Raw genomic sequence first — 115,343 nt, 5'->3', positions numbered from 1 at the left:
GTCGTGACGATATTCTTTTTACTCCCGGCACCAAGCAATCCAAGTCAAACCATGTTCTGGGAAGTTACATTGCGCCCAATTATTGGTTTCCTACGTCGTGGGAGAGAAGAGTCGTTAGTTATCGAACCGATGGATGATGACAGAAGGGAAAAGTGAAATGGCATATAAGAAAATTAAACAACCAAAAATCAAGCTTCCAACCGAGATTCACAACAAGCTAAAAACTCGTTCAAAGATCAATCTATACGAGTTCATTCCGTATTCAAAGCTAGTTGGTCCTGACAATCTCCTTGAACTCCGAGATAGCGGTAAGGGTATTACTTCAGACCCAACGGGTTATATGGACATGCTAACGATTTTAGGTAAGGATTTGTACTTTATGGATGGATCATCCGGGATTGATTTAACAGATATGATTCGAGGATTTGATGAGCTATTGACAACGTATGTTGGTGATTGGGATATTGTCATCGCTCAAATGCCAGCAGAAACATCAGTACAACAGGCATCCTGGGGTCGTGAGCTATCCAAAATTAACCAAGAGTTGAATAACGCACAGACTGAACGCGCTTATCAGCAAATTCTATCCCGCCGTGAAATTGCTTTGGGAGAAATTGCTATGGGGCAACAAGTTGAAGACATGGTGACTCATGAAGAGTATACAGCGTTCATTTATGGTGAAACTCAAGCAGAAACTCGTCAATTGCGTCAAGAGTTCCAAGACAAGGGTGGTGTGGCTATTCAAACCCGTCGCATGTCGAAGGAACGTAAGCAATCGTTACTGAAGCTGATTAATGATCCAACTATCAATATGTCTTTGAAGAAAGTGAGTGAGTATTAATGAAAAATTCAACACGCAGACGACTAGAAGCAGCCGGATATGATTTGGACTTTATTGCCGACGTTCAAAATGACGCTCCGATTATTTTTCACTCGGATTATTTCCAGTTGGACGGCGCCGTAGGCACGATCATTTCAATTGTTGACTATCCTAAGACCGAACAAGCCCAAGGATGGCTACGGTCGTTACTAGGATCACTTAACACGATTACCCAAATTAAGATTGGCACGGAAAATCGGGAGAAGATTCGTTCTGCTTTGGCTAAAGCTAAAAACGCCAGCATCAACATTGCTACCGATAAGTTTCAACCCGAAGAACGAAAAGTCGAAGCTCGTGACGAGGCTGCTGTGAATGGGCAAGATTTGGTTACAGTGACGGTCGGTAAAGAACACTATAAGCGTATTTACATTCGTATTATGATGGTTGATGTCACGCTTGAAGGACTCAAGCGTCGGTACGCAGACTTCAAGGATAAGTTAAGCGATTTCAAGCCTCACGTTTTTGCTGGTGAGATGCCTAACCATTTTCAAGAGTTCTTTGTCCCGGCTATGAAGGTTGAAAATCGAGCGCTACGTGATCGTGGATTTCCAATGAAGACATACGCGTTCGCGGGTACGTATATGTTTAATCAAACGTATTTAAATGACCCACGAGGGGGTTATATCGGTGTTACTTACCAAAATGGTGAGGTCATGTTTGACCCCTCATACACAGATGGTCAACGACGAATGACTGGGTACAACCTAATTGTGGGGGCTGAGCGTTCCGGTAAGAGTTCACTTGCAAAGAAACTTAGCCGCCAAGTTTTCGCTCGTGGAGATATTCTATGGATTTTTGACAAATCAAATGAATACCATCGTCTGGTTGATAGTATGCACGGCGTGCACTTGATTTTGGATGGTGGGTCAGACAAAGCCCAGCAAAACATTATCAATTTGTTCCATGTGTTCGGTACAGTGCTAGATGAGAATGGAAATATTGACGAATATCGTTCATTCCAACAACACATCGAGAAAGTTAAAACGTACTACGGGACAATTAACCCCGATGCAAGTGTCGCAGAGCTTAATCTACTGGGGTCACTTTTGATTGAGTTTTACCATGAACAGGGTATGTGGCCAAGTTCTCCAGATGAACACAAAGAAGATATCCGAGTTATCAACCTTGATCACTATCCAATTCTGGATGATTTTTTAAGTTTTCTTCACGGCACGACACTAATGAGCATGGATTTCAATCAAGAGGAGCGTACTAGGATTGACGCTATCCATTCGACATTTACGGCGTTGAAACAGCAGTATTCAACAATGGTCAATGGGGAAACAACGGTGCCCGACTTGTCTGGTGAACAAGTAATTCGATTTGATACATCAGGTTTGGCCAACCTGGATGACCGTGTGTACGCTGCCCAATACTTCAGTATTTTGTCGTTAATGAACGCGTACGTCATTATGAACGGGCGCGAACAACGCCAACGTTTGGAGCGCGGTGAATTTACTAAAGAGTCCGTTGCAGCTGGCACAGGCCCACAACCACGTTACTTTTGGTGGATTCAAGACGAAGCAGACGATATTTTCAACGCACGTAATTCGATGGGTGTTACCTTTGGTGACCGTATGCTGGCGCAACAAGCTAAAAACAACCTTGGTATCATTGCCATTTTCCCACGTCTGACAAACGTTGTTCCTGAAGGGACTATGGCTGATTTAGACGCATCACGTGCCATGAAGTCATTCTTCTCTCGGTTTCAAAATCACATGGTCTTCCGCCTATCTAAACAAGATAGCCAAAAGTTACGTAAAGTGATTAGCCCAGAAAACATTTCAGATTCTCAAATGAATCGTTTAACGCAGATTGCAAAAGGTGAGTTGTTACTAAGTATCGTTGGTTCGCAGGCATTGTTCGTCATGTCTACATTGTCCAAAGAAGAAGAACAACTATTTACAGGAGGTTTGTAATGGCCAAAAGCGACTCAAAGAAGCAGGACAAAATACGTAAGACAATTAGGCAACGTGTGTCAGAACGTGCAAAATCAGAAAGAGAACTATGGCGACCTTCTAACATTGCAAGGCAAGCCGAGCAAGATTGGCAATCAATCCTAGACTCAGATACCAATCCAACAAAGCAGGTTAATCCAGTAAGGCTAAAGCGAGCAAAAACTCGCTTTTTGACCTCTCTAACTATTGTGTTACTGTTCATTGCTTTCGTCTTATTCATTAATCTAATTTAGCCTTAGCACGCAGAAAGGAGATAACAATGGATACTGACCAAACTATAGATGATACGTTGCAGTCAGCAAATCGTGGTTATCAAACAATCAAAAATCTAAAGCGTTTAAAAAAATATGCTGGCTGGGTGACGGCAATTGTTGGACCGATTTTAGTTGCATTACTGGGATTTTTTCTGTTTATGGCGATCATAGCAAGTTTGCAGCAACAATCCTGTTTTACTTCGAATGCACCTTCAACTGAGAACGCAATTGGTGGTGACTGGAAAGACGCAAATTCTGCAACACACAAAGCTATGGCATACACAATCGATCAATTCAAAAACTTGGGTATGAGTGGCAATAACATTGCTGCCGCATTGGCCATCGGGTTACGTGAATCAAACTTTAATCCGGCAGCTGTTAATCCTTCGGGGGCGGTTAAAGGTATTTACCAGTGGGGAACGGGGGGAATTAACGGAAATCGCTACGGTAATACTGAAGACACTGTGGAAGGGCAAATTGGCTTGGCAGTCAAAGAACTACAAACCACGCATATCGCTACCCTGAATGCCATGAAAGATGCTGACCTTGATGGTTCATTAGAGGCTTGGGACGTTTACTTTGAGGGTGTTGGTAAGAATGACCCTCAACGAAAAGTAGCTCAAACTAAAGCTACGGCGTTGGAGATTCAAAAAGTCTTTAACCTTAACTTTGATGGACACATTGATTTGGGTAACAGTAACGCATTAACCGCGGCAGGTAATGATTTGCAAATGGCGGGGCTAATTCAGATTTATCCTTGTGTTCATCATCCGTTAGCGGTGCAACTTCAGGGTTACCTGTAACAGGTGAATATCGAATTACGGGTGGTTATCCAAACTATGATGGACAAACGGGAGCTGAACACTACGGTGTTGATTTTCAAACAGTTACTCACACCACGGATGGCCCAGAAAGTTACGTATATTCCGTATCAGACGGTGTAGTTGTACAAAAAGCATCAAGTGTGGTTGGTGGAAATTACGTAATCATTAAAAACTTAGATGGATCATACGCTTATTACGGGCACGCGCCAACACTTGAAGCCATCGTTGTTAACGTCGGTGATCAAGTTAAGAAAGGTCAACACATCTCTCACGAGGGGCAAACTGGTGAAGCAACTGGTATTCACGTTCACTTTGGTCTAAATACGAAGACAACAAGCTTTGGGCCACATGCGGACGGCATTGTTAGTCCAGGTACTTATTTAAAGGATCTACCCAAAGAGTTGATGGTACCAGATTCTAATACTGTTGTATCAAGTGACAAGATTTTTAAAACTTCTTCAGACAAAGGTGATAATCCGCTAATTGGACCAACACAAAACTGATTTTTCGTCCGGGCACCCGGGCATACATACACAAAGGAGATGCATTATATGACTAAACAAGTAAACACAAGTACTTTGAGATGGATGATAGCAGGTGTTGTTTTTCTGGCCACAATTGTTGGTCTAGTAGCTTGGCATACAAGCCAGGCTTACCCAGATACGTCCAATCCAGCCGCAGCCGTCCAAAAAATGGCAAACCAAAATAATGATTACGTTATTGTGTTTCATCGGACTGGATGTGCTGCATGTGAATCTGTTAAAAAACAAGTGGTTCGTTCCTTGAAAGCTAGCAACCAACGGTATGTCGTTGTTAATGCAGCACACTCTGATAATCAAACAAAAGATTTGATGACGAAGTTCGATATTGAACACACCCCAACGTTTGTTCAGATGCGGGGCAATCAGTTTGTGGCAAGTTATACTGGGACAAATTTACCCGAGATTAATAAGCTGTTTAATGCAATTCAAAAGTGAGGAAATATTATGGCACAGCAACATAATCGGTCCGTTCCATGGGCTAACATTATCACGGGCCTCGTAAGTCTAGTTTTAGTACTAACTGGATTAAACTGGTTCTCTCAAGCGCAAAAGCTGAGCAGTGACATTACGGATTCCAAACGCCAAGCCGCAAAACTCCTAAAACAAGCTGATGAAGCGAAATCCACTCCAGCGGATCAAAGCTTAGATACCAGTTCTTACGACTCAGCTACCAAGCATTATTTTGACGAAACTCAAAAATTCGCCCAAAAGAATCCGAGTGGCAATGCTCCAACTAATGATTTGAAGTACAGTACACCGCAAACCTATGACGTATTAGCATCAACGTTTATGGGGCCTGAAGGTGGCATGACATTTTCATATTCTGAGTTGAACTTGTCGTATAGTTCTCACAACGGCGCTATCGACGGATGGGGGCAAGTAACTATTCACCAATCTGCTGGTGATCAATCACAAGCACAAACATACGATGTTCACCTTACGCTGTCGAAAATGGATAAAAGTTATAGGGTAACCAGTATTATGCTAGGAAAGGTGGGTCAACAGAATGGTTAAGTCTAATAAGTCTAAAAATCATATTCTCCCGGCAATTATCCGAATGGTTGTTCTGATTATTGCGATAGGCGTTGCTGGTTTAGGTGCGGCAAACTTGGTCATTACCAAGTCAGCCGTTAATGATGTTCACGCTCAGCAAGCGCAGAATAAGAAAAAGCTTGTCAAGGCACTGATCCCAAAATCCAATGCTTAACAAGCTAAATAGCGCTACTACAACGGTTTTCTCAGCTATGACCACATATCATTCCCAAGCAGACTATAACGCCCGCAAAAGCCATGTTAAGGCGTATTTAACGGATGACGCTTATAAGAGTAACGATGGGTTTCAACTTGATCCTGACAAGCGGGTGGAACATTTGCAGTTAAACATGAGCTATGTGGACTCACAGTTCTTTCCAACAACGCCAATGGATCAACCTTCCGTAAGCGGTCAAGTATTTGTGCAATATTCAAGCTGGCACACCGATAAGCAACCACAAGATGGCTATGTTGTATATGATGCCACCTACGACACAGATCAAAATAAGTTCAGCGAAATTAAATACGTTGGTCAATATAACATTAGTCAAAATTCGGCGAATAACTAAGAAAAGTCCATCCGATTAGGGCGGACTTTTCATTTCCGTCATTTAGTTAAAATAAGCGTAATTCGTTCTAAACTAGTGGCGTTAATCCACGTTCTCTATTGAATTTATAAAATATTATTCGCATGAAATGAATGACTGAGAGGCAAATAAAATGATTGTAAATAAATTTCTCGAAAAAAATGCTATGCATATTATCCGTTTGGGAACTAGCACACAGCTTTTGATACTTGTTTTAGCTGCTGCAATTCCAAGCCTTAGAACATTTTTGCTAAACTTACTTTTTATTATTTCACTTATTTTCGCTGTTTTTGCGAATTTTATAATTCCTGTGCGCTCATCAATCACTATTCGCAAGTAACTCGTATGCAGCTTTTGCATCAGTTAAATTATCGTAATGATCCACAATGTGATATAGAATGTGCTTTTCATATTGCGGATGCGTAAATTGGTCGCGATTCATTTGCTCTGGATAAATTCGTTTCTCCACACGAGTGATTATATATTTATAAGAACCGGTGGAATAATTGTCCTTTGCCAACGTGATACAAGAATTGCCATCCTCAGTGTTTTTTTGGGCTAACTGGGTATATTCCCAGTATTGAGTTTGATTAAGTACATTAATGGTAGTCTCGTACCTAATCGAAATTAAAACTTTAAGTATTTGCCAACCAGTGTAAATCCATGTGATAAGGTAAAAAAATCCGTGTAGCGCTACGTTAAAACTGTAAAGAGAAATTCCAGACCCCGGGACAATAAAAAAATGTTGAGAATCATTCACTGATACATGAAGAAAAAATAGCATAATGAAAAGCCGCATGTAGTCATAAGTTATGAAATTTAACGCACGCTGGGCTACCAAGAAACTATTAAAGTGTTCCTCTGTGCCATCAGTATATTTGATGCCATTATGAAGGGCATGCTGATTAACACCCAGATAGTCCAGCATTGTAGTACTTTTCTCAAATCTCCAGTACGCCGCCCAGATAATTAATAAGCCAACAAATATGATAATCCACGCGTTTGAAATGCTCTCAATGATTAAGAGTAGGCTATGCAACACTGTTAGCCACGATTTTGGTATCAATTTTAGTAACAGGCCGAGTTTAAACACATTGAAATATATGCCGTTAGTGATTAAAAATATCCAAGCCCAGATTTCTATTCCAAAAAATCTTCTACGTTTAGTTATAGTATAAACTATTTTCTGAGAAACACTGTCAAACATAAATATGCTCCAATCCACACGAACGGTGAGTTGGAGCAAGCCAAATAATCTTGATTATGAGTGCCATTTTTGGTAGTATTGTCGCGTAATCAAGTGAGGTTATAGTCCAACTCTTACTGTCGAGACGCCAATCTATAACAGCGGTTCGAGTTGTTTTTGTTTTAGATAAGCACATTGTATCGCGTACTATTTACAAGTACAATGTTAGGCAAATCCACCTAGCGCAATTGCGTTGGGTGGATTTTTCAATTCCGCCATTTTGAACCATGACCAATTAGGCATCCTAAAATGAGTAAAACTAGTCGTTATTTTCATAGTTCAAAAGAGGAGGAACGAACATTGATTGAACAAAAAAACGCGTACGAAGTGGAAGCTGTTACTCTACGCTATTACACAACTGAATTGCCAGCCACGCCATTGAGTCCACGTATCAAGGACAGAATCTCCAACTTGATGTTCATGATTAAAAATCAGCCCAACCTGATTCTAATTGCACTGTTTTGGTTGGTAAAAAGTGCGATAGTTGCATTTCTATCCCTGATTAAATTTTTGTTGGCTTTCTTGACATACTGGATTAAGTGTACGATGTACATATTTATGCCAACTGTAATCATTGCCACTTATTTCAACAGGGATATTCAAAATCTTCAGAACACCTTCAGCAACATAGTGTCTTGCACCTTACTACTGGGTTTTGCTGCGACTATCTTCATCACGTTGTCTTTGGAGAGGGTTGGGTACATGACATTATTCGAAGAGTATTCGTTTAGTAAGTTCCCCATTATGACTTTTTGGGAACTAAAAGACAATCAATTCAAGGCACACAACATATATGCCAACCCAATGGGCTCAGGCAAACCTGGCTATACGTCAAAAACTGAATTTGTCTTAAACTCGGATCATGATTTATTAGTGGGCGATGATAAGCGACTTATTGATGCTTGGAGAAATAAGTTATTGAAGCTTAATCGTGACGCCAATTCAACTCCGTGGAAAGACTGGGAGAATGAGCATGCTGTCGCAATCCCAAGACAGGCTAAAACTATTTACTAAATGATTATTCGTTTTAAGCAAAAAATAGTCCGTTCCTGAAAGCAACGGACTATTTCCAAATTAAAAAGCGTGATATAAAGCTACAGATATTAAGTCTCGGACCACGCATAAAACCAAATTTTCATATTGACCTACCTTCTTTGGTTAACTGAAATTAGACTCGAAGTGGAGTAGCTGACAGGGACTTTTTGCCTCACAAAGATGGAATTCAATTAATGACGATAATTAGTGTGTGTAGAAATAACTTGGTCGGGAATTACAATAAAATCAGACCTTTTTTGAGTTCTTGGTACAAAAACAAGCATTGGATTATCAACGCTTTTTTGATAAAAATGCCCCGCAAGAAGAACGAGCAATTGTTCTCCGGTTTTAGCGGACTTACGGACCTTTTCAATATTTCTCATTCCCGAAAGCCTTTGTACACCAAAACGGACCTTAACGTTGCTGCCAAACCGGAATTCATACATATTAAAGCCGTTCCAAACGGTTTGATGCACAGTTGCCATACCTCTAAAGACACGGACTTGATCCACTGGAATTTTTTCTTGCAACTGCATATCAATTACGAAGTCGCCGAAGGTGGTATTTTTTAATTCAATACCTTGCACACCATTTCTAATATGATTGTTCTTGTCATAAGGTAACCACTCTACCGATTTGACAGGGTGGCTGTGCCAATCAATTTTTGCTTCAATATCGTCCTCGATGAATACAGACAAAGCATTTAACGTAAAAATTGAGTTCGCTCGTGAATGATATTCTTGAAGCGATACATTTTTGTTGCGTTCCTTTAAATTCTTTGATTTATCGGATTTATCATTTGACGTTGAATTATCCGATTTTGACTTAATATCCACAAAAGGCTGCTGTTTAAAACTTAAACTGTCATCCGTAGACGTGAGTACTCCATCTTCATGACGTACTTCCTTTTTGACTTTATTATATGCTTTGAGGTATTTGGCTAGATAAGCTTGGCATCCGAACTTGTGGTCGTTATCAGCTCCTGGAAAAGTTTTAAAATAAACTCTTTTGGGTGCGGCATTATACAGCCCAACTAGGAGCAATTTTACACCGCATTCAGGACAAATAAATTGATGTGTATCGTTGAATAACTGATTATTGTTTTGATGCATATTCCAAATTTTTGTAGCCACAGCAATATATGCTGGATTAGCTCCGGTATAAATAGCAAAGTCCATAAAAAATACGCTCCAATCCACACGAACTGTGAGTTGGAGCAAGCCAAGAAATCTTGATTGAGAGGTACAATGTTGGTAGCATTATTGCACAATCAAGTATGTTATAGCCCAACTCGTACTATCCAGACGCCAATCTAAGACAGGAGTTCGAGTTGTTTTTGTTATAGATAAACACATTGTACCGCCCAGTAATTGTGAGTGCAATATTGAGCAAGACCACCTAACGTAATAGCGTTGGGTGGTTTTTTCATTTCCGCCAATCCTCAAAATTTAAATAAAATTCTTTTTATGCTTGTTACATCAAATAATATGGATGAAAACAAATTATGCGTAAAAAGAAAGCCGAAAAACAAGAAGAAATCGCTGAATAAGAGTTGACCAAAAATATGGTCAATTTTCACAAAGAATATTCTAAAGATGAACAGAACCAAATCTTAGCTACTAACGCCCAAGGCATGACCCGAAAGGAAGTTGAGCGCATCTTTCTAGGCTCTTTTCCAGGTCGGCAACGGCATACCAATAAGCGCGATGTGAACGCCATGGCTCTGAGCCTACTTTGGCTACAAGGTTGGGATTTTCAAAACTTGCTAGGTATGCTCGAACGGCTAAACCTTTCAGATGTGACAATTGATTTAACCACGGCTCTGATGTCAATACTCCGGACCTCTTTTTCGAGCCCGTTAGAGATCGTACCCCGAAAATTTTTCACAATGGCCTGATTTCGTACAGATTTTGGGTCATTTTTTAATGGGGCCAAGTGTTTTCTCCCTGTGTCTGCCGGAGACTCTGTAATTACGGTGGTCTAGTTTGGATTTTGTTGAATTTCACAAGTCTGAGGGTATAGCAAATAAGCACTGATCAGAGTGATTTTTGGACTTCACAAAGTCAGTGCTTGTAAAAGCAGGTGTATAGGCAACTTTGTATAATCGTGTTTATGTCATCTAGAAATTGGTCTAGGCGGTATCACGGAGTGATATACGATTGTTGTTATACCAGTTGACGTACCATCCAACAGCGGCTTGCACATCAGCGATACTCTCGAAATCCTGTTGGTAGATCAGCTCCCGCTTGAGTAACGAGTGAAAACTTTCGATGCGGGCATTATCGTAAGGGTGCCCTTTACGGGAGTAAGAGTGCCTAATACCTATGGACTCCAGTGTATTTTCAAACAATTCGCTGGTATACTGGCTTCCCATATCGCTATGCACATACAGTGGTTTTTCACCTCGTCTTAGCGCCTTAACGATTACTGAGGTTGCTAGTTGAGCTGTCATTGTATCTGCGATTCGATACGACAGCACCTTACGGTCTTCCGGATCATATGCACTAGCCATGTAAACCCATGTCTTATCGGTCAACTGGATATACGTAATGTCAGTTGTAATTACGCCACTTAGGTCATCCAGATTGATAATCAGATTCGGCATCTGATCTTTGTCATTGACTGTTGTAGGCTTGTTATATCGCTTTTGCATACGCGATTTCAAGCCAGCTTCACTCGTCAATTGCCATACAAAGCGGTCGCTGATTGCTAGTTTGAATAAGTCGCGCATGGTTTTAGCAATTCGTCGATAACCATAAATGCCTTTATTGGCTGTGTAAATTGATTCGACGGCAATTCTCAATTTGTTGTGTTGTATTTCTTGTGCGCTCGGCTCCCAATGGAGCCCGTCAGAGTAAGTGGACATTGGAATTTTCAAAGCACTCAGAACGCGTGTGATGCGGTGTCCCTGTACCAAATTTTTGTGGATAATTGGCAAAACAACACTTCTACCGCGCAAAACTAATGTTTTGTCAGCAACACCGCCGCACGTTTTAAAATTTCGAGCTCTTCTTTCAAAATTGCGTTTTCCTTACGCAACTTCTTCAATTCATCAGCTGATATTGATTCGCCATTCACTTCTACAGGCGCATATTTTTTGACCCAATTCCGAATTGAATCGGCTGAAGGACCGTATTCCTTGGATAATTCATCGGGCCGACGGCCCGCTTTAACCATCTCCACGATGGACTTTTTAAAGTCCTCTTCATAACGTGTAACCATAAATAAAAATGCTCCTATGATGATATTTTACCAAACTAGAAAAACTAGTCCGGAATCTCATCATCATAAGAGCAAATAAAGATTTAAACACCACAATTTGGCTGCAAACAGTGGTGTTTTTTCATTTCCGCCATTTTTTATTTTGCCCCTTTCTCATCGCTAATATTAAAGGTGTCCTTAGGACAAATACGTATTTTCCAGGAGGTATTGCGATGAAAGCTATGCAAACAGCAATCGCAAATAATTGGCAGAAGCTATCAGCTTCAATTGGAGTTTCAACAACCGCGTTACTCGCACCAGTCGTGGCATCTGCGTCAGACTTGACCGATGTAACTAAAAACGCCGGTGGCTCAATGATGAATTACATCACTATTGGTGTCATCGTGGCCGGTGTCCTCGGTGCTGCAATTGGTATTTTGATGCACGCATCAGGAATCCAACTATTATCTCAAATGGGTACAAAACGAATTCTTGTTGGAATTGGTGCAATTGTTGGAATGCTTATGCTGGGGGCTTTCATTGGCTGGATTATCGGTGTGATGAACGGCGCCGGTGGAAGTATGACATGGCAGTGGCCATTTTAATTTAAAGAACAGAGGGCTAGATAATGTGGGGTAAGAAGAAAAAGACTTTTCTTAATCGTAATCCTTCAACTACTGTGGGGGACAATTATTTTGGAAGGTTTGCAAACGATGTCTTTGATCCGGATGCTGACGAGATTGTATCCGATATCGTGAACAAATTGGATGGCTTGATTGATTCATTTCCAGATATTTCCCTAACCAATTTGAATCAGTTAACAGAATCCATTAAGAACGATATCGTGAATCAAACTGGTAAACCTTTTCCCTTAGGAACAATTGAGTTCCTGAAGATTGATTCGGAGTCAGGCAAAGTAGTTGAGACTGGTCTTGAGTGGACAGATGCCATTATTTCGGTTGGTTCTGAAAACTTCGTAGTGGAAACACTGAAGTCAATCTTTAACAGCCAGTCAACCAGGATGAATGACGAAATTACATTTTCAGAATTAGCTAACGGTACCAATGAATTTATCGAAGCCGCAAAGAAATATGCACAAATGGCAGATGATGACTTGCCAAACGTGCCAACAGAAACCGACTACGATACAGCCGTCCGACAAAACGTGCCATTGAAGCTAGTCAGTCAAAAATTCATCCAAAAGGAACCTAAGTCTGATACCAATAAGCGTACCAGTGCAGAAATCTCAGAAACAGGGGCACGCACCTTCATCAAGTAGCGCCCCAAGTTCTGAATCTGTAGCAAGTCCATCATTGGCCAATTCACTAAGCAAGGCAGCATCATTTAATTCTGCACAAGCAAGTACGGTGGCCAGTGCAGGTAGCGAAGATACAAATCATGCTGAATTAAAGAAACCAAAATCTGGGTTCGTTCCAAAGCAAGTCAGTCATGAACGTTCTTTGAGCGCTTACCAACTACTTAATGGTATTCAAATCAACGTTCCGCAATTCAAACTTAATGAAAACGTCGGGACAGTTGGAAGTCCTGAGCAAGACAACTACGTAGCTGCCGCTCTAAACGCAGAGATGAATCAGGCCAATACCTTCTTGAAAGAAACTGGTAAGGCATTCACGGACGCAATTAAGGCTTCAGCTAGCCAGACATTGCAACGAGCTGAGACTCAACGATCGAATAAGATTAATGATTTAAAGTCCGTGGATGGAAGCGAATTAATTGCTCAAAAGCTAAATCGTGATTTAACTAAGAAGTATGATCAAAAGCTAATTGACGCCAGTAACCAAGCAGAAAGTAGTAAAGTTGCAGCTATTGAAGCTGAAAACAGGCGTCACGATGAAGAGTTAGCTCGAATTGAATCAAATTATCAAAACAGCTTATCTAATTTAGCGCTAACTAACAAAAACGAAAAAGAAGCTGAATTTAATAACCTGCTCCCAGTCCGACAGTCCGAGTGGCGTGATAACCAGGACAAAGAAATTGCTGAGTTCGTGGAGAATTTCGACATCCAGGTTTCAGCTAAGATTCGCCAATTTATCAACGAAAAATATGCTCAAGCTTCTAACGAAATGAAGGCAGCTTTCGAAGACCTAACTAAGCAACTAACGGACAAGCGAAGTGCATTGGTTAAGGAACATCAGGAAGCCCTGAACGCGAAGCAGAAAGCAGATGAGGCGTATACCAACCGTGAGGAAGTTCAGGACATAGAACAAAAGAATGAATCTCTTCGAAATTCACAACGCCAAATGATTGCAAACCATACTAAGGAACTGTCAAAAAAGGATGAGGAAATTGCAAAATTGAAAGATCAATTGGACGTAGCAAACGAATCTAAAGCGACTGCTGATGACACAGTCAAGCACCTTCAAGATGCTGCTAAAGCATCAAGTGAAGTGTTGGCATCTATTCCTGAAGCATTACTTAACAAAGACTCACAGCAGTCAAACTTAGATGATCTTCAAAAATTATTAGCACTAGTGGAGCAACGAAACCAACCGAAAAAGTCAAACGGATGGCGCAACGCATTTGTTGGTTTAGTCGCAACAGTAGCGTTAGGGAGTGCAGGGGCAGGTGGTTGGTATTACACCCAACAACTTGAATCTGATCATCAAGAGGATTTGAAGAAATTAAACGATTCAAATAAGCAAGCTCGTGCAGTGTTGGAAAAGAAGATTGTTGCTTTGGAGAAGAAAGAACAAAGCGCATCTTCCAACATGAATCAAGGAACTAGCCAGCAAGCTACTGACTCTCAGACACAACAGTCAGCGGCAACTACTGCGTCCCAGGTGACGCAAACAACCACTACAGGTGCAGTTCCTGTAAATGGACAAAATCAATCTGGAAACGTTGATAACCAACAAACAAAATAAAGCATTATTAATTGAAAGTAGGAGAAGATATGAGTAACAAAACTGATGCAACTAGCACCAAGATTTCACGCTCACAAGCGAAGCGTCTAGCGCGTAACGCCCGTTACGCACAAAGTCGCACGTATAAAGCATACAAGAGTAATGGCCGATGGGTTACGGCTGCTGCAGGAGCTGTGGTAGCTGCAGTCGGAGTTATGTCCATCGGTACATTGCATGTTAGTGCGGATTCGGTAGTAACCACAACAAGCGCAGATGCGACACAAACGGCAGGTGAAGCCTCAACGTCTTCTGGCACTGAAGGCTCATCAACGTCAGATGGCATTTCGGTTGAAGTACCGCACGATGAACTTGATTCTCAAGTTGCAGCCGCTTCCTCTGCCGGCGTTGTTGTAACTGAAAAGCCTGCTGTATCTTCAAGTGCAACAGGAATTTCAGAGGCAAACCAAGCTGAATCTGAAATTGCTTCAAGTTATGCGGATCAAACCAGTTCATTGTCTGCTGTGACATCATCACAGATTGCAAACAACAACGCATATAGTTCAGCAGTATCAGCAAGTAATGCGGCATCCAGTGCCGGTTCATCAGCTATTGATAACGCAAATCAAGCTCTGTCTGATGCTGCCAACAAGGCATCTGAAGCGGGCCTTACAGTGGATATCAATCAGGAAACAGTAAGCCCATCTTATGCGGCACCTGGAAATTCAGACGCTGCCGATATCACCAAGACAAATTCTGAAAATGTTGATATCTATCAAAGCGCTGTTAGCTCTGCCCCTAACCAAACGGCGAATGATGCCAGTGCAATTAACAGCGCCGTTGATTCCTACGTAGCAGCCTCAAACAGTGTAGCCGCTGAGAATGCTGCTATTGATGCTGAAAATGCCAAGCAAGTACAAGAGGCGCAAAATAATGGCGGTAAGACAATTGATACCGGTCACAATGGTATCTCGGTTGTCATTAACCAACAAACGGGCGACATTACTTTCATTGGTATCAAGACGGACGAAGATTTAGCGTGGGTGAAGTCCCGTGTCATCGTAGCGATTGACGCTCAAAAGGGCGCTCAAACTATGGATGGCAATTGGATTCCGATTAATCACATTGCTGGGGGTGCCTATCTAGGTGCACTAGTCGGTGGTACTCCAGACGATTCAGTCTATACTGCTGGAAGCGGTCACGCACACGACAATGTTAGTGATGATACATTCACGTTTGGAGACGGTGGTTTCTATATTGTACCGGTAACTGTCGGTGATATGGATACGCCGACCGGCCCAAATGCGGGGCCGATTGAACAGCACGTGACGATTACAACGGCTAATGGATCAGTTGATTACGGTCCTGTTTCAGGGCCTGGCGGTATTGATGGTAATACTGAGTCAAAAAACGACGTTGTGCACTGGTTTGATTGGACCAATCAAGTTCAAATCCACGCTTACGTCAACAAAGATAACGTGGACATTGGTACCAATGTAACGATTTTTGGTAATGCGACAACGTCGCCAAACGTTACACCAATGACACCACACGCTAAGGCTCCAGATAAGCCGCATCTAGCTGGTACAACATACATTGTTGAATCAACTACAAAGCCTATCAAGGCCGAGGATTTGCAGGCTGACTACCAACTTGTTGACTTGACGGTTAAACCGCAAAACAACAAGGATGATGATGTTAACGGGGACAATATTTCTGATTCCGGTAAGCTAATTCCAAAGGGATCAACAATTCATTATGCATTAGGTAATGATGCGTTGCCTGCACACCGTACCGATAATGTCACGTCATATGTTATTACTGATCCCTTGCCGGATTCAGTACACACAACGCAAGCCCAAGCTCAAGAAGCACTCAACAAGGCTGGATTGTCAGGTTTGTATACAGTTAAGGTGTCCGGCGGAACCAAGGACGGCGGTCAAACCGTTGTCTACACTGCAACGCAAAAGCTCTTGGATCTTATGAACGCAGATATGTCTACCGCATATCAACCAGCGACTGTTATTCTCGATGCAACTTCAACCAAGGATAATGCTCAGTTTATTAACACGTTCACTACGTCAATTAATGACTATCAGGTCACGTCTAATGAGGTGCCGAATTCAACACCTGATCCTAAGCCCCACAAGGAAGATTTGAACCTTGCAGGAGTCAATATCGACGGTAAGACTGTTCTCCCGGGTTCCACAAACGTCTACGGGCTATTGTGGGATTTGTCAGTATATGAGGGGATTACATCGAGTGACGATCAAATCGCTAAGGGATTCATGTACCTTGATGATTTCCCTGAGGAAGCCCTTAACGTTGATCCAAGCACATGGACGTTTACTGATTCAAACGGTAACGCCGTTAAGGGTCTGACCGCTACGGTTTACCAATCAGTCGCAGAAGCTCCGGCCAACGTTCAAGCCATGTTAAAGGCTAACAACATCATTCCTAAGGGGGCATTTGCGGTTATCTTGCCGGATGACGCAACATCATTTTACAAGGATTACGTTGAGGCAGGTTTGGACATTAACATTTACGCGCCGATGACGGTTAAGGATACTTTCCAAGGTGAGTATAAGAACACCGCCTACCAATTTGATTTCGGTAACGGCTATCAAACGGAGACTGTTACTAACAATGTGCCACCAATGAGCGCATCAAAAGACGTAGATGATCTTGATGGACATTCCATTGATGGTCAATCTGTAAATGTCGGGGACTACTTTAACTACGTCTTACATTCGCCTGAGATTCCTGCGACACAGGATGGATTAGGTGAGCCACTGTATCAGGCAGGGGGCTTTGATGCTCTTGATACAGAATTCGATGAGTACGCTGGTCAATATACGTTTGTTAACACCGTTCCAATCGAACTTACGACTGAACCTTCAGATTCTAGTCAAACAGCTCTGTGGAACGAACTGCATGGCAAGACGGTCAATGGCATCATTCCAGCAGGAACTGATTTATCAAAGTACGTTACTGTTACTTACGGTAACAAGGTTCTAGAAAAGAACGAAACGTTTGTTCACGACGTGACAGACGCTTCTGGTAAGGTATGGAAGGCTGGTGAGACTGTGCCAGCAGGAACCATTATCACGAACGTATTCTCTTGGGAATTCTCACAGGCTTTCTTGGATCAGCTCGTAACCACTTCTGGATTAAAGTACGATGTTAAGATTCAAGTGAAGCGCTTGAAGCCAACTGATGGCGATCTTGAACAAGGGGATCTTTACCTACAATGATGTCGAGTATGAAACGAATATCGTTCACACGAACACACCATTCACTCCGGAAACACCGGATACACCAGAAACGCCAAGAACGCCAGACACACCAGATAACCCTGGTACTCCAACAACTCCAATAACTCCTGTGAAGACGACTGCACCGGTCGCTCCACAAGCCACGATTCAACCGGCTACGCCTGTTTCTACAGCTGCAATGTTGCCTGAAACGGCCGCCAATGGAAAGACTCAATGGTCATTGGGATTGCTCGAACTGGGCATGCTGATTGCTGGAATCGGTAGTGTGGCATTGAAGCGTCGCAAGGACCAAGGCGCGGCCTAACAAGCTAATACTTGAATTTGCTAATATTTAAAAAAGAAGGCCGATACGAAAATTTCGTACCGGCTTTTTTACTCGTATGCTACATGTTATGCTGACGGATTCAATAAAGCATCATAACTCACCAAGAAATCAACTAGTAAGGCGAAATTATTGGATTTGGTGCATAATGTAAACTGAAGCATTGAGACCGAAACCTAACTTTGAACTTCGAGTTCGATACTAAAACTGGTCGTTTCATTCCTAAACAAGTTCGTTTGAAGTATGTTGAACTTAGAGTTCGTGCGTAGGAAATTGTATGTAATGGTATGGAACTGCTTCAACTTTAAAAATGCAGGTATTTGGTGAGGTTAAACATGAGAGTGGCACTTGGAATAGATGTTAGCAAGGCGAAATCTAATTTTGCAGTCGTGACTGAGACTGGAGAATTATTGGAGGAAGGTCAGTTTTCCAATTCACACGATGGGTTTGAAAAGTTGAACGATTTAATCATTCATCATCAAAGTTGTGAAATTATTTTCGAGGCAACTGGAGTTTATTCACGGCGAATGTGCTTCTATTTTGATAGGCAGAATATCAAGTACGTAATGATTAATCCGCTTAAAGCTAAGCGTTTAATGGATGAACTTCGTCCAACCAAGAACGACAGAATTGATGCTAAAAAATTAGCCATTCTACAACTTAAAAAACCTCAACCGTATGCCGTGAGGGTTGAGCGAACATATTCCGAATTGCAACATATGCAACGGTATTATCAGCAGATTGTAGCAGACCAAATCAAAATGGAAAATCGATTGGAAAGCGATATACAGGAGACATTTCCAGAAGTTGAAAATTTGTATACAGATAGCAAAGGGCTTAATTACTGGTTGTTAGTGAATTGTTTTCCTCATGCTGAGGTATTGAAAAAATTGACTCTCAAAGAGGCAATCCAAAGGTTTGAGAATGAGACAGGTTTGGTGGCCAACAAAACAAGGATCAGAAAAATTAAGCAAATGATGGAGTTGGCTAATCAAAGCGTCATTAGTGTAGATGATAATAGTTTTGTATGTGAAAAGGTTGTTTACGAGTCAGACGAGTTAATGAGACTGGAGCGCTTGAAAAGGGAGATTATCGAACAGATGGTCAACTTGGCAGCTGAACTTAGAGAATTTGAAATCTTAAAATCTATCCCTGGATTCGGAGAGACTACAGTTGTGCAATTAATTGGCGAGCTGGGGGATCTACGGCGTTTCAGTACGCCGGCAAAAGTAAATGCATTCGTTGGTATTGATCTTCAGTTCAGTGATTCTGGTAAGAAAAAAACGGCAGGTGTTATTACTAAGCGTGGAAACAGTTATGCCAGATCTATTTTGTATCGCGCGTTGTTAAATGTAATTGCAGTCGATCAGAAGAACGGAAAGCAGACATCAGTGTCAAGATGGTACCAACGAAGGAAACAGTTATTAATTCCAGCGAAGAAAGCTCCCAAGGCTCTAGCAATAGGGGGAATGGATAGACTGGTTCGAATGATACATCATATGGTATTGAATAATGAAATATTTGAGTTAAAGTAATAAGCTTTTTTAACGAATATACTTGACAAAATCAGGGGTCCATCGTTCAAAAATGTATTCGATTGACCTCGTTTTGGTGTGTCTTCAAGGCGTTGATTTATGTGGTTTCTTAGTATGTTGTGACACAAAATGCATAAAAATAATTCGAGTTGGGGATTGACTTACCGCAGGAAAGTTAGTGCCTTGTTATAATAACCTCACAGAAACAAAAGAGGATATTTATTATGATGAATTCACAAAACAAGACGCGTCGTTTGGTACTTACGGCTTTGTTTATTGCAATTATTTTGGTTCAATCAATTGTTCCTTGGTTGGGCTTGCTGTCAATTACCCCAGCAGCTGGTGTGGGGGTTCAAGTTCAAATTATTAGTGTGACAGTGGCAATCGGGGCCATGGTTCTCGGACCACGTGTTGGTGCGCTACTTGGATTCGTTTGGGGTGCTTACTCACTTTGGATGGCATGGTCAAACGTGCCCAGCATCGGAGGGATGATCTTCCGTAACCCAATCACGGCATTGTTACCTCGTATTTTGGTTGGCCTGATTGTTGGATTGATTTACTGGTACGTTGTTCGCAATCGTTCACTTGCACAACAAACGGGGTGGATCGTCTTCTTGGGTGGACTATCAGCTTTCTTGAACACATTCTTCGTTTTGCTTTCAACATGGATTGGCTTCTCAGTGATGCACACGACGTTCACTGGAATTCCAACCTCAGGATTGGCTAACTGGTTGATCTTTGGTGTTGCTGGCGTGAACGGGTTGGTTGAAATCGTTGTATCAGCCATCTTGGTACCGTTGATTGGTATGCCAGTATTGACGGTATTGAAGCGCTTAAATTAAATAGTAGACCGAAAAACTGGAACTGACTCTACGTCGGTTCCAGTTTTTTTGTTGATACTATGAACAAAGTATTAAGTCCCAATATATCAGTAGCATAAATCGGACCAGAACTGTACAATTAAAGAGTAAGTGAGCACTTATTAAGAGCTTGGGAAAGCAAATAATTTTTTGGAACAGTAGGAGGCAAGTTTTATGAACTTGATCGAAGGACTTTCCATTTTGGACCTGGCCCGAATCCAGTTCGCAATGACAACGATTTTTCACTTTTTCTTCGTGCCATTGTCAATTGGTTTGGGACTAGTTGTCGCCATCATGGAAACGATGTATGTGGTCAAAAAGGATGACCAATACAAGCGTATGGCAAAGTTCTGGGGAAAAATTTTCCTATTGAGTTTTGCGGTTGGAGTTGTTACGGGTATTATTCAGGAGTTCCAATTTGGAATGAATTGGTCACGTTACTCACGTTATGTTGGAGATATCTTCGGACCAGCTTTGGCTGTCGAGGCGTTGGTTGCGTTCTTTATGGAATCAACGTTCTTGGGCCTTTGGATGTTTGGTTGGGAACGCTTCAACAAGAAACTACACTTGGTCTTCATTTGGTTGACGACGCTAGGATCAGCTTTTTCAGCTTTGTGGATTCTGGCAGCCAACTCATTTATGCAAAACCCAGTTGGTTTCAAGGTTGATCACAAGTTCGACCGTGCTGTTTTGGTCGATTTCCCGGCCTTGCTACAAAATCACCAATTGTGGTTGGAGTTCCCACACGTTATTTTCGGAACATTCTTGACTGGATCATTTGTGGTCATTGGTGTATCAGCCTGGTCATTGTTGCGTAAGCCAAACAGCAACCTAGATTTCTTTAAGAAGTCAATTAAGGTTGCGGCAGTGGTAGCGTTGATTGGAACTGCAGGTATTGGTTTGACTGGTGATCGCCACTCACTATACTTGCAAGACGATCAACCAATGAAGTTTGCAGCAACAGAAGGTTTGGATGAAAACGTCGGTGGCAAGGATAAGCAAGAGCCATGGTCGGTTGTTGCATACACTAACCCAAAGACACATGAAGTGGAATGGTCATTGGACGTTCCGTATGTCTTGTCTATCTTGGCGCATCACTCATTGACTGGTGAAAATAAGGGATGGACAGAGATTAATAAGGAATTGCACGAGAAGTATGATGTGAAGTTTGGTCATGATATGAATTATTACTTGCCAAACAACACCATCTACTATGCCTTCCGTGTCATGGCGGTATCAGCTGGAGCGTTTGGTTTGCTGGCTGTTGTCGCATTGTGGGCCGTCCGTAAGAAGTCAAAGCTTGATATTACGAAGTATCGCTGGGCGCTTTGGATTTTCGGACTATCAATGTTCCTACCATTCTTGGCACAAACAGCTGGTTGGTTGATTACTGAGCTCGGTCGTGCACCATGGGTTGTTTATGGTGTGCTAACAATCGCAGATGCAGTGTCACCAAATGTGTCATTCGCCTCATTGTTAACGTCTAATATTTTGTACTTCGCAACATTTGCTGCGCTAGGTGGATTGATGTTCATGTTGGCGCGCCGTGTCATGATTGCGGGCCCAGATAGCGTTGATGATAAGCCAGAAGCGGAGGATGTTGATCCATTCTCAGCTGAAGCATTTGATGCAGGAAAGGAGGCATAATCATGACAGGATTTCAAATTCTATGGTTCGTATTGATTGCCATCTTGTTTGCAGGATTCTTCTTCCTTGAAGGATTTGACTTCGGGGTCGGGATGGCCTTGAAGGGCTTGGCTAAGAATGAACATGAAGAAGATGCCCTAATTGAATCAATCGGACCTCACTGGGATGGAAATGAAGTTTGGTTGATTACGGCCGGTGGTGCCATGTTCGCGGCAATGCCGTTCTGGTACGCATCGCTATTTTCAGGGTTCTACTTGATCCTGTTCGCAATTCTGATTGGCTTGATTTACCGAGGTGTCTCATTCGAGTTCCGAGAGCAAATGCGTACGGCAAAGTATCGTAATTTGTGGACAACAATCTCAGCTGTTGCAGCGTTGGTTGTACCATTCCTATTCGGCGTTTTGTTCACAGACGTCGTTCAAGGAATGCCATTGGACAAGGCTGGTGACATGTCAGCGACGTTCTTTGATTACTTCAACATTTTCTCAATCGTTGGTGGTGTTGCTGTTGCGTTGTTGTCATACATCCACGGACTAAATTACCTACGCTTAAAAATTGAAGAAGGTGAATTGCACGACCGTATTCAATCACAATTGAAGGTTTTGTACCCAGTGTTGTTGGTTGGTGAAGTTGCTTTTGCAATCACGTTGTTTATCTTCACAGATTTCTTTGCTAAGAAGCCGCTAATTACATTGGCATTCCTAGCAGTCATCGTTTTGTTGACGGTTATCGCTTGGGTAACTGGCTTGAAGCGTTCAAACGTTTGGTCATTTATCGCTTTGGGACTCACAATTATTTCAGTTGTGCTGTTGCTATTCACAGGATTGTTCCCACGTGTCATTGTTGGTGACAATCCAGCGATGTCATTGTTGTTGAAGAACGCGACTTCGACACCATACACGTTGAAGTGGATGACGATGATTGCCTTCACGGCTTTGCCAATTGTGTTGGCTTATCAAATTTGGAGCTTCTATATCTTCCGCAAGCGTATTGTTGTGAAGAAGGCAGCTTAACATAAAACAAACAGAGGGGATCAAGTGTGTGCTTGGTCCTCTTTATACATATTAGTTAGATGGAGAAAAGGCATTATGTTAGATAGAAGATTATTTAAGTTTCCTGGTGCTAGAAAAGCGTTGGGAATCTTGTCGGTGCTGACGTTGTTTCAGGCTTTAGCTATTATCGGTCAGGGACGCTTTTTAAGCGTTGCGATTACCGACTTGTGGCAAGGACATCAGTTAGGTGCAGTTGTGACACCAGTTTTGATTTTTGTGGGGGCGTACTTGATTCGTCAGTTAATGGGCGTCGCAAAACAATATGCCTTAGCACCATTTGCTGATGCCACAACGGCGTCATTGCAGACGCAACTCACAGAAAAGTATGCGGCACTTGGACCGCGCGTTGTCGCGAACCAAGGAACTGGTAAGTCCGTGACTTTGGCGGTAGAAGGTATTGACCAGGTCCATGATTATTTGACATTGGTGCTAGTTAAATTATTTGATATGAGTATTATTCCTTGGTTGATTTTGGCTTATGTTGCCATAATTAACTGGGAGCAAGCGGTCTTTTTGTTCTTCATTTATCCCGTTATTGTGTTATTTATGATTGTCTTGGGGATGGCAGCGCAAGCGAAAGCTGATCGTGAGTATGCTACTTTCAATCGCCTTTCTAATCATTTCGTTGACTCTTTGCGCGGTTTAACGACTTTGAAGCAATTAGGTTTGTCAAAGCAATACGCGAACAATATTTATGAAGTATCAGAAGACCACCGTAAAGCGACAATGAGCACGTTGAAGATTGCTATTCTATCGACATTTGCACTCGACTTCTTTACAACGCTTTCGATTGCGGTTGTGGCACTATTCCTTGGATTGGGATTAATGGATGGCACGATGACGTTATTGCCAGCTTTGACCATTTTGGTCTTAGCACCAGAATACTTCTTGCCTATTCGTAATTTTGCGAACGATTACCATGCCACGTTGAATGGAAAAAATGCGCTGGCTGATATTATGGCTTTGCTTGATCAACCAACAGCAAAAGACACGAATACTTATGAGGCAACTAGTCAACGTTGGCGTGAAAACGATGAACTACAGCTAACGAATGTTTCCTACACTTATCCAGAAGCGACTGAACCGGCCCTGCAGGGGATTAACCTAGATTTCAAAGGCTATGAGCGTGTGGCGCTGGTCGGAACATCTGGTTCAGGAAAATCAACGTTGCTTAATTTGATTGGTGGCTTCCTAAACGGTGAGGGTGATGTGTCATTAAACGGGCAACATTTACCACATTTGCAACAGCGTGCTTGGCAGGAACAAATCCAAGTCTTACCGCAACAACCGTATATTTTTCACGATACGTTGCGTCGTAATCTAGCGTTTTATGCGCCAGAGGCGACGGACGACAAAATTCGTGAGGCGATTGAAACGGTGGGCTTGTCAGCCTGGTTCGAAGCGCTACCAGAAGGGTTAGATACAATCATTGGTGAAGGTGCGATGCAGACTTCTGGTGGTCAAGCACAACGTATTGGTTTAGTGAGAATTATGCTTGACGATAATCGACGTGTGTTACTGTTGGATGAGCCAACGGCACACTTGGATATCGAGACTGAGGTGCGCTTAAAGGAAACGATGTTACCTTTGTTCGACAAGCGTTTAGTTATTTTTGCGACACACCGTTTGCACTGGTTAACTGAAATGGATTTGATTATCGTGATGCGCGATGGTCAAATTGTTGAACAAGGAACTTTGCCGGAGTTGATGGCTAATAAGGGGTACTTTGTTGAATTGCAAGCAGCGATGCGAGGTGCAGTACATGAATAAATTAATGAGTTTAATTAAAAACGATACCTGGGTTTTTCCATATTTAAAATCGTATAAAAAGTTGCTAGTCCTGATTATTTTCTTAGGATTTATGACAACATTTTCTGGTGCAGCCTTGATGTTCACATCAGGATTTTTGATTTCACGTTCGGCGCAAATGCCAGAAAATATCTTGATGGTTTATGTCCCAATCGTATTGACACGTGCGTTTGGAATTGGTCGTCCATCATTTAAGTACGCACAACGCTTGGTGTCACACAATTGGGTGCTACGAATTGTTTCAACATTCCGTCGCCGTTTGTACGAATTAGTTGAAACGGGAACGAAGTCGGTTTATGCGAAGTCACAAACTGGTGAAGTCCTAAATGTGTTAGCGAATGACTTGTTCAAAATTGAGAACTTCTATTTGCGTACGTTATTTCCAACGATAATTGGGTTAGTCATTTACGCACTGATCGGCATTGGAGTCGGTGTATTCGACTGGGGATTTGCCTTGGCGATTTTGCTTGTGTTAGCCATGACGACAATTTTAGCGCCGATGGTAACGCTGGCGGTGAATGGTGCTCGCGACTTTAAGCAACAACAATTAGAAGGACAACTTTATACGGATTTGACGGATACGGTTATGGGGTTGCAAGATTGGGTGCTAGCCGGTCGAACGGCTGAATTGGCTGATCGTCAGAAGCAAGATTTTGCGGCGATAAATAAAATTAAGGCGCAGCAAGCTCATTTTAATTGGTGGCGTGATTTTGGTGGAGCAATGGTTATTGGTGTGGTTGCTATCTTGCTGATGGTGTTTGCCACGTCACGATTTGGTGGTGATAGCTTTGGTGTGAATTGGATTGCTGCCTTTGTGCTGGCAATTTTTCCGGCTGAAGATGCGCTCACGACAATCAGTTCTGGTGTTGGTGAATGGCCACGTTATCAAGATTTAATTGTTCGACTTAATGAAATGGACAAAGAAGCAACCCAAGAAAATAGTGCGACAGTCACACAACAAGCAGCACCTGAGCAATCTGATATTATTTTCGATCACGTTTCGTTTGGCTATACAGATGAGCCGGTCTTGCAAGATTTGTCATTGCAGGTGCCAGCTGGTGAACGCTTGGCCATTTTGGGACAGTCTGGTGCCGGGAAAACGACCTTGTTGAAGCTGCTTTTGGGCGATGAGCAGCCAACAGCTGGTACAATTACAATTGGCGGTGTACGTGTAGACGCCTTAGCTGATACACGCGCATCAATAATTTCTGTGCTAGATCAACAGCCGTACTTATTTGCAAGTACGGTAGCAAATAACTTGCGCCTGGGTAACTTGCATGCGTCTGATGAACAACTGTGGGAAGTGCTAGAGAAAGTTAATTTGGCGACGCTAGTTCGTGGATTGCCAAATCAGTTAGAGACACCAATGACTGAAATGGGAAGCCGTTTTTCAGGTGGTGAACGTCAAAGATTTGCGTTGGCCCGAATTTTGCTACAAGATACCCCAATCGTGATTCTTGATGAGCCAACGGTGGCATTGGATCCAATCACTGAATTGCAAGTGTTGCAAACCATTTTTGCAACGTTGCAAGACAAGACTGTAATCTGGGTTACACACCACTTGACCGGAATTGAGCTGATTGATAAGGTTATTTTTGTGGAAAATAAAACGATTAGCATGGCGGGGGCACCGCAGGATTTGATGACAACTGAGCCACGCTTCCAACGTTTACTAGCGCTAGACCACGGTGATTTACCGATTAATTAGTATAATGAAGAAAGGAGATATGTGATGGCTAGGAAGAAAAAACAACAGTGGCGAAAGAAACTGCTTAAGATTTACCCATCACATTTCTTCGTAAAAAAAGGCCGGTTACAACGTGGTCGTGTTGTTTTGGTAGTTGCCCTTGTCGGTGGGCTGGCATTGTGGCAAACTGATATACAACATCAGCGTGTCGAAGCGACGACACCGATTAGTGAGTTACCACTTAATGAGCTCACGCACGAACAATTTATTGCTCGATTGGCACCAGAAGCGCAGAGCTTGCAAGCGCAATATGGTGTGAAAGCGTCGATAAGTATCGCCCAAGCTGCTTTGGAATCAGATTGGGGACGTTCAGAGCTAGCAGCGAAATACAATAATTTTTTTGGTGTAAAAGCCTCAGCAGGTATGCCAAGTGTTACACTATCTACTAAAGAGTTTGTTAACGATGAATGGGTTACTGTTAATGCTGCGTTTCGAACCTATGTCGATTGGCGTAGTTCGATGACTGATCATGCGTTGTTATTGGTTAACGGTACTTCCGATAATCCGCAACGTTACCAGGCGGTATTACAAGCGACCGACTATCAGACAGCAGCTTATGCATTGGTTAGTGGTGGGTATGCAACTGATCCCGGCTACGCTGAAAAAATCATTCGTATGATTGAAACTTATAACTTGAACCAATATGATGTAAATTAGCAAGAAATGAAGCGAGAAAAATTATGAGCCTTGAATTTTTACCAGGATCAACTTTAGGAATCCTTGGCGACGGTTTGACGAGCCGTACTTTGGCCCAAAGCGCCCACAACATGGGATATAATGTGGCTGCATACAGCACAAATCCGGATGCACCGGTTTTGGCTGAAGCAGACTATCGATTTGTTGAACAGGGCAATCAACAAACAGAATTTGAAAGTTTTATGGCATTGTCCTCGATGGTGACATATACGTCTTCATGGTTGCCAGCCAATATGATTACTGAATTGCAATCAGCCCGTTTGCCACAAGGCACGGAATTGCTGGAACTAACAGATGACCATGCGTTGGGACGCGCCTTTTCTGAAGCCCAATCATTCAACATCTTGCCATATGCAACGGTTAGTTCTTTGGACGAAGTTGCGCATGCAGCAGCTGAACTTGGTTATCCGGTTGTGGTTAAGCCAATTTTCAAGCATAAGCATCATGATGATACGGTCATTCTACGTGGCGACTGGGACTTAGGACTTGTCGCACCAATGATTGATGGTGGGACTCTAATCGTTGAAACGTGGCTCGATGATGCGCAAGAATTTGCGATGACGGCAGTTCGTGGTGTTACTGGCGAAATTAAGACATACCCATTACGTCAGACGATGGTTGCCCAACAACACTTGCGTCGTGCTTGGACGGTTGGTGATATTGCTGATGACCTCATGACGGTGATGCTTGGTGTGACAGAACGTGTTGGGGATGTGTTGCAGTTTATTGGGGCATACAATGTGGCATTTTTCTACAGTGCAACAGGTAACTTATACGTCCGTGATATTGCGGCTGGAATCCCACCAACAGCGACTTTGTATGATGCAACAACGAACGTACCGGTTGCTGAACAACATCTGCGCGCTATTACGGGTCAAGCGTTGACCGACGTCTTTATGTCGCAAGCGGCCGTTTATATGCCATTCACGACTGATCAAATTGATGCCTTGAGTCGTCACTGGGGCATCCAGTCAAATTGGAAGTTTGCCTTCTACCAAAACGAGATGATGTCGCCACAGGCGGGCCATGTTCTAGCTTGTGGTTCATCAGCGAACCAATTGTTTAATCAATTGCATGTCGCAGGCGTTTGGGAATTTGAAGAATAATGATAAGGAGAGCGATTACGGGAACGTAATCGCTCTTTTGTTTGTTGAAAAATTAAAAATTTTTAATAGAGGTTGATTTGAGACAAGTGTAAGATGTGAGAGTGAGGGGGAATCTACGATGAGAAAAATAATTAAAGGCACACTGACATTTATTGGTATTGTGATTACAATGATTTTGAGCGGACCTTTCTTCCAATCTGTTATCGACGACTACTATGATAAGCACTAGTAGAACTGATAGTTAATTTGAAAAGGAGTGATTTTTTAGAAATCACTCCTTTTTATTAGTTATTTACTCAAAATCGAAATAATAGATATGATAACTGTATTAGCCTGACGTTAATTTTTTGTTAGCATTAAATTATAGTGTTATGAGTGGAATTGTTAAGGGTATGAACTTCCATTTGAATAACTAAGTTTACAGGGGAGTATGGATTATGAGGGGATTTAAGCAACATAAAAAAATGTACAAAAGCGGTAAGTTTTGGGTGGTTGCTGGTCTAACCGTGGTATCACTGATAACGGCTAATGATACTAGTAAAGTTTTTGATTTATTTAGTGATCGATTGGGGAGTGTTTTTGCAGCCCAAACAAACTCTTCGGCGACCATTGATACGGTGACCGATGCTGACACGGCTACAGGCGGGAGTCGTACGGTTTCATGGAATGGGTCTAGTACTTGGAACTACAGCGACGTGACTGGGTTGGGGAGCTACAATGGGTCAACCTGGACAGCCGATCGTGCGTACGGAAGTACACTTTATAAGGATCCAGCGGGAGCTTATTACACAAAACTGGTGGCTAATGGTGCCAGTACTGCCGGTTATACCTATCTGACACGACAATTTGATGCAACAAAAACGTTTACCGTCACTGGGTATCTACACCCAAACGTCCGTGATGCTGATCAATTTATGCCACGTGATTATTCAGATTGGACTGGGTTGCTATTAACGCCAACTGACCCGGCTGAAGGCCCCTTTGGTGCCTTGCGAACAACTAACAGCTCGGGAACGTTGACTGCGACGCAGGGAAAGCAAAGTGGTGTTGCCGGAACGGCAACATATACCGACGGGTACAACCTATCTAACTGGAGCAGTACGATTAAGTATACGTTGACCTGGAACCCAACTGGTGGACCAAACGGTGGTCCATCAATTGTTGCCACAATGACAACGAATAAAACACAGAACAGTGAGTCTTCAAGCTGGACGGTTGATACAGCGAAGGCCAAGGTAACGCTTGCGCCGGCGACCGCTCTTACCGTTGGGTTGAATGCCATTAATGGACAGAATAAGAATGACCAATACGCATCATTTGATAGTATGTCGGGAACTTTATCGACGGGTACTACAACTGTTAAGTATGTTGACGCCAACGGGAACACAATCAAAGATCCAACGACGTTTGTGGCTGCGGTTGGGGATATCATTGGAATCAGCGGTCTGTCTTCCGGAGCCAAAGCGGGTACAGATGATATTGCTTTTGCCGCACCTACGATTCGTGGCTATACGGCAAGTAGTGCCAATGATGTGACTGTGTCGCAAACAGCTGGGAATAACGTTATTACCATTAAATATAAAGGAACCGTACAACAGGAAGCTATTGTTAATACGAACAAGCCTGAACTATGGAACGGCTCTTCAGCGATTACGTCATATTGGAACATCGACCAAACAAAGCCTCTTGGTGGTAGCTCGCTAGCAAGCAGCATTGTCGATGCTTCTTTGGTACGTTCAGGATATAACTATACTGTAACGGATCCCAATGGTAGTTCATATGCGACAATGTCAGCTGCTTATGCGGCGGCGACCAACGCTTGGGATAGTACATCTAATTCAGCTGGGGTCGCATCTGATGCATCGCCACAAAATTGGACAGTTAATTACTCGGCACAGTCTCAAACGGCCTACTTGTATACGCAAAATTATACGTACGATGGTAGTTCATACGTGACGTCTGGTGCGCCTTCATATATGCAAGGTATTTACGGTCCAACTGATGGGTCAGTTTCGTTCAATACAACTGATTTAGCCTTGGCAAAGTCGGGATACACCTACACGGTTCAAGGTCCGGATGGCGTAACTGAGTATTCAACGCTAGCTTCGGCTCAAGCAATTGAACGATTTGATAATACTAACAATAGTGGCAGTTCCGACGGTAGTTACCAAACCTTTACGGTAAACTACCGTCCGGTAACGCAAACCACGAGTTTGGTGGTTGATGGGTTGTCACCGATTAAGGCGGGATCAACTGTAGCTTCTTCAGTCGGCACAACCAGTGCCGCTTTGACGATACCATACACTGACGCATCACTTTCAAATGCTGGATACACGTATGTTGTTAAGGGTCCAAATGGTTCAACTTACAGCACGTTGTCTTCAGCGGTTGCAGCAAATTCAATTTATGATGCAACTAATAATTCTGGGGCTACTGACTCTTCAGCTCAGGTGTTCACGGTGAGTTATATTGGGCAAACGCAATCAGCGGTTATTAAGTATGATCCCAATGGTCCACTAAGTGCCGGTACAACATTTGCATCGACGAGTGGGGCAACCAATACCAGTATTTCGTTTGCAACTAACGACGGGGGGATGGTCCGAGCAGGATACACTTATACCGTTACCTATGCCGGATCGGACAAACCTGACTCGGTGGCATACACAACTTTGTCATCAGCATTGGCTGCTCACCCACGATATGACAGTACGGCATATACTGGCACAACCGATACTTCTTCACAAGCATTTATTGTGACCTATAAGACCAACCAGTACGCTAACTTGATTACAAGTGCGGTTGATACGTCAGGAAATTCACTATTGAATTATTCGGCAATCAGCGAAATTGCTAATGGACCGGCAAGTAGCACAGTTTCCTTCTCTAACAAGGACTCACAACTTGCAAAGAGTGGTTACACGTATGTTGTTCAGGTTTACGATCAAATGGGTTCGGCAGCCTCCCTGTTGGGAACATATACAACCTTGGCATCGGCTGTAGCTGCTCAAAAGTATGACAATACGCAAAATGCGACGAATGCCCGTACGGATGCATACCAGCAACAGTTTAAGGTAGTTTACTCACCAAGGACGGCCACGGTAACGTATAACTTTGTGGATCAAAGTGGCAAGATAATCAGTCCGGCTACTTCTGCAACTGGACCAGTAGGATCAAATATTCCAGATGGTTCAAAGACAATTCAAGGGTACACGCTAGTCAGTTCATCAGGTGACACTGATGGCAAATTTGACGACGATTTAATCTCAACAATTACTTATACGTATCAAGCACAATATCAGTCAGCTAATGTTGTTATTGATAGTTCATCACCAATAAAGGCGAATTCGGCTGTTGACTCTGCTGCTGGCGTGACGAGTGGGTCAATTTCATTTACAAAGACGGACTCTCAATTAGCAGTTAGTGGATACACGTACGTTGTGTATACGCCAAATGGATCAAGTTATGCGACGATTTCAGCCGCAACGGCAGCTAATAACTTGTATGACAATACGGAAAACGGCTCGGGGTCATCGGACTCTTCAGCGCAAAACTTCCGCGTGTCATACAAGGCGGACTATCAATCAGCCTATATTCGCGTACAACAGAATTCACCTATCAGTGCAGGCTCGATGATTGAGAGTATCACGGGTTTCACTGACAGTTCGATGACTTTCTCAAAAACGGATTCTAATTTGGTCGTATCTGGGTATACCTACCAAGTTGGGTATGGCCCAGATGCGTCACACACAACTTATTATTCAACGTTGGCAGAAGCGATGTCAGCCGCTGGTGGTAAGTTTGATTCAACCAATAACACGGCTTCGACCGATGCGGAAGCCCAACGTTTTGTCGTGAATTACATCCCAATGAGCCAGGCTGCAGTGATTAATGTATCAGCTGACTCACCGATCAGTGCAAATTCACAAGCTGTTATGTCAGCAAATGGGAAGACTGGTAGTACCATTAACTTCTTACCAAACGGATCATTTACGACGGCTGATTCACAATTGGCGGTATCCGGATACTCGTACACCGTAACTTATGGCAGTGATACAACTAGCTATGCAACACTTTCTGCAGCGGTATCGGCTCACAACAAGTACAATGCAAACAACACAACATCAGGTGTTTCTGATGCTGATCCGGATATGTTTACCGTCACATACTCAGCTAACGCTCAATCAGCTGTAATTGCAGTGACTTCAACGTCGCCAATTTCAGCCGGTAGCCTTGCCGGCTCTGCGAGTGGTTCAACGTCAGGCGCCATTAGTTTTGCAACGGACGACCAAGCTCTAGGTCAATTAGGATATACGTACACGGTCACTGGACCGGATGGTACGGTATACAGCAATTTGGCCTCAGCTCTGGCTAATAACGGCGTATATGATAATACAAATAATTCGGGTACAAGTGATACGGCTGTACAGAGCTTCATGGTTTCATATAAGGCGGCTTACCAAGAGGCACAGGTAATCTTGGACTCAACAGGGCCATATACGTCTCAATCTGTGGCTGCTAGCGCAAGCGGCGTTACTTCAGGCAGTTTGGGGTTCAGTATTTCAGATGGTGATTTGGTCTTGTCTGGTTATCATTACACTGTATGGGGTCGTTATGGTTCACGACAATATGCAACATTAAGTTCTGCGGTTGCCGCTGAAAGTTCCTTTGACAACACTGATAATGGTTCAGCCGTTACTGATAGAAGAATCCAAGGATTTTACGTCGTTTACACAGCTGATAGTCAATCAGCTGTTGTGCAAGTTGCAACCAATTCGCCAATTAATGCTGGGCAGACTATGGGTAGTGCAGCTGGTGTAACCAGTGGTAGCATGTCTTTTGCCGCGAATACAGAAAATAGCCTATATAGTCCGGGTTACCACTACACGGTAACGGGACCTGATGGTTCAACGTATAGCACGTTATCATCAGCGGTTGCCGCAAATAGCTTATTTGACAACACAACCAACACAGGTTCGATCGACGGTAGTGTGCATTCATTTATGGTGAGCTATACAGCTGACTCACAAATTGCCGTTTTGGCGGTGGATTCGGGTTCGCCAATTGAAAGAGGCAGTGTCATTGATTCCGTTCATGGAAAAACCGCTGGAGAAATCCCGTTCCGTGGGACAGACAGCCTGGTTAATAAGCCAGGTTATTCATATATTGTTTACTATGAAACTAACGGTGAGCGAAGTGAACCTTATGCAACGTTGTCAGCAGCACAGACTGACCATACGACGTTTGATAATACAAGTAATGACGGCACTAGCGATGCGGATATGCAATCGTTTATCATCAGCTACGTAGCGTTGAAGCAACAAGCCACAATTGTTGGGGATGCCAACTCACCAATTTATGCTGGTTATCAAGGTCCAACGACATCCGGAGTGACAAATGGTTCGATGGCTTTGCCACTAAGTGATGGTGATTTGTATGAACAAGGATATTCATACGTTGTTACCGGGCCAGATGGTTCTGAATATGCTACATTGTCAGCAGCATCGGTGGCTAATAATGCTTACGACAGTACTAACAATATTGGGAATTCTGATGCCGATATTCAGACGTTCACGGTTTCATATGTCGCACAGTATCAATCAGCTGCATTGATTGCAGGTTCTGCTTCGAACTTGCCGTCTAACGTTACGGCTGGATCAACTTTTGCTTCCTCTGCTGGTGTTACTAGTGGACGGGTATCATTTGCTACAACTGATGGTGACTTGGCTCGTTCAGGTTATCGTTATACGATTTCTACACCGGATGGTACAACATTTACAACGTTGTCTTCAGCACTCGCTGGTTCAACTGGATTGTATGATAATACGGCTAATGCCGGAGCATCCGATGCCTCGGCACAGCAATATATTGTCAATTATTTACCAGAAATTCAAACGGCTCGTGTGATAATTAGTGAAACAACTGGTGACGAGCATGCTGGAGAAGTACTTTCAGAATCAACGGGTAATACGAATGAAAAAATTTCATTTACACTACCTGATGGTTCGGATTTGAACGATACAAATTTGCAAAAATTGGAAATGACCAAAGGTTATACCTATACGGTTATAGTTGAGCATCCAAATGGAAGTACGTCTGGCCCATACGCAACGTTACAGGCTGCGTATGATGATAATCCTGTATACGACGATGATAAGAAAGGAATTACAACTTTCATTATTGTTCCTCAAGCCTCATATCAAGAGGCGGTGGTTAATATTGGCTCTGCTGGGGCACAATCAGCCTACGCAACGAGCGCTAGCGGTGTAACAAGTGGGGCAATTAATTTTGGCGACTTGGAATCTAGCTTGGCAGTGTCTGGTTACGGCTATACAGTAACAGTGACAGACGATGATGGTAATCGTATTGAATATGCAACGTTGTCAGCAGCTGTCGCAGCAGTTGGAAACTACGACAACACTGTGAATGGCTCAAACCAATCTGATAGTTCTGCACAAGCGTTTGATGTTAACTACACCGCTGATTATCAATCAGCTAATGTAACGTTCTCAGGTGCACCAATGTCATCAGTCGCCTTTGTTGGTGAGACAAGTGCAACGTTGGAGTCTACAAAGTTCACCGCTGATTCAGGTTACTACTTTGACGCTCAGCAACCATCATATTCAGGTGCAACAACAAGCGTTTCATCCGATGGTAAAGAGCTTTGGGTATCGTTTACGTACGACGACACAAATAACTCAGCAGCTTCTGATAGTGATCCACAAAACTTTGAATTTACGTTGCAACCGGCAACGCAACAAGGAAACATTACGTACTCATATTCAAATGCGGTTAGCGTGCCAAGTGATGCACCAGCAGATGAATCATTAAGTGGTAAAACTGGTCAACCACACTCAGGCACGATTAAGGCGCCATCAGGTTACTACATTGCAGCTATCAATGGTGATCAATATAATGTGACATACAATGATGCCGCCACAGAAGCCGAGTACACCTTGATTTGGGATGACACACCTAATGGAAATGTGGCGACAGATAGCGAACCACAAAATTTGGTGGTCATTTTTGCCCCTGGTAATCAAAGAGCAACGGTTAGTCAGACTATGCCAGATGGGACGAACACAACTGTTAACACCCAAAACGGTCGTACTGATAAGGACTATTCATACGAGTACACCGCTCCATCAGGATATTATGTGGCTGATGATGGTGTTACGACGGATAGCAAGGGTCTGATTACTGATGCTATCTCAACTGACGGCACAAAGGTGACGTTGACCGGAAAGTTTGATAATAACTACACACACTATGCGGATGAAAACGGGGGAACGGACCCTGAACCTCAGAACGCAACAATTAAACTAACGGCTTCTAAGCAGACCGTACAATTCCAAATTAATGTGCCTGATGGTGCCACGTCGGTTTCACCGGATACCAAGTCAACTGATGGGCTCACCGGTGGACAGATTGGTACACCAGCTGGTTACACGGATGCGGAATTGCAGAAGGATGGGTACACGTACACAGTTACGGGCCCAGATGGTGTTGTATATAACACAATGGCTGACGCATTAGCTGCGAACCCTAACTTCGATGAAACGAATAATGGGTCATCAGACACTGATGCTGAAATGCAACAATTTGTTGTCACATACAAGGCTGACCAACAAACAGCCACAATTACACAACAATACGCCGACGGTGCTGAGAACACTCCTGCGTTCCCACAAGCGAACCAAACATTGACGAATGGTACAGATCAAATCACGACTGGCACGATTACCGCGCCAAAGGGATATAAGATTGCTACTGTGCCACAAGTTACGGGGATGAGGATGGATTGGCAAATCGCAACAGATGGTTCTTCGGCAACGTATACCATCACGTTCGACGCGGTAGCTGATAATGACGGGGCCAGTCAAGCGGCAATTATCACCTATGTGCCAGTTGAACAACAAGTGCGGGTTGATTTGTACGACGAAGTTGGTCGTCCGTTAACCGATAGCCAAGGCAACAAACAATATGTTTTGACTGGTCAAACCAACAATAAGGTTGATTACACACAGATTGCACCAGAAGTACCAGGATATACGTTAACGTCAAACAGTCGAAATACTGCGTTGACATATGATAACGATTATAATACGACGCAAGTTGTCAAATATATCTATACCGATGTGACAGATCCAGTTGTAGCAAGCGACAAGGTTAAAAATACCATGACAGCTTCAACAACTGGTGCGCCTGCCACTGAGGCTGATTTCCTGAAGGCGATTAATTATGTTGCTAATACGAAGACTGAAAGTGATACTGTAACGGATAATCAACAAAATGTACCGGGTGACGGTATTACGATTTCGTCTGACTATGAGACGGTGCTTAGCCAATTAAAGGCTAGTGGCGGTGGGACTGCAACTGTAACAGTGACGGCGATGGATGCATCAGGAAATACGACTGATTGGACCGTCACACTGACGTTGATTGAAACAGCACCAGTATCAAAAGAAACATCGGTAGCTGATGCACAATCAGCGCTTGATAAGCTAGCGAGCGATCCAACAGCTGCTGTGGATGATGTTGCGACTGCCCAAAAGAATCTTGAAGATGCGATTAACGAGGCTAAACAAGAGCGAGCGACTGCAGAAGATGCAGCTAAGGCAGCTCAAGATGCAGCTAATGCTAGTGCTGAGTCTGCTAATCCAGAAGTCGCCAAGGCCCAGCAAGCGTTGCAAACTGCATTGGATGCAGCTGCAAATGACACGGGTACCACCCAGGCAATTGAGGAGGCGACAAGTGCATTGGATAATGCAGTAGCTCGGGCTGAAGCTTCTTCAGTAGATACTGCACCGGTTTCACAAGAACCAGGTGTGAAAGATGCTCAACAAAAGTTAAATAACTTGTTAGAGCCTAATAGTACTGCAACAACTGAGGATATTAAGCAAGCGACCCGCGCATTGGAAGATGCCGTTCAAACAGCTAAGGCGGAGCGAGACACAGCTAATACCGATGCAAATGACGTGCAAGACCAAGTAGCTGATACTAGCAGTCAAGCGGTGAAGGATGCGGTTCAAAAGTTGGAAGATTTGCAAACTCAGGCAGCAGCTGATGGCGCAACAACGGATCAGATTAAGACAGCCACGCAAGCTGTTGTTGATGCCGTCAAGAATGCCGCTCAGGAAGCCCTTGGCGCAAGTACAACACCAGTTACAAATGAACCAAGTGTTCAGGATGCAAAATCTGTGTTGGAAGAGGTGCTAAATGCTCCAAATAGCACACCAAAGCAAATTGTTGATGCAACAAATGCCTATGAGAAGGCGGTTGCTGATGCAAATCTAAATCGTGATGATGTAAACAAGGTGGCTGGGCAAGAGCTTGAGGAAGCGGCCGCTTCTGATCAAGCAACTGATAGCACCGTGCAAGATGCGCAAAAGAAGCTGGAACTGCACAGACAACAGCTAGAACGGAGGCAAATGCCACACTTGGTCAAACGGCACCAGTTTCTAATGAAACTGAGGTAAGTGATGCCGTACAGAATTTGCAAACAGTATTAGATGATTCAAAGGCAACAGCTGATCAAATTAAAGCGGCTACTAAGTTACTCCAAGATGCTGTGGACGATGCGAATACACAACGTAATGCGGCAAACAGCAATGCAGTATCTGCGATTAATGCAGCCAATGCATCAAACCAGGCTGATGAACCAGAAGTTCAAGCAGCTGTACAAAAGTTGCAAGATTTGATTGATCAAGCGGCCGGTGATTCTGCAGATGCGTTGACGCAGGATATTATTGATGCAACAAAGGCATTGCAAGATGTGGTTAATGCTGCAGCGACTTCACAAGAAGACGCGCGTCAAGCTGCTGAAACTGCGTTGGGTGATACTGCGCCAGTTTCAAACGAAGCGGCTACGTCAGCAGCGATTACAGACTTGAACACTGTTTTGAATGATCCTGCGGCTACAGTCACAGCGATTAAGGAAGCAATACAAGAACTGCTTAATGCAACTGCTACTGATAAGGCAGCGCGTAGTGATGCCAATAAGCAAGCTAACACGGCAATTAAATATGCTCAGGCCTCTAATCAAGCGGGTGAACCTGAGGTGATTATTGCCTTGCAAAAGCTAAAGGATGATCAAGCATTTGCAGCCAACGATTTGTCGACGGCGCTCACGCAAACGATTTTGGATGATATCCAAGCGTTAAAGCAGGCTGAGCAGACTGCTTTACAAAATCAAACTAACGCTCGTGCCCGTGCAGAGGAAGCAATGACAAATACGTCTGCTGTAACTAACGAATTTACCGTGCAAACTGCGTTGGATATTTTAAAGCAGGTTTTGAACGATCCAAGTTCTACGGTTGCAGAAATTGATAATGCAACGCAAGCACTTGCTGATGCAACAAACACGGCCAAGTCAGATCGTGATGCAGCTAATCAGAAGGCGGATACAGCAATTTCAAAGGCGCAGAACTCAAATCAAGGTGCGGAACAAACTGTTCAGGATGCAATTCGCGCTCTGCAAGAAATTCAGGAAGAGGCAGCGAATGACTCTGCAGATGCCTTGACTGCCGATATTCAACAAAAGATAGCGGAATTGCAAACAGCAGTGACAGCAGCAGCTAAGACCCAAGAAGAAGCACGTAACGCAGCCGACGATGCCAAGCAACAAACAGCGCCTGTAACCAATGAGCCAGCTGTACAAACAGCATTGGACGAGTTGAACGAGGTGTTGAATAATCCGGCATCAACGGCAGATGCAATTAAGCAAGCCACACAACAGTTACTGAATGCCACTGAAGATACTTTGGAAAATCGTGATGCAGCTAAGACGGATGCACAAAATGCGATTACTAACGCGTTAGGATCAGATCAGTCAGCTGAACCTGCTATCCAAGCGGCCATTAAGAATTTGCAAGATGTTATCAAGAACGCAAATGCTGATTCGCCTGATGCGTTGACAGAAGATATTAAAGCTGCCCAAAAGGCGTTGGAAGATGCGATGTCGGGTGCTGACACCAAGCAACAAGCAGCTCGTGATGCGGCGCAAGACTTGATTGGCAAGACGGCGCCAGTTTCAAACGAGGTAGCAACGGCTCAAGCCCGTAACGCATTAGAGTCTGTATTAGCTAATACATTGGCAACAGCAAACGATATTGAAGAAGCTACCCAGACTTTACAGGAAGCATTAGCAGCTGATAATGAAAAGCGTGATAGTGCAACAACGACTGGTAATCAGGTAATTGAAACAACTAATGCGGGAGCAACATCTAATGAGCCACTGGTGCAAAAGGCATTGGCTGAATTGCAAAATGTTATTGATGAAGCAGCAATGGATACATCAAACGCGCTGACTAAGGATATTCAAGCCGCAATTGATGCCTTAAACGCCGCTAACGATACAGCGAAAGTTAATCAAGCAACTGCTCGAGAGGCAGCAGACAGTGCTATCTCACAAACAGCGCCGGTATCAAACGAATCAGCAGTGAAGGAAGCGCAAGACAAACTACAGAGCTTGCTCAATGATCCTACATCAACGGCTAAGGATATTGAGCAAGCAACAAAGACACTGATTACAGCAACTACAACAGCTAAGAGCTTGCGTGATGACGCCAATGATACGGCTGAAACAACAATTGACGGTGTACAAAATGATGATGTTGCTAATGAACCTAGTGTTCAAGCCGCAACTGACCGTTTGCGTGATGTCATGAATGAGGCAGCTGCTAATAACGAGAATGATTTGACGGTCGATATTCAACGAGCAACTGATGACCTGAAGACTGCCATTACTGCCGCTAACACAAGTCGTCAAACAGCGGTTGATGCAGCCGAAACATTACTTCAACAAACAGCACCATTATCAAATGAATCGGCAGTTAGTCAAGCGGCAGATATGCTTAATGATTTGTTGAATGCTCTCAAGGATGATGAAGTTTCAAATGATCCAACAACCGCCGAACTTGAAGCGGCTACCAAGGACTTACAGGACGCACTGCAAGCAGAGGGTCAGAAGCGTACAACAGCTAATAACGCAGCTGAAACAGCGATTGACCAAGCCAAGCAGGCAAAGGTCGTGGGTGATTTGGCCGTACAAGATGCGCTAAAACACTTACAAGACGTGATGAATAATGCGGCTAATGATAATCCAGAGGCCTTGACGGCGGACATTGAGTCAGCCACAAAGGCATTACAGGATGCCGTCAGTGTAGCTGAGTCTGATCGTGATGAAGCAGTACAGGACGCCAATGACTTAATTGCGAAGACCACACCTGTTTCAAACGAGTCAAACGTAGCAGAGGCCTTGCAAAACTTGCAGGATGCGTTGAATGGTGCAACAACTGGTGACGAGATTCGAGAGGCCGAAGCTAAGTTGCAAGATGCCTTGGATACGGCAAACGCAGCCCGTACGACAGCAAATGACGCTGCCGATAAAGCCATCTCCGACGCTAACAACTCGCAAGTTGTGAATGATTCCGCTGTGCAGGATGCATTGAAGCACCTGCAAGAGGTAATGGGGGATGCGGCAAACGATGATCCAAAGGCCTTGACGGCGGACATTGAAGCAGCTATCAAGGCTTTGCAAGATGCGGTAACGGCAACAACGAGTGACCGTGATTCAGCAGTAACGGATGCGAATAACTTAATTAGTAAGACGGCACCCGTTTCGAATGAACCAGGTGTGGCAACAGCATTGCAAGCACTACGTGATGCAGTGAAGACTGGTACAGCGGCTGAAATCCGAGAGGCAACTGCCAAGTTGCAGGATGCCTTGGATGCGGCAAACGCAGCTCGTAACACATCCAATGACGCTGGCAAGCAAGCAATCACTGATGCGAACGCTTCAGCGGTCGCCAATGATCCATCGGTCGCAGAGGCCACGCAACACTTGCAGGATGTGATGACTAATGCAGCTAATGATGATCCAAAGGCCTTGACGGCGGACATCGAAGCAGCTATCAGTGCTTTGCAAGATGCGGTAACGGCAACAACGAGTGACCGTGATTTAGCAGTAACGGATGCTAATAACCTAATTAGTAAGACGGCACCCGTTTCGAATGAACCAGGTGTGGCAACCGCGTTGCAAGCACTACGTGATGCAGTGAATACTGGTACAGGGGCTGAAATCCGAGAGGCAACTGCCAAGTTGCAGGATGCTTTGGATGCGGCAAACACAGCTCGTAACACAGCTAATGATGCTGGCAAGCAAGCAATCACTGATCCGAACGCTTCAGCGGTCGCCACTGATCCAGCGGTCGCAGCGGCCATGCAACACTTGCAAGATGTGATGACTAATGCAGCTAATGATGATCCGAAGGCCTTGACGGCGGACATCGAAGCGGCTATCAAGGCTTTGCAAGATGCGGTAACAGCAGCAACGAGTGACCGTGATTTAGCAGTAACGGATGCTAATAACCTAATTAGTAAGACGGCACCTGTTTCGAATGAACCAGGTGTGGCAACAGCAATGCAAGCACTACGTGATGCAGTGAATACTGGTACAGCGGCTGAAATCCGAGAGGCAACAGCTAAGTTGCAGGATGCCGTGGATGCGACAACCGCAGCCCGTAACACAGCAAATGACGCTGGGAAGCAAGCAATCACTGATGCGAACGCTTCAGCGATCACCACTGATCCAGCGGTTATAGCAGCTATACGACACTTGCAAGATGTGATGACTAATGCAGCTAATGATAATCCAAAGGCATTGACGGCGGACATCGAAGCAGCTATCAAAGCTTTGCAAGATGCGGTAACTAATGCGAAAAACCAAGGAAGTGGGGAGCAACCAACGGATAACACACCAGGTGAAACTGAACCAGGAACACCTGAACCGGGTGCAACCTTGCCAGATCCAGGTACGCCTGTACCGGACCCTGGACAAACGCCTGAGACTGTCGATGTTATGCCATCGGTTCCCGATTCTGATGCGCCAATTCAACTCATTGAAAATAGTCAGCCGCAGATTGTAGCAAGTGCATTTGGACCAGGTTCGGTTCAATTACCATATACAGCGGCTGACGGCCAACGTCAGAACTGGCACATGGTATCGCTGGGAATCTACTTGTTCTCAACAATGTTCTTGCTTGGGGCTACTAAGCGCCGAAAGAATGAAGATAAAAACTAGCGGATAGTCTAATAGAAAAGGAGTGAACACACTGTACGGGATACAGCGTGTTCACTCCTTTTTGGTTGAAAAACGGCCAGTACAGAATGTGTACTGGCCGACTCTCATCTCAATATGCAATTAACCCATCATGACTTGGAACAATGTGATAAAGACACCAAGGAATGACAGAATCAACATCAAAATGACAAATCCTTGGATAACTTTTTGCATAGTAGACTTTTGCTTCTTCTTTGCCATGAAGTAATCCTCTTTTTCTTAATTATATCTATTGTACCAAGATTTTAGTTCAAATGTCACAGACGTTTAAATTCACGGTATAATATAATGATTGAAGAACGAAAAGGGGAAACAACGATATGCTTACAACGCTTGACTGGCCATTAACGGTTGCCTTAGCATTTGCGACATGGATTGCTTTGATTTTGTTTCATCGCTTGTTTCGCCGTTTGACTTGGCCAAAGTGGATGCGCCCGATTGACTTAGCGACTTTAGTTGCTTGGTGGGCTATTGAGGTCATTAGTTTCCAAGTGTGGCATCTATCTTTGTTACCACCGATTTTGTTTATGTTTGTTCTATGGGGCATTGGCTTGGCACTGTACCAAGGCTTTGTCCGTCAAACATTTGCGATGAAGACATTTTGGTTGATGTGGTGGCGCATTGTTGGACTAGGTAGTTTTGTAGCGTTGATTGGCTTGACCGTCTTCGCGTTCATTTTAACGAAATAGAGAGAAAAATAATTATGGAAAAGATTGATGGATACGTTAAGACTTGGAATGCTGACAAGGGATTTGGTTTTATTGAGTTGAAGGGTGAAGACGACGTGTTCGTTCACTTCTCAGCGATTGAAACACCACATGTTCGCGACTTAGAAGTCGGTGAACCAGTAAAGTTGGTCGTTGTACAAGGTGTACGTGGCCCACAAGCAGCAGCAGTTGAAGTTTGGAGCTCTGAGGAGAACTAACATGGCGGATGAATTTGAAGCAAAGTTTCGTGAAGAAGTCGTTTCAGAAGAAGAAGTTTATAATGGTCACATTATTCGAGTAGTTAATCAGACGGTTACGTTGCCTGATGGCCGTGAGTCTAAGCGCGAAGTGGTACATCACAGTGGTGCGATTGCAGTGCTTGCTTTGACAGATGACGATAAGATGATTTTGGAGCGTCAATGGCGTGCACCAGTTCAAAAGGTCACAACAGAAGTGCCGGCTGGCAAGGTGGATGGTCGTGATCATAATCCATTGGATACAGTTAACCGCGAGCTAAATGAAGAAACTCGTTTGACGGCTGGTAAAATTGAAAAGATTGCGGGCTTCTACACGTCGATTGGCTTTGCGGATGAATTCATGACGTTGTATTTAGCAACCCATTTAAAGCCAGTGACTGATGAATTGCCACAAGATGACGACGAGCAAATCGATTTGCTTTATGTTGATTTTGATGAAGCAACGCGATTGTTTGAAGCTGGTGAATTAGACGATGGTAAGACAGCAATGGCGTACCTTTACTGGAAGACGCTGCGTTTGGCAGGTAAAGCATAATGTTTGGATTCAAGCGTAAACGACAGGAAGAGACTCTGCCAGATGAAGATTATAGCTTTGCTGGTGAATTTGAAACCCCAGAGAACACGCAGGAACGCCTAAGCCGATTGCGCGGCGAGACTGAGCCAACCAACACACCACTTACGCGTGAAGAACACCGTTTGAGCGGTAAGGGTCGCTACGAATTAGATCCAGTAACTCGTCGTTTGACGGAAGCAGGTAAGACAGCGCGTTTGAAGCGTCGCTTAAACATCACGATGTTAGTTTTGGTCGTGTTAATTGTGGTGACATACCTGGTGTTGTTCCTACTATAGTATAGAAGTAAAAGTTGAAAGTGAGATTTTGAGAGATATGCGTTACGGTATTATTAATGCAATGGCCGAAGAAAAGGCAGCCCTAGTGGCAGCGATGACTGATGAGAAGCAATCAACTATCGCTGGTAAGTTGTTCCATCACGGTAAGATTGGCAACGTTGATGTCGTTGTTGTGGAGTCTGGTATTGGTAAGGTTGCATCAGCTTTGACGACGACTTTGTTGATTACCAACTTTGCAGTCGATGCAGTGATTAACTCAGGTTCTGCTGGTGCTTTGGGTGCGGATTTGCGTATCGGTGACGTTGTTGTTGCTAGCGAATTGGCTTACTCAGATGCAGACGCACGTGCCTTTGGTTACGATTATGGTCAAGTACCACAACAACCAGCTCGTTTTGTAACTGACGCAACGCTTTCAGCTGGTTTGGCTGAAGCTTATGGGGATGTCACAGATGTACGTTTGGTTCGCGGTTTGATTGTGACGAGCGATTTATTTATTTCAGGTGATGAGCAAAAGCAAAACATCTTGACGCACTTCCCAGAAGCCCAATCAGCTGAAATGGAGGGTGCCTCAATTGCCCAAGTAGCACACTACTTCGACGTACCATTTGCCGTTGTTCGTGCGATTTCAGACAATGCTAACGGTGAAGCTGGCCCAACGTTCGATGAGTTTATCATCGAAGCAGGTAAGCAATCAGCACAAGTGTTGATCGACTTCTTTAACAAGCAATAATGCAAGTTTCCTACTATAATATAGTCAGCAACAGGGAACAATAAAATTAACTTACAAAAAGTACACCTTTTTATTTCCCATTTAAATTTACTTCTGGTATTCTAATTACATTCAATAAGAGAATCACATAAACGAAGGAGCATCCGAATATGACTATCCGTGGAATTCACCACTTGACGACGATTACGTCAGATTCACCAAAAATTTTTGATTTCTTCTCAGGTGTTATGGGTCTTCACTTGATCAAGAAGACTGTTAACCAAGACGACGTACGTACGTACCACTTGTACTTTACTGATGACATGGGATCAGCTGGAACGGTTTTGACGTTCTTCGACTTCCCAGGTATCAACAAGGCCATCCACGGTACTGACGAAATTACGCGTACGGCTTTCCGTATCCCATCAGATGCATCATTCGATTACTGGATGAAGCGTTTTGACGAATACGGTGTTAAGCACGATGCTGAAACTCACGAAGAGTTCGGTGTTAAGTACTTGGACTTCGAAGACTTCGACGGACAATTGTACGCCTTGGAGTCAAACGAGAAGAACACGGGTACTTGGGCTGAAGGTACGCCATGGCAATACTCATCAGTTGAGCCAGAGCACGCTATCCTAGGTTTGGGTGCACAATTGTTGACAATCAACAACGAGAACGCAATGCACATGGTTTTGACGTCTGTATTGGGTGCTAAGGAAGTTGCTCGCGACGGCGATGACGTTTTGTACGAATTCGACAACGCTGGTTTCGGTGGTCAAGTTCACACGCGTTTGGTACGTTTGTTGCCACGGGGTTTGCAAGGTTACGGAAACGCTCACCACTTCGCTTTGGCAGTTGATGATGAAACGGCTTTGAACTTCTGGATCAACCGTTTGCGTCAATTGGGATTCCAAGACTCAGGCTTCGTGGATCGATTCTACTTCAAGTCAGAGTACTTCCGTCCAACACCAGGAATCTTGTTCGAAATCGCTACGAACGGACCAGGATTCTTGCAAGACGAGACGTACGAAGAGGCTGGACACCACTTGGAGTTGCCACCATTCTTGGAGAACATGCGTGATGAAATCGAAGCTGGTTTGATTCCATTTAACTCAGCTGAAGATGATTTGCCATCACCAGAAGTGTTCAAGAAGAACGTTTCTGATAACGCAGAAAACTAATTAATATGATTGAAGCAGGACGTAAGCAGCGCTTATGACCTGCTTCTTTTGTATCTGGACACTATTGCTTGTTAAAAGTTAGCGCTTACAGGTATAATGGAGACACAATTTGAACGGAGAATAGGACGATGGCCAAGAAAAAGTATAAGAACAACATTCGACACGCCTATGTATCAGGTGATCCTGATCTAGCACCATTGCTATTGCTACACGGTACTGGTGGAGATGAAACAGATTTGCTTGAAATTGCCGAATTTATGGCACCTGAAAACCCAAAGATTTCTATTCGTGGTCGTGTTAGTGAAAACGGCATGAATCGTTACTTTGAGCGCTACGAGGAAGGCGAGTTCAATCTCGAATCACTTCACGCAGAAACGGATTGGTTGGTTGATGCAGTTCATGAGCTATCTAAGCGCTACGAATTGCACGAAGAAGCCATGATTATGATGGGATTCTCAAATGGGGCGAACGTCGGGGCACACGCGATGATGGCTCGAGAAGACACGCCATGGAAGACAGCATTGTTGTTCCACGCGATGTCAGTTGAACGCTTGGGTGATGATATTCAAGATTTGACGGATTCACGTGTGTTTGCAACGTTCGGTGAGTTTGACCCAATCATTTCTGAGACAAACTTTGATATGTTGACTGAAGACTTGCGTAAGGGTGGGGCATTGTTGTCTACGTTTGCGACGAAGACGTCACACACAATGTCACAACCTGAAATGCAAGCTGCAAAGCTTTGGTTGGATGCCAACGACTTGTTGGACGTGGATGACGAGCCTGAGTGGCCAGCGTCATTAATGTACGGTGCGGACGAACATGACCACGGCCACGATCACGGCCATGATCATGGTCACGACCACCATCATCATGAGGAAGACGACCATGAGTGGCACTATCCTGACGGTCAACCAGCCGACGATGAAGATGTAGTGGAAAAGTTGCCCGAAGACTAGTAAACTTATTCACATAAGAACTAGTTAAGAGGAGATGTCACAATGGCATTTGAAACAACAGTAAAAGTACCTGGGGATTTAGTAACTTACCACTTTAATCCGCAACTAAAGAAGTATGCGTTGGGTGACACTGGCTTTGTGACTAACAACGCCGGTGCGTTCGTTATGCAACGTTCACTCGAGCCTGCTAAGGGCCTTGCCAACGCAATTAAGCTAAAGGTCGTTGTGAACAAGGACTTGACGGGGATGAAAATTAAGACGGTTAACCCAAATGGGGCAGCAACGGTTAATATTTTTGCCCGTAAAGACAACGAAGAAATGGTTGAGTTGTACCATTTCTACTTGAATGAGCTAGTTGATCGTGAAATTTTGACGGTTGACTAGGTTTGATAAGCGAAAAAGAGCATTCCGGTGCTATAGTCCCCTAGAGGTTGACGGAAGAAATAATATAAATTTCTTCCGTCAACTTCTAGGGGATTTTTCTATGCTTGAATTTACAATTCAAGTGCAACACTAAGCTAAATAAAAACTGACTCATAATGAACCAGCGTAAAATGTAGTTTGTCTAGAACATACAGAACGCGAGGAAACATTATGAGTCATTATCATCAGCTTACCGCATTTGATCGCGGACGTATAGAAGTTTTACTCAGAGAAGGGTTGTCAATGCGTAGCATTGCAAAAGAAATTGGTAGAAGCGCTTCGACAATCTCTCGTGAGATTGCCCGCTGTGTTGGCTCAACTTATGAAGCTGAGGATGCCGATCAAAAGCACATGCTTGCTCGAACGAAGTCGCATAAACACCGAAAGTTAGATAACACTGAACTGCGAGAACTAGTTATATATGGAATTAATCAAAAACATTGGTCGCCTGAACAGATAGCTGGTCGACTAAAGATATCAAAAGGTCATACGATTATTAGCGCAAATACAATCTACCGAGCGATTTATAGAGATAACTTGGGCCAGCCGGTGAAAAGTCACAAAGCTCGGGGCATTGCTCGTGCGCTTCGGCATAGAGGAAAAACTCGACATACTAAAGGTCATGTCGAGCGTCGAGGTAAGATTAGAATTCCAAATACGATTGACGAGCGACCTGCAGAAGCAGGTTGTCGCTCTCGAATTGGAGATTGGGAACTGGACACTGTTATTGGCCGTAAAGGCGGTCAAGTATTGGTCACAATGGTTGATAGGAAGACCAGAATATTACTTTCAAAACGAGCGGCATCAAAGAAAACCGTCGATGTTATGAGAATCATAGGTTCAATGCTAGATTCCCTTCCAACTAGTCAGATACAGACTTTAACTCCAGACCGCGGAAATGAATTCAGTGCGCAAGATGAGATAACAAAGAAATTCGATGTCCAGTTTTACTTTCCTGATCCCCACGCTCCATGGCAACGTGGGACCAACGAAAATACAAATGGGCTAATCCGTGAGTACGTCCCTAAAGGGACTGCAATCGAAGATTATTCAGACGAATACATTGAACAAATGGTTGAGCAAATTAATAGCCGACCTCGAAAGCTTTTCGGCTGGAGATCGGCTAAAGAATATTATTTATCTCAAGTGTTCCGGTTGAATTGACAATTCACCTGTCTAGATCAAAATATTCACCTAAAGAGAAATTGAAGATGATTGAATTGTATCAAAAGTCTTCTTTATCTATGAGAGCCTTCGCTTTATCGAATAATGTCGGGCTGAATGCATTGCATAACTGGTTGCGGTTATACGCTAATTTCGGTATGGAGGGGCTTAGCGAATCACAAGATAATCAAAAATATTCTAAGGAATTTAAGCGTAAAGTTGTGCAAGCTTACTTGTCTGGTGAAGGAACATTACGAGAATTGACACGACGATTCAAACTACGTAGTGATAGTCAAATATCTGATTGGGTTTCAAAGTATAATGGGAATCAAGAACTGCGTTCTTCAGGCGCAGGTACAAGGAGAGTTACCATGGCATCACGCAAGACAACATTCGAAGAGCGAGTTGAAATCGCAACATACGCAATCGAACACGACCGCAACTTCACCCATAGTTCAGAGGAGTTTAAAGTAAGCTACCAACAAGTCCGCTCATGGGTATTGAAGGTTGAAGCTGGTGGATTCGAAGCGTTGCGTGATGGCCGTGGTCGAAAGAAGACAGCAGACGAGTTATCAGAAATGGATAAGCTCGTTCTTGAGAATAAGCGTCTAAAGGCTGAGTTAAAGGCCCAACAGATGAAGTTAGACCTAGCAAAAAAATTACAAGAGATTCTAAGCAAAGGCAGGTAACTGTAAACCGGGTCGCTAACGTGCTGTTGTACGAAGCAATGCATGCACTTCATGAGGAAAATCCAGCGGCATATCCTATTTATCAATTAGCCGAGGCCGCCGAAGTATCTAAGCAAGCGTATTATAAGTGGCTTAGGCGGTCTGAAACGGCGAATGATCAACTAAACCAACTCGTGATGGAGAAAATCAGAGGCCTTGATGAAGCTCATAAGCACAACCTCGGGGTAAAGCGAATGACGATGTACATCAATCTTGATGAAGAAATTTCTCAACGTATCAACCACAAACGCGTTCGTCGTTTGATGCATATCGCCGGTATCCGTGCGGATATCCGAGAGAAGAAGCACAACCATATTAAGACAAATGAAATGTACATCACTGATAACGTGATGAATCAGGACTTTACTGCCTTAGCGCCTAATCAGAAGTGGGCAACTGATATGACTGAATTGCGCTACGGCGCAAACCTAGAACACACACTTAAACTTTCAGCCGTGATTGATTTATACGGTACGTACGTTCTTTCATTTAACGTAAGCGAAACAGAAACTTCAGCTGCAGCTGTCCAAACTTTTCAGCGCGCATATCGAATTAGCGGGCATCCACGACATGTTTTAGTGCATTCAGATCGTGGCGCAGCGTATACTTCTGGTGCTTTCAAAAACTATCTAAGGCGACACAACGCTCATCGCAGTATGTCTCGCCCGGGAACACCATACGACAACGCCATCATGGAGAAGTTTTGGAATGACTTCAAAGTCGAATGGTGGGATAAGCAACACAGGGCTCTGATGTCAAGACTCCGGACCTCTTTTTAGAGCCCGCTAGGGCTCGTACCACGAAAATTTTTCAAAATGACCTGATTTCGTACAGATTTTGGGTCATTTTTTAATGGGGTCCAGGGGTTTTGCCCCTGTGCCTGCCGGAGGCTATGGAGTTACGGTGGTCTAGTTTGGATTTTGTTGAATTTCACAAGTCTGAGGGTATAGCAAATAAGCACTTGTCAGAGTGATTTTTGGACTTCACAAAGTCAGTGCTTGTAAACGCCGGTGTATAGGCAAATTTGTATAATCGCGTTTATGTCATCTAGAAATTGGTCTAGGCGGCATCACGGAGTGATATACGATTGTTGTTATACCAGTTGACGTACCATCCAACAGCGGCTTGCACATCAGCGATACTCTCGAAATCCTGTTGGTAGATCAGCTCCCTCTTGAGTAACGAGTGAAAACTTTCGATGCGGGCATTATCGTAAGGGTGCCCTTTACGGGAGTAAGAGTGCCTAATACCTATGGACTCCAGTGTATTTTCAAACAATTCGCTGGTATACTGGCTTCCCATATCGCTATGCACATACAGTGGTTTTTCACCTCGTCTTAGCGCCTTAACGATTACTGAGGTTGCTAGTTGAGCTGTCATCGTATCTGCGATTCGATACGACAGCACCTTACGGTCTTCCGGATCATATGCACTAGCCATGTAAACCCATGTCTTATCGGTCAACTGGATATACGTAATGTCAGTTGTAATTACGCCACTTAGGTCATCCAGATTGATAATGAGATTTGGCATCTGATCTTTGTCATTGACTGTTGTAGGCTTGTTATATCGCTTTTGCATACGCGATTTCAAGCCAGCTTCACTCATCAATTGCCATACAAAGCGGTCGCTGATTGCTAGTTTGAATAAGTCGCGCATGGTTTTAGCAATTCGTCGATAACCATAAATGCCTTTATTGGCTGTGTAAATTGATTCGACGGCAATTCTCAATTTGTTGTGTTGTATTTCTTGTGCGCTCGGCTCCCAATGGATCCAGTCAGAGTAAGTGGACATTGGAATTTTCAAAGCACTCAGAACGCGTGTGATGCGGTGCCCCTGTACCAAATTTTTGTGGATAATTGGTAAAACAACACTTCTACCGCGCAAAACTAATGTTTTGCCAGCAACACCGCCGCACGTTTTAAAATTTCGAGCTCTTCTTTCAAAATTGCGTTTTCCTTACGCAACTTCTTCAATTCATCAGCTGATATTGATTCGCCATTCACTTCTACAGGCGCATATTTTTTGACCCAATTCCGAATTGAATCGGCTGAAGGACCGTATTCCTTGGATAATTCATCGGGCCGACGGCCCGCTTTAACCATCTCCACGATGGACTTTTTAAAGTCCTCTTCATAACGTGTAACCATAAATAAAAATACTCCTATGATGATATTTTACCAAACTAGAAAAACTAGTCCGGAATCTCATCATAAGAGCACAGTTTCACATTCAAGGAAGCAGTTAAGGCAATCAAAGCAGGAATTGATTACTTCAACTTGATTCGACGTTCGGAAACTATAAATGGCCATACCCCGGAAGAATTCCGGAATATGGCCATTTACGGCGGTGCGAGCGCCTAGTTAAATTTTATATTATTTCCACCGTCAACTTGACGGGGCCTAGTACACGGCATCTACGGAATGCTCTTTTTTATGTAGAAAATGTTAAGGAATCCTTTTGTTTAGGACTTTTCCGACAATCGACTTCATGCTAAAAGTTAACGAAAAATCGAATCGTTACTTTTATATTGTAACAATCGTGACACAAAAGGGATGAATAAACTAAATTTAAACCTGATTTTACGTAATCAGGCTTGAAAAATGGCGGAATTCAGCGATTGTTAACTGGTTAATAATGTTTTTTAAAAGACTATTCTAATCGACGTTTGACCACTTATTTTTAGTAATGTTACATAGATGTTACTTTGTAGGTCGGTTTGGGCAACCTTAACGTTACGTAATGACTTTGTTTTGTAACAAAACAGTCGCTCTGATTGATAAACTAATACATGTTGTTAAGAGATACAGGTGTCACACATTAGCGATGATCCTAATGGCGTGTACCTGATGGTTTATTGAAAAGATAGAGTTAATTAGAAGGAGAGTTTTTCCCCATGAATAAGAAGATGATTACTGCATTGACTGTTGCTGGTTTGGCTACGTTCGCTATGGCCGATAACGCATCTGCAGATACGTACACATTACAATCAGGTGACACGTTGTCACAAATTGCAGCTAACCACAACACGGCTGTTGACACTTTGGTTGCCAACAACAACATTGCTGACGCTAACGTAATCTTCGTTGGTCAACAAGTTGAAATTGACGGTGTTGCTTCAAACGCTTCATATGACGCAACGCAAGCTGATGTTGCTGCCGTTGTTGCCTCACAAGCACCTGTTACACAAGAAGTGTCATACACGGCACCTGTAACAACTGTTGATTACTCAGCACAATCACAAGCACCTGTTGCACAAGAAGTATCATACACAGCACCTGTTGCAACTACTACTACGACAACGACTGCTGCCGCTTCAGGTTCAACTTATGATCAATTTATCGCCGCTGGTGGTACTGACGCTTTGTGGACGGCTATCGTTATGCCTGAATCAGGTGGAAACCCAGATGCATCAAACGGTCAATACAAGGGATTGGGTCAAACGAACCAATCATGGGGAACGGGTAGCGTTTCTGACCAAACTGCAGGTATGTTGAACTACGCAACGTCACGTTACGGTTCAGTTGATTCAGCAATTGCCTTCCGTGCTGCTAACGGTTGGTGGTAAGATACTGCTTTAATTAAGAAAATACATCGATAACACAAAACCGCCACACTTCAAATTTGAAGTGTGGCGGTTATTTGTTTACTCTGCTTTGTCACAGCAGCTGTTGGTCTAAAACGCCTGACTTCAGTCAGACGTTTTAGACCAAAGACGCACCTGATAAGGGCGACTTGGTCACGTCGGAGGTTAAAACCTCCGACATTCTCAGTCTGCTTTATGTGTATCGGCAGCTGCCGGAAATGTCAGTCTGGCACCTTTAACAGGCCACATCCAGTACTTGTCGTTTGCGAGGAGCTGCATTTGTGCTGAATAAACATCAGTAGGTGTTGCAACCTGTGTGATGTCTGTCAGGTGGCTAAAATCGAAACGATTTGGCACCAATATTTGTGAGACAAGGTGACGGTCATCATCGATTAAAATACCTTCACCTTGATCATCATTTGCAAGAATAAGTAAACGTTCCATGATATGCTCCATTCTATGATTAGATGTCACGGAATAACTCTTGCCAAGCAGCTTTGTTTAACTTCGGCTTCTTACGTCGTGGTTGGCGTTCTTTTGGCACGTACGTTGCTTTCTTATACTGACGGACAATTTCAGCCTGTACATCTTTTTCCAATGGCAATTCGTTGGAAACAAAATCAACCGCGTCAATCGGGAAATCAGGATATGCGGTGTGGTTATCAATAAACCAGGCACGCATTTCTGAATTGAGGCCAGCATGACGTCGAATACGTTGCAATAGCTCGTCAAGGCCAAAGTCCAAATGGTGAATCTGGGTCTGCAATTGTCGCATCACGGCTTCTGGAATACCGATGTGGTCAGCAAAATGGGTGATGCCAAGCTTAATGAGCTTGCCATCCTCGTTTTGCAACACATATTGGTGCTTCAATCGGCGACCGCAGTCACAATATAACTGAGGTCCAGAATTACTGTCGTAGTTATCGTTATAGTTGTAGGCAACAAATTCCCAATTTTTACCATGGCCAACCAATTCTGGTCAACAAACAATGATGTATGTTGATAGCGAATGTGCTGTTTCAAGACAGCCTGCTGTTCGGTCGTTAAGTTACGCCATGTTTCTTGTCGTCGCTCACGAGTTAGCGCGACTTTTTTTGTTTTTGCAGTTGCCATTTGACGCTCCTTTCACGGTTAAATCGCATGACAACTATTATACGCTTGCTTAGTACCCAGCCTCAACTAGACGTTGATGCATGGCCCCGTATACACGTTCTACATCGCGTGATGTCCCACGTAGCTCGTAGTTAGCGATGACAGGTGCGTCAAACGCTTGGGCGTAACGTCGCGCGGTGAGAATATATTGGGCGTTGAAATTCTTATTGCCGGATCCAACGATGCCTAATAGTTGCTGCGCATTACCGCCAGCAGCAATTTGGTCATACAGGGCGTTGGTCATAATTTCATGGACGCCGTTATCTATCCCGTTGCCACCATCAAGGTAAGTAGGGACTAAAGCAAAATAGGGTGCGACCTCATCGGTATCAACACTTGCATCCGAAATTTCTATTGGTTCAAATTCAAGTTCACCTTGTTCGTGAGCGTAAGCCACAAGGTTTTTGACGAATGACCGCGTATTTCCGGAAATTGATATATACAAAAGACGAACTTTCATGATGTTTTCCTCATATGTTTCTTTACCATTTATTCCACTATACACTAGCACAATCACAAAAAACACACCCTTTTTGTACATAACGGAAAGTTATATTTAATGATTTTGTAATAATCTATTGGGAAGGCTGATATGGCGGTAAATGGCGCTGTCAAGCCTTTTTTTCTTCAAAAGTTACGCCTTGCATTCTGTTATGTACCTGACTATACTCAGAGACAGATATTAGCAAATGTCAGAAAATATAAAACCGAAAGATAAAGGTGAATACTATGCAAAACGTTACTGTATATACGAAGAACAACTGTGTGCAATGCATGATGACGAAGAAGACGTTGGCACAATACGGTGTCAGCTATGTTGAAAAGAACGTTGAGGAAGATGAAGCTGCATTGACTTTCTTGAAGGACCAAGGTTACCAAGCGGTACCAGTTGTGTTCACAAATGATGCTGAGCCAATCAAGGGGTTCCGACCTGACTTGTTGGCACAACTTGCCAAAGCAATGTAAAGACACAAACAGCTAGTCGTTGGCAATACTACCTAAACGTCGGTGCAGCCATGGGGGTTCCGCTTTACGTTAGGTAACACGGGGGAAATGATATGTCACTTGCTACTTTGGACCTAGATAAGGTCACGTATTTCGATTTAAATAATGAACTGAACATTCCTAAGGATAACAGTATCCAATTGGGAAAAGACAAGGAGGCTTTGGAAGCTTTCTTGGCAGAAAACGTTCGACCAAATACACTCCAATTTGATTCCCTTCGTGATCGATTCGATTACCTAATCGAACATGATTTTGTGGATCAAAAGATGCTGGACAGTTATTCATTTGCGTTCATTGAACGTTTGTATGACTACCTAAAGAGTCAAGATTTCCAATTTAAGTCTTTCATGGCTGCGTACAAGTTTTATGCGCAATATGCTGTAAAGACCAATGATGGTGATTATTATGTAGAGAACTACATTGATCGTGTTGCGATGAATGCCTTGTTCTACGGCGCTGGTAATGAAGAATTGGCAATGAACTTGGCCGATGAAATGATTCACCAACGTTACCAACCAGCCACTCCGTCGTTTTTGAATGCGGGTCGTTCACGACGTGGTGAGTTGGTGTCATGTTTTATTTTGCAAACGACTGATGACATGAATGCAATTGGGCGTGTCATTAATTCAGCCTTGCAATTATCAAAGATTGGCGGCGGGGTTGGTATCAACCTGTCAAACTTGCGTGAGGCGGGTGCACCAATCAAGGGAATTGCCAATGCAGCTTCGGGTGTCGTGCCGGTAATGAAGTTATTGGAAGATTCATTCTCATACTCAAACCAAATGGGACAACGTAACGGTGCCGGTGTGGCCTACTTGTCAGTGTTCCACCCTGATATCATGGGCTTCTTGGCAACTAAGAAGGAGAATGCGGATGAAAAGGTCCGTGTGAAGACATTGTCACTTGGGGTGACGGTGCCGGATAAGTTCTACGACTTGATTCGTTCGAACGCTGATATGTTCTTGTTCTCACCTTATGATGTTGAACGTGAATATGGTGAGCCGTTTAATTACGTTGATATCACGGCGGAGTACGACAACATGGTTCGTAATCCACGTATCAAGAAGACGAAGATTCGTGCACGCGACTTGGAAAATGAAATTTCAAAGATGCAACAAGAATCAGGTTATCCATACGTGATTAATATTGATACGGTGAATGCAGCAAATCCAGTTCACGGCAAGGTTGTGTCATCAAATCTTTGCTCAGAGATTTTGCAAGTGCAAAAGGCTTCTGAAATTGGTAATGACCAACAGTACTACAAGATGGGATCGGACGTTTCATGTAACTTGGGGTCAACGAACATTGTTAATATGATGGAAACGACTGATTTTGAGCGTTCAGTGGACACGATGGTTCGTGCGTTGACGTTTGTTTCTGACAATTCTAACTTGGATATTGTCCCTTCAGTCCAAAATGGAAATCGTGAATTGCACGCTGTTGGATTGGGTGCGATGGGATTGCACGCATTCTTTGCTAAGAATCACATGCACTATGGGGATGAAGAGGCAATTGACTTTACCAACGCCTACTTCTTGATGTTAAATTACTACACGTTGCTAGCGTCAAATAAGATTGCTAAAGAACGTGGTGAATCATTCTTCGAGTTTGAGAAGTCAGCTTATGCTGATGGATCATACTTCAATAAGTACTTGATGGCTGATTGGTCACCAAAGACTGATAAGGTTAAGGCTATTTTTGAGAAGCACCACTTCCCAACCAAGCACGATTGGGCAATGCTGAAGGAATTAATCCAAAAGCACGGCTTGTACAATGCTTATCGCATGGCGATTGCGCCAACGGGATCAATTTCATACGTTAATGATTCGACGGCATCTTTGCACCCAATCATTAACAAGATTGAGGAACGTCAAGAAAAGAAGATTGGTAAGATTTACTACCCAGCACCATACTTGGGTACGGATACATTGCCATACTACGAGTCAGCGTATAACTTGGATATGCGTAAGGTGATTGATGTTTATGCCACAGCACAACAACACATCGACCAAGGAATGGCCTTAACGTTGTTTATGCGTTCAACAATTCCAGCCGGCTTGTATGAGTGGAAGAATGGCCGTACTGATAAGATGACGACCCGTGATTTAAACATCTTGCGTATGTATGCTTATCACAAGGGCATCAAGTCAATTTACTACGTTCGAACTTACACTGATGACATGGAAGAATTCGGTGTGAACGAGTGTGAAAGCTGCTCAATCTGATTAATTGGAATTGCGCACACTAAAAAGGTAGAGCTGGTATAATCAACACCAGTAGTTCAGAAAACGGTCAGTGAGTGAATGACTTCCTGGCCGTTTTCGATTGAAGGAGAACATCGAATGACTGAAGGATATGTTGCAATCAACTGGAATAACGTTGAGGACGCAATCGACAAGGCAACTTGGGAAAAGTTGACTGAACAATTTTGGCTAGACACGCGTATTCCGTTGTCAAATGACTTGGATGACTGGCGTAAGATGGCGGAAAATGAACACTACTTGGTGGGGCACGTTTTTGGTGGTTTGACCCTGCTTGATACGCTCCAATCACAAGATGGTATGGCGTCATTGAAGAAGTCGGTTCGTACGCAACACGAAGAAGCAGTACTGAACAATATTGAGTTTATGGAATCCGTTCACGCGAAGTCATACTCATCAATTTTTGAAACGTTGAACACCCCAGCGGAAATTGAAGAGATTTTCGATTGGACAAATTCGAATGAATTCTTGCAATACAAGGCACAACGCATTAACCAAATTTATCAAACTGGGGATGACCTGCAAAAGAAGGTGGCGTCTGTATTCTTGGAAACGTTCTTGTTCTATTCAGGGTTCTACACGCCACTTTGGTACCTAGGCCACAACAAGTTGAACAACGTTGCTGAAATCATTAAGTTGATTTTGCGTGATGAATCCGTTCACGGCACTTACATTGGTTACAAGTTCCAATTAGGCTTCAATGAGTTGCCTGAAGACAAGCAAGAAGAAATGAAGATGTGGATGTACGACTTGTTGTTGGATTTGTACAACAACGAAGAAAACTACACGAAGCATCTATACGATGAAATCGGTTGGACAGAATCAGTGCTTACATTCTTGCGTTACAATGCAAACAAGGCATTGATGAATCTAGGTCAGGATCCACTATTCCCTGATGGGGCAGAAGATGTTAACCCAATTGTGATGAATGGTATTTCAACGACAACGTCTAACCACGACTTCTTCTCACAAGTCGGAAACGGTTACCGTTTGGGTCAAGTCGAAGTAATGGAAGACGATGACTACAACATTGGCTTGGATTAGGTTGCATTACAAAAATTAAAATGTTATCATAATTTTCAAGATGAAACGTTAGGTGGAAACAGTTATGTTTAAGACGACAGTACAATTGAATGGTTGGTGGCGCAGCTAACGCGTCCGAACTGTGGTTGAAGCAGATTCGGTACGTGCTCTTTTGGAGCGTAAGTATTGAGTCTGTGCCGACTGATTTCCGTTAACGAAAGGTCTGCACGGGTTACCGCGCAGGCCTTTCTTTTTACCGCGAAAGGGGCACGCAAGGTGACTCTTTCGCGGTTTTATTTTGCAATTATTTACGGGGTGAAGGTTATGAACAAGAAAGTATTGACTGCTGTTGGCTTATTAGCTGCAGTGCTTGTTGCAGCAGGGGTCCAAGAATCAATCGCGGAACATAAAGCAGCTAAGGTCCCAACAGTGGGCGTTTTGCAATTTATGTCACACCCAGCATTGGATGCGATTAATAAGGGTATCAAGGAAGGCTTGGCGGATAGTGGTTACACAGTGGGCAAGGATGTCAAAATTGATTTCCAAAATGCGCAAGGTGATCAATCTAACTTGAAGACGATGTCAACAAAGTTTGAGAACGAAGGTGCTGCTGTCTCAGTTGGAATTGCGACACCGGCAGCCGTTGCATTGGCCAATACAATTAATGATAAGCCGGTTGTTTTTTCGGCTTCAACGAACCCAATGAGTGCCAAGTTGGTCAAGAGCTACGAGAAGCCAGGAGGCAATGTCACGGGTGTTTCTGATCAGGCGCCACTTGAGGCCCAATTGAAGATGATGAAAGCATTTTTGCCGGACATGAAGACGCTGGGCGTTATCTACACATCATCAGATGACTCGGCCACGACTGAAGCCCGCAAGATGATTGCGCTGGCTGAGAAGGCGGGACTAAAGGTGAAGGCGTACTCAATCGCATCATCAAACGATTTGAATCAAACGTCACTACAAATGGTTGAAAATCATAACGTTGATGCGGTCTTTGTGCCGACGGATAACACGATTGCTGGGGCAATGACAACATTGATTAAGAACACGGATGCCGCTAAGGTGCCCGTGTTCCCAACGGTCGATACGATGGTTAAAGACGGTGGTGTGGCCGCTGAGTCAATCAACCAGAAAAACATCGGGGTGATGACCGGTAAGATGGTTGCAAAAATCTTGAAGGGTGCCAACCCTAAGACATTGCCAGTTGATTTTACCAAGACTGGTGAGTTGGTGGTAAACAAGGCGCAACTTGAGAAGTTAGGTTTGACGATGCCCAAGGGCTACGATAACGCGAAGTTCGTGAAGTAAGGAGAACGGTATGAATATTTTAGTTTCAGCGATTGGACAGGGACTTTTGTGGGCTACCCTTGGAATTGGATTGTTTTTAACTTTCCGTATCTTGGATTTTCCCGATATGACGGTTGAAGGGACCTTTCCACTAGGGGCCGCCACGGCGGTTACCTTGATTTCAAATGGTATGAACCCGGCTCTGGCTAGTTTAATTGCGGCTGGCGCTGGTGCATTAGCTGGTTTAGTTACTGGCTTAATTTACACCAAGGGTAAGGTGCCAATTTTGTTGGCTGGAATTTTGACAATGACGGCGGTTTACTCAATCAACCTACGCATCATGGGGCAAGCCAACCGCTCTTTGCTTGGTAAGGGAACGCTATTTTCTGCCGACTTTCTTGATTTCTTGCCTAAGAACTTCCCAACAGTGGTTGTTGGTTTGGTGATTATTATTGTGGTGACGGCAGCGACGGCCATTTTCTTGCAAACAGAACTTGGTCAAGCATTTATTGTAACCGGTGATAACCGTGCGATGGCACGTTCACTCGGTGTTAACACAGATAACATGACGATTATGGGGTTGATGATTTCTAACGGTTTGATTGGCTTGGGTGGTGCGCTGGTCGCGCAAAACAACGGCTTTGCGGACGTTAACATGGGAATTGGTATCATCGTCGTCGCCTTGGCGTCAATTATCATTGGTGAGGTTGTATTTACGGATCAAATGTCTTTGACGGACCGTTTGGTGACGATTGTCATTGGTTCTGTGCTTTACCGTTTCGTGTTGGTTATCGTGCTTTACCTGGGCTTCAACGCCAACGATTTGAACTTGTTTAGCGCTGTTGTCCTCGGTATTGCTTTGACGTTGCCACAACTTCGCAAGGTGTTGAAACTAGATAGCGTTTTGAAGAAGGGGGTTGCCTCACATGACTAAGACAAGTTTACGATTGGAAAATGCCACGGTGGTGGTTAACCAAGGCACACCTGAAGAAAAAACAATTTTGAATGATGTTTCATTGACGTTGAACGAAGGTGATTTTGTCACGGTGTTGGGATCTAACGGTGCTGGTAAGTCAACGTTGTTCAATGTTATCGCTGGCTCACTTGCATTGACGAGCGGGCACATTTACCTAGGTGATGAGGATGTCACGCGGTTGTCTGAAACGCAGCGCACGAAGTTTTTGGCACGTGTGTTCCAAGACCCTAAGTTGGGTACGGCACCTCGCATGACGGTGGCAGAGAACTTGTTGTTTGCGGAACGTCGCGGGTTGTCACGTCGTTTGAAGGGGCGCGGCTTGACCAAGGAAAAGTTGGCTGACTTTGCCAAGGTTGCTGCGACGATGGGAAATGGTTTGGATTCACGTCTAAACGTTGCCACGGGTGATTTGTCAGGTGGACAACGTCAAGCGCTATCGTTTTTAATGGCCACGCGTTTACGTCCGGAATTGTTGTTGCTCGATGAGCACACAGCGGCGTTGGACCCAAAGACGAGTGAGCAATTGATGGTCGTGACTGACCAACGCATTCGTGAGGATCATTTGACGGCTTTGATGATTACGCACCATTTGGAAGATGCGATTCAATACGGTAATCGTTTGATTATCATGTCAGCTGGTCAAATCTCACTAGATGTGTCAGGTGAAGAAAAGCAACAATTGACGGTTCCTGATTTGTTGGGGTACTTTAACCGTTATTAATCATAGTTTTACGAGGATGGCCCTGGGCTGTCCTCTTTTTTATTTGGGGTTAGGGTCGTGCTAGCGTACGAGCAAATGTCCGCGGGGGCTTTCTAGTAGCCGGTATCCTTCAAAGGATACCGGCTACACTTCCTTCACGGGACGAGTCCCGTTTCGGTCGCGACCAGATTTTTCTGAAGGACACGCCCACCCACCATGCCTCGTCACGCAAGCGACGACACAAAACACTAGACATATTCGCCCCATCACGGTGACAAAAGTGGTAAATTAAAAGGTGAGTTTTTTTACGGAGGTGTGAGATGAAAATTGATCGGACACGCTTGCTAACAGTTGGTCGGGCCGTGGTGGTCGGCATTCTGGTTGGTATCGTCGTCAGTACATTTCGTTGGCTGGTTGAGCTGATTTTAGATCAGTGGCGCCATGTTTATCATCAACTTGTTGTTTCACCAGATAAGGGCTTCTGGTTGGCCGGCACGATAATTGCCATGATTTATTTACATTCATTGTTGGCCAAATCATTAAAGGGGACCCTAACGTTAACGGGTCTGGTATTCCACAAGTTGAAGGACAGTTGGCGGGGCAGATGACAGTTAATCCGTTCTCTGTGTTGTGGCGCAAATTTTCCGCTGGACTATTAACCATTGGTTCAGGTGCAATGCTTGGACGCGAAGGACCATCTATTCAATTGGGTGCCGCGGTCGCCCAGTTATATGGTGAGAAGCGTGGCTTTGATTCACGTAACAACAAACTGATGATTGCAATGGGGGCTGCCGCGGGCTTGTCAGCTGCATTTGGTGCACCAGTTGCCGGTACGTTGTTTGTCCTTGAAGAGGTATATCGGACGTTCTCGATGCTGGTTTGGCTGGGTGCGTTGACGAGTGCTGTTGTGGCGGACATGGTTTCAGTTAATGTGTTCGGTTTAACGCCAGTGCTAAGTATGACTAAGCTGCATGACTTGCCACTAATGGACTATGCCTGGTTGCCTGTGTTGGGTATTTTATTGGGCTTGTTCGGATATGCTTATCAACGTGCGACTTTGTGGGCACCGAACATGTTCCGCTGGTTGAAGTGGTTGCCACGACACTATCATTTTATTGTCGTCTTCCTATTGTTAATTCCAGTTGGTATCTGGGCACCACAAGCCCTTGGTGGTGGTGCTAGTTTGATTTTGCACGATGCCAACTTTGTGCCAACTATTAGCGTCCTGGTTGGATTAATCGTCTTGCGCTTTGTTTACTCAACAATTGCGTTTGGTTCAGGTGTGCCAGGTGGTATCTTCTTGCCAATCTTAACGTTGGGTGCCTTGGCAGGGGCGTTGTTTGGCGCGGTACTTGTTCGTTTTGGCTTGCTTGCACCAGTCAATGTGATGAACATGATGATTGTCGGAATGGCGGGTTACTTTGCAAGTATTTCAAAAGCCCCATTTACAGCTATCGTACTGATTGCTGAAATGGTTGGGTCAATGACTCACCTAGTTGCCATGGCAATTGTGGCATTGATTGCCTATCTTGTCGTTGACTTTATGGGTGGTGAACCAATTTATGAGTCATTGTTGGCTCGCTTGCGTTTGCCAGATCAACTGTCTGCTTTGCGTGGCCGCCTTGAAGAAATGACGTTTGTCGTTGCACCGGGGAGTGCACTTGAAGATGCAGAAGTGCGTCAACTACAATTGCCACGTGGTGTTTTGATTCAACGTATTCGTCGTGGTAGTGAAGAACACTTGCCAAATGGTGATTTCATTTTACAAGTTGGCGATGAACTGTCATTGCTGACTGATGAGGCGCAATTCAAACAAGTTTGGACGGTTATGCAAGACTTGAATAAAGAAACGGAGGCACAACATGGATAAGCTATTTTGGCAACGTTTACTAGCTGTGGGCGTTGGTGGCTTTTTTGGTGGCGGACTGCGTGAGCTAATTGCTTTGCTTATTCAAGTGACCACTTTTCCATTATCAACGTTAGTTATCAATTTAACTGGGACGTTCTTATCCGCATTTCTGGTGGTGATTTGGTCCAAGAAAATTACCTTGGCCCAACCGGTTGCTGATTTTATTATGGTCGGTGTGTTGGGTGCCTACACAACGTATTCAACGGCCATTTTAGATATGGTTAAACATGGCTGGCTAATTGGTTTTGTATATATTGTCTTAAGCATTGTCGGTGGTGTATTGGTTGTGTATGCCGGTCGTGCGCTCGCTGAAAAGGTGGTGGCGTAATATGTTGATACAAATTGGACTAGCTGGTCTGGGCGCGGTGATTGGCTCGATGGGGCGATTTTCACTTTTGGAAATTGCACCTAAGGTATTTGGAACCGCCAGCGCCTGGATGGTGATGGTGATTAATTTGACGGCCGCATTTTTAATCGGTATTTTGTTTGGCATGCACTTACCATTGTTACAGAATACATTTTGGGCGACTGGGATCATGGGTGGCTACTCGACTTTCTCAACACCCATCGTTGAACTGGCTAATGGTTTGCCTAATCAATCAGAACGAACCCGTGTTTTGTTGAAAACCGTATTGGCCTTTGCTGGTGGTGTACCAGTATTGCTGATTGGCTTTTGGATAGGGTCGCTATTCTAATCGTTTCGTGTTAAATTGATAAACGACATATACAATTTTGGAGTTGGATATTATGAGTAAGATTGCAGTTTTAGTTGATAGTTCTAGTTATATTGCGCCAGCTGATTTGGCAGCGTTGAACATCTATCAAATCAATGACCCTATTATGATGGGGGAGCAAGTTTTTCATGAAAATGAGAGTTGGGCATCTCAAGAGGACTTTTACACATTTCAACGTACGGCGGATCCGGCTTTGACAACGTCTCAACCAGAAATTGGTGCGTTCATGGATAAGTTTGATGAATTGGCAGAAGCGGGCTATACGGATGTCATTGTTATCGTATTGTCATCAGGTATTTCAGGTGCCTTCTCGTCACTTGAAATCATTGGCTGGAACGGTAGATAACATTAAGGTTCACGTGTGGGATTCACAAATCGCGGCTAGCGGTGCGGGAAACCAAGCTAAGTTGGCGGCCGATATGGTAAAGGCTGATAAGAATGTGTCGGAAATTCTTGCTAGTTTGGAACAACTACGTGCGACAACGAAGGTATTGTTCGCTGTGGATGAAATTCGTCACTTGCAACGCACTGGTCGCATTTCTGGTGGTCAAGCAACATTGGGATCATTGCTGAACATCAAACCATTGCTAACCTTTGAAGATACGAAGATTATTGCTATTGGTAAGGAGCGTGCGATGAAGCGTGCCTGGAAGAAGATTGAGGCTGACTTTAAGGAAGTCCATGACAGTGTGGATTACAAGATTCGTGCCACGATTGTAGATGGTAACAACCCTGATTTAGCTGATCAATGGGCGGCTGATTTGACGGCACAGTTCCCGGATGTTGTTGTTGAGCGTAGTATCATTGGACCTTACATCGGGGTTCACACTGGTGAAAAAGCAATGGGACTCATCTGGGCCCAAGACTATAAAACATTAGAAAATTAATTAAAAGGTCTATACCAACTATTGTGTGGTATAGACCTTTTTAGCATTGTCAAAACAGGGTATGAGCGTAAAATAGATAGCATTGGTATACAAAATATCTTTAGGAATTATTAGTAGGGGATTTACAAATGAAAGACTATCTACAACGAATGGGTCGTTCATTGATGTTGCCTGTTTCAGTTTTGCCGGCTGCTGCTTTGTTGGTTGGTATCGGAAACTGGATTATGCGCATTGATGGTTCTGTCGCCCAATCGATTGGAAACTTTTTGGCAATTGCTGGTAACGGTGTCTTGGGACAATTGGCGTTGCTGTTCGCTGTCGGACTTGCGTTGGGTATGGTGCAAAAGAAGGAAGCTGGGGCCGTGGCCTTGGCTGCCGTCGTAGCATACGAGTTGCCAGTATTCTTGTTGGCGCCCGCGCAAATTGCCATGTTGACAAATGTCAAAGTCGGCCATGTTAATCCGGCATTTGAGGCGTTGGTAAATAACAATGTCTTACTTGGAATCGTGGCTGGACTAGTTGCGGCTGCTTTGTACAACCGCTTCAGTGAAGTTCGCTTGCCAACGGCGCTGGCGTTCTTTAGTGGTAAGCGTTCAGTGCCAATTATTTCTGCGGTGGCGATGTTGGTCATCTCAGTTGTGCTATTGTTTGTGTGGCCACCGGTTTACACAGGCTTGGTAACGTTTGCTAAGTTCATTTCAGGTCTTGGCTGGGTTGGTGCTGGTTTGTACGGATTCTTCAACCGTATGTTGATTCCAACGGGATTGCACCACGCGTTGAACTCTGTCTTCTGGTTTAATATTGCTGGTATTAATGACATTGGAAATTACTGGGCGTCAACTGGTACCAAGGGAATCACTGGTATGTATCAAGCTGGCTTCTTCCCAGTGATGATGTTCGGGTTGCCTGCTGGTGCGTTTGCGATTTATCGCCAAGCACGTCCAGCCCAAAAGAAGCGTGTTGGCTCATTGATGTTGGCCGCTGGAATTGCTGCCTTCTTTACCGGTGTAACGGAACCATTGGAATTCTCATTCATGTTCGTGGCATGGCCTTTGTACGTTATCCACGCTATTTTGATGGGATTGTCATTGGCAATCGCTGCGTTCTTCCACTGGACCTCAGGATTTACGTTCTCAGGTGGATTGGTCGATTACGTTTTGAGTTTCTCAATGCCTTTGGCTAACAAGCCTTACATGTTGCTTGTGCAAGGGCTCGTGTTTGCTGTTTTGTATTATGCAATCTTTACGTTTGCGATTAAGAAGTTCAACTTGATGACACCTGGTCGTGATCCTAAGGATGACGACGATGCAGCTAACAATGTTCAAGTGGGTAAGGCTGCAACGGTTGGTGGCGAAGACAAGTATCTCCGTACGGCACGTATGGTTTGGTCAGCACTTGGTGGGGATTCTTCTGCTAAGGAAAACTTGACGTACCTTTACAACTGCACGACACGTTTGCGTTACAAGATGACAGATACGTCATTGGCTGACGTGGATGCCTTGAAGAAGACACCTGGTGTTATGGGTGTTAACGTTTTGGATGATCACCAAATTCACATTGTTATCGGTCCGGATGTGCAATTCGTTGCCGATAACGTTGAGAAGATTTACAACGGTGAAATTTCATCTAAGTTGGAGAATCCATTGTCTGCTGACGAAGCAAAGCCAGTAGATGATGCACCAGCTGGTAAGGAAGAAAACTTCTTTGCCGTTGCTAATGGATCATTGCTTCACCTTGAGCACGTTCAAGATGAAACGTTCGCGTCAAAGATGATGGGTGATGGTTTCGCAATTGAACCATCTGATAACAACATTACCGCACCATTGGATGCTGAAGTGACGATGGTTGCACCTACGAAGCACGCCATTGGGTTGCGCACAGAAAGTGGTTTGGAAGTGTTGGTTCACATGGGAATTAACACCGTTGAAATGAACGGAGAACCATTTGATGTGAAGGTGTCAGTTGGCGATAAGGTTAAGCACGGTGACTTACTTGCAACAATGGACATCGAAGCGGTTAAGGCAGCCGGCAAGCTAGCCACGACGATGGTTATCTTCATGGGCTTGGCTGAAAACGCTGCGGTTAAGGTAGATGACGAAGATATCTTTGATGGTATCGGCGGCAACTATGTTGGACGCGTTATCTTTTAATCACATATAATCAAGGAAGCTCGAACGAACTGTTCGGGCTTTTTTACTGAAATAAAAGTAAGCACTTTTTGTTGAACGTATGTTCCGTGGGTGGTACACTCAAACATGAGCATACGGGCACGATTGTGCAGAGAAATAATTATATAGAGAGATTTGTTTAGAAGGTAAAACGAATGAGCTTAATTAATCGTGAACGAATAAATGAAATTCGACAGGCAAATGACATTCCTGTCCGGGAGTTAGCTAACATCGGCATTAGCCGAAACCGTTACTACCGTTATTTGAATGAAGAAAACGATTTGCCTGCTGAAGGGTTCATTTCGTTGATGAGTCATTTGCTTTTAACGGGTGCCGAAATTAATACGGAATTGGTTAACGGACAAGACACAGTTGAAGGGTTGATGTATGAGTTGCTGGATGCAAATCGAAAGCGTGATCCTGAGACGATTAAGGAAGTTAGTCGACGTAGCTATCAACTCTTCCGTAACACTATGGCGCGTGGCTTTTTGCGTGTGGCCAGCTTGGCTGATGTGCTTCATGCGCGTTTGATTCCTGATGAGCATGCGCAAATCGCCCAACAAATTTTGATTGATTCATTTGAAGCTGTTAAGATTTGGCGCGAAATGGACGTGGCCCTATTGTATCCGGTAATCGCTGAAGTTGAGCAAAAAGATGCTTTTAACTATTTGTCAGTTATTTGGCAAAAAGAATGGCCTCACGGTACGATGGAGCGCCTAAATGCAACGACGGCTCGTTATTTAATTGAGCTACTTAAGGCAAATGAATTTGATTTAGAAACGTTCAAACAAGTGGCTGATTGGATGGCAAACCAAGCTAAGAGTGCGATGAGCTTCGCTTGGTGGGCGACTGTGATTAGTCAATTGGAGAACCACGAATGGGATGCAGTGAAGCAACAAGTTGCGAATGCTGCAGCTATTGGCATGGCTGATATGGCCGATTTAGCTGAAGAATTGGTAACGGTTTGGTATCAACGTGCTGAAAATAGGTAAAAAGAAAAGGAGAGCGTGAACTGAACCCCAAAAATTGGAGTGAAGTTTAAGCGGCTAACTGGTCGGAAAGATTTCGGTATTGAACCGGAGTTCTTCCGGCCAGTTTTGTTTTTATCCGCTTATTGTTGTAGTAATAGACATAGTTAGTTATGGCGGACTTTAATTCGTCATAACTTTGATAGTGGTTGTTATGTACCGTTCCTACCTTCAAGATGTGGAAGATACTCTCAGCCATTGCGTTATCTAGGCATGTCGCTTTGCGACTCATGCTTTGGAACACACGGTTAGTCTTTAGCCGTGATACATACTCATAATTTTGATATTGGAAACCTTGGTCAGAGTGAATTGTCATTCGATAATTCAATTCTGGCCTATTTTGTAGAAGCTCATCTAATGGCTTTGTGACGAACTCGACAGTTGGATGAATATCGATATTCCAAGTGAGAATCTCACCACTATAAACATCAATATAGGCGGTGAAATAAGCACGTTCAGCCATCGTGCCTGATCCCCAACGGACTTCAGTGACGTCGGTGAGAACCTTCTGATATGGTCGATCCGTTGTGAACCGACGGTTTACACGATTCGGTGAGATATGTCCGACAGTGCCGGCGTAAGAATTGTACTTCCGTGTCAGACGGTTGAAAGCAGTACAGAGAAGCCCGTTCATCTTCATAATTTTCAGCACAACCTTATGGTTGGTGTTGAAGCCACGATTACGAAGCTCTTGTGTGACACGACGGTAACCGTAGTCCGGGTTGTCATCACGAATTGATATAATCTCATCAATTAACTCACGTGGATACTCCTTGTACGCACGCTTGCACGCGTCATGATAACTACTGCTAGACATCTCGGCTACTTGAAGAAGCAGCTTCAACTTGCACTTCAACTCTCCTTAGCACAGTGATTACTACCGCTTTGTCTTGGTTTGTAATTTCTTCTTTTCCTGAGCTAAGGCCTCGAGTTTTTCCAAGTAGGCTACCTTAATTCGAAGTAGTTCATTCTCTTCTTCGAGCTTCTTGATCTTGTCGTGTTCTTGCTTATTCATAGTTCGTTTCCGCCTTCGTTTATCAGGTTTTAGCCGACCAGACTCCAACGCACGTTCCCACTGCCAAATCAACGAAGGGCTAGTCACCCTGAACTTTCTCGCTGCTACAGGATAAGACGCGTGATGTGTAAGTCGCCAATTAATTACCTTGATTTTAAAGGAATACGGATAACTTGTCTGCTTTCTATGGGAATCTTTAATTCCATATACTCCGTCACGTTTTATGGAGTCCACCCAGATTCCAAGCGTTGATGATCCCTTAATTCCGAATTTCTTGCGTATTTCAACAGTCGGTACACCTTTGAGGTACAGAGAAACTGCTTCTATTTGAATTTCTTTTGAAAACATACAAAAACCCCATGAGTTAGATTTGCTCCAACTCATGGGGTTCAGTTCAGCGAACGGTTGTTCACTCTCCTTTTACTTTTGTTTACTTATTAGCGATTACTTCGATGTGGTTACCCTCAAAATCATCGAGATGGAAAATGATGTGACGACCATCTTCTGATTCAGTTGCTGGCTTTGCTTGGGTGACGTAGTAATTGATGAAGTGGTTTTCAACCGTTTCCTTGTGGTCACGAACCGTCACTTGAACCGTAATTGGGTCAGCGTCTGGATCTTCTTCAAACACAATTGATTGTTGGTCGAAGTAAAGGTGGCGTGACTCATTTTCACCAAATTCAGTTGGCAAATCAAACACTTCACGGTAAAAACGAACCGCACGAGCAACACTTTTACTTGGAATACGAAGGGGGGTAAACTTACGAACGCGCATTTAAAAAACTTCCTTTTTTATTTTCATTATACGCTGTGACTGATAAAAATTACATTTTTGGAAAAAACGGCCTTTGCGCCTCCTTTATTAATGGAGGTGCGACGATATGTTACGAACAATCAAGTCAGTTGCTGAATTAGGGCAATATTTGGCCAGAAAATATGGGAATCAACCGCAGGAAAGCTGCTGGTTAATTGCCGTTAATACACAAATGCGCGTACTTGATATTCAACAAGTGGCGCAGGGAACGTTGGATGGCGTGTCGATTCATCCACGTGACATTTTTAGGCGTTTGGTGGCCTTGAACGCCTATGGCTTTATTTTGGTCCACAATCATCCTAGTGGACATTTGAAAGCCTCATTGGCCGATCGTCTTTTTATGCGCCAGCTTGCGTATTGCAGTACGATGATGCAGTTACATTTTTTTGATTTTATGATTATTGGATTGGACGGTTTTATGAGCTTAAGAGCGACAGGGGAACTGCCAAAAATCAGCCTTGAAAGCCTGTATGATTTATGGACGGATGCTAACAAGTTGTGATACACTAAATAAGAAATTAATGTGGCGTTTTTATGTAGTGCCATACGATGAATGATAATAAAAATTAGTAAAGAAAAGGGATAAAAGCCGTGTTTTCATTTGGAACTCGAAATGTCGGAATCGACCTAGGAACTGCCAACACGTTGGTATACATTGAAGGTAAGGGAATTGTATTGCGCGAGCCATCAGTAGTTGCGCGCAACACAAAGACGAACGAGGTTGTTGCCGTTGGTGCGGCCGCTCGTGATATGTTGGGTCGTACGCCTGGTTCAATCAAGGCTATCCGCCCAATGCGCGATGGTGTGATTGCTGACTACGAAACAACTGTTGCTATGTTGAAGTACTACCTAGGTAAGGCTTTGGGTGGTCGTGGCTCAAAGCCATATGTTACTATCGGTGTACCATCTGGTGTAACGGCTGTTGAGCGTCGTGCAGTTATTGATGCTGCACGTGTCGCTGGTGCGCGTGACGCCTACGTTATTGAAGAACCATTCGCAGCAGCTGTTGGTGCTGGTTTGCCAGTTATGGAGCCAACTGGATCAATGGTTGTTGACCTTGGTGGTGGAACGACTGACGTTGCCACGATTTCATTGGGTGGTATCGTATCATCACGTTCAATCCGTATGGCTGGTGATAAGCTTGATGAAGCTATCATGTCATACATCCGCCAAAAGTACTCAGTATTGATTGGTGAGCAAACGGCAGAACGTTTGAAGATGGAAGTTGGATCAGCTGATGTTGAAGCTGCCAAGGACATGGAAGGTACAACGGCTCGCGGTCGTGACTTGGTAACTGGTTTGCCAAAGACGATCGATATCGAAGCGACTGATGTTGCCGAAGCTATCAAGGATGTCATTGCTGAAATCATCGTTGCTATTAAGGAAACGTTGGAAGAGACGTCTCCAGAAATTGCAGCTGACGTTATCGACCACGGTATCGTTTTGACTGGTGGTGGTGCTATGTTGAAGCACCTTGATGAAGTAATTGCTGAAGCAACTAAGGTGCCAGTATTCGTTGCACCAGAGCCATTGGATGCAGTTGTCATCGGTACTGGTGAAGCGTTGAAGTCAATCGATGTTTTGAAGAACAACTAATCAATTTTAACGATAACGCCGCACCATTCGGTGTGGCGTTATTTGTTAGCAAAACTGACGAAAGGCATGTTTGATATGAAGAATATCTTAACTTCACGACGTTTGGTTGTAGCGGTTATCGTTGCAATCGTGACAATCGGTGTGATTGTCATTAGTTCGCGAGCACAAAACTCTCAAAAAGAACCTTCTTTGCCAACGCGTGTTGTGTCCGACGTTTCAGGTTGGGTATCAAGTGTTGTCAGTTCACCAGTTAAAGCAGTTAGCGGTGGATATGAGGCAGTCTCAGGGTTGCTAAACACATACAAAGAAAATCAAGCATTAACTGAAAAAGTTGATGATTTAGCACAAGCGAAGGTGCAATTGCAAACGTTGCAAGCCGAAAATCGTGCATTGAAGGATCAATTGCAAATTGAAAACACGTTGACCGACTATAAGGTTGTTAATGCGGTTGTTATTTCACGTTCACCAAGTAATTGGCAATCACAATTGATTGTTAACAAAGGATCAAATGCAGGCATCAAGAAGGGTATGTCTGTGATGGGTTCTGGTGGTTTGATTGGTCGCGTCTCTGAGGTGAATACAACGAACGCGAAGGTTGAGTTGTTATCTGATGACAGCCAAGTTGCGGATCGTTTTGCAATCCGTGTGGCCAACAAGAACGGCGATGTTGTTGACGGTATCGTTACCAGCTTCAATCAAGAAAAGAACCTGATTGTGATGGGACAAATTACATCAGATGTCGCTTTGGAAAAGGGTGATCTTGTAACGACTAGTGGTTTGGGTGGTGTTACGCCAGCCGGCCTTTACGTTGGTAAGGTACAAAAGATCAGCCAAGATGACTACGGTCTATCAAAGAAGATTTACATTAAGCCAGCAACTGACTTTAATAATATTCCGGTTGTTAGTGTGGCTATTCCACAACAATAACAAAAAAGACGTCACACTCTGCAATAACGCAGGGTGTGACGTCTTTCTATTTGTCTTGATAATATAGGACATGGCGCCCGTTCAAAGGCTGTAAATGACGATTATTATGGTCATAGTGAACATGGAATTCAGCTAACTGTGCCGCTGAAATTGTCATTGGTTGTTCTAATACATACCAGTCAACATTTTCAGATAGTGGCGGCGTCGTTAGGGATCCGATGTAATGATAGTATGACCGGTTAGTTGGTAATAGGTCAGTGACTTCACATGAGAAAACCGACTCATCATTAATGCGGTTTAAAATACTAGCAAACGTTTCTGATGGGGCACCTAGGCGTAAGAAGACGCCGATAACTGCTAAACGCCCGTCAGCAGCTTCGTGCACAAAATGAATTTCACCATCATATGCCTGGCCGTCGAGGGTATGCTCGCTGGGCGCGTGGACGTGAAACTGTTGCAAACGGAACGGACGATTAGCGATTATCGCTGTTCCTGTTAGCCCGACCTCTAAACCTTGTCCGGTGTCACGGACATAATTGGCGTTAAGATCATAGTACAATTCTAATGAGGCAGGGTAGTCAATACTATCAGCGGTTTTGCTTACAATGGCGATTGGCGATTGCATTAAACCAGCTGTCATTGACCAAGACTCCTGCGCATCATAATTGAGTTTTTGCATGAATCTAGTCCCTTCTGAAGTGTCTCTCTCTCCTCAGAACACTTTTAGTTTATCAGCAGTCCGAAAAAATGGCTAGGGGGTTTTTAAGAGACGGGCAATAAATGTGACATTTTGTTGACGTTCGACAATCGGTAGGGATAATATAGTAGAAGCTACAAACAATCGTAGTGCTTAATGGAGAAGATAAATGTTGAAATACGTGCACACCTCTTGGTTACATTTTGTCCTGGTGTATGTCGCAATCATGCTAGATGGGGGGATTGCGCTGTACTTTGCACCAGTGCTATTTAAAATGCCGATGTCGGCCAGTCCATACTTATCATTGATTGTCATGATGATGCCGGTGCTGACCGGAACGGTTACGCAAATGAAGGAACGCAGTTTATATATTGCGGCCTTCCTAGGCGGCTTGCTGTTTGATATTTTTTATTCGGGTTTGATTGGTATTTCAATGATTGGTTTCCCGTTGACGGTTTGGCTAGCCAGCGAGTTACAACGATACCTACCAACATCATTTATTTCGTCAGTTGCCGTCTGGTTTGTGTCGATGAGCATGTATTTGGTGTTTGATTACGCTGGATTCGGTATCATCAACTTAACGAACTTGAACATTCCGGATTTTATTATTTTCCACATGTTCCCAACGCTAATTGTCAATCTATTGTTGTTGGTTTTGGTATACGGGTTGCTGAACTACTGGTACCACGCAACCCGTCAGCCAGATATCTCAGCATATAATGTTGACGATAGTGACTTGAATGGGCGTATGCCATCATTAAATTCAAAGTCACGATCACGTTCGATTCGTTAGTCCGGTTTGAAACTGTTGACTTACGACACTAATTACTTTAAAGTAATCCCATAAAGATTTGATTGGACGAGTAGTCTAACGTCGGTGCTAAGAGAGTTGCGCAGAAGCTGGGAAGCAACCATCGGCCTAGATGAACCACACCCATGATTATCGATACATCACAAAATGTATCCGGATCGCCTCGTTATAGGCGCGCGCCTGGTTTAATCAGGGGCTAGAGTGTTGGTTGGTAACAACTAACAAAATTGAGGTGGAACCACGATTTTTATCGTCCTCAAGTAACCTATTTTGGGTTGCTTGAGGACTTTTTTATTGCAGGAAATGGAGTACAAGGTATGGATTACATGATGCAAATTATGCCAAGTTTGCTGGATGGACTTAAGATGACCATCGGTGTCTTCGCATTAACTTTAATTGGATCAGTGCCGTTGGGAATTTTGGTGGCATTGGCATTGAAATCGGATATTTTCTTGTTGCGCTGGGTAACGAATGGTTATATCTGGGTGATGCGTGGCACGCCATTGTTGCTTCAAATTGTGTTTGTCTACTATGGGTTGAGTTTAGCTCACATTGTGACATTCCCACGCTTTGAAGCTGCAGTCATCACATTTATTATTAACTATGCTGCGTACTTCGCTGAGATTTTCCGTGGAGGGCTACAAAGCATTCCGCAAGGACAATATGATGGCGCAAAAGTACTTGGTCTAACCCGCTGGCAAACGATGCGCAAGATTGTTTTGCCACAAGTGGTTAAGATTGTGATGCCATCGGTTGGAAACGAAGTGGTAACGTTGGTTAAGGATACGTCTTTGGTCTACGTTATCGGTTTGGGCGACTTGATGCGTGCTGGTAATATTGCGGCGTCACGTGACGTTACGTTGGCACCCTATCTACTAGTCGGTTTGCTATATTTGATTTTGACGGCAGTCGCAACCGTGTTGCTACGTCGCATTGAAACGAATATGAACTACTATCGTTAAGGAGTAAGAAGAATGCTAGAAATTAAAAACTTAGCTAAGTCATATGACACGCGCACGATTTTTAAGAACATGAATCTTACAGTTAACGACGGTGAGGTTTTGAGTATTGTTGGTCCTTCAGGTATTGGTAAGACAACGTTCTTGCGAATTGTTGCTGGTCTACTACCCGCAGATCAAGGTGAGTTGATTCTGAACGGTGAGTCGCTTGATTTAACTGGTGAACGCACCGGCGCCCAAGTTGGGGTTATTTTCCAAGACTTTAATTTGTTTCCACAATATACCGTGAAGGAAAATGTGATGTTGGCGCCACAAATGGTGCACAATGAGTCAAAGGCTGAGGCTGCCGAAAATGCAGACCGCTTGCTAGCGGATTTGGGATTGACGGCCCAAGCAGACCAATATCCATTCCAGTTGTCTGGTGGACAAAAGCAACGTGTTGCCATCGCACGTGCATTGGCGATGAAGCCTGGTATTTTGGCATATGATGAACCAACATCTGGTTTGGATGCTGAATCAACGGAACGTGTTATTGCAGTGATTAAGCAGTTGCAAGCGCAAGGTGTGACGCAATTGATTGTTACCCACGATTTGCCATTTGCTGAGGCCGTGGCTGATAAGACCTTTGATTTTGGGACGGATGTTGAACGATAGGGGGCTGTCGCAATGAAAAAGAAGATTAACTGGCGCCGACAGATTATCGGTAACGGAATTGTGCTGGCAGTGTTAGCGTTGCTGGTTGGATTTGTTTGGTATCGCACGACGCACGCACAAGACACTTGGCGCCAAATGACGGCTGACAAAACCGTTGTTGTTGGTTTGGACGATACGTATGTGCCAATGGGCTTCCGTGACAAGTCAGGTAAGTTGGTTGGGTACGACGTTGATTTGGCACGTGCAACATTCAAGAAGTTGGGTCTAAAGGTTAAGTTCCAAGCAATTGACTGGTCAATGAAGGAAACTGAACTTGATACGGGGCACATTGATATGATTTGGAATGGTTACACGATTACACCAGCCCGTGCTAAGAAGGTTGCCTTTTCAGTACCATATCACAACGATTTACAAGTGTTGGTCACGATGAAGCGTGATCAAATTAACACGATTAAGGATATGGCCGGTAAGACGCTAGCTGCGCAAACTGGTTCGGCTGGACTAACGTTGTTTAACGACAAGCCAAAGGTGTTGAAGAGTTTCCTTGGGTCAGCACCCGTGCAATATGACACTTTTGATAAGGCGTTGAACGACTTGCAAGTTGGCCGAGTGAATGCGGTATTGATTGATTTAGATTATGCCCGCTATTACGTTGCGCACGAGTCAAATCCAGCCGAGTTCAAGGTCATCAAGACTGGTTACGGACAAGACGCTTATGGTATCGGTTTCCGTAAGGGTGATGTAACGTTGCGTGAAAAGGTTAACGGTGTGATTAATGAGTTCAAGAAGGACGGCACACTGGACAAGATTTCTGAGCGCTACTTTGGCACGAAGAACGCAGATTAATTGATTTAGGAGACAACCTCGTGATGGGGTTGTCTTTTTTGTTTGTGCGAAAGTGGCGACAAAAATTACGAACAATAATTACTTAACATCATCAACCAAAAAATTCCAACCGTATTCGAAACGATTCAACAACTTTTGCAGGACGAAGTTAACGTTTGAAAAACGAATGTTCGGTTGAATGAAATTTTAACCAGCTGAAAGTGGGTTGTATCAAATCGGCTTGTCCGTAAGCTTAGTTGTGTAACCAAATCACTTCGGATGGCTAAAAGGAGAAGTTTTAATCATGAAGACGACGTTTGACACAGTTGCTGATGCATTGACCGTATTGCGCCAAGGGGGCGTTATCATCTTGGCGGATGATGAGAGCCGTGAAAATGAAGGGGATCTTGTTGCGCTTGCACAAGATATTACGCCGGAAACGGTACACATGATGTTGCGTGAAGCCGCTGGCTTGATGTGCACGCCAGTTGGGCCTGAAATTGCAGAGCGTTTGGGATTCACAGATATGGTGGCGGAATCAACTGACCCACACCAAACGCCGTTCACGTACACGGTTGATGGTACGTTTGAAGCGACTGGTGTGACAACGGGTGTATCAGCGATGGATCGTGCTGCAACGATTCGCCAAATTGCGAACCCAATGGCTACCCGCGCTGACTTTAACGCACCTGGTCACACGCAACCTTTGACGGCCAAGGAAGGTGGTTTGGCAACGCGTATTGGGCACACAGAAGCCGCCGTTGATCTGGCACGTTTGGTTGGGTCAGAACCAGCTGCCGTTATTATTGAAGTTTTGAAGGAAGACGGTACGATGGCTCGTCGTGATGATTTGTTTGCGATGTCTGAACGATTGGATATCCCCTTTATTACAATCGAACAAATTAGTGCTTACATGACGGTGCCAGCTGTCTAATTAAAATGATGAGAGGTTCGGATTTACATCCGGACCTCTTTTTTCGGCAAAAGCATCAGGTTAAACGGGAATGTTTGTTTAATTTTGTGAAGAAAACGATTAAACACGAATATTTATTTTTCATTTGTATTACTTCGTGAATAAAAACTGTACATTTAGAATAAACGGTGGTTAAATCATCTTGTAAATACGAACGAAAAAGAATAGGGAGAACATAATGAATCGTGTTTCAGTAATAATGGGATCGATATCAGATTGGCCAACGATGAAAGAAGCGGTAGCAATTCTGGAACAATTTGATGTAACAGTCGAAACACATATCATTTCAGCTCATCGGATGCCGACTGAGATGGCAACGTACGCGGCTAATGCTCGCGAAGCTGGGGTGGATGTGATTATTGCCGGTGCTGGTGGCGCAGCTCACTTACCGGGGATGGTCGCTGCACAAACCACATTGCCTGTTATTGGGGTGCCAATGAAGACGAAAACGTTAAATGGTGTTGATTTATTATTGAGTATCGTACAAATGCCCGCAGGCGTGCCGGTTGGCACGGTTGCTATTGGTGAAGCGGGCGCCAAAAACGCCGCTTACTATGCACTTCAAATTCTTTCAATTACAAATCAAACGTTGGTGACAGAACTTGAAACATTCCGTGAGCAGCAAGCCCAAAAAGCACGCGAGAGTGAGGCAAAGTTACATGACTAAAACAATTTTGCCACCAGCGATGCTCGGAATTGTGGGTGGTGGCCAGCTTGGGCAAATGATGGCCTTAGCGGCTAAGCCAATGGGATATCGCGTAGTGGTGCTGGACCCGCAGATTAACGCACCAGCTGCCCAAATTGCAGACCAGCAGTTGGTTGCGAACTACGATGATGAATCTGCGCTACGCAATTTGGCGGACATTGCCGATGTCATTACGTATGAATTTGAAAATGTCAGTCAAGAAGCGTTGGCAAATGCAGTGCCAGCTAAGCAGTTGCCACAAGGGACACAACTGCTGCACATCACAGCTAACCGCTTGCGTGAAAAAACATTTATCGCGGAATTGGGATTGCCCGTTGCGCCATTCGCGGCCGTCGATAATGTCGTTGCCTTGGATGCGAGTTGCCACAAAGTATCGTTGCCAGCGATTTTGAAAACGGTTGAAGGCGGTTATGACGGCCATGGTCAGTGGGACATTCCAAATCAGGAAGCTTTGGCAAACTTATTGGCACACTGGGATGTGCCGGTTAACACGCCGATGATTTTGGAAAAGCAGGTGACATTTGATCGCGAACTAAGTGTGATGGTTGCCCGTGATATTTCGGGTGATATTAGAACTTGGCCTGTGACGGTCAATGAACATCAGAATCACATTTTGCATGTGTCAGCTGCACCGGCGTCATTATCAGACAAAATTGCGGATGAAATTGCCCACATTGCCAAAACGTTAGCGAACGCATTGAATCTTGTTGGCGTACTTGGCATTGAAATGTTTGTGGCTGGGGATCAAGTTTATGTAAATGAATTAGCACCTCGGCCACATAATTCAGGTCACTTCACTATTGAAGCAACTAATGTGTCGCAATTTGAAGGCCATGTGCGGAGCGTACTTGGTCTGCCGATTCCAGAAATTAAGCAGTGGGCACCAGCGATGATGCTGAACTTATTGGGGGATGATATCAATCGCGCGCGCCGTGAATTAGTCGACCATCCTGACTGGCATATACATGATTACGGGAAAGATGACGTTAAGCCGGGCCGCAAGATGGGGCATATCACGGTGACGGGATTACGAGAAATGAAGGCATTACGTGCATGGGGGCATCAAAAGGGATGATTACACAAGAAGCGTTGTTAGCAACAGGTAAAGCAAAGGCTGTTTATGCAACTAGCAACCCGCAAATCCTTTGGTTACATAGTTTGGATCAAGCGACAGCATTGAACGGTAAGCAAAAAGAACATATTCCGGATAAGGGACGTTTGACGACACAAATTAGTGGCTTGTTATTCGAGATGCTAAATCGAGCTGGTATTAAGACACATTATCTGTCACCAGTTGATGAGACGGATATTTTGGTCACGCGTCTGACGATGGTGCCGATTGAGGTTGTGGTTCGAAACTTTGCGGCGGGTCACTTTGCTTCACGTTTTGATGTTAAACCGATGACACCACTTGTTCCGGTGGTTGAAGAGTATTACTACAAGCGTGATGACTTAGATGATCCGGCGCTAAATGCATCTCAAGCGGTGGCGTTAAAGCTAGCGACACCGGCACAATTGGCAGAGATTTCTGACATTACGGCGCGTGTCAATCAATTGCTGACCGAGAAGTTTAAAACAATTGGGATTACATTACTCGATTTCAAAATTGAATTTGGCTTAGATGACCAAGGCGCGTTGGTCTTGGGGGATGAATTGTCACCAGATAATATGCGCTTGATTGACGATGCAACGGGTACTTCGCTTGATAAGGATGTTTTCCGACGTGGCGAAGGCGACTTGCGTGATGGATATGAAATTGTATTGCACCGTTTGAATGAAACAAAAGGAGAATAACCCATGTTTTTAGCTAAGATTTACGTCACATACAAGCCCTCAATTCTTGATCCACAAGGTGAGGTGATCAAATCAGCTTTGCACCGCATGAATTTTGAAACGGTTGAAACTGTGACGCAAGGTAAGTATTTTGAAGTCACAATGAACAACGATGATGAGGCAGCGGCTTACGATGAAGCAGTGGCTTATACGGAAGCGCTTCTGATTAATCCAAACACTGAAACGTATCGAATTGACTTGCTTAAGTCAGTGGAGGCGTAAACATGAAAGCAGCGGTGGTTCGTTTTCCAGGCTCAAATTGTGATTTTGATATGTATTATGCCTTGCAAGATTTTGGCGTGGACGTAGCGTTTGTCGATGAAAAAGCAACGTCACTAGCAGGTTTTGATGCCATCTTCCTTCCTGGCGGATTTTCATATGGTGACTATCTCCGTACTGGGGCAGTTGCCCGCTTCGCACCTGTGATGGACGCTGTTCGAACAGCAGCTGATGACCACAAATTGGTGGTTGGTATCTGCAACGGCTTCCAAATTTTGACTGAAGCTGGCTTATTGCCAGGACAACTCATGATGAATGAACACCCCGGCTTCATTTGTGATGAAGTGCCACTCGAAATCGTGAATCAAACTTCACGCTTTTCGAAGGCGTATGAGACGCAAACGGTGACATTGCCAGTTGCCCACGGGGAAGGTCGTTATGTTGCTGATGAAGCAACATTAGAAGAGTTACGCGACAATAACCAAATCATCTTTAAGTATCGAACAAATGTTAACGGTTCGATGGAGCAAATTGCTGGCATTTCAAACCAAAATGGTAATGTATTCGGCATGATGCCACACCCAGAGCGAGCAGTCGATGCATTGCTTGGTAACACAGATGGTCAGGCATTTTTCAAAAGTTTGTTAACCCCAATTATGACGGAGGCATTGGTAACCGAATGACAACAGCAACAACCACATATGAACCAACCGCAGAAATGGTTCGTGATGAAAAAATTTATCTTGCGTGGGGTCTAACGGAGACAGAGTACGACTTGATTGTCGCCAAGTTGGATCGACTACCAAATTACACAGAAGCTGGCTTGTTTTCCGCCATGTGGTCAGAACACGTGTCATACAAAAAGTCTAAGCCGGTTCTACGTACTTTCTGGTCACGTAATGAACGTGTCTTGCAAGGCCCAGGTGAAGGTGCCGGAATTTTAGATATTGGGGATGGCCAAGCAGTCGTTTTCAAGGCAGAATCTCATAACCATCCATCAGCTGTTGAACCTTATGAAGGAGCTGCAACTGGGGTCGGTGGTATTTTACGTGATATTTTCTCGATGGGGGCGCAACCGGTTGCTGTCTTGGATAGTTTGCGTTTCGGTGAACTCGATAATGCCACGACTAAGCATCTATTAGACGGTGTAATTGACGGTATTGCTGGCTATGGAAATGCCATTGGCATTCCAACGGTTGGCGGTGAAATCGGGTTTGATGCTGTTTATCAAGGTAATCCACTAGTTAACGTGATGGCCGTTGGTGTGATTGACCAAGCAGCCATGCAAGTTGGTCGTGCTGAGGGAATCGGCAATACAGTCATGTACGTCGGTGCCAAAACAGGTCGTGATGGTATTCATGGGGCAACTTTTGCGTCAGCCGAATTTTCTTCAGATGAAGATCAAAATCGCTCAGCGGTCCAAGTTGGTGATCCGTTCATGGAAAAGCTAGTTATGGATGCCACGTTAAAGGCGATTCGTGAACATGGTGATGATATTGTCGGCGTGCAAGACATGGGCGCCGCTGGACTAGTGTCATCTTCAGCTGAGATGGCTGGTAAGGCTGGCATGGGGATGCAGTTGAACCTGGACCTCGTACCACAGCGTGAAGCCGGCATGACACCGTATGAATTGATGTTGTCAGAATCACAAGAACGTATGCTGTTGGTTGTGGCGGCTGGCCATGAAGCTGAAGTACAAGCAGTCTTTGAGGCGGCTGGCCTTGATGCGGTTGCCATTGGGACGGTGACAGATACTGGCCGTTACGAATTGCTTTGGCATGGTGACGTGGCAGCTGATGTGCCCGTTGATTTTCTAACAACGGCACCGAAACAAGATATGCCACAAGCAACGCCAGCTCGTTTAAACGAACCAAGCGCTGATTTTGTACCTGGCGATGTTGATGGTGCAGCCACGCTTAATGAGTTGTTACAACAACCTACAATCGCATCTAAAGCATCCTTGTTCCGTCATTTTGACAGCATGGTGCGTGCAGATACGGTGGTGAAACCCGGTGGGGATGCCGCGGTTGTCCGCTTGCGTGGCACGAAGAAAGCGTTAGCAATGACGACTGACGTGAACAGTCGTTTCACCTACCTAGATCCCTTCGTTGGTGGTCAGTTGGCGGTTGCCGAAGCAGCCGGTAATGTGGTTGCGACTGGGGCACAACCAATTGGTATTACAGATTGCCTGAACTTTGGTAATCCAGATGATCCGGAAATTTATTATGAGCTAGCCCAGTCAGTGGCTGGTATTAATCAAATGGCCAAGCAACTAAACACACCGGTTATCTCTGGAAATGTGTCGCTTTATAACGAAACTGACGGGCAGGCAATTTACCCAACACCAATGATTGGGATGGTTGGCCTGCACGAAGATGTGAAAGCAATTACGACGATTAGCTTTAAAAATGCAGGCGACGTTATTTATGTTCTTGGTGAAACGGCAGCCGACTTTAATGGATCAGAATTGCAAAAGTTGGTAACTGGTGGGATTGCTGGTCGCTTGCGTCAATTTGATATGACGGCCATTCAAGATACCCAAACTAAGCTACTAACGGCCATTGCTGATGGTCAAGTGGCAAGTGCCCACGACATCGCCGAAGGTGGCTTAGGGGTTGCGTTGGCAGAAAGTACCTTCAAGACACCGTTTGGAGTGACTGTGACGTGGCAAGCGCCATCGGCTTGGTTGTTCAGCGAAACGCCTGGTCGCTTTGTGGTCTCAGTACCAGCAGACAAGGCAATTGCATTTGAAGAATTGATGGGCGCGACGGCTACAAAGTTAGGTATCGTTACGACCGGCGATGTACTGTCAATTGAAACTGCGACAGAAGAATTAAAGCTCGCAAAAAGAACATTGCAAGAGAACTATGAGGAGGCCATCACATGGCAACGCAACCAGTGAGTGAGAATCGATCACTGAATGAAGAATGTGGCATTTTTGGTGTTTGGGGACATCAATCAGCTGCGGATTTAACATACTATGGGTTGCATGCTTTGCAACACCGTGGTCAAGAAGGAGCCGGTATTGTTGCTAACAAGCAAGGACGTTTATGGCAAGAACGAGGCCTTGGTTTGCTGAGCGATGTATTCAGTGACCCAAGCCGCTTGCAACATTTGCAAGGCCAGTCAGCTATTGGTCACGTTCGCTATGCAACAGCCGGTTCAGGTGGCATTGAAAATATTCAACCGTTGATGGTGAACTTTTCAGATATGCAATTATCACTGGCTCACAACGGTAACATAACAAACGCCTTGTCGTTACGCCGTTCATTGGAACAAAACGGGGCGATTTTCCAATCGTCATCGGATACAGAAGTCTTGTTGCATTTGATTCGTCGTTCATCAGCACCAACTTTCTATGACAAGTTGAAAGATGCGTTGCGGACGGTTCGTGGTGGGTTTGCCTTTTTGCTCCTGACACCAACGGCGATGTATGCAGCTCTTGATCCGCACGGTTTCCGTCCGTTTGTGGTTGGGCAAATGCCAGACGGACAGTACATTGTGACGAGTGAAACGGCAGCTTTGAATGCGGTTGGCGCAACATTTATTCGTGATGTGCAACCGGGCGAGCTAATTACGATTGATCAACACGGGTTGAAAATTGATCACTACACGACCAACACTGACTTGCATATTGATGCGATGGAATACATTTATTTTGCGCGACCAGATTCAGATATTTATGGCGTGAATGTGCACACAGCTCGTAAGCGTATGGGGCGGTTGCTGGCTGCCGAACAACCAGTCGAAGCTGATTTGGTTGTTGGTGTACCAAATTCTTCTTTGTCCGCTGCCATGGGCTTTGCGGAGGCGGCTGGTTTGCCGAATGAAATGGGTTTGGTTAAGAATCAATACATCGCCCGCACGTTTATCGAACCAACACAGGAGCGTCGTGAACGTGCCGTGCGAATGAAGTTAAGTGCCGTACCGTCAGTTGTAGCGGGCAAGCGTGTAGTGTTGGTAGATGACTCAATTGTCCGAGGAACAACGTCTAAATTTATCGTCTGGATGCTACGTGAAGCCGGGGCGAGCGAGGTTCACATTCGGATTGCTTCCCCAGCCTTCAAGTACCCATCATTCTATGGTGTGGATATGCAGACGACGGAAGAACTGTTGGCTGCAAATTATTCGATGACGGAAATGCAGGAAATGCTAGGCGTTGACTCATTGGCCTTTTTGTCAGTCGATGGCTTAGTTGAAGCGATTGATTTGCCTTATGAAGGAAATGGCACTGGCTTAACGACAGCCTATTTTGATGGTCACTATCCATCACCAATTTATGATTATGAGCCAACCTTGGCGGATGCGAAGGCCGACGGATTGGTTGATTTTCAACCTGAGCCAACGACGACGTATCATCCAAACCAAGTGGCGTCCTTGCAAAAACAACAATTACAAGATGCACAAACAGTCGGTTAATTCATTGGGGGAGTTATGACAAATCAAAATGCATATGCGAATGCTGGTGTTGATGTTGCCGCTGGTGAACAAGCCGTCGATTTGATGGGCCAGGCAGTGTCAGCGACGTATACGCCACAAGTCCTCGGTGGTATTGGTGGCTTTGGAGCAGCGTTTGCCTTAGGAAAGTCGTATCGTGATCCGGTTTTGATTTCGGGCACAGATGGTGTTGGGACGAAATTGCTCTTAGCAATTGCAGCTGATAAGCACGATACCATCGGGCAAGATTTAGTGGCAATGGTCATGAACGATATCTTGGCGCAGGGGGCTAAGCCACTTTTTCTGCTGGATTATCTGGCGATCGCTAAGATGACACCAGAGAAAGTTGCGACCATTGTGACGGGGATTGCCAAAGCAACCCAAGCAGTCGGGGCAGCTTTGATTGGTGGTGAATCAGCTGAGTTGCCAGGAATGTATGCGCCGAATCACTACGATTTGGCGGCATTTGGTGTTGGGGTTGTCGAGCGTGATGAGATGCTGAATCCAACCGATGTGGCAGCCGGGGATGTGTTGATTGGCTTACCATCAAGTGGCATTCATTCTAACGGTTATACGTTGGTTCGCGAAGTCTTTGGAATTCATCAAGAAGCAGATTTTCTTAATTTACCAACCCGCTTACAAGACGCATTACTGAAGCCAACCGTGCTATACGCGCCGGCCGTCCTACCTTTACTGGCACAAAAGCTGGTTGTCAGCATGGCGCATATTACGGGTGGTGGTATCGTTGGTAATTTGCCACGTGCCTACAACGACCACGTTACCGCTAGCTTGCGTTGGGGGTCATGGCCAATTCTGCCGATTTTCACGGAAATTCAAACACGTGGTGAGTTGACGGCAACGGACATGTTGGAGACGTTCAACCTTGGTTTAGGCATGATTTTGATTGTGAAACCAGACCAGGTGGATGTAGCAATGACCATGTTGCAAGATGCTAATCACCCAGCGTTTATCATTGGTGAAATGGTCCCACGCAAGTCGCAACCAATTATCTGGCAAGGAGCACGACCATGGTGAAAAAGCCTAAGCTCGCTGTCTTCGCGTCAGGTACTGGCTCAAATTTGGCAGCGCTGTTAAAAGCTGCCAAAGCTGGCACACTCGGTGGCGATATTGTGCGAGTCGTTGTAGATCGCAAAAAAGCAGGAGCGATTGCTATCGCCGAGGCGGCCAATGTGCCGCTATTGCAAATTCGCTACCCAGCTTTTGCGTCACGAGAAGAGGCCGAGCAAGAAATTGTGAAGACATTACAAGCAGATGGCGTGACTGGCATTTTGCTTGCTGGCTATATGAGAATTTTGACGCCATACATTGTTCAAGCGTTTGAACAGCGTATTTTAAACATTCACCCAGCGTTATTGCCAAGTTTTCCAGGTAATAATGCGATTGAAGATGCTTGGCACGCCGGGGTTAAAGTGACTGGCGTGACAATTCATTACGTTGATACTGGCGTTGACTCAGGGCAAATTATTGCGCAGACGCCAGTCCTTATTTCAGAAGACGAAACAATTGATGAACTGACTGAACGTATTCACGACGCGGAACATCAGTTGTATCCAGATACTGTTGCAAAGTTAATTAAAGAAGGAGCATTTCAAGCATGACACGAGCACTACTAAGCGTTTCAGATAAGGCCGGTTTGGCGGAGTTCGCCAAGGGACTAGTTGCATTGGGCTATGAGTTGGTTTCAACAGGTGGCACATTGGCAGCGTTGCAGGTGGCTGGTTTGCCAGTGACGCCAATTGATGAAGTAACGCAATTCCCTGAAATGCTCGATGGACGTGTGAAGACATTACACCCACGTGTCCATGCTGGATTGTTAGCCAAGCGTGACAATCCTGCTCACATGGCAACGCTGGCCGAACATGACATTACGCCAATTGATTTGGTTGTGGTGAATTTGTACCCGTTCAAGGAAACGATTCAAAAGCCAGGCGTGACATTGGCGGATGCCATTGAGAATATTGATATTGGTGGCCCATCAATGTTGCGTTCAGCGGCGAAAAATTATGCGGCTGTATTGCCAGTTGTTGATCCAACTGACTATGATGCTGTGCTTGAAAAGCTGCAAACCAACACGATTGATGATGCGTTCCGTCGTCAACTAGGTGCTAAGGTTTTCCGTCACACGGCAGCATATGATGCCTTGATTGCCGACTATTTGACGGATGAAGAATTTCCAGCTCAAAAGACGGTAACCTACGAGCTATTTGAGCCGTTGCGTTACGGTGAAAATAGTCACCAACAAGCGGCTGCATACCGCGATGCATTGCCAACGGCGTACTCGGTTTTGTCTGCTGATATTTTGCACGGTAAGCAATTGTCATATAACAATATTCGTGATGCTGATGCGGCCTTGCGTATTATTGCTGAGTTTGATGAGCCAACTGTTGTGACGGTTAAGCACATGAATCCAGCTGGAATTGGACAAGGAACGACGATTGAAACAGCCTGGGATGCTGCGTTTGCTGCTGATGACATCTCTATTTTTGGTGGCATCGTCGCTCTGAACCGTGAAGTTGATTTGGCAACTGCTGAAAAGATGCACCAAATTTTCTTGGAAATTATCATTGCGCCAAGCTTTACGCCTGAAGCGTACGATGTGTTGGCTAAGAAGAAGAATTTGCGTTTGTTGACAGTGCCGTTCACAACGGATGTCCCACAAGCGGTTGAATTGACAGCTGTCCTTGGTGGTGTCGTGATGCAAGAGCGTGACCTAGTATCTGAAACGTTGGCTGATTTCGAAGTGGTTGGTAATGTGCAACCCACGTCAGCCCAACTTGAAGCGATGATTTTTGCCCAAAAGGCGGTCAAGCACGTGAAGTCAAACGCGATTGTGGTTGCCCAAAAGGGACAAACGCTTGGCGTTGGGGCGGGCCAACCAAATCGTATCGATTCAGTTAAGATGGCGATTACGAAGGCAAGTGAAAAGCCTGGCTTTGAAAATGCGGTTTTGGCATCGGACGCCTTCTTCCCAATGGACGACTCAGTAACCTACGCAGCTGAACATGGGATTACGGCAATTGTGGAACCCGGTGGCTCAATCAAGGATCAAGCGTCAATTGATAAGGCCAACGAGCTTGGTATTGCATTGGTATTTTCTGGCACGCGCCACTTTAAGCACTAGGAGAGAAACATGGCGAAGTTGATGGTAATTGGGTCTGGGGCCCGCGAGCATGCGTTAGCAGAAACATTTCTGCGGAGTGCTGATGTTGAAGAAGTTATTGTGGTGCCCGGTAATGCGGGGATGCAGTCAGTAGGTATTCGGACAATCAATCACGATATGATGGATGTCGCTGGATTGCGGGACCTAGCAGAGCAAGAAGCGGTTGATTTGACGTTTGTTGGTTCAGAAGCGCCACTGATTGCTGGTGTGGTCGACGTTTTTCAAACAGCAGGGCTAAAGATTTTTGGTCCCACACAACAAGCTGCGCAGTTAGAAGGTTCAAAGCAATTTGCCAAGGACGTCATGGCGCAAGCAGGGGTGCCAACCGCTACGTCAGTGATGGTTACCGATGAGTCTAGCGCATTGCAGGCGCTAAAAAACTTTGACTTGCCACTTGTCATTAAGCAAGATGGTTTAGCAGCCGGCAAGGGCGTGGTGATTTGTCGTGACCGTGAAGATGCTGAAACGATGATTCAACTCGCGTATGAACGTCAGGCGGATGCGCCGTTGGTCATTGAGTCATATATGGCGGGGGTGGAGTTTTCAATATTTAGTTTAGTTGGCCCCAATGGAGTCATTCACGCCCCAATTGCGCAAGATCATAAGCGCCGTTTTGACAATGATCAAGGTCTAAATACTGGTGGTATGGGTGCCTATTCGCCAGTTCGCTGGGTTTCAGATGAGATTGTGCAAGAAGCCATTCGAACATTGGTGTTACCAACATTGGCCACGATGGCAGCGCGCGCGATGCCGTTCACGGGTGTGTTGTACACAGGCGTGATGCTGACTGATGATGGTCCTAAAGTCGTTGAATATAATGTGCGCTTCGGTGATCCGGAGGCTCAGGTTGTTTTGCCACAGCTACAAAGTGATTTTTATGAACTTATTTCGACATTATTGGCTGGTGAACAACCGAAGGCAATCTGGCAACAGGATGACGTGTATGTTGGCGTCGTGCTGGTGAACCCAAGTTATCCTTCAACAACTACTGAGCATATCGACCTACCATCATTTTCAATTGCTGATATCAACACATTTTATGCGGGTGTGACGCGAAATGATGATAAACTAATAAGTAATGGTGGTCGTATCGCCACGGTTGTCGGTCATGCAGCGACGACGTCACAGGCGCAAGAGATGGTGTACGAGGCAATTGATGCGACACAAACAACATTAGCTTATCGCCATGATATTGGTTATCAGGCGGTTCGAAGAAATAAGGTGGTATCTGGGGATGCAAACTGATATTGAAATTGCACAAGCGGCTGAAGTTTGGCCGATTGAAAAAATTGCAGAGAAGGCTGGCTTGACGGCAGCTGAATGGGAACCATACGGTCGTGATAAAGCCAAGATTGAAATCGATGAAACTGACCGACAAAATGATTTGGGTAAGTTGATTTTGGTGACGTCAATTAACCCAACGCCAGCTGGTGAGGGTAAGTCAACGGTGACGGTTGGCTTGGCTGATGCGCTAAGCTTGGCTGGTAAGAAGACGATGGTTGCGTTGCGTGAACCGTCACTTGGACCAGTTATGGGCTTGAAGGGTGGTGCTACTGGTGGTGGATACGCCCAAGTTGTCCCAATGGCTGACATAAACTTGCACTTTACGGGTGATTTCCATGCTTTGACAAGTGCCCACAACACGTTGGCCGCCGTTATCGATAACAGCATCTACCAAGGAAATCCTTTGAACATTGACCCACGTCGCTTGCTTTGGAAGCGCGCTTTGGATGTTAATGATCGTGCTTTGCGCCACATTACAATTGGTTTGGGTGGTCCAACTTCTGGAGTGCCGCGTGAAGATGGTTTTGATATCACGGTTGCTTCTGAATTGATGGCTATTTTGACGTTGTCACATGATTTGATGGATATGAAGGCGCGTATTGAGCGCATCGTTATCGGTTACACGTACGACAAGGAACCTGTGACAGTTAAGGACTTGGGTGTTGCTGGTGCGTTGACGACGTTGCTGAAGGATGCGATTAAGCCAAACTTGGTTCAAACGCTTGCCCACACGCCAACGTTGATTCACGGAGGTCCATTTGCCAATATTGCGCAAGGAACCAACTCAATTCGCGCAACTAAGACAGCCCTACAATTGGCGGACTACGTTGTCACTGAAGCTGGTTTCGGGGCTGACTTGGGTGGTGAGAAGTTCTTGGACTTCAAGGTGCCATTGTTGGGTAAGACACCGGACGCAATTGTCATTGTGGCGACGGTACGTGCGTTGAAGATGCACGGCGGTTTGCCTAAGACGGAATTGACAGAACCTAATCTTGACGCTTTGTCAGCCGGCTTGGCTAATTTGGGACAACACTTGCAGAGTATGTCACGTTACGGCGTGCCAGTTGTTGTTCCCGTTAACCGCTTTGTGAGTGACACACCTGAAGAAATCGAGATGGTTGAGAATTACGTTCGTGAGCGTGGTGCTGAGGCGTACATGGCTGACGTTTGGGCGCAAGGCGGTGCTGGTGCGCCAGAGTTGGCGCAAGCAGTTATCGCAGCAACTGAGCAAGAAAGCCACTTTACGCCATTGTATGCACCTGAAGATGATGCTGTTACAAAAATCGAAAAGATTGTGCAAACAATTTACGGCGGTGCTGGTGTTGAATTGTCAGATAAGGCTACTAAGCAATTACGTGAGTTTGCAAAGCGTGGTTGGGATAAGATGCCAGTTATCATGGCGAAGACGCAATACTCATTGAGTGATGATGCGAAGAAGTTGGGTGCACCAGCGGACTTTAAGATTCATGTGCGTGAGTTTGTGCCTAAGTTAGGAGCTGGCTTCTTGGTTGCCTTGACTGGTTCAATTTTGACGATGCCGGGATTGCCAAGTCACCCAGCAGCATATGATATTGACATTGATGAAAACGGTCAGATTACTGGCTTGTTCTAAAATTGCATAATAAAAAAGCCGATCTAACTGATCGGCTTTTTGTATGCAATGATGTCGTTGTAAGCCCCCATTTTAATGAAACCAAGCTTTTCCAAGACGCGCTGTGAAGCGACGTTATCAACAAATGTTTCAGCTAGTAGAGTTGTTGAGTTCGGTAGTGCTGCAATAAAGCTATCTAAGGCTTGGGTAATAATGCCGTGGCCTGTAAACCGGCTATCTAAGAAATAGGCCAGGTCATACTCATTAGGGATGAAGTCACCGTTTTCAGAAACCCGGGCGTAGGTGATAATGCTACCGATAATTTGAGATTTGTACACGATTGCAGCCTGGAATGGCTGATATAAATCCGTTTCAAACATCATGCGACGTTGCTGTGTGTCTGCATTAGGCAACCCAGCGCCTTGCATAATTTCAGGTTGTGCGATTAATTTTTCATAGGCATCGAAGTCTGTCGATTGCCAAGAGCGTAATGTGATTTTAGCCATTTTTTAGAACCATGAAGTACTGAATCCGTTCATACGGTAGGCACGTGGTGCGTACTTACTGTAAAATTGGGCAGCGAGCTGTAGCCAAGCAATCGCGAGTAACCACCCGGCTACAGCGTCGGAAAATGTGTAGTTAGTTGAGAGAACTGTGCCGATAAAGGTGAGAATCCAACCTGTTAAAATGATAATTTGACCAGCAATTTGACGTGGAAAAGATTTCAACTCTGGCACAATAATCTTGCTGAGAAAGAAATAAAGTAATGTGACGAAAAAGATAGTATGGGCTGGGAATTGTGTTGCCTGGCCAGCTAGGCGATGGGGGAAGATTAACGAGAAGAGGTTAATCAACAATGACCCGCTGATGGTCGTTAGCACAATCCATGCGGCTGGGATTTTGAATTTAAATCCCCAAAGCAAAAAAGCAAGTACAAAGATGACCAAGCCAAACAATAAGCCGTGACTAAATAAAACAAATGGTTTAGTTAGTACCGACAATGACGCAGGCGCCATGCTATCTAAAAAGTTCTGCTCAGCTGAATCGATTAAAGTGAGCAGCGAAGCACCAAGAAAAGTGCTAATGGTTAGAAGTAAGAAAGCCATTATACTTATTATTAATATAATGAGCCGGCTTTTAGAGGGCTTAATAATCATGATATTCGTCAACTCCTTTAACAACCAATGTGGTTAACTAACTTTTCATATATCGTATCATCAGTGTTTTTAAAAAGGGTGTGATAAAGTTTTACGCTTAAGCGGTATTTAAGAAGTTTTTAGGGTTAGATTGCGAGTTGGGTTGACGATGTCTGAAAACACGCTTATACTTAGTCTCATAAATTAAATATGACATAGAGGTCGCAACCAACATGAGTGATCAACCAAGTCGGCAGACAAGGCGGTTGATTTAAAGGGGCGGTTGCCGAAATGTGTTTTCACGGCGGTGAAACATGTTGGTCCTTACGTGAACAACGGAAGGACTGTCGCAGCAAAATTCGTCGGCTGCGGAGCGCTATCGACAACACTAATGATTTCAAACGAGGTCCCTAGTTTATGCGATGGTATGAACTGGGGACTTTTTTCGTTCTCACGAGTGCGATTAGGCCTCTCTATATAGGAGGAATTATGTCAGATAATCAACAGAATCAAGGGACGCTGAAGCGCACGATGAAGACGCGTCACCTGTCAATGATTGCCCTTGGTGGGACAATCGGTACTGGTTTGTTCGTTGCCTCAGGTGCAACGGTTGCACAAGCTGGACCATTCGGATCCCTTACTGCTTATGCGGTTATTGGTTTGATGGTTTACTTCTTGATGACCAGTTTGGGTGAAATGGCGACTTACATGCCAGTTTCAGGCTCATTCTCAACGTTCGCCGATCGTTTCGTTGATCCTGCTTTCGGTTTTGCCATGGGTTGGAATTATTGGTTTAATTGGGCAATTACGGTTGCGGTTGAAGCGGCAACGGTCGGTGTGGTCATGGGCTACTGGTTGCCAAATGTCCCAAGTTGGATTTGGTCAGCGCTAGTGTTGCTCTTGATTACGGTCATCAACCTAATGTCAGCTAAGTCATACGCTGAAACTGAGTTCTGGATGGCAACAATTAAGGTTGTTGCGGTAGTCGCATTCTTGGTCATCGGAGTTGCAACAATCTTCGGTATCATGGCTTATCACCCAGATGTACCACGTAACTTGTCAGCTGGCGGTAACCACGGATTCGTCGGTGGTGTTGGTGGTATGCTAGCCGTCTTCATGGTGGCTGGTTTCTCATTCCAAGGAACTGAGATGGTTGGTATTACGGCTGGTGAGTCAGAAACACCAGAAACGTCAGTGCCAACGGCTATCAAGCAAGTCTTCTGGCGTATCCTTTTGTTCTATATCCTTGCCATCTTCATTATTGGGGCATTGATTTACTACAAGGATCCAAACTTGCTCCGTTCAAGTGAAACAAACATTGCGGTCTCACCATTTACGTTGGTCTTTAAGCAAGCTGGATTGGCAGCTGCTGCTTCAATTATGAACGCCGTTATCTTGACATCAGTTATTTCTTCAGCCAACTCAGGTGTTTACGCTTCAACGCGTATGCTGTACGCCATGGCCGTTGAAGGAAAGGCGCCAAAGCTATTCGCACGCGTTAACATCAACACAGGTATTCCAGTACCGGCCTTGTTGGCAACGGTAGCCGTTGGATTGTTGACGTTCGTCACGTCTGTTTTTGGAACTGGTATCTACTATTACTTGGTGGCTGCTTCAGGTTTGACTGGTTTCATCGCTTGGATTGGTATCGCAATTTCACACTATCGTTTCCGTCGTGCCTTTGTGGCACAAGGCCGTGATGAAGAAGCTCCGCTACCATGCTAAGTGGTTCCCAGTTGGTCCAATTTTGGCATTGGTTTTGTCAATCGTTGTTGTTGTTGGACAAGACTTGGCATCATTCCAAGGACCAATTTCACACTGGAACTGGTCAGGAATTATCACAACGTACATGTCACTACCATTGTTTATTGGTTTGTACCTTGGATACAAGATTAAGCACAAGACAAAGTTGCGTAAGTTGACGGAAGTTGATTTGGATACGGACGCACGACAATAATAATGTTAAAAAACACACAAGCTGTAAGCTTGTGTGTTTTTTGTTTGAATATTGGAACAGATAAGAAACAAAAATTGTGTACAAAAAAAGTGAAAAATAGTACAATTAACATCAGTTAGATAGATACACTATCAACACAAAACGAAGGAGATTTTTCAGATCATGAAGAAGACCAAGATTGTTTCAACGCTTGGACCAGCTAGTTCTGACGTCGAGACTATTACTAAGTTGATCGAGTCAGGTGCAAACGTTGTACGTTTCAACTTCTCACACGGAGACCACGAAGAGCACTTGGGTCGTATGAACGCTGTGCGCGAAGCCGAGAAGATTTCAGGTAAGACTGTAGGATTCTTGTTGGACACTAAGGGTGCCGAAATCCGTACGACTGTTCAAGAGCCAGGTAAGATTGAGTTCAACATCGGTGATGTTGTTCGCATCTCAATGGATGCTTCTCTTGAAGGTACTAAGGAAAAGGTTGCCGTAACTTACCCTGGTTTGTTCGACGACGTTAAGGTTGGCGGACACGTTTTGTTCGACGACGGTAAGATCGACATGTTGATCACTGAAAAGGACGAAGCTAACCGCGAATTGGTTACTGAAGTTCAAAACCACGGTTTGTTGGGATCACGTAAGGGTGTTAACGCACCTGGTGTTTCAATCAACTTGCCAGGTATCACTGAAAAGGATGCCGATGACATCCGCTTCGGTTTGGAACAAGGTATCCAATACATCGCCGCTTCATTCGTACGTAAGCCTTCAGACGTTGAAGACATCCGTGCTTTGTTGGTAGAAGCTGGTAAGGAAGATGTTATGATCTTCCCTAAGATCGAATCACAAGAAGGTATCGACAACTTCGCCGAAATCTTGAAGGTTTCTGATGGTTTGATGATTGCTCGTGGAGACATGGGTGTTGAAATTCCAGCAGAAAACGTTCCTTTGGTACAAAAGGACTTGATCCGCATGATGAACGCTGCCGGTAAGCCAGTTATTACTGCTACTGACATGTTGGACTCAATGCAAGAGAACCCACGCCCAACGCGTGCCGAAGCTTCCGACGTTGCCAACGCCGTATTTGACGGAACTGACGCAACTATGTTGTCAGGTGAGTCAGCTAACGGTGCTTACCCAGTTGCTGCTGTTGCTACTATGGCACGCATCGACGAGAAGGCAGAAACTGCTTTGGCAGCAAACGGCCGTCACGTAAACAACTTCGACGCATCAGACGTTACTGAATCAGTTGCTGCTGCTGTTGCTACGGCTGCAGAAAACTTGAACGTTAAGGCTATCGTTGCTGCAACGACTTCAGGTTACACGGCAAAGATGATCTCAAAGTACCGTCCTAACGCTGACATCTTGGCATTGACGTTCGACGAGCGTGTACAACGTTCATTGACGATTTACTGGGGTGTTCAACCAATGATCTCAGAAGCAGTGGACAACACTGATGCTTTGATCGAATTGGCTAAGAAGGAAGTTGTTGCTGCAGGTTTGGCAGAAAAGGGTGATACTATCATCGTTACTGCAGGTATTCCTGTAACGACTTCAGGTACGACTAACTTGATGACGATTGTTACGGTCGACTAATTATTAGTTGTGTTAATTAAGAACGAGAGATACATTGTATCTCTCGTTTTTTTGTTGTCGCGATAAGCAAAGAAGCGGGTTAAAGCAGACAACATTTTTAGGCAACTTTATGTTATTCTGTTGTTAAGACTATAACGAAGTGATGAGGAAGTGCTGATGAGTTGGCAAGAAATAATTGTTGAGACACAAACTGAGGCTGTTGAAGCTGTCAGCAATATTTTGATGGAAGCCGGGGCAGAAGGTATCCAAATCGATGATGCGGCAGATGTGAACAGCTATGAACCTGCTGATGCCACTGTATGGGTCGATTGGGATGTTGTTGAGCACCGCGAATCAGGTGCGACGGTCGCTGGCTATTTTGCAGAAGATGTTAATTTGCCTGAGGTGATTAACGATGTGCAAATGCGTGTGAACCAATTGGCATCATTTGGACTTGATGCAACACCAGGTAAGGTAACAACGAGTGCAGTTAAGGATGAAGACTGGGCTACTGAATGGCAAAAGTACTACCACCCAGTTCGTGTGACACGTCATTTGACAGTCGTGCCTAAGTGGGAAGAATACCAACCAGCCCAAGAAGGCGAAAAAGTGATTGTTTTGGACCCTGGGATGGCCTTTGGAACTGGTACCCACCCAACGACACGTTTGATGATGCAAGCACTTGAAATCGTCGTACGTGGCGGTGAACGTTTGCTGGACGTTGGAACTGGTTCAGGTGTGCTTGGTATTGCGGCAAAGTTGTTGGGGGCTGATAAGGTGCTAGGTACGGATATTGATGAAGTGGCTGTGCGATCAGCTCAAGGTAATTTGGATTTGAATCCTGTTGCCTCAGATATCCAAGTGATGGCAAGTGACTTGCTAAGCGATGTACCGGCCCAAGAATTTGATATTGTTGTGGCTAACATGTTGGCTGAAGTGCTTGTACCATTGATTCCACAAGTTGATAGCGTTTTGCGTCCAGGTGGTAAGTTCTTGTTATCAGGTATTTACGAAGACAAGGCGCAAACGATTATTGCGAAGTTGGAAGAGAATGGCTATGCGCTCGACGAGACGATGAAGCTTGGTGAATGGTATGGTTTGATTGCTCACCGTAAAAGCGAGGACGAATAATGCAACGTTATTTTTTGACTGAAGCGCCAGCCGGTCAAGAATTTATTTTGCCAGAAGATGTGCAACATCATTTAATGACCGTCCTTCGTGGCAAGGAAGGGACACAGGCAGAATTTGTGTATCCTGATCAACAAACCATGGTGGTGGCTGAAGTGATTCAGGTTGCTGATGAAATGACAACGATGCGTGTCGTTGAAGAGGTGGCAACTGATGTTGAATTGCCGGTGGAGACGACAATCATTCTTGGCTTAGCTAAGGGTGATAAACCTGAATTGGTTGTTCAAAAAGCGACCGAATTAGGCGTTCACCACGTCATTATCGTGGAGACGGATTGGTCAGTGGTCCATTGGGGGATGAAAGCTGATAAGAAGCTTGCGCGATTGCAAAAGATTGCCCAAGGTGCTGCTGAACAATCACACCGACTACGTGTGCCAGATGTGACGTATGTTGAAAAACTACGTGATTTGGATCTGCCGGATGATATGGTTAAGATCGTTGCCTGGGAAGAGAGTGCCAAGCAGGGCGAAACAGCGCAACTGGTGGCCCAGTTTAGTCACTTGAACGTGGGCGACAAAATTGCCTTTTTGGTTGGACCTGAAGGTGGGTTAAAGGAAAGTGAGTTAGACTTGCTAACGAATACGTTTGGCTTTGTGCCTGCAGGGCTTGGGCCGCGCATTTTGCGTGCCGAGACCGCACCGCTCTATGCGCTAAGTGCATTGGGCTATGCACTTGAGTTAGCACGTTAGAATTTTTAAGGTTAACATCGTTGCAGGGATGTTAAAAGGGGAATTGATATGAAGCGTTTGAAAGAAGCGTTGGATTGGCGGTTCTGGATTTGGATGCCAATCTTGGGGTTGTTAGTACCGTTTGCAATTAACGAATCACCGTTAACGGCGAATGTTAAAATTATTTTTTCATTGTTTGTGGCAAACATGATTTTCAGTGCTATTGCAGGAGCTTTCTTGCGTAAGCGCGGTGCTTTCTGGTACTTGATGTTTGTGTGGCCAGTGGTGTTCTTGGTGTCAGTTTGGCTACATCTGAACTCAGCGATGTATGGCTACTATTTGGCAGCCCTTTATTTCGTTATTGAGTTGTTCGCCTTTACACGTGGACAGGAAGAAGAAATCGACATCGAGGATCAAATTCCAGTTGATGGCGGTTTCCGCGAAATTTAAATAGATTTTAAAAGCGCGACCTTGGTTTTAAGGTCGCGCTTTTTGTGTGGTTTGGGTGCTAAGTGGGGATTACACCCTATGATGTCATGGGGTGTAATGAACGAAACAATGCTCTGATGGCGTCAGTGGGGATGCCACCCACTTTTTGTTCAAATCCCCACCACTTTCCACCACCTAATCTTCCCACCCACCGTTCCCCACCTCCCACCATCTCCATAACTAAGTTGTTAACCGTTGGTATATCAAGGATTTGACCTTATAACCTTAAAAAATTCTTCATTTTCTAAAGTTATTCGAAAACTTGTAAAGTGACTGTTAAAAAGGAGCGTCAGGGCCGGTGTAATAGGCTTTTGAACCCTAAAATACACCATATATCCCAGTGGTAGAACGTGGGGGCAGGTGGTGGAAGGTGGGAGATTGTGGTAAATTAAATGTATTGAAATGTCGACTATTCTCAATACGCCACAGCATCTGAAATTGCTGAATAATTTGAAAGGGGGTATCGCCGATGTTCATGGGAACTTACCAACACACGTTGGATACTAAGAACCGGTTGATTATCCCCGCAAAATTCCGCAATCAGTTGGGTGAATCCTTTGTGATTACACGTTGGATGGATCACTCATTGCGTGCCTACACGATGCAAGGCTGGGAAGATTTTTCAACTAAGATTAACGCATTGCCAGAAACAAATGCCAAGGCGCGCCAATTTAAGCGTTTCGTCTTCGGTGGGGCAACAGAAGTTGAATTCGACAAGCAAGGTCGTGTGAATCTATCACCAACCTTGCGCGAATACGCAAATATCGATAAGGATGTCACGGTCTTCGGTTTGGGTGATGATACGTTCGAACTTTGGAGTGCCGAGAAGTGGCAAGCTTACGAAGAAGAAACTGCAGAGAATTTTGATGATATTGCTGATGGATTGGAAGACCTGGGCTTCTAACAGCAAATTGATACGAACTAGAAAGGTCGAACAGGCAATTACATATGACGGAGTTCAATCACGTAACCGTATTGCTTAACGAAGCAATTGATAATTTAAATGTTAAGCCAGACGGAACATATGTTGATGCGACGTTGGGTGGCGGTGGTCATTCACAGTTGTTGGCAAGTCGTTTGACTACCGGAAAGCTTTGGTCATTTGATCAAGACATTACGGCAATTAACTACAACAAAGAACATTTGGCCACTGAGTTGTCTGAAGGTAAAGTTGCCTTCATTCAAAATAACTTCCGTAACTTGCGTGACGCACTTGCTGAAGTTGGGGTCACTGAAATTGATGGTATCGTCTACGATTTGGGTGTGTCATCACCACAATTCGACGACGGACAACGTGGTTTTTCATATAACTATGATGCACCACTTGATATGCGCATGAATCAATCACAAGAATTGACAGCGCGTACGGTAGTTAACGAGTGGGATTTCCACGACTTGCTACGCATCTTGTCACGTTACGGTGAAGAAAAATTCGCTAAGCAAATTGCACGTGCAATTGAGCGCCAACGTGAAGTTAAACCAATTGAAACCACATTTGAATTGGTTGAGGTCATCAAGTCAGCAATTCCTGCAGCGGCTCGTCGAACAGGAGGTCATCCGGCCAAGCGTTCATTCCAAGCCATTCGAATTGCCGTGAATGATGAATTGGGAGTGGTCGAAGAATCACTCGCACAAGCTTTGGATATGTTGAAGGTTGGTGGTCGTATTTCGGTCATTACTTTCCATTCGCTTGAAGATCGCCTCGTTAAGACGATGTTTAAGGAAAAGACGGCAGTTCCTGAATTGCCAGCTGGCTTGCCAATCATTCCGGATGAGATGCAACCTGATTATAAACTCGTGACGCGTAAGCCAATCTTACCTTCAGAAGAAGAAATGGCTAACAATCACCGCGCTCATTCAGCAAAGTTGCGCGTCATCGAACGACTACGATAGCATATGCCGCCCATGATGGACGGTGAAGAAAGGATCTGAACATCATGGATGCAATGCCAAACTACACGCACACAACGTCGCCTCGCAAAGTTGATCAACCACAACAACGCCCACACGTTCGTGTCGTTAAGCGTAAGTTGGAAAAGCCAGGCTTTAACGCCATTGACATCGCCTTTTGCGTGGCAACTGCATTTGTTGTTGTCTTTATGGCGATGGTTGTCGTACACACGTCAAACCGTGCAGCAACAGCAAACTCACAACTGGCAACAACGTCAGCTTCCCTTGAAAAGGTACGTAATCAAAACAATGATTTGAAGCAAGAAGTGAGTGATTTGACGAGCCCAAGTCGTTTGAACGATATTGCGGCTAAGAACGGATTGACGCTTCAAAACCAAAACATAAGGAACGTGAAGTAGCATGGTGAAGAAACAGCGGATGCCAAAACGTAACCAATCGGATAAAAACAGTCGTATTACAGGCTTTGTGCTAGTAAGTACCATGTTGCTGATTTTGGTTGTGTTGGGGGTCCGTTTTTCTTATGTTGCCATCACAAAAGACGTGAAGGGGCATAAGTTAAACGAAGCCGCTCAACAAGTTTACCGAAGTCAGAATTCAGTTCAGCCTAAGCGTGGTGAGATATTTGACTCAGTTGGGAATGTGCTAGCTGAAAACGCAACGACCTATACTTTAGCTGCAGTCATTGATGACACGCAAAAAACAAGCAAAGGAAAGCCAGCCTATGTTGCCCCAAGTCAAGATGAAAAGGTAGCTAAGCAGCTAGCAGGCATCTTGGGTGGTGATCCAAAAACTTATGTGACGACCTTGGAAAAGGGACGCAAAAATAAGTTGAAGCAGGTTCAATTTGGCTCACGTGGACTAAAGTTAGATTCTCAAACGTATAAGAAAATCAATAAATTGAAGATACCGGGTATCACCTTTACAAACAGTGCGTCACGTTTCTATCCAAACGGGGTCTTTGCGTCAAATGTCATCGGTTATACGAGTGAAAAAACGGATGACAAGACTGGTGCACAAAGCATTGTTGGCTTGATGGGAATCGAACAAAAGTACAATAAACAACTCTCTGGTAAGAAAGGTGTTAAGACAACTTCGGCTGATGATACAGATTCGAGTGTCTCAAAGAAAGACCAATCCGTAAAAAACGGGTATGATATTTATACAACCATAAATACAAAGTTGCAGACGACGCTCGAAGAGAAGATGCAATATTTGTATGATGATATGAAGCCTAAGTCAGCGTTGGCGATTGTACTGGATACGAAGACGGGTAATATTGTTGCGACCACGCAACGTCCTTCATTCAACGCGACTACCGGTGAAGGTATCGGCGATTACTGGACAAATGAGATTTCAGGTTCTGTTTATGAACCGGGATCTGTTATGAAGGGAATCACCTTGGCAGCAGCAATCGACACTAACAATTGGGATGGTGATGCGTATTATCAATCTGGAACCCTGAAGATTGGTGATAAGAGCGTTACTGACTGGAATAACGGTCAAGGTTGGGGCACGATTACGTATGCACGTGGAATTGCGGAATCTTCAAACGTCGCGATGGCGTTGACCGAGCAAAAGATGGGTGCTGAAACATGGCACAAGTACATTAATAAGTTCCGCTTCCTACAGTCTACGGATTCTGATTTACCAAGCGAAGAAACTGGTTTGATGCAGTTTAAGTATCCAATCGAACAAGCGAACACCTCTTACGGACAAGCTATTTCGGTAACACCTTTGCAAATGGTACAGGCCTATACAGCGATTGCTGGTAATGGTGAAGAAATCAAGCCGAACCTTGTTGAAAAGGTTGTTGATCCCAATACCAAAAAGGTGATTTACCAGGCTAAGCGCAAGGTTGTTGCAAAGCCAATTAAGAAATCAACAGCTGAGGCAACGCGTAAGCAATTGGAAGATGTTATTTACTCTGAGTATGGTTTGGGTCAAGCTTATGCAATCCCAGATGTTCGAACGACGGGTAAGTCTGGAACGGCGCAAATTGCGACGTCGACCGGTTATTCATCACCTGGGGATAATACGCACGAAATCCATTCATGGATGGGAATGGCACCATCAGATGATCCACGCTATTTGATGTACATTGTGACCAAGGAACCACAGCAGAACACACAAAACATTGCGACGGATATGTCTAATATGTTCGTGACGGTGATGCAACAAGCACTGACAATGTCTGATTCTGATAACAAGGTTGTTGTCAGTGAAGACCAGCAAGTGACGGTCCCAACGGTTGTTGGTGGATCAACCAATGAAGCAGAAAAAGAAGTTGAAGCAACTAATTTGACGCCAATTGTGATGGGTGACGGTGCGACTGTCAAAAAGCAGACGCCGGCTGGTGGTCAAAAGTCATTGACGAATCAGCGTGTGTTCTTGAACACTGGTAAAAATATTGCAGTGCCAAATATGCATGGCTGGTCAAAGTCTGATGTGTTAGCTTGGGCAAAGCTAGCTGATATCAAGCCGATTATTAAGGGTGATGGTTTTGTGGCGACACAATCAATTACACCAGGTACTCAGTTAGCAGATGGCTATCATGAAATAACGGTTGAATTTAAAAACGCGAAAGCGGAATAAATAAGGGTTTATAAGAGAGGAGAAGTCAAATGTCGACTTTGTTACTCGGACTATTGATGGGGTTGATCGCAACAATCATCGTAGTACCGCGTTTGAGGAATTGGTTTAAGAAAATTAAGGTGCAACAATTAGTGATGCGTACTGGTGAAAATGGACCAGATCACGCAGCTAAGGCTGGAACACCTACGATGGGTGGGGCTGGATTTATTCCGGTTGTGATTATCGGTTTCATTATCTTAGCGTTTGCGACAGGTGCGAATGCATCAACAGGTTGGGCAACATTAATCGCCATTATTGTGTTTGCCTTGGTTGGTGCCTTTGATGATAGTATCAAGGTCTTTAATCACCGCGATGAAGGACTTCGCTTCTTGCCAAAGCTATTCTCACAAATCGCTGCTGCGTTACTAGCGGTTGCAGTGCTATTCTTAGGCCACTTTGACTTCACGTTGGATTTGCCATTTAACTTGGGTAGCATCAACAGCATTATTGTTTATACGTTGTTCACGATTTTTTGGCTTGTTGGTTGGTCAAATGCCACCAACTTGACAGATGGGTTGGACGGCTTAGCATCTGGTACGGCGATTATTGCATACGTTGCATACTTGATTATCGCGTTCGTCCAAGGTGACATGACAATGGTGTTGTTGGATGCGTTGATGATTGGGGCATTGCTTGGCTTCTTGGTCTTTAACCACTATCCAGCATCAATCTTCATGGGTGATACTGGTTCATTGGCATTGGGCGCCGGTTTGGCGATGAACTCACTTGTCTTGCACCACGAATGGTCATTGTTGTTGATTGGTTTCGTCTTCATGGTCGAAACGTTGACCGTTATGATTTAAGTCACAAGTTATCACTTCTTTAAGAAGCGTATTTTCTTGATGACACCAATTCACCACAGTTTCGAAAAGGGTGGCTTGACTGGTAATACAGATAAGCCATGGAACGAGTGGCAAGTTGATACATTCTTCTGGGCAGTTGGACTGATTGCGGCGGTTTTGTATCTTGTGATTTTTAAGTAAATCATCATTCACTAAAACACATATAAAGTCGTTATAAGACTTTTTGCATTATGCAAACGCGCGGGGAACGCCCCGTATACATAACTTTTAAAGGGGATCTGATCATGAGTAAGCATGTTTTGGTAATTGGCTTTGCACGTTCTGGGGCAGCCGTTGCGTCTTTGTTGTTGAACGAAGGTGCGCAAGTGACAGTTTCAGACCCAAAATTGGATTTGACGGATGAACGCGTGGTTGCTTTGCAAGCACAAGGCGTTGTGTTTACAACGGAACAAACTGTCGAGTTGCTAGCTGACGTCGACCTAATTGTTAAGAATCCTGGAATTCCATACCGTATTCCAGTTTTGGCAGCTGCACAGGAGGCTGGTATTCCAATTTTCGTTGAAGTTGCAATGGCTCAACGATACATCAAGGGAACTTGGATCGCATTAACGGGTTCAAATGGTAAGACAACCACGACTGAGATGATTGCAGCTGTGCTACGTACGCAAGCAGATGATGAGCATGCAGTTGTTGTTGCCGGAAATATTGGGACGCCAGTGAGTGAGGTTGCCCCAACGTTGCGTGCGACCGATACACTTGTCACAGAGCTCTCATCATTCCAATTGATGGGGATGCCAACGGCTAAGCCAAATATTGCGATTATCACAAACATTTTTGCATCTCACTTGGATTACCACGGCACACGCGAAAACTATGTTGCCGCTAAGATGGGTATCACAAAGAATTAAACAGCCGACGATTTCTTGGTTATCAATGTTGACCGCGAAGAATGGGTTGAATTGTCAAAGCAAACTGCAGCGACGGTTGTCCCAGTTTCACGTCAAAACGTGAGTCAAGAAGGTGCTTACGAACTAGATGGTACGTTGTACTTCCGTGGTGAAGCTATCATGCAAGCTAACCAACTCGGCGTACCAGGCGATCACAACGTCGAAAACGCGTTGGTTGCGATTGCTGTTGGTAAGTTGATGAATGTGCCAAGCAATCAAATTGCGATGACATTGCGTCAATTTGGTGGTGTTGAGCACCGTTTGCAATATGTTGGCACGTTTGAAGGACGTCAAGTTTATAACGATTTAAAGGCGACTGATATTGAGGCAACGGAAATGGCGCTATCAGGATTTAAGGCGCCAGTTGTTTTGCTAGCCGGTGGTCTAGATCGTGGTGACGACCAAATGCGATTGCTTGAAGAAATGAAGCCACACGTAAAGGCTTTGGTAGTCTTTGGTCAAACGGCAGATAAGGTTGCAGCAGTCGGTGAAGCGCTCGGTATTGAAGTGGTTCATGCAGAGGATGCACCTCATGCAGTTGAACCGGCTTTCGAATTGAGTGAGCCAGGTGACATTATTTTGCTTTCACCAGCTGCAGCATCATGGGATCAATTCCCTAATTTTGAAACACGTGGTGATTTGTTCGTGGCAGCCGTTAAGGCTCACAGCGAAGGAAAGTAGAGGAGATAGATATGCGTATTGTTGTTTCAGGTGGTGGAACTGGGGGACACATTTACCCAGCGCTAGCAACGGTTAAGCAATTGAAGCAATTGGAACCAGATACCGAAGTGTTGTATATCGGTGGTGAACGCGGTTTAGAAAAGTCAATCGTGCCAGAAGCAGGATTCGATTTTAAGGCTTTGGCCGTGCAAGGGTTCAGTCGCTCATTGTCACTTGATAATGTGAAGACGGTCTATCTTTTCTTGACGGCTACTCGCAAGGCTAAGAAGATGCTGGAAGAATTTAAGCCGGATGTTGTGGTTGGAACTGGTGGTTATGTTTCTGGTCCAGTGCTATACGCAGCGCAACAACTTAAGATTCCAACGGTTATTCACGAGCAAAACTCTGTTGTGGGTGTCACAAACAAGTTTTTGGCGCGTCATGTGACGAAGGTCGGCGTTGCCTTTCCGGCGGCACTATCAGCCTTTAAGGGTGGTTTAGCAACAGTTGTTGGTAATCCGCGTGCCCAAGAAGTCGTTGATGGCGAAGGTTCATTTGATTGGGACACGTTGCATTTGTCTGCAGACAAGCCAACGGTATTGATCTTTGGTGGTTCACAAGGGGCGCTGAAGTTGAACAAGGCCATGGTTGCGGGGATGTCAAAGTTTGCTAACCGGCCATACCAAGTTATCTTCGTTACTGGTGGCAAGCGCTATGACGACGTACAAGCAGATCTACGTGCAGGTGGCGTCGTACCAGCTGAAAATGTTGCTGTTGTACCGTACATCGGTAACATGCCACAATTGATGCCAGTTGTGGATTTGGTCGTTGGGCGTGCCGGTGCCACGAGTTTGGCTGAACAAACGGCATTGGGAAAGCCAATGGTTTTGATCCCAAGCCCATATGTGACGAATGATCACCAAACAAAGAACGCCCGTAGCTTAGTTGAAGCTGGTGCAGCAGAAATGATTACGGAAGAATCATTGTCAGGCACAACGTTGTTTGGCACAATCGATCACTTGATGACGCACGACGATCAACGTGCAGCGATGGCTAAGGCAGCTAAGGAATTAGGTGTACCTGACGCAGCGGATCAATTCATCAAGTTGATTAAGACAGTTATTAAATAATGACCTAACGATTGGAAAGGGGGCATATGATGGCCGATGAAAATGAATCAAAGCCTAAAGGGGCAAAGTCTAGTGATATTCAAGCGCATTTAGATGCATTGTTGTCGGAAGATGACTGGTCATCATTGCCTACGCGCCAATCGCAAGAGAAAAAGGCTCGTCGTGAGTTAAAACTACCCCGTCGCTTACGTGAAACGTTTGCTGAAGAACCTGAGGATTTAGTGGCGGAAAGCTTTGAACCAGCTGTAGAATCCGAACCAATTCTCTTTCCTTACGAGCGAGGCGCCATTCTATCAGCGACGGCACTAACGGTGTTGGCGGGTGTCTTAATTTACTTGATGTCCCCACTAAGTCAAGTGAATCACTATAAGGTGGTGGGTTCAGAGAGTCTTAGTAAAAAAGCGGTATTAGATGCGGCCCAGTTGAAAACCGGACAACCACTTTTGACGACACTTCATCAAGCTGATTACTTCAGTAAAATGGCTGCCCAACGCAATCCACAAATTTCAGGACTCAAGTTCGAGTTGGTTTCTGATAACACCATTGAAATTAAGGTCAACGAAATTGTGAAAGTTGGGTATGTGAAGGCAGATACACATTACTATCCAATTTTGGAAAACGGTAAGATGTTAACGAGCGCCGAGGCGGATCAACCGGTTGGTGGCTTGCCACTTTACGACAATTTCACCTCAGTTGCTGATTTAAAATTAGTTTTAGCTGAGTTTGGTAAGCTACCTTTGGCCTTGCGACGGTCAGTTTCTGAAATTGTTTGGTCACCGACTAAGCAAAACAATCAACGCCTTGAGCTGTACATGAATGATGGCAATGAAGTTTTGATTAGTGCGAATGACCTCGCAAGCAAACTAAAATATTATCCAGCCATGGCAGCATCGCTGGATAATAAAACCGGAATTGCTGACTTACAAGTCGGTGCATATTTCACACCATACGGACAATAATAAAACTAAGATTTTTTTTGCAAACAAAAACGGGATAATCCCGCAAGAGGTCTGGAAGAACCCTTATAAAGTATGGTATTATCTTAAAGAATTGTTTATTTATTTAAACATCAACTGATTGGCAGTTAAGGAGGTACTCAAATGGCCAACCACGGGTTAATAGTTGGTCTCGATGTCGGGACAAACACGATAAAAGTGCTAGCGGCGGATGTTCGAGATCAGCAAGCTAACATTGTGGCGGTTGGTCGTTCGATTGCCCACGGCGTTAAGCGCGGTGTTGTTGTGGATATTGAAGCAACAGCTAATGATATTCGACAAGCAGTTGCACAAATCAATGAGCAAACCAGCACGCCAGTTACAGAAGTTGTGGCTAGCTTGCCTGCAAGTAATATTCAAATTCAAAATGTTAGTGGTACGGTAACGGTAAAAGATAGTCAGCATATTTCTTATGAAGACGTTTCAGCAGCTGTAAAAGAAGCTGTTAAAGTTAATGTGCCAAACGATCGTGAAATTGTTGAACTATTGCCAACTGAATTTATCGTAGATGATTTTGATGGTATTCAAGATCCCAACGATATGGTGGGGATGCGTCTAGAAATGAAGGCAGTTGCCTACACAGCGCCTCGCAATGTGATGGGGAACTTGCGACTGGCAATTGCTAAAGCTGGATTACAATTACGCGACTTCGTGTTGACGCCACTTGCTTATAGCAAGACGATTTTGGATGACGGACAACAAGAATTTGGCACAATCATTTTGGATATGGGTGCGGGTCACACAACGGCAACCGTTGTCCATGATCATCAATTAAAGTTCTTATCAACTTTCCCAGCTGGAAGTGATAATATCTCACGCGATATTAGCGCTGTTTTGGAAGTTGGGTTGCACGATGCGGACATGTTGAAGCTTGATTCTGGTTTGGCACTTTCAAGTATGGCTCGTGAAGATAATAAGCTCGTTATCAAGAAGGTTAGTTCAGAAGAAACTGAACAAATCTCTGAGGTATTGTTGGCACAAATTATTGAAGCGCGTCTCATGCAAATTTTGGATAAGCTTGGCGAGAAGCTACAACTTGTTGGTGCGTTTGAATTGCCTGGTGGCATTGTTGTTACTGGTGGTGGTGCCGCATTACGTGGTACAACTGAAGCAATTCGTAGTGTCTATAATGTGCAAGTTAAGCCATTTTCACCAACTGATATTGGGCTACGTCACCCCGGTTATGCCGGAGCGTGGGCATTGGTTCACTATGCTGCACAACAATCACCAATTCAATTGATTGTTAAGGAGGCCTTGTACGGCTTGCCATTGACAGTTGTTGGGCAACCAACGATTGCGGTAGCAGCACCAGTGCAAAAGCCAACGACAAATCGCCGACCTGCGCGACCTGAAAGTCAAGCGGTTGTAGAACCATCAGTTAATGACACAGATGATGTCAATTATGATGAAGAAGAGAAGCCTAAGAAGAAGGGTGCATTGCTCAACTTCTTCAAGGAATTCTTCGACTAAACAAAAAAGAAAAGATAAGTGAGAAAAAGGAGCTCGTTATGGATTTCCAAATGGATATGAACCAAGAGTACGGCGCAACGATTAAAGTAATTGGTGTCGGTGGTGGTGGTGGAAACGCCGTTAACCAAATGGTGAATGACGGTGTTGAAGGTGTTGAGTTTATCGTAGCCAACACTGATGCCCAAGCGTTGGAGCGTTCAGCTGCAGAAAACAAGATTCAAATCGGTGCTAAGGCAACTCGTGGTTTGGGTGCTGGAGCTCGTCCAGAGGTTGGTGAGGCTGCTGCTAAGGAAAGCGAGCAAGAAATTGCTGATGCTTTGGCCGGTGCAGACATGGTCTTCGTTACTGCTGGAATGGGTGGTGGTACTGGTACTGGTGCCGCGCCAGTTATTGCTAAGATTGCCAAGGACTCAGGTGCTTTGACGATTGGTGTTGTAACACGTCCATTCTCATTTGAAGGTCCAAAGCGTGGTAAGTCAGCCGCCGAAGGTTTGGCTAAGTTGAAGGAAAACGTTGATACGTTGATTGTTATCGCGAACAACAACTTGCTACAAATTGTTGATAAGAAGGCACCTATTATGGAAGCTTTCAAGATGGTTGACGATGTCTTGTTGCAAGGTGTCTCAGGTATTTCAGACTTGATTACTAAGCCTGGTATCATCAACTTGGACTTCGCCGATGTTAAGACAGCCATGGCTGGTCAAGGTACTGCTTTGATGGGTATTGGTTCAGCATCTGGTGAGAACCGCGCTGCTGAAGCAACACGCAAGGCAATTGCCTCACCATTGTTGGAAGCTAAGATTGAAGGCGCAACAAACGTTTTGCTTTCAGTTAAGGGTGGCGCAGACATGTCATTGTTCGAAGCGCAAGAAGCTTCAGAGACGATTGCACAAGCTGCTGGAACAGATATTGACATTATCTTCGGTACAACGATTGATATGGAAATGGAAGGCGAGTTGGTTGTGACGGTTATTGCAACTGGTATTGATCGTCCAGCAACGCCACGTCCAGAAATCAACTTGGGCGCAGCCAACACGGCTAGCCCATTTGAAGCAGTGTCTGAGCCGGTAGCACCTGTGCAACAACAAACCGCACCGGTTCAACCACAACAACCAGTGAACACTGATCCTTTTGCTGACTGGAACGTGACGGCTGAGCCTACACAACAAGCAACCCCTGCACAAGCTGCACCGGTTGAACCAGTTCAACCGCTTTCATCAGAAAACACTGCTGCTGACGAAGAAATTGAGCGTCCAGCTTACTTTAACTGGATGAAGCGCGGCGAAAAGTAAGGAGACTACCGATGGCTTTTGAGAATTTTAGGAACTTCTTCATGGGATCAGATAGTGATTATTACTATGAAGAAGAAGAGGCACCGGAAGAGCAATACGTGCAAGAACCTGCACAACAAACAACGTCAAAGACTAAGGCTAACAATGCAAATGCAACACGTCCAACGGCTGCGCGTCGTCCGAATGTATTGCCAATGGATGGCTCACGTCCAGGTGAGACATCAAAAATTGCATTGTATGAGCCACGTACGTACGCTGATGCCCAAACAATTGCGACGCAATTGTTGGCTGGTGAAGCGGTTATCGTAAACCTAGGTTCAATTGATGAAAACACAGGCAAGCGTGTGCTTGACTACTTAGGTGGAACGGCCTTTGCTGTTGACGGTATCATTGAACGTGTTGGTGAGCGTATCTTCCTTGCTACGCCTCATAATTTTGAGATTTCAGGAACGATTTCTCAAAATTTGGGACAACAATTTAATTAATAGGTGACCAAATGTTAACACTCATTTTATCGTTATTGATGTTGGTCTTGCGTGCCATGGAGTTCGTAATCTTGATTTGGGTGCTGATGTCATGGTTACCCGGGGCACAACAATCAGCCTTGGGACAATTGCTAGGTCGTATTGCCGGAATCGTTGTTGATCCGATTCGTCGTGTGATGCCTCGTACGGGAATTATCGACTTTACTCCTTTGATTGGTTTGCTACTTTTGCAAGCTGCTCAAGTAGGCCTACGCGCAATTGCACAAGCATTCTAGAGAAATAAAAATATGGCAGATAATGTATCACAACATTTCCGCCCGAGCGAAGCTACATTTATTGATGTGGCACAAGGCTTAATTCGTCAGGCATTGGATGAGTATCGTCCAGTACTGACGAATTTTTTGAACCCGCGGCAGAGATATATTTTGGAGACGTTGGTTAACCAGCATGATGAGTTAAAGATTGCTCACTCTGGTGGCTACACCGACGCCGAAAGTGCACGGTCTTTGATTGCACCGGATTATTACGATGTACAACAGGACGATTTTGAAATTGCTGCAATCCGCATCAACTATCCAACCAAGTTTGCTGAACTACATCACAGTACTGTACTTGGTACACTGATTAATAACGGGTTATCTCGAGACAGTTTCGGGGACATTATTAGTAGTGAAGATGGTGATTGGCAAATTGTTGCAACGGAACAGATGGCGCGGTTTATTACGTCATCACTGGATCACGTCGGTAAAACAAAGGTTCGTTTTGAACCAATGATGCTAGCTGATATCGTCACACCGCAAGAGGAATGGGATGAAATCAATACAACTGTGTCATCGCTTCGACTAGATACTATAGTGGCTAATGGGTATAATGTATCTAGAACGCATGCTAAAGAATTAGTTGAGCGTGGCATGGTCCGAGTTAACTGGACCGAAATTGACCGACCAGACTTTATGTTGGCGGTTAACGATTTAATTTCAGTGCGCCGGTTCGGTCGCATGAAATTGCTAGCTGAAAATGGTATAACAAAAAAAGATAAATGGCGTGTCACATTGGCCGTCATTAAGAAATAGATTGGAGAACGATCATGGCATTGACCCCACAAGAGATTTACGCTAAGGAATTTAACACAAAGAGTAACAAGTGGTATGACAAGGCTGAAGTAACGGCTTTCTTGGACCAAATCGTAACGGACTACGATGGTTTGCTACAAGAGAACCAAACTTTGAAGACGCAATTGGCTGAAGCAGACGCTAATGCTAAGCAAGTTGAAGAGATGAAGCAATCTGTTAACTCATCAATTTTGATTGCGCAAGAAGCAGCTGACCGTTTGAAGAAGCAAACTGAAGCAGAAGCTGAGGCAACGTTGCAACAAGCGCAAGCTGAAGCACAAAAGATTGTTATGGAAGCTAACGCTAAGGCCAACTCATTGTTGACTGAATCTCAATCAAAGAACGAAGCATTGGTTGCTGAGCACGATGCTTTGAACAAGGAGATGGGTGCATTTAAGGCTAAGATTGAGGGCATGTTGAATGCACAATTGGACTTGGTAAAGACTGACGATTGGGCCGCATTCCAACAACCTGCTGCATTCCAACAACCACAATCAGCTGCACCAGCTGCCCCAGAGTCAGCTGCGGCACAAGCTAGTTCAGAGGTAGAAACGGTTGTTATCTTCCCTGAATCAAACGAAAACGAAGAAAACTTCTTGAATAAGGACTAATTTTTCGTTATCATGTAATCATGGTTTCTTGACCAAACGGCAAGATGTATTCCAAACAGCGACCTAGGATTTACCCGGTGAGAGCCTAGGATGGTTACGCAGCTTGTTTATCAGCAAGAATGATTTTTTAAATACACAGAAGAGGCGGCTTTTTGCCGTGAATTCGGGTGGTACCACGTTGACATGACGTCCCGCATTGGCTATTTGGCCGATGCGGGATTTTTTAGTTTCAGGGTAAGCCGCATGTCAACGCGGTAGCACTTGAATTGAACAGAAAGGATTGCGCTTTTATGAAGATGAAGCAAACCTTGAACCTAGGAAAGACGAAGTTCCCAATGCGTGGTAACCTACCACAAACTGAGCTACAACGTGAAAACATCTGGTTCGAGAACAAGGTCTATGAGCAACGTCAAAAGATGAACGAAGGTAAGCCATCATTTATGCTTCACGATGGCCCTCCATATGCTAACGGAAACATTCACATCGGACACGCGATGAACAAGATTTCTAAGGATATCATCGTTCGTTACAAGTCAATGAATGGTTTCTACGCACCATTTGTCCCTGGTTGGGATACGCACGGTTTGCCAATTGAACAACAATTGACGAAGGCTGGTAAGGATCGTAAGGCGGTTGGCCCAGTTATCTGGCGTAAGATGGCCGAAGAATTTGCACGCAAGCAAGTTAAGACGCAAATGGCTGACTTCAAGCGTTTGGGAATTTCAGCTGACTGGGATAACCCATACTTGACGTTGTTGCCTGAATTCGAAGCTGCACAATTGCGCGTCTTCGGTGAGATGGCCAAGAAGAACTTGATTTACCGTGGTAAGAAGCCTGTCTTCTGGTCATGGTCATCAGAATCTGCTTTGGCAATGGCTGAAATCGAATACCACGACATCGAGTCAGACACGGCGTTCTTCTCAGAGCGCGTTAAGGACGGTAAGGGCTTGTTGGATAACGACACGTACTTCATCGCCTGGACGACGACACCTTGGACGGTACCAGCTTCACAAGCTTTGGCTTTGAATGCTGATTTTGAATACTCACAAATCCAACCAAAGGGTTCAGACAAGAAGTACATTGTCGCCTCAGCTTTGTTGGGTGCCGTTGCGCCTAAGTTCGGCTGGGACGAGTACGAAGTTGTTGCAACCTTTACTGGTAAGGAACTTGAAATGGTGACGACTGAGCACCCATTCATGGACCGCGAGATTTTGGTTGTTAACGCTGATTACGTTACGGCAGATGCCGGTACTGGTGCGGTTCACACGGCCCCAGGATTTGGTGAAGATGACTTTGCTACCGGTCAACGTTACAACATGCCAGTTATCATGAACGTTGATGACCAAGGTAAGATGACCGCTGAAGCTGGTCCTGACTTTGAAGGTGTCTTCTATCAAGATGCTGATAAAGTTGCCTTGCAAAAGCTTGAAGAAGCTGATGCGTTGATCTTGCACGAACCAGTTGTTCACAGCTACCCATTTGACTGGCGTACTAAGAAGCCAGTTATCTTCCGTGCTGTGCCACAATGGTTCGCTTCAATCGATAGCTTCCGTCAAGACATTTTGGACGCATTGGACGATGTGACGTTCCAACCAGAATGGGGTAAGAAGCGTTTGTACAACATGATCCGCGACCGTGACGACTGGGTTATCTCACGTCAACGTGTTTGGGGTGTGCCATTGCCAATCTTCTATGCTGAAGATGGTACGGCAATTGTTGATCCTGAAATCATCGACCACATCGCTGACTTGGTAGCCGAGCATGGTTCAAACGTTTGGTTCGAACGTGAGGCCAAGGACTTGTTGCCAGAAGGTTACTCAAACGAGCACTCACCAAATGGCGAATTTACCAAGGAAACGGACATCATGGACGTTTGGTTCGAATTCAGGAACTTCACACCAAGGTGTTATGGCAACGCGTCCAAACCTAAGCTTCCCAGAAGATTTGGTTTTGGAAGGTTCTGACCAATATCGTGGTTGGTTCAACTCATCATTGATCACTGGTGTTGCCGTAACTGGTAAGGCCCCTTACAAGTCAGTCTTGTCACAAGGATTCGTCTTGGATGGAAACGGTGAGAAGATGTCTAAGTCATTGGGTAACATCATTTCACCTAACGAAGTGGTGAAGGAGATGGGTGCTGAAATTATCCGTTTGTGGGTAACGTCAGTTGATTCATCAGCCGATGTTCGTGTATCAATGGACTTGTTGTCACAAACGTCTGAGACATACCGTAAGATCCGTAACACGATGCGTTTCTTGTTGGCTAACACGTCAGACTTTGATCCAAAGGCTGACACGGTTGACTTCGATGACTTGGTTGCAGCTGATCAATACTTCTATGCCCGCTTTAACAAGTTGGTTGCCGACATTAAGGCTGCCTACGACGCATATGACTTCCAAGCAGTGAACAAGTTGGTTATCAACTTTATTAACGTTGACTTGTCAGCGTTCTACTTGGACTTCGCTAAGGACATCTTGTATGTTGAAGCACCTAAGGGACACGCCCGTTTGTCATTGCAAACGGTCTTGTACAAGGTCTTGGTAGACTTGGACAAGTTGTTGTTACCAATCTTGCCACACACGGCTGAAGAAATCTTCGAGTATCTAGAGCACGAAGAAGGCGACTTTGCATACTTGACTGAGATGCCAGTTGTTGAAGACATTGCTAACGCTGACGAATTGATGGCTAAGTGGTCACAATTCATGACGTTGCGTGATGCCGTAAACAAGGCTCTTGAAGTTGCCCGTGATGCCAAGTTGATTGGTAAGCCAGCCGAAGCAGCGGTAACGTTGTTCTTGACTGACGACCAAAAGGCTTGGTTGGATTCATTGGGACAAGATGTTCGCGTCTTGTTGCTTGTTTCTCAATTGCACGTGGCATCAGCTGATGAAGCTGGTGATGCAACGGACTTTGATGGTTACAAGATTGCGGTTGCTCACGCAGAAGGTGAAGAGTCACCACGTGATCGTATGTACCACACTGATTTGGGCGCAGATCCTGACTTCCCAATGTTGTCAGCACACGAAGCACAAATCGTCCGCGAGAACTTCCCTGAGGCTTTGACTGAAGGTTTGGAGTAATCACGGTTACACACTAAAAATATAATATCGATAACAGGAAAACGCCGGGAGATTTTTGTCTCTCGGCGTTTTTACGTCTATAATGGAGGATATATAGTTTATGGTTTGTGTCGACGCGTTGCGTCGAGTGGCTGGGGGCTTCTTTAGGCCCGCTAAACCGGACATGTCAAAACCGTGGGAGGCGGAGCCCACTGCGTTGCAGCGTACACCTTTACCCTCCGTAATACTAAGGGGTAAAACCCCTAAGTATTACCCCCACAGGTTTAGCCATGTCCGGTTCTATACGCGGGGCGCCCCCAGCCACAGCAACCGAGATGTTCTTGTCTGTTTGAGAATTACATCTGCCGGAAACCCATTGGGAGAGCTGTTCACTCTGCAGGTCATGGTCTGGACGTGTTAGCGTGC

The 115,343-nt window shown here is 44.6% G+C and carries 106 protein-coding genes, 4 pseudogenes and 1 riboswitch (1 of these 111 cut by a window edge); of the genes and pseudogenes, 93 read left to right on the top strand and 17 right to left on the bottom strand.

Annotation, left to right across the window (positions count from 1 at the left end):
* The 9 genes from OIT45_RS02380 to OIT45_RS02340 form a co-directional block, all read left to right on the top strand.
* Positions 1 to 156, top strand: partial view of a hypothetical protein gene (locus tag OIT45_RS02380; protein WP_199404596.1) — the final stretch only. The gene continues 198 nt to the left of window position 1, outside the view; only the last 156 of its 354 coding nucleotides appear in the window; its start codon lies off the left edge, out of view; the stop codon is at positions 154 to 156.
* Position 157: 1 nt separating this feature from the next.
* A complete protein-coding gene (locus tag OIT45_RS02375; protein ID WP_264329885.1) occupies positions 158 to 841 on the top strand; it encodes a hypothetical protein in 684 nt (227 codons plus the stop codon).
* Positions 841 to 2,799 carry a type IV secretion system protein VirB4 gene (locus tag OIT45_RS02370; protein ID WP_264339826.1) on the top strand — a complete coding sequence of 653 codons (1,959 nt, stop codon included), beginning with the start codon at positions 841 to 843 and terminating at the stop codon, positions 2,797 to 2,799. The genes OIT45_RS02375 and OIT45_RS02370 overlap by 1 nt, the downstream gene beginning before the upstream one ends.
* 298 nt (positions 2,800 to 3,097) lie before the next feature.
* Positions 3,098 to 3,895 (top strand): phage tail tip lysozyme, encoded by a 798-nt coding sequence (locus tag OIT45_RS02365; RefSeq protein WP_264339825.1) that lies wholly within the window; start codon positions 3,098 to 3,100, stop codon positions 3,893 to 3,895.
* Complete coding sequence (locus OIT45_RS02360) at positions 3,850 to 4,419, top strand: M23 family metallopeptidase (RefSeq protein WP_264339823.1); 570 nt, start codon at positions 3,850 to 3,852, stop codon at positions 4,417 to 4,419. Before OIT45_RS02365 ends, OIT45_RS02360 begins: the two co-directional genes overlap by 46 nt.
* Before the next feature lie 48 nt (positions 4,420 to 4,467).
* Positions 4,468 to 4,893, top strand: a complete 426-nt coding sequence (locus OIT45_RS02355; RefSeq protein ID WP_199404601.1) for a thioredoxin family protein — start codon at positions 4,468 to 4,470, stop codon at positions 4,891 to 4,893.
* A 9-nt stretch (positions 4,894 to 4,902) separates the two neighbouring features.
* The gene (locus OIT45_RS02350) at positions 4,903 to 5,472 is read left to right on the top strand and encodes a hypothetical protein (protein WP_199404602.1); all 570 of its coding nucleotides are present in this window, start codon (positions 4,903 to 4,905) and stop codon (positions 5,470 to 5,472) included.
* Positions 5,465 to 5,665, top strand: a complete 201-nt coding sequence (locus OIT45_RS02345) for a hypothetical protein (protein WP_264339822.1) — start codon at positions 5,465 to 5,467, stop codon at positions 5,663 to 5,665. The genes OIT45_RS02350 and OIT45_RS02345 overlap by 8 nt, the downstream gene beginning before the upstream one ends.
* A 37-nt stretch (positions 5,666 to 5,702) precedes the next feature.
* A complete protein-coding gene (locus OIT45_RS02340) occupies positions 5,703 to 6,059 on the top strand; it encodes a hypothetical protein (RefSeq protein ID WP_264339821.1) in 357 nt (118 codons plus the stop codon).
* A gap of 337 nt (positions 6,060 to 6,396) precedes the next feature.
* Here the strand turns inward: OIT45_RS02340 and OIT45_RS02335 are convergent, their stop codons facing one another.
* Positions 6,397 to 7,284, bottom strand: coding sequence for a hypothetical protein (locus OIT45_RS02335; protein ID WP_199404605.1), 888 nt, complete (start codon positions 7,282 to 7,284; stop codon positions 6,397 to 6,399).
* A 339-nt stretch (positions 7,285 to 7,623) separates the two neighbouring features.
* On the opposite strand from OIT45_RS02335, the gene OIT45_RS02330 reads away from it, so the two are divergent.
* Positions 7,624 to 8,337 carry a hypothetical protein gene (locus OIT45_RS02330; protein WP_199404606.1) on the top strand — a complete coding sequence of 238 codons (714 nt, stop codon included), beginning with the start codon at positions 7,624 to 7,626 and terminating at the stop codon, positions 8,335 to 8,337.
* 212 nt (positions 8,338 to 8,549) lie between these two features.
* On the opposite strand, the gene OIT45_RS02325 is transcribed toward OIT45_RS02330, so the two are convergent.
* The 3 genes from OIT45_RS02325 to OIT45_RS02315 form a co-directional block, all read right to left on the bottom strand.
* The gene (locus OIT45_RS02325) at positions 8,550 to 9,536 is read right to left on the bottom strand and encodes a hypothetical protein (RefSeq protein ID WP_199404607.1); all 987 of its coding nucleotides are present in this window, start codon (positions 9,534 to 9,536) and stop codon (positions 8,550 to 8,552) included.
* A gap of 953 nt (positions 9,537 to 10,489) precedes the next feature.
* Positions 10,490 to 11,317 (bottom strand): IS3 family transposase, encoded by an 828-nt coding sequence (locus OIT45_RS02320; protein WP_264329882.1) that lies wholly within the window; start codon positions 11,315 to 11,317, stop codon positions 10,490 to 10,492.
* A gap of 2 nt (positions 11,318 to 11,319) precedes the next feature.
* Positions 11,320 to 11,580 carry a transposase gene (locus OIT45_RS02315; RefSeq protein WP_264329881.1) on the bottom strand — a complete coding sequence of 87 codons (261 nt, stop codon included), beginning with the start codon at positions 11,578 to 11,580 and terminating at the stop codon, positions 11,320 to 11,322.
* A gap of 212 nt (positions 11,581 to 11,792) precedes the next feature.
* Here OIT45_RS02315 and OIT45_RS02310 point away from each other — a divergent pair, with 212 nt between their 5' ends.
* From OIT45_RS02310 to OIT45_RS02240, 15 genes are all read left to right on the top strand, one after another.
* Positions 11,793 to 12,164 carry a hypothetical protein gene (locus OIT45_RS02310; RefSeq protein WP_199404515.1) on the top strand — a complete coding sequence of 124 codons (372 nt, stop codon included), beginning with the start codon at positions 11,793 to 11,795 and terminating at the stop codon, positions 12,162 to 12,164.
* 23 nt (positions 12,165 to 12,187) lie between these two features.
* Positions 12,188 to 12,838: a hypothetical protein gene (locus OIT45_RS02305; protein ID WP_264339819.1), complete on the top strand. Its 651-nt coding sequence runs from the start codon at positions 12,188 to 12,190 to the stop codon at positions 12,836 to 12,838.
* Between the two features lie 34 nt (positions 12,839 to 12,872).
* Positions 12,873 to 14,444 carry a hypothetical protein gene (locus tag OIT45_RS02300; RefSeq protein WP_264339818.1) on the top strand — a complete coding sequence of 524 codons (1,572 nt, stop codon included), beginning with the start codon at positions 12,873 to 12,875 and terminating at the stop codon, positions 14,442 to 14,444.
* Between the two features lie 29 nt (positions 14,445 to 14,473).
* Positions 14,474 to 17,674 (top strand): SspB-related isopeptide-forming adhesin, encoded by a 3,201-nt coding sequence (locus OIT45_RS02295; protein WP_264339817.1) that lies wholly within the window; start codon positions 14,474 to 14,476, stop codon positions 17,672 to 17,674.
* Positions 17,637 to 17,999 (top strand): hypothetical protein, encoded by a 363-nt coding sequence (locus OIT45_RS02290; protein ID WP_264339815.1) that lies wholly within the window; start codon positions 17,637 to 17,639, stop codon positions 17,997 to 17,999. The genes OIT45_RS02295 and OIT45_RS02290 overlap by 38 nt, the downstream gene beginning before the upstream one ends.
* 353 nt (positions 18,000 to 18,352) lie before the next feature.
* The gene (locus OIT45_RS02285; protein WP_199404512.1) at positions 18,353 to 19,552 is read left to right on the top strand and encodes an IS110 family transposase; all 1,200 of its coding nucleotides are present in this window, start codon (positions 18,353 to 18,355) and stop codon (positions 19,550 to 19,552) included.
* Between the two features lie 224 nt (positions 19,553 to 19,776).
* On the top strand, positions 19,777 to 20,394 hold the full coding sequence (locus tag OIT45_RS02280) for an ECF transporter S component (protein ID WP_135797382.1): 618 nt from the start codon (positions 19,777 to 19,779) through the stop codon (positions 20,392 to 20,394).
* Positions 20,395 to 20,586: 192 nt separating this feature from the next.
* Positions 20,587 to 22,059 carry a cytochrome ubiquinol oxidase subunit I gene (locus OIT45_RS02275; RefSeq protein ID WP_199404511.1) on the top strand — a complete coding sequence of 491 codons (1,473 nt, stop codon included), beginning with the start codon at positions 20,587 to 20,589 and terminating at the stop codon, positions 22,057 to 22,059.
* Positions 22,060 to 22,061: 2 nt separating this feature from the next.
* Positions 22,062 to 23,072, top strand: coding sequence for a cytochrome d ubiquinol oxidase subunit II (gene cydB, locus OIT45_RS02270; RefSeq protein ID WP_199404510.1), 1,011 nt, complete (start codon positions 22,062 to 22,064; stop codon positions 23,070 to 23,072).
* A gap of 75 nt (positions 23,073 to 23,147) precedes the next feature.
* On the top strand, positions 23,148 to 24,881 hold the full coding sequence (cydD, locus tag OIT45_RS02265; RefSeq protein ID WP_199404509.1) for a thiol reductant ABC exporter subunit CydD: 1,734 nt from the start codon (positions 23,148 to 23,150) through the stop codon (positions 24,879 to 24,881).
* Positions 24,874 to 26,628 (top strand): thiol reductant ABC exporter subunit CydC, encoded by a 1,755-nt coding sequence (gene cydC / locus OIT45_RS02260; protein WP_264339813.1) that lies wholly within the window; start codon positions 24,874 to 24,876, stop codon positions 26,626 to 26,628. The genes cydD and cydC overlap by 8 nt, the downstream gene beginning before the upstream one ends.
* A gap of 24 nt (positions 26,629 to 26,652) precedes the next feature.
* Complete coding sequence (locus tag OIT45_RS02255; RefSeq protein WP_264339812.1) at positions 26,653 to 27,324, top strand: glycoside hydrolase family 73 protein; 672 nt, start codon at positions 26,653 to 26,655, stop codon at positions 27,322 to 27,324.
* A 23-nt stretch (positions 27,325 to 27,347) separates the two neighbouring features.
* On the top strand, positions 27,348 to 28,469 hold the full coding sequence (locus OIT45_RS02250; RefSeq protein WP_199404507.1) for an ATP-grasp domain-containing protein: 1,122 nt from the start codon (positions 27,348 to 27,350) through the stop codon (positions 28,467 to 28,469).
* A 437-nt stretch (positions 28,470 to 28,906) separates the two neighbouring features.
* On the top strand, positions 28,907 to 37,945 hold the full coding sequence (locus OIT45_RS02245) for a MucBP domain-containing protein (RefSeq protein WP_264339811.1): 9,039 nt from the start codon (positions 28,907 to 28,909) through the stop codon (positions 37,943 to 37,945).
* A gap of 17 nt (positions 37,946 to 37,962) precedes the next feature.
* Entirely contained in the window at positions 37,963 to 42,549 is a 4,587-nt protein-coding gene (locus tag OIT45_RS02240) for a hypothetical protein (RefSeq protein WP_264339810.1), read from the top strand.
* A gap of 120 nt (positions 42,550 to 42,669) precedes the next feature.
* Here the strand turns inward: OIT45_RS02240 and OIT45_RS02235 are convergent, their stop codons facing one another.
* Positions 42,670 to 42,789, bottom strand: coding sequence for a DUF4044 domain-containing protein (locus OIT45_RS02235; protein WP_082619137.1), 120 nt, complete (start codon positions 42,787 to 42,789; stop codon positions 42,670 to 42,672).
* Positions 42,790 to 42,908: 119 nt separating this feature from the next.
* Here OIT45_RS02235 and OIT45_RS02230 point away from each other — a divergent pair, with 119 nt between their 5' ends.
* The 11 genes from OIT45_RS02230 (at position 42,909) to OIT45_RS02180 (ending at position 50,347) form a co-directional block, all read left to right on the top strand.
* Positions 42,909 to 43,277, top strand: coding sequence for a DUF3397 family protein (locus OIT45_RS02230; protein ID WP_199404504.1), 369 nt, complete (start codon positions 42,909 to 42,911; stop codon positions 43,275 to 43,277).
* A 23-nt stretch (positions 43,278 to 43,300) separates the two neighbouring features.
* Complete coding sequence (locus tag OIT45_RS02225; RefSeq protein ID WP_346780854.1) at positions 43,301 to 43,513, top strand: cold-shock protein; 213 nt, start codon at positions 43,301 to 43,303, stop codon at positions 43,511 to 43,513.
* A 1-nt stretch (position 43,514) separates the two neighbouring features.
* Entirely contained in the window at positions 43,515 to 44,087 is a 573-nt protein-coding gene (locus OIT45_RS02220) for an NUDIX hydrolase (protein WP_199404503.1), read from the top strand.
* Entirely contained in the window at positions 44,087 to 44,401 is a 315-nt protein-coding gene (locus tag OIT45_RS02215) for a hypothetical protein (protein ID WP_199404502.1), read from the top strand. Before OIT45_RS02220 ends, OIT45_RS02215 begins: the two co-directional genes overlap by 1 nt.
* Positions 44,402 to 44,438: 37 nt before the next feature.
* The gene (locus OIT45_RS02210) at positions 44,439 to 45,131 is read left to right on the top strand and encodes a 5'-methylthioadenosine/adenosylhomocysteine nucleosidase (RefSeq protein ID WP_264339809.1); all 693 of its coding nucleotides are present in this window, start codon (positions 44,439 to 44,441) and stop codon (positions 45,129 to 45,131) included.
* 149 nt (positions 45,132 to 45,280) lie between these two features.
* Positions 45,281 to 46,294, top strand: a complete 1,014-nt coding sequence (locus OIT45_RS02205; RefSeq protein WP_003608155.1) for a VOC family protein — start codon at positions 45,281 to 45,283, stop codon at positions 46,292 to 46,294.
* 128 nt (positions 46,295 to 46,422) lie between these two features.
* Positions 46,423 to 47,253 carry an alpha/beta hydrolase gene (locus OIT45_RS02200; protein ID WP_199404500.1) on the top strand — a complete coding sequence of 277 codons (831 nt, stop codon included), beginning with the start codon at positions 46,423 to 46,425 and terminating at the stop codon, positions 47,251 to 47,253.
* A 42-nt stretch (positions 47,254 to 47,295) separates the two neighbouring features.
* A complete protein-coding gene (locus OIT45_RS02195) occupies positions 47,296 to 47,637 on the top strand; it encodes a DUF1831 domain-containing protein (RefSeq protein ID WP_264339808.1) in 342 nt (113 codons plus the stop codon).
* A 210-nt stretch (positions 47,638 to 47,847) separates the two neighbouring features.
* Positions 47,848 to 48,840 (top strand): IS30 family transposase, encoded by a 993-nt coding sequence (locus OIT45_RS02190; protein ID WP_264329956.1) that lies wholly within the window; start codon positions 47,848 to 47,850, stop codon positions 48,838 to 48,840.
* 47 nt (positions 48,841 to 48,887) lie between these two features.
* Positions 48,888 to 49,529: a transposase gene (locus tag OIT45_RS02185; protein WP_264339807.1), complete on the top strand. Its 642-nt coding sequence runs from the start codon at positions 48,888 to 48,890 to the stop codon at positions 49,527 to 49,529.
* 20 nt (positions 49,530 to 49,549) lie between these two features.
* On the top strand, positions 49,550 to 50,347 hold the full coding sequence (locus tag OIT45_RS02180) for an IS3 family transposase (RefSeq protein WP_264330190.1): 798 nt from the start codon (positions 49,550 to 49,552) through the stop codon (positions 50,345 to 50,347).
* A 280-nt stretch (positions 50,348 to 50,627) separates the two neighbouring features.
* On the opposite strand, the gene OIT45_RS02175 is transcribed toward OIT45_RS02180, so the two are convergent.
* Both OIT45_RS02175 and OIT45_RS02170 read right to left on the bottom strand, forming a co-directional pair.
* Positions 50,628 to 51,455, bottom strand: a complete 828-nt coding sequence (locus OIT45_RS02175) for an IS3 family transposase (protein WP_264329899.1) — start codon at positions 51,453 to 51,455, stop codon at positions 50,628 to 50,630.
* Between the two features lie 2 nt (positions 51,456 to 51,457).
* Positions 51,458 to 51,718: a transposase gene (locus tag OIT45_RS02170; protein WP_199404344.1), complete on the bottom strand. Its 261-nt coding sequence runs from the start codon at positions 51,716 to 51,718 to the stop codon at positions 51,458 to 51,460.
* Between the two features lie 90 nt (positions 51,719 to 51,808).
* On the opposite strand from OIT45_RS02170, the pseudogene OIT45_RS12615 reads away from it, so the two are divergent.
* Positions 51,809 to 51,931, top strand: a pseudogene (locus OIT45_RS12615) (IS3 family transposase); the annotation flags it as partial.
* A gap of 533 nt (positions 51,932 to 52,464) precedes the next feature.
* Positions 52,465 to 53,136 carry a LysM peptidoglycan-binding domain-containing protein gene (locus tag OIT45_RS02165; protein ID WP_199404788.1) on the top strand — a complete coding sequence of 224 codons (672 nt, stop codon included), beginning with the start codon at positions 52,465 to 52,467 and terminating at the stop codon, positions 53,134 to 53,136.
* Positions 53,137 to 53,337: 201 nt separating this feature from the next.
* On the opposite strand, the gene OIT45_RS02160 is transcribed toward OIT45_RS02165, so the two are convergent.
* From OIT45_RS02160 to nrdI, 4 genes are read right to left on the bottom strand one after another with little or no spacing between them, the layout of a single operon-like run.
* Positions 53,338 to 53,598 carry a hypothetical protein gene (locus OIT45_RS02160; protein WP_135797397.1) on the bottom strand — a complete coding sequence of 87 codons (261 nt, stop codon included), beginning with the start codon at positions 53,596 to 53,598 and terminating at the stop codon, positions 53,338 to 53,340.
* Between the two features lie 19 nt (positions 53,599 to 53,617).
* The gene (locus tag OIT45_RS02155) at positions 53,618 to 54,025 is read right to left on the bottom strand and encodes a hypothetical protein (RefSeq protein ID WP_264339806.1); all 408 of its coding nucleotides are present in this window, start codon (positions 54,023 to 54,025) and stop codon (positions 53,618 to 53,620) included.
* Entirely contained in the window at positions 54,022 to 54,267 is a 246-nt protein-coding gene (locus OIT45_RS02150) for a hypothetical protein (protein WP_264339805.1), read from the bottom strand. Before OIT45_RS02150 ends, OIT45_RS02155 begins: the two co-directional genes overlap by 4 nt.
* Before the next feature lie 49 nt (positions 54,268 to 54,316).
* The gene (gene nrdI / locus OIT45_RS02145) at positions 54,317 to 54,766 is read right to left on the bottom strand and encodes a class Ib ribonucleoside-diphosphate reductase assembly flavoprotein NrdI (RefSeq protein WP_199404789.1); all 450 of its coding nucleotides are present in this window, start codon (positions 54,764 to 54,766) and stop codon (positions 54,317 to 54,319) included.
* Between the two features lie 269 nt (positions 54,767 to 55,035).
* Here nrdI and nrdH point away from each other — a divergent pair, with 269 nt between their 5' ends.
* From nrdH to OIT45_RS02075, 14 genes are all read left to right on the top strand, one after another.
* Positions 55,036 to 55,272 (top strand): glutaredoxin-like protein NrdH, encoded by a 237-nt coding sequence (nrdH, locus tag OIT45_RS02140; protein ID WP_003608163.1) that lies wholly within the window; start codon positions 55,036 to 55,038, stop codon positions 55,270 to 55,272.
* A 92-nt stretch (positions 55,273 to 55,364) separates the two neighbouring features.
* On the top strand, positions 55,365 to 57,536 hold the full coding sequence (nrdE, locus tag OIT45_RS02135) for a class 1b ribonucleoside-diphosphate reductase subunit alpha (RefSeq protein ID WP_264330192.1): 2,172 nt from the start codon (positions 55,365 to 55,367) through the stop codon (positions 57,534 to 57,536).
* Between the two features lie 117 nt (positions 57,537 to 57,653).
* Complete coding sequence (gene nrdF / locus OIT45_RS02130) at positions 57,654 to 58,616, top strand: class 1b ribonucleoside-diphosphate reductase subunit beta (RefSeq protein WP_199404791.1); 963 nt, start codon at positions 57,654 to 57,656, stop codon at positions 58,614 to 58,616.
* Positions 58,617 to 58,919: 303 nt separating this feature from the next.
* Entirely contained in the window at positions 58,920 to 59,906 is a 987-nt protein-coding gene (gene trpX / locus OIT45_RS02125; RefSeq protein WP_199404792.1) for a tryptophan ABC transporter substrate-binding protein, read from the top strand.
* Between the two features lie 10 nt (positions 59,907 to 59,916).
* Positions 59,917 to 60,819 (top strand): ABC transporter permease, encoded by a 903-nt coding sequence (locus OIT45_RS02120; RefSeq protein WP_135797402.1) that lies wholly within the window; start codon positions 59,917 to 59,919, stop codon positions 60,817 to 60,819.
* Positions 60,812 to 61,582 carry an ABC transporter ATP-binding protein gene (locus OIT45_RS02115; RefSeq protein WP_199404793.1) on the top strand — a complete coding sequence of 257 codons (771 nt, stop codon included), beginning with the start codon at positions 60,812 to 60,814 and terminating at the stop codon, positions 61,580 to 61,582. Before OIT45_RS02120 ends, OIT45_RS02115 begins: the two co-directional genes overlap by 8 nt.
* Positions 61,583 to 61,881: 299 nt before the next feature.
* Positions 61,882 to 62,169 carry a hypothetical protein gene (locus OIT45_RS02110; RefSeq protein WP_264339804.1) on the top strand — a complete coding sequence of 96 codons (288 nt, stop codon included), beginning with the start codon at positions 61,882 to 61,884 and terminating at the stop codon, positions 62,167 to 62,169.
* A complete protein-coding gene (locus OIT45_RS02105) occupies positions 62,085 to 63,431 on the top strand; it encodes a ClC family H(+)/Cl(-) exchange transporter (RefSeq protein ID WP_264340014.1) in 1,347 nt (448 codons plus the stop codon). The genes OIT45_RS02110 and OIT45_RS02105 overlap by 85 nt, the downstream gene beginning before the upstream one ends.
* Positions 63,424 to 63,798 (top strand): fluoride efflux transporter FluC, encoded by a 375-nt coding sequence (locus tag OIT45_RS02100; RefSeq protein ID WP_199404795.1) that lies wholly within the window; start codon positions 63,424 to 63,426, stop codon positions 63,796 to 63,798. Before OIT45_RS02105 ends, OIT45_RS02100 begins: the two co-directional genes overlap by 8 nt.
* A 1-nt stretch (position 63,799) precedes the next feature.
* Positions 63,800 to 64,165 carry a CrcB family protein gene (locus tag OIT45_RS02095; protein ID WP_135797406.1) on the top strand — a complete coding sequence of 122 codons (366 nt, stop codon included), beginning with the start codon at positions 63,800 to 63,802 and terminating at the stop codon, positions 64,163 to 64,165.
* A 52-nt stretch (positions 64,166 to 64,217) separates the two neighbouring features.
* Positions 64,218 to 64,550 carry a DegV family protein gene (locus OIT45_RS02090; protein ID WP_264339803.1) on the top strand — a complete coding sequence of 111 codons (333 nt, stop codon included), beginning with the start codon at positions 64,218 to 64,220 and terminating at the stop codon, positions 64,548 to 64,550.
* Positions 64,522 to 65,091 carry a DegV family protein gene (locus tag OIT45_RS02085; RefSeq protein ID WP_264339801.1) on the top strand — a complete coding sequence of 190 codons (570 nt, stop codon included), beginning with the start codon at positions 64,522 to 64,524 and terminating at the stop codon, positions 65,089 to 65,091. The genes OIT45_RS02090 and OIT45_RS02085 overlap by 29 nt, the downstream gene beginning before the upstream one ends.
* A 128-nt stretch (positions 65,092 to 65,219) precedes the next feature.
* Positions 65,220 to 67,241 carry an N-acetylglucosamine-specific PTS transporter subunit IIBC gene (gene nagE / locus OIT45_RS02080; protein ID WP_199404796.1) on the top strand — a complete coding sequence of 674 codons (2,022 nt, stop codon included), beginning with the start codon at positions 65,220 to 65,222 and terminating at the stop codon, positions 67,239 to 67,241.
* A 173-nt stretch (positions 67,242 to 67,414) separates the two neighbouring features.
* Complete coding sequence (locus OIT45_RS02075; RefSeq protein ID WP_199404797.1) at positions 67,415 to 68,251, top strand: hypothetical protein; 837 nt, start codon at positions 67,415 to 67,417, stop codon at positions 68,249 to 68,251.
* Positions 68,252 to 68,297: 46 nt separating this feature from the next.
* On the opposite strand, the gene OIT45_RS02070 is transcribed toward OIT45_RS02075, so the two are convergent.
* The 3 genes from OIT45_RS02070 to OIT45_RS02060 all read right to left on the bottom strand — a co-directional run bounded on the left by OIT45_RS02070 (position 68,298) and on the right by OIT45_RS02060 (position 70,077).
* Positions 68,298 to 69,131: an IS3 family transposase gene (locus tag OIT45_RS02070; RefSeq protein WP_264340013.1), complete on the bottom strand. Its 834-nt coding sequence runs from the start codon at positions 69,129 to 69,131 to the stop codon at positions 68,298 to 68,300.
* A gap of 33 nt (positions 69,132 to 69,164) precedes the next feature.
* On the bottom strand, positions 69,165 to 69,650 hold the full coding sequence (locus OIT45_RS02065; protein ID WP_087043610.1) for a helix-turn-helix domain-containing protein: 486 nt from the start codon (positions 69,648 to 69,650) through the stop codon (positions 69,165 to 69,167).
* A gap of 82 nt (positions 69,651 to 69,732) precedes the next feature.
* Entirely contained in the window at positions 69,733 to 70,077 is a 345-nt protein-coding gene (locus tag OIT45_RS02060) for a VOC family protein (RefSeq protein WP_199404088.1), read from the bottom strand.
* Positions 70,078 to 70,183: 106 nt separating this feature from the next.
* Between OIT45_RS02060 and OIT45_RS02055 the strand changes: the two genes are divergently transcribed.
* The 3 genes from OIT45_RS02055 (at position 70,184) to mreC (ending at position 72,639) form a co-directional block, all read left to right on the top strand.
* Positions 70,184 to 70,618 (top strand): JAB domain-containing protein, encoded by a 435-nt coding sequence (locus OIT45_RS02055; protein WP_135797411.1) that lies wholly within the window; start codon positions 70,184 to 70,186, stop codon positions 70,616 to 70,618.
* Positions 70,619 to 70,707: 89 nt separating this feature from the next.
* Complete coding sequence (locus OIT45_RS02050; protein WP_003608181.1) at positions 70,708 to 71,712, top strand: rod shape-determining protein; 1,005 nt, start codon at positions 70,708 to 70,710, stop codon at positions 71,710 to 71,712.
* Positions 71,713 to 71,787: 75 nt separating this feature from the next.
* Positions 71,788 to 72,639, top strand: coding sequence for a rod shape-determining protein MreC (gene mreC, locus OIT45_RS02045; RefSeq protein WP_135798636.1), 852 nt, complete (start codon positions 71,788 to 71,790; stop codon positions 72,637 to 72,639).
* 46 nt (positions 72,640 to 72,685) lie between these two features.
* On the opposite strand, the gene OIT45_RS02040 is transcribed toward mreC, so the two are convergent.
* Positions 72,686 to 73,318, bottom strand: coding sequence for a carbonic anhydrase family protein (locus tag OIT45_RS02040; protein WP_135797413.1), 633 nt, complete (start codon positions 73,316 to 73,318; stop codon positions 72,686 to 72,688).
* Positions 73,319 to 73,505: 187 nt separating this feature from the next.
* Here OIT45_RS02040 and mreD point away from each other — a divergent pair, with 187 nt between their 5' ends.
* From mreD to OIT45_RS01955, 17 genes are all read left to right on the top strand, one after another.
* Positions 73,506 to 74,129 carry a rod shape-determining protein MreD gene (gene mreD / locus OIT45_RS02035; protein ID WP_199404089.1) on the top strand — a complete coding sequence of 208 codons (624 nt, stop codon included), beginning with the start codon at positions 73,506 to 73,508 and terminating at the stop codon, positions 74,127 to 74,129.
* Positions 74,130 to 74,464: 335 nt separating this feature from the next.
* Positions 74,465 to 75,109, top strand: a complete 645-nt coding sequence (locus OIT45_RS02030; RefSeq protein ID WP_003608185.1) for an amino acid ABC transporter permease — start codon at positions 74,465 to 74,467, stop codon at positions 75,107 to 75,109.
* A gap of 12 nt (positions 75,110 to 75,121) precedes the next feature.
* Positions 75,122 to 75,760, top strand: a complete 639-nt coding sequence (locus tag OIT45_RS02025) for an amino acid ABC transporter ATP-binding protein (protein WP_135518648.1) — start codon at positions 75,122 to 75,124, stop codon at positions 75,758 to 75,760.
* Positions 75,761 to 75,772: 12 nt separating this feature from the next.
* Positions 75,773 to 76,606 carry an amino acid ABC transporter substrate-binding protein gene (locus OIT45_RS02020; RefSeq protein ID WP_264339800.1) on the top strand — a complete coding sequence of 278 codons (834 nt, stop codon included), beginning with the start codon at positions 75,773 to 75,775 and terminating at the stop codon, positions 76,604 to 76,606.
* 283 nt (positions 76,607 to 76,889) lie between these two features.
* On the top strand, positions 76,890 to 77,519 hold the full coding sequence (gene ribB, locus OIT45_RS02015) for a 3,4-dihydroxy-2-butanone-4-phosphate synthase (RefSeq protein WP_199404090.1): 630 nt from the start codon (positions 76,890 to 76,892) through the stop codon (positions 77,517 to 77,519).
* 217 nt (positions 77,520 to 77,736) lie between these two features.
* On the top strand, positions 77,737 to 78,225 hold the full coding sequence (gene purE, locus OIT45_RS02010) for a 5-(carboxyamino)imidazole ribonucleotide mutase (protein WP_264339799.1): 489 nt from the start codon (positions 77,737 to 77,739) through the stop codon (positions 78,223 to 78,225).
* A complete protein-coding gene (purK, locus tag OIT45_RS02005) occupies positions 78,218 to 79,339 on the top strand; it encodes a 5-(carboxyamino)imidazole ribonucleotide synthase (protein WP_199404092.1) in 1,122 nt (373 codons plus the stop codon). The genes purE and purK overlap by 8 nt, the downstream gene beginning before the upstream one ends.
* A complete protein-coding gene (gene purC / locus OIT45_RS02000; protein ID WP_199404093.1) occupies positions 79,336 to 80,058 on the top strand; it encodes a phosphoribosylaminoimidazolesuccinocarboxamide synthase in 723 nt (240 codons plus the stop codon). The genes purK and purC overlap by 4 nt, the downstream gene beginning before the upstream one ends.
* 3 nt (positions 80,059 to 80,061) lie before the next feature.
* Entirely contained in the window at positions 80,062 to 80,319 is a 258-nt protein-coding gene (purS, locus tag OIT45_RS01995) for a phosphoribosylformylglycinamidine synthase subunit PurS (protein ID WP_135518658.1), read from the top strand.
* A 2-nt stretch (positions 80,320 to 80,321) separates the two neighbouring features.
* Positions 80,322 to 80,999, top strand: a complete 678-nt coding sequence (gene purQ, locus OIT45_RS01990; RefSeq protein WP_199404094.1) for a phosphoribosylformylglycinamidine synthase subunit PurQ — start codon at positions 80,322 to 80,324, stop codon at positions 80,997 to 80,999.
* On the top strand, positions 80,996 to 83,218 hold the full coding sequence (purL, locus tag OIT45_RS01985) for a phosphoribosylformylglycinamidine synthase subunit PurL (RefSeq protein WP_199404095.1): 2,223 nt from the start codon (positions 80,996 to 80,998) through the stop codon (positions 83,216 to 83,218). Before purQ ends, purL begins: the two co-directional genes overlap by 4 nt.
* Positions 83,200 to 84,735: an amidophosphoribosyltransferase gene (purF, locus tag OIT45_RS01980; RefSeq protein WP_199404096.1), complete on the top strand. Its 1,536-nt coding sequence runs from the start codon at positions 83,200 to 83,202 to the stop codon at positions 84,733 to 84,735. The genes purL and purF overlap by 19 nt, the downstream gene beginning before the upstream one ends.
* A gap of 15 nt (positions 84,736 to 84,750) precedes the next feature.
* Positions 84,751 to 85,788, top strand: a complete 1,038-nt coding sequence (gene purM, locus OIT45_RS01975; RefSeq protein ID WP_199404097.1) for a phosphoribosylformylglycinamidine cyclo-ligase — start codon at positions 84,751 to 84,753, stop codon at positions 85,786 to 85,788.
* Positions 85,782 to 86,372, top strand: a complete 591-nt coding sequence (gene purN / locus OIT45_RS01970) for a phosphoribosylglycinamide formyltransferase (RefSeq protein WP_199404098.1) — start codon at positions 85,782 to 85,784, stop codon at positions 86,370 to 86,372. Before purM ends, purN begins: the two co-directional genes overlap by 7 nt.
* Positions 86,369 to 87,895 carry a bifunctional phosphoribosylaminoimidazolecarboxamide formyltransferase/IMP cyclohydrolase gene (gene purH, locus OIT45_RS01965; protein WP_199404099.1) on the top strand — a complete coding sequence of 509 codons (1,527 nt, stop codon included), beginning with the start codon at positions 86,369 to 86,371 and terminating at the stop codon, positions 87,893 to 87,895. Before purN ends, purH begins: the two co-directional genes overlap by 4 nt.
* Before the next feature lie 9 nt (positions 87,896 to 87,904).
* On the top strand, positions 87,905 to 89,179 hold the full coding sequence (purD, locus tag OIT45_RS01960) for a phosphoribosylamine--glycine ligase (protein WP_264339798.1): 1,275 nt from the start codon (positions 87,905 to 87,907) through the stop codon (positions 89,177 to 89,179).
* Positions 89,169 to 90,830, top strand: a complete 1,662-nt coding sequence (locus OIT45_RS01955) for a formate--tetrahydrofolate ligase (protein WP_199404101.1) — start codon at positions 89,169 to 89,171, stop codon at positions 90,828 to 90,830. The genes purD and OIT45_RS01955 overlap by 11 nt, the downstream gene beginning before the upstream one ends.
* 23 nt (positions 90,831 to 90,853) lie before the next feature.
* Here the strand turns inward: OIT45_RS01955 and OIT45_RS01950 are convergent, their stop codons facing one another.
* Both OIT45_RS01950 and OIT45_RS01945 read right to left on the bottom strand, forming a co-directional pair.
* Positions 90,854 to 91,315, bottom strand: a complete 462-nt coding sequence (locus OIT45_RS01950) for a GNAT family N-acetyltransferase (RefSeq protein WP_199404102.1) — start codon at positions 91,313 to 91,315, stop codon at positions 90,854 to 90,856.
* A 3-nt stretch (positions 91,316 to 91,318) separates the two neighbouring features.
* Entirely contained in the window at positions 91,319 to 91,966 is a 648-nt protein-coding gene (locus OIT45_RS01945) for a hypothetical protein (RefSeq protein WP_199404103.1), read from the bottom strand.
* A 187-nt stretch (positions 91,967 to 92,153) separates the two neighbouring features.
* Positions 92,154 to 92,332, top strand: a riboswitch (Lysine riboswitch).
* A gap of 102 nt (positions 92,333 to 92,434) precedes the next feature.
* Between OIT45_RS01945 and OIT45_RS01940 the strand changes: the two are divergent.
* The 21 genes and pseudogenes from OIT45_RS01940 (at position 92,435) to ileS (ending at position 114,938) form a co-directional block, all read left to right on the top strand.
* Positions 92,435 to 93,902 (top strand): annotated as a pseudogene (locus tag OIT45_RS01940) (amino acid permease).
* 162 nt (positions 93,903 to 94,064) lie between these two features.
* On the top strand, positions 94,065 to 95,486 hold the full coding sequence (gene pyk / locus OIT45_RS01935; RefSeq protein WP_199404105.1) for a pyruvate kinase: 1,422 nt from the start codon (positions 94,065 to 94,067) through the stop codon (positions 95,484 to 95,486).
* Positions 95,487 to 95,642: 156 nt separating this feature from the next.
* A complete protein-coding gene (gene prmA, locus OIT45_RS01930) occupies positions 95,643 to 96,596 on the top strand; it encodes a 50S ribosomal protein L11 methyltransferase (RefSeq protein ID WP_003608209.1) in 954 nt (317 codons plus the stop codon).
* Positions 96,596 to 97,342 (top strand): RsmE family RNA methyltransferase, encoded by a 747-nt coding sequence (locus OIT45_RS01925; RefSeq protein WP_199404106.1) that lies wholly within the window; start codon positions 96,596 to 96,598, stop codon positions 97,340 to 97,342. The genes prmA and OIT45_RS01925 overlap by 1 nt, the downstream gene beginning before the upstream one ends.
* A 48-nt stretch (positions 97,343 to 97,390) precedes the next feature.
* Positions 97,391 to 97,771 carry a hypothetical protein gene (locus OIT45_RS01920; protein WP_135797433.1) on the top strand — a complete coding sequence of 127 codons (381 nt, stop codon included), beginning with the start codon at positions 97,391 to 97,393 and terminating at the stop codon, positions 97,769 to 97,771.
* A gap of 508 nt (positions 97,772 to 98,279) precedes the next feature.
* On the top strand, positions 98,280 to 98,714 hold the full coding sequence (mraZ, locus tag OIT45_RS01915) for a division/cell wall cluster transcriptional repressor MraZ (RefSeq protein ID WP_003608212.1): 435 nt from the start codon (positions 98,280 to 98,282) through the stop codon (positions 98,712 to 98,714).
* Positions 98,715 to 98,758: 44 nt separating this feature from the next.
* Positions 98,759 to 99,703, top strand: a complete 945-nt coding sequence (rsmH, locus tag OIT45_RS01910; protein ID WP_135797436.1) for a 16S rRNA (cytosine(1402)-N(4))-methyltransferase RsmH — start codon at positions 98,759 to 98,761, stop codon at positions 99,701 to 99,703.
* 44 nt (positions 99,704 to 99,747) lie between these two features.
* Positions 99,748 to 100,119 carry a cell division protein FtsL gene (gene ftsL, locus OIT45_RS01905; RefSeq protein WP_135797437.1) on the top strand — a complete coding sequence of 124 codons (372 nt, stop codon included), beginning with the start codon at positions 99,748 to 99,750 and terminating at the stop codon, positions 100,117 to 100,119.
* Between the two features lie 19 nt (positions 100,120 to 100,138).
* Positions 100,139 to 102,313 (top strand): penicillin-binding protein, encoded by a 2,175-nt coding sequence (locus OIT45_RS01900; protein WP_242458261.1) that lies wholly within the window; start codon positions 100,139 to 100,141, stop codon positions 102,311 to 102,313.
* Between the two features lie 29 nt (positions 102,314 to 102,342).
* Positions 102,343 to 103,155, top strand: coding sequence for a phospho-N-acetylmuramoyl-pentapeptide-transferase (locus OIT45_RS01895; protein WP_264339796.1), 813 nt, complete (start codon positions 102,343 to 102,345; stop codon positions 103,153 to 103,155).
* A 36-nt stretch (positions 103,156 to 103,191) separates the two neighbouring features.
* Positions 103,192 to 103,335 carry a hypothetical protein gene (locus OIT45_RS01890; RefSeq protein WP_264339794.1) on the top strand — a complete coding sequence of 48 codons (144 nt, stop codon included), beginning with the start codon at positions 103,192 to 103,194 and terminating at the stop codon, positions 103,333 to 103,335.
* Positions 103,336 to 103,439: 104 nt separating this feature from the next.
* A pseudogene (gene murD / locus OIT45_RS01885) lies at positions 103,440 to 104,783 on the top strand (UDP-N-acetylmuramoyl-L-alanine--D-glutamate ligase).
* Between the two features lie 11 nt (positions 104,784 to 104,794).
* Entirely contained in the window at positions 104,795 to 105,892 is a 1,098-nt protein-coding gene (gene murG, locus OIT45_RS01880) for an undecaprenyldiphospho-muramoylpentapeptide beta-N-acetylglucosaminyltransferase (protein WP_199404110.1), read from the top strand.
* Between the two features lie 26 nt (positions 105,893 to 105,918).
* The gene (locus tag OIT45_RS01875) at positions 105,919 to 106,851 is read left to right on the top strand and encodes a cell division protein FtsQ/DivIB (RefSeq protein WP_264339793.1); all 933 of its coding nucleotides are present in this window, start codon (positions 105,919 to 105,921) and stop codon (positions 106,849 to 106,851) included.
* A gap of 141 nt (positions 106,852 to 106,992) precedes the next feature.
* A complete protein-coding gene (gene ftsA, locus OIT45_RS01870; protein ID WP_199404112.1) occupies positions 106,993 to 108,357 on the top strand; it encodes a cell division protein FtsA in 1,365 nt (454 codons plus the stop codon).
* Positions 108,358 to 108,395: 38 nt separating this feature from the next.
* Positions 108,396 to 109,649, top strand: coding sequence for a cell division protein FtsZ (gene ftsZ / locus OIT45_RS01865; protein WP_199404113.1), 1,254 nt, complete (start codon positions 108,396 to 108,398; stop codon positions 109,647 to 109,649).
* Between the two features lie 11 nt (positions 109,650 to 109,660).
* Positions 109,661 to 110,134 carry a cell division protein SepF gene (locus OIT45_RS01860; RefSeq protein ID WP_135797444.1) on the top strand — a complete coding sequence of 158 codons (474 nt, stop codon included), beginning with the start codon at positions 109,661 to 109,663 and terminating at the stop codon, positions 110,132 to 110,134.
* Between the two features lie 11 nt (positions 110,135 to 110,145).
* On the top strand, positions 110,146 to 110,409 hold the full coding sequence (locus OIT45_RS01855; protein WP_003608226.1) for a YggT family protein: 264 nt from the start codon (positions 110,146 to 110,148) through the stop codon (positions 110,407 to 110,409).
* Between the two features lie 12 nt (positions 110,410 to 110,421).
* On the top strand, positions 110,422 to 111,207 hold the full coding sequence (locus tag OIT45_RS01850; protein ID WP_199404114.1) for an RNA-binding protein: 786 nt from the start codon (positions 110,422 to 110,424) through the stop codon (positions 111,205 to 111,207).
* Positions 111,208 to 111,221: 14 nt separating this feature from the next.
* Positions 111,222 to 111,857 carry a DivIVA domain-containing protein gene (locus OIT45_RS01845; RefSeq protein ID WP_264339792.1) on the top strand — a complete coding sequence of 212 codons (636 nt, stop codon included), beginning with the start codon at positions 111,222 to 111,224 and terminating at the stop codon, positions 111,855 to 111,857.
* 290 nt (positions 111,858 to 112,147) lie between these two features.
* Positions 112,148 to 114,938, top strand: a pseudogene (ileS, locus tag OIT45_RS01840) (isoleucine--tRNA ligase).
* Positions 114,939 to 115,343 lie beyond the last annotated feature (405 nt).

Source organism: Weissella sp. LMG 11983, from assembly GCF_025908495.1.
Taxonomy (GTDB): domain Bacteria; phylum Bacillota; class Bacilli; order Lactobacillales; family Lactobacillaceae; genus Weissella; species Weissella fermenti.
Note: the sequence above shows the minus strand (reverse complement) of the source record. Positions and strands in the feature narration are given on the sequence as shown.

Bases quoted from the DNA above. Each gene is read 5' to 3' on its own strand.
- OIT45_RS02325 (WP_199404607.1), bottom strand. From the start codon at position 9,536: ATGGACTTTGCTATTTATACCGGAGCTAATCCAGCATATATTGCTGTG.
- OIT45_RS02255 (WP_264339812.1), top strand. From the start codon at position 26,653: ATGGCTAGGAAGAAAAAACAACAGTGGCGAAAGAAACTGCTTAAGATT.
- purL (WP_199404095.1), top strand. From the start codon at position 80,996: ATGACAACAGCAACAACCACATATGAACCAACCGCAGAAATGGTTCGT.
- OIT45_RS02025 (WP_135518648.1), top strand. From the start codon at position 75,122: ATGCTAGAAATTAAAAACTTAGCTAAGTCATATGACACGCGCACGATT.
- purC (WP_199404093.1), top strand. From the start codon at position 79,336: ATGATTACACAAGAAGCGTTGTTAGCAACAGGTAAAGCAAAGGCTGTT.
- OIT45_RS02090 (WP_264339803.1), top strand. From the start codon at position 64,218: ATGAGTAAGATTGCAGTTTTAGTTGATAGTTCTAGTTATATTGCGCCA.
- OIT45_RS02220 (WP_199404503.1), top strand. From the start codon at position 43,515: ATGGCGGATGAATTTGAAGCAAAGTTTCGTGAAGAAGTCGTTTCAGAA.
- OIT45_RS02100 (WP_199404795.1), top strand. From the start codon at position 63,424: ATGGATAAGCTATTTTGGCAACGTTTACTAGCTGTGGGCGTTGGTGGC.
- OIT45_RS02375 (WP_264329885.1), top strand. From the start codon at position 158: ATGGCATATAAGAAAATTAAACAACCAAAAATCAAGCTTCCAACCGAG.
- OIT45_RS01860 (WP_135797444.1), top strand. From the start codon at position 109,661: ATGGCTTTTGAGAATTTTAGGAACTTCTTCATGGGATCAGATAGTGAT.
- purE (WP_264339799.1), top strand. From the start codon at position 77,737: ATGAATCGTGTTTCAGTAATAATGGGATCGATATCAGATTGGCCAACG.
- rsmH (WP_135797436.1), top strand. From the start codon at position 98,759: ATGACGGAGTTCAATCACGTAACCGTATTGCTTAACGAAGCAATTGAT.
- purM (WP_199404097.1), top strand. From the start codon at position 84,751: ATGACAAATCAAAATGCATATGCGAATGCTGGTGTTGATGTTGCCGCT.
- OIT45_RS02285 (WP_199404512.1), top strand. From the start codon at position 18,353: ATGAGAGTGGCACTTGGAATAGATGTTAGCAAGGCGAAATCTAATTTT.
- OIT45_RS02290 (WP_264339815.1), top strand. From the start codon at position 17,637: ATGGCGATCTTGAACAAGGGGATCTTTACCTACAATGATGTCGAGTAT.
- OIT45_RS02280 (WP_135797382.1), top strand. From the start codon at position 19,777: ATGATGAATTCACAAAACAAGACGCGTCGTTTGGTACTTACGGCTTTG.
- OIT45_RS02075 (WP_199404797.1), top strand. From the start codon at position 67,415: ATGAGCTTAATTAATCGTGAACGAATAAATGAAATTCGACAGGCAAAT.
- OIT45_RS02115 (WP_199404793.1), top strand. From the start codon at position 60,812: ATGACTAAGACAAGTTTACGATTGGAAAATGCCACGGTGGTGGTTAAC.
- cydC (WP_264339813.1), top strand. From the start codon at position 24,874: ATGAATAAATTAATGAGTTTAATTAAAAACGATACCTGGGTTTTTCCA.
- OIT45_RS02120 (WP_135797402.1), top strand. From the start codon at position 59,917: ATGAATATTTTAGTTTCAGCGATTGGACAGGGACTTTTGTGGGCTACC.
- OIT45_RS01945 (WP_199404103.1), bottom strand. From the start codon at position 91,966: ATGATTATTAAGCCCTCTAAAAGCCGGCTCATTATATTAATAATAAGT.
- nrdH (WP_003608163.1), top strand. From the start codon at position 55,036: ATGCAAAACGTTACTGTATATACGAAGAACAACTGTGTGCAATGCATG.
- OIT45_RS02340 (WP_264339821.1), top strand. From the start codon at position 5,703: ATGACCACATATCATTCCCAAGCAGACTATAACGCCCGCAAAAGCCAT.
- purN (WP_199404098.1), top strand. From the start codon at position 85,782: ATGGTGAAAAAGCCTAAGCTCGCTGTCTTCGCGTCAGGTACTGGCTCA.
- OIT45_RS02345 (WP_264339822.1), top strand. From the start codon at position 5,465: ATGGTTAAGTCTAATAAGTCTAAAAATCATATTCTCCCGGCAATTATC.
- OIT45_RS01900 (WP_242458261.1), top strand. From the start codon at position 100,139: ATGCCAAAACGTAACCAATCGGATAAAAACAGTCGTATTACAGGCTTT.
- OIT45_RS01950 (WP_199404102.1), bottom strand. From the start codon at position 91,315: ATGGCTAAAATCACATTACGCTCTTGGCAATCGACAGACTTCGATGCC.
- OIT45_RS02235 (WP_082619137.1), bottom strand. From the start codon at position 42,789: ATGGCAAAGAAGAAGCAAAAGTCTACTATGCAAAAAGTTATCCAAGGA.
- OIT45_RS02110 (WP_264339804.1), top strand. From the start codon at position 61,882: ATGAAAATTGATCGGACACGCTTGCTAACAGTTGGTCGGGCCGTGGTG.
- OIT45_RS02160 (WP_135797397.1), bottom strand. From the start codon at position 53,598: ATGGAACGTTTACTTATTCTTGCAAATGATGATCAAGGTGAAGGTATT.
- OIT45_RS02170 (WP_199404344.1), bottom strand. From the start codon at position 51,718: ATGGTTACACGTTATGAAGAGGACTTTAAAAAGTCCATCGTGGAGATG.
- OIT45_RS02195 (WP_264339808.1), top strand. From the start codon at position 47,296: ATGGCATTTGAAACAACAGTAAAAGTACCTGGGGATTTAGTAACTTAC.
- mreC (WP_135798636.1), top strand. From the start codon at position 71,788: ATGAAGAATATCTTAACTTCACGACGTTTGGTTGTAGCGGTTATCGTT.
- purD (WP_264339798.1), top strand. From the start codon at position 87,905: ATGGCGAAGTTGATGGTAATTGGGTCTGGGGCCCGCGAGCATGCGTTA.
- prmA (WP_003608209.1), top strand. From the start codon at position 95,643: ATGAGTTGGCAAGAAATAATTGTTGAGACACAAACTGAGGCTGTTGAA.
- mreD (WP_199404089.1), top strand. From the start codon at position 73,506: ATGTTGAAATACGTGCACACCTCTTGGTTACATTTTGTCCTGGTGTAT.
- OIT45_RS02055 (WP_135797411.1), top strand. From the start codon at position 70,184: ATGTTACGAACAATCAAGTCAGTTGCTGAATTAGGGCAATATTTGGCC.
- OIT45_RS02020 (WP_264339800.1), top strand. From the start codon at position 75,773: ATGAAAAAGAAGATTAACTGGCGCCGACAGATTATCGGTAACGGAATT.
- OIT45_RS01895 (WP_264339796.1), top strand. From the start codon at position 102,343: ATGTCGACTTTGTTACTCGGACTATTGATGGGGTTGATCGCAACAATC.
- OIT45_RS02040 (WP_135797413.1), bottom strand. From the start codon at position 73,318: ATGCAAAAACTCAATTATGATGCGCAGGAGTCTTGGTCAATGACAGCT.
- OIT45_RS02060 (WP_199404088.1), bottom strand. From the start codon at position 70,077: ATGCGCGTTCGTAAGTTTACCCCCCTTCGTATTCCAAGTAAAAGTGTT.
- cydD (WP_199404509.1), top strand. From the start codon at position 23,148: ATGTTAGATAGAAGATTATTTAAGTTTCCTGGTGCTAGAAAAGCGTTG.
- nrdI (WP_199404789.1), bottom strand. From the start codon at position 54,766: ATGAAAGTTCGTCTTTTGTATATATCAATTTCCGGAAATACGCGGTCA.
- OIT45_RS02095 (WP_135797406.1), top strand. From the start codon at position 63,800: ATGTTGATACAAATTGGACTAGCTGGTCTGGGCGCGGTGATTGGCTCG.
- purQ (WP_199404094.1), top strand. From the start codon at position 80,322: ATGAAAGCAGCGGTGGTTCGTTTTCCAGGCTCAAATTGTGATTTTGAT.
- OIT45_RS02065 (WP_087043610.1), bottom strand. From the start codon at position 69,650: ATGTTTTCAAAAGAAATTCAAATAGAAGCAGTTTCTCTGTACCTCAAA.
- mraZ (WP_003608212.1), top strand. From the start codon at position 98,280: ATGTTCATGGGAACTTACCAACACACGTTGGATACTAAGAACCGGTTG.
- ftsL (WP_135797437.1), top strand. From the start codon at position 99,748: ATGGATGCAATGCCAAACTACACGCACACAACGTCGCCTCGCAAAGTT.
- OIT45_RS02310 (WP_199404515.1), top strand. From the start codon at position 11,793: ATGAAAGCTATGCAAACAGCAATCGCAAATAATTGGCAGAAGCTATCA.
- OIT45_RS02250 (WP_199404507.1), top strand. From the start codon at position 27,348: ATGAGCCTTGAATTTTTACCAGGATCAACTTTAGGAATCCTTGGCGAC.
- OIT45_RS02030 (WP_003608185.1), top strand. From the start codon at position 74,465: ATGGATTACATGATGCAAATTATGCCAAGTTTGCTGGATGGACTTAAG.
- nrdF (WP_199404791.1), top strand. From the start codon at position 57,654: ATGACTGAAGGATATGTTGCAATCAACTGGAATAACGTTGAGGACGCA.
- purK (WP_199404092.1), top strand. From the start codon at position 78,218: ATGACTAAAACAATTTTGCCACCAGCGATGCTCGGAATTGTGGGTGGT.
- purF (WP_199404096.1), top strand. From the start codon at position 83,200: ATGGCAACGCAACCAGTGAGTGAGAATCGATCACTGAATGAAGAATGT.
- OIT45_RS01855 (WP_003608226.1), top strand. From the start codon at position 110,146: ATGTTAACACTCATTTTATCGTTATTGATGTTGGTCTTGCGTGCCATG.
- nrdE (WP_264330192.1), top strand. From the start codon at position 55,365: ATGTCACTTGCTACTTTGGACCTAGATAAGGTCACGTATTTCGATTTA.
- OIT45_RS02350 (WP_199404602.1), top strand. From the start codon at position 4,903: ATGGCACAGCAACATAATCGGTCCGTTCCATGGGCTAACATTATCACG.
- OIT45_RS02245 (WP_264339811.1), top strand. From the start codon at position 28,907: ATGAGGGGATTTAAGCAACATAAAAAAATGTACAAAAGCGGTAAGTTT.
- OIT45_RS01920 (WP_135797433.1), top strand. From the start codon at position 97,391: ATGAAGCGTTTGAAAGAAGCGTTGGATTGGCGGTTCTGGATTTGGATG.
- OIT45_RS02150 (WP_264339805.1), bottom strand. From the start codon at position 54,267: ATGGCAACTGCAAAAACAAAAAAAGTCGCGCTAACTCGTGAGCGACGA.
- OIT45_RS01955 (WP_199404101.1), top strand. From the start codon at position 89,169: ATGCAAACTGATATTGAAATTGCACAAGCGGCTGAAGTTTGGCCGATT.
- OIT45_RS02355 (WP_199404601.1), top strand. From the start codon at position 4,468: ATGACTAAACAAGTAAACACAAGTACTTTGAGATGGATGATAGCAGGT.
- OIT45_RS01925 (WP_199404106.1), top strand. From the start codon at position 96,596: ATGCAACGTTATTTTTTGACTGAAGCGCCAGCCGGTCAAGAATTTATT.
- OIT45_RS02365 (WP_264339825.1), top strand. From the start codon at position 3,098: ATGGATACTGACCAAACTATAGATGATACGTTGCAGTCAGCAAATCGT.
- OIT45_RS02230 (WP_199404504.1), top strand. From the start codon at position 42,909: ATGCTTACAACGCTTGACTGGCCATTAACGGTTGCCTTAGCATTTGCG.
- OIT45_RS02305 (WP_264339819.1), top strand. From the start codon at position 12,188: ATGTGGGGTAAGAAGAAAAAGACTTTTCTTAATCGTAATCCTTCAACT.
- OIT45_RS01850 (WP_199404114.1), top strand. From the start codon at position 110,422: ATGGCAGATAATGTATCACAACATTTCCGCCCGAGCGAAGCTACATTT.
- OIT45_RS01845 (WP_264339792.1), top strand. From the start codon at position 111,222: ATGGCATTGACCCCACAAGAGATTTACGCTAAGGAATTTAACACAAAG.
- purH (WP_199404099.1), top strand. From the start codon at position 86,369: ATGACACGAGCACTACTAAGCGTTTCAGATAAGGCCGGTTTGGCGGAG.
- OIT45_RS02370 (WP_264339826.1), top strand. From the start codon at position 841: ATGAAAAATTCAACACGCAGACGACTAGAAGCAGCCGGATATGATTTG.
- OIT45_RS02165 (WP_199404788.1), top strand. From the start codon at position 52,465: ATGAATAAGAAGATGATTACTGCATTGACTGTTGCTGGTTTGGCTACG.
- ftsA (WP_199404112.1), top strand. From the start codon at position 106,993: ATGGCCAACCACGGGTTAATAGTTGGTCTCGATGTCGGGACAAACACG.
- murG (WP_199404110.1), top strand. From the start codon at position 104,795: ATGCGTATTGTTGTTTCAGGTGGTGGAACTGGGGGACACATTTACCCA.
- OIT45_RS02295 (WP_264339817.1), top strand. From the start codon at position 14,474: ATGAGTAACAAAACTGATGCAACTAGCACCAAGATTTCACGCTCACAA.
- trpX (WP_199404792.1), top strand. From the start codon at position 58,920: ATGAACAAGAAAGTATTGACTGCTGTTGGCTTATTAGCTGCAGTGCTT.
- nagE (WP_199404796.1), top strand. From the start codon at position 65,220: ATGAAAGACTATCTACAACGAATGGGTCGTTCATTGATGTTGCCTGTT.
- ftsZ (WP_199404113.1), top strand. From the start codon at position 108,396: ATGGATTTCCAAATGGATATGAACCAAGAGTACGGCGCAACGATTAAA.
- OIT45_RS02200 (WP_199404500.1), top strand. From the start codon at position 46,423: ATGGCCAAGAAAAAGTATAAGAACAACATTCGACACGCCTATGTATCA.
- OIT45_RS02315 (WP_264329881.1), bottom strand. From the start codon at position 11,580: ATGGTTACACGTTATGAAGAGGACTTTAAAAAGTCCATCGTGGAGATG.
- OIT45_RS02215 (WP_199404502.1), top strand. From the start codon at position 44,087: ATGTTTGGATTCAAGCGTAAACGACAGGAAGAGACTCTGCCAGATGAA.
- OIT45_RS02185 (WP_264339807.1), top strand. From the start codon at position 48,888: ATGATTGAATTGTATCAAAAGTCTTCTTTATCTATGAGAGCCTTCGCT.
- pyk (WP_199404105.1), top strand. From the start codon at position 94,065: ATGAAGAAGACCAAGATTGTTTCAACGCTTGGACCAGCTAGTTCTGAC.
- OIT45_RS02190 (WP_264329956.1), top strand. From the start codon at position 47,848: ATGAGTCATTATCATCAGCTTACCGCATTTGATCGCGGACGTATAGAA.
- OIT45_RS02335 (WP_199404605.1), bottom strand. From the start codon at position 7,284: ATGTTTGACAGTGTTTCTCAGAAAATAGTTTATACTATAACTAAACGT.
- OIT45_RS01875 (WP_264339793.1), top strand. From the start codon at position 105,919: ATGATGGCCGATGAAAATGAATCAAAGCCTAAAGGGGCAAAGTCTAGT.
- OIT45_RS02210 (WP_264339809.1), top strand. From the start codon at position 44,439: ATGCGTTACGGTATTATTAATGCAATGGCCGAAGAAAAGGCAGCCCTA.
- OIT45_RS02205 (WP_003608155.1), top strand. From the start codon at position 45,281: ATGACTATCCGTGGAATTCACCACTTGACGACGATTACGTCAGATTCA.
- purS (WP_135518658.1), top strand. From the start codon at position 80,062: ATGTTTTTAGCTAAGATTTACGTCACATACAAGCCCTCAATTCTTGAT.
- OIT45_RS02275 (WP_199404511.1), top strand. From the start codon at position 20,587: ATGAACTTGATCGAAGGACTTTCCATTTTGGACCTGGCCCGAATCCAG.
- cydB (WP_199404510.1), top strand. From the start codon at position 22,062: ATGACAGGATTTCAAATTCTATGGTTCGTATTGATTGCCATCTTGTTT.
- ribB (WP_199404090.1), top strand. From the start codon at position 76,890: ATGAAGACGACGTTTGACACAGTTGCTGATGCATTGACCGTATTGCGC.